Annotated in this window: 110 protein-coding genes, 2 tRNA genes, 1 other RNA gene and 1 pseudogene (2 of these 114 running past the window's edge); 45 read left to right on the top strand and 69 right to left on the bottom strand. The window is 67.3% G+C overall.

The genetic code is table 11. The features are described from left to right. From rpoD to FZ983_RS09305, 3 genes are all read right to left on the bottom strand, one after another. On the bottom strand, window positions 1-681 hold the 5' end (the start) of the coding sequence (gene rpoD, locus FZ983_RS09315; RefSeq protein ID WP_149223284.1) for an RNA polymerase sigma factor RpoD. The gene continues 1,326 nt to the left of window position 1, outside the view; only the first 681 of its 2,007 coding nucleotides appear in the window; it begins with the start codon at window positions 679-681; its stop codon lies beyond the left edge, outside the window. A gap of 212 nt (window positions 682-893) precedes the next feature. Next, window positions 894-2,816: a DNA primase gene (gene dnaG, locus FZ983_RS09310; protein WP_149223283.1), complete on the bottom strand. Its 1,923-nt coding sequence runs from the start codon at window positions 2,814-2,816 to the stop codon at window positions 894-896. A gap of 182 nt (window positions 2,817-2,998) precedes the next feature. Next, window positions 2,999-3,463: a GatB/YqeY domain-containing protein gene (locus tag FZ983_RS09305; protein WP_149223282.1), complete on the bottom strand. Its 465-nt coding sequence runs from the start codon at window positions 3,461-3,463 to the stop codon at window positions 2,999-3,001. A 365-nt stretch (window positions 3,464-3,828) separates the two neighbouring features. On the opposite strand from FZ983_RS09305, the gene carA reads away from it, so the two are divergent. The 3 genes from carA to FZ983_RS09290 all read left to right on the top strand — a co-directional run bounded on the left by carA (window position 3,829) and on the right by FZ983_RS09290 (window position 6,392). Next, the gene (gene carA, locus FZ983_RS09300) at window positions 3,829-5,001 is read left to right on the top strand and encodes a glutamine-hydrolyzing carbamoyl-phosphate synthase small subunit (protein ID WP_149223281.1); all 1,173 of its coding nucleotides are present in this window, start codon (window positions 3,829-3,831) and stop codon (window positions 4,999-5,001) included. Between the two features lie 82 nt (window positions 5,002-5,083). Beyond that, window positions 5,084-5,974, top strand: a complete 891-nt coding sequence (locus FZ983_RS09295) for an EamA family transporter (RefSeq protein ID WP_211102888.1) — start codon at window positions 5,084-5,086, stop codon at window positions 5,972-5,974. A 76-nt stretch (window positions 5,975-6,050) separates the two neighbouring features. Next, window positions 6,051-6,392: an HNH endonuclease gene (locus FZ983_RS09290; RefSeq protein WP_149223279.1), complete on the top strand. Its 342-nt coding sequence runs from the start codon at window positions 6,051-6,053 to the stop codon at window positions 6,390-6,392. 7 nt (window positions 6,393-6,399) lie between these two features. On the opposite strand, the gene FZ983_RS09285 is transcribed toward FZ983_RS09290, so the two are convergent. Further along, the gene (locus FZ983_RS09285) at window positions 6,400-7,122 is read right to left on the bottom strand and encodes a hypothetical protein (RefSeq protein ID WP_149223278.1); all 723 of its coding nucleotides are present in this window, start codon (window positions 7,120-7,122) and stop codon (window positions 6,400-6,402) included. A gap of 94 nt (window positions 7,123-7,216) precedes the next feature. After that, window positions 7,217-8,470 carry a phosphoglycerate dehydrogenase gene (gene serA, locus FZ983_RS09280; RefSeq protein WP_211102883.1) on the bottom strand — a complete coding sequence of 418 codons (1,254 nt, stop codon included), beginning with the start codon at window positions 8,468-8,470 and terminating at the stop codon, window positions 7,217-7,219. Between the two features lie 209 nt (window positions 8,471-8,679). Here serA and arsC point away from each other — a divergent pair, with 209 nt between their 5' ends. The 3 genes from arsC (at window position 8,680) to FZ983_RS09265 (ending at window position 11,081) form a co-directional block, all read left to right on the top strand. Beyond that, complete coding sequence (gene arsC, locus FZ983_RS09275) at window positions 8,680-9,021, top strand: arsenate reductase (glutaredoxin) (RefSeq protein ID WP_149223276.1); 342 nt, start codon at window positions 8,680-8,682, stop codon at window positions 9,019-9,021. 34 nt (window positions 9,022-9,055) lie between these two features. After that, a complete protein-coding gene (gene prmB / locus FZ983_RS09270) occupies window positions 9,056-9,988 on the top strand; it encodes a 50S ribosomal protein L3 N(5)-glutamine methyltransferase (RefSeq protein ID WP_149223275.1) in 933 nt (310 codons plus the stop codon). A gap of 97 nt (window positions 9,989-10,085) precedes the next feature. Further along, window positions 10,086-11,081: an alpha/beta hydrolase gene (locus FZ983_RS09265; protein ID WP_149223274.1), complete on the top strand. Its 996-nt coding sequence runs from the start codon at window positions 10,086-10,088 to the stop codon at window positions 11,079-11,081. Here FZ983_RS09265 and FZ983_RS09260 read toward each other — a convergent pair. From FZ983_RS09260 to FZ983_RS09210, 11 genes are all read right to left on the bottom strand, one after another. Further along, window positions 11,072-11,674 carry a GNAT family N-acetyltransferase gene (locus FZ983_RS09260; protein WP_149223273.1) on the bottom strand — a complete coding sequence of 201 codons (603 nt, stop codon included), beginning with the start codon at window positions 11,672-11,674 and terminating at the stop codon, window positions 11,072-11,074. The genes FZ983_RS09265 and FZ983_RS09260 overlap by 10 nt on opposite strands. An 83-nt stretch (window positions 11,675-11,757) precedes the next feature. Then, window positions 11,758-12,213 (bottom strand): MarR family transcriptional regulator, encoded by a 456-nt coding sequence (locus tag FZ983_RS09255; RefSeq protein WP_149223272.1) that lies wholly within the window; start codon window positions 12,211-12,213, stop codon window positions 11,758-11,760. Window positions 12,214-12,368: 155 nt separating this feature from the next. Further along, window positions 12,369-12,788 carry an organic hydroperoxide resistance protein gene (locus FZ983_RS09250; protein WP_149223271.1) on the bottom strand — a complete coding sequence of 140 codons (420 nt, stop codon included), beginning with the start codon at window positions 12,786-12,788 and terminating at the stop codon, window positions 12,369-12,371. A gap of 261 nt (window positions 12,789-13,049) precedes the next feature. Further along, window positions 13,050-13,126 (bottom strand) — tRNA-Pro (locus FZ983_RS09245). A 94-nt stretch (window positions 13,127-13,220) separates the two neighbouring features. Further along, window positions 13,221-13,706 carry a MerR family transcriptional regulator gene (locus FZ983_RS09240; RefSeq protein ID WP_149223270.1) on the bottom strand — a complete coding sequence of 162 codons (486 nt, stop codon included), beginning with the start codon at window positions 13,704-13,706 and terminating at the stop codon, window positions 13,221-13,223. Window positions 13,707-13,824: 118 nt separating this feature from the next. Continuing rightward, window positions 13,825-14,157, bottom strand: coding sequence for an integration host factor subunit alpha (locus FZ983_RS09235; protein WP_111065910.1), 333 nt, complete (start codon window positions 14,155-14,157; stop codon window positions 13,825-13,827). Window positions 14,158-14,308: 151 nt separating this feature from the next. Continuing rightward, on the bottom strand, window positions 14,309-15,280 hold the full coding sequence (locus FZ983_RS09230; protein ID WP_149223269.1) for a beta-ketoacyl-ACP synthase III: 972 nt from the start codon (window positions 15,278-15,280) through the stop codon (window positions 14,309-14,311). 3 nt (window positions 15,281-15,283) lie between these two features. Beyond that, on the bottom strand, window positions 15,284-16,336 hold the full coding sequence (gene plsX / locus FZ983_RS09225) for a phosphate acyltransferase PlsX (RefSeq protein WP_149223268.1): 1,053 nt from the start codon (window positions 16,334-16,336) through the stop codon (window positions 15,284-15,286). A gap of 82 nt (window positions 16,337-16,418) precedes the next feature. Beyond that, entirely contained in the window at window positions 16,419-16,607 is a 189-nt protein-coding gene (gene rpmF, locus FZ983_RS09220) for a 50S ribosomal protein L32 (RefSeq protein ID WP_111065907.1), read from the bottom strand. 190 nt (window positions 16,608-16,797) lie between these two features. Continuing rightward, a complete protein-coding gene (locus tag FZ983_RS09215) occupies window positions 16,798-17,385 on the bottom strand; it encodes a DUF177 domain-containing protein (protein ID WP_149223267.1) in 588 nt (195 codons plus the stop codon). A 159-nt stretch (window positions 17,386-17,544) separates the two neighbouring features. Further along, window positions 17,545-18,126, bottom strand: a complete 582-nt coding sequence (locus tag FZ983_RS09210) for a ubiquinol-cytochrome C chaperone family protein (protein ID WP_247883683.1) — start codon at window positions 18,124-18,126, stop codon at window positions 17,545-17,547. Window positions 18,127-18,258: 132 nt separating this feature from the next. Here FZ983_RS09210 and bamE point away from each other — a divergent pair, with 132 nt between their 5' ends. The 9 genes from bamE to FZ983_RS09165 all read left to right on the top strand — a co-directional run bounded on the left by bamE (window position 18,259) and on the right by FZ983_RS09165 (window position 26,730). Further along, entirely contained in the window at window positions 18,259-18,753 is a 495-nt protein-coding gene (bamE, locus tag FZ983_RS09205) for an outer membrane protein assembly factor BamE (RefSeq protein WP_149223265.1), read from the top strand. Between the two features lie 16 nt (window positions 18,754-18,769). Then, window positions 18,770-19,894, top strand: a complete 1,125-nt coding sequence (gene ribD / locus FZ983_RS09200) for a bifunctional diaminohydroxyphosphoribosylaminopyrimidine deaminase/5-amino-6-(5-phosphoribosylamino)uracil reductase RibD (protein ID WP_348771042.1) — start codon at window positions 18,770-18,772, stop codon at window positions 19,892-19,894. A gap of 102 nt (window positions 19,895-19,996) precedes the next feature. Beyond that, entirely contained in the window at window positions 19,997-20,584 is a 588-nt protein-coding gene (locus tag FZ983_RS09195) for a riboflavin synthase (protein WP_149223264.1), read from the top strand. Further along, window positions 20,581-21,720, top strand: coding sequence for a 3,4-dihydroxy-2-butanone-4-phosphate synthase (gene ribB, locus FZ983_RS09190; RefSeq protein WP_149223263.1), 1,140 nt, complete (start codon window positions 20,581-20,583; stop codon window positions 21,718-21,720). The genes FZ983_RS09195 and ribB overlap by 4 nt, the downstream gene beginning before the upstream one ends. Window positions 21,721-21,742: 22 nt before the next feature. Next, window positions 21,743-22,207, top strand: a complete 465-nt coding sequence (gene ribH / locus FZ983_RS09185) for a 6,7-dimethyl-8-ribityllumazine synthase (protein WP_149223262.1) — start codon at window positions 21,743-21,745, stop codon at window positions 22,205-22,207. 35 nt (window positions 22,208-22,242) lie between these two features. Further along, window positions 22,243-22,833: a transcription antitermination factor NusB gene (gene nusB, locus FZ983_RS09180; RefSeq protein WP_149223261.1), complete on the top strand. Its 591-nt coding sequence runs from the start codon at window positions 22,243-22,245 to the stop codon at window positions 22,831-22,833. Further along, entirely contained in the window at window positions 22,830-23,837 is a 1,008-nt protein-coding gene (gene thiL / locus FZ983_RS09175; protein WP_149223260.1) for a thiamine-phosphate kinase, read from the top strand. Before nusB ends, thiL begins: the two co-directional genes overlap by 4 nt. A gap of 90 nt (window positions 23,838-23,927) precedes the next feature. Further along, window positions 23,928-24,383 (top strand): hypothetical protein, encoded by a 456-nt coding sequence (locus tag FZ983_RS09170; protein WP_149223259.1) that lies wholly within the window; start codon window positions 23,928-23,930, stop codon window positions 24,381-24,383. Window positions 24,384-24,627: 244 nt separating this feature from the next. Then, window positions 24,628-26,730: a sodium-translocating pyrophosphatase gene (locus tag FZ983_RS09165; protein WP_149223258.1), complete on the top strand. Its 2,103-nt coding sequence runs from the start codon at window positions 24,628-24,630 to the stop codon at window positions 26,728-26,730. 88 nt (window positions 26,731-26,818) lie between these two features. Here FZ983_RS09165 and nrdR read toward each other — a convergent pair whose 3' ends face one another. The 3 genes from nrdR to rpiB all read right to left on the bottom strand — a co-directional run bounded on the left by nrdR (window position 26,819) and on the right by rpiB (window position 29,220). Further along, on the bottom strand, window positions 26,819-27,286 hold the full coding sequence (gene nrdR, locus FZ983_RS09160; protein ID WP_149223257.1) for a transcriptional regulator NrdR: 468 nt from the start codon (window positions 27,284-27,286) through the stop codon (window positions 26,819-26,821). A 19-nt stretch (window positions 27,287-27,305) separates the two neighbouring features. Further along, the gene (gene glyA, locus FZ983_RS09155; RefSeq protein WP_149223256.1) at window positions 27,306-28,607 is read right to left on the bottom strand and encodes a serine hydroxymethyltransferase; all 1,302 of its coding nucleotides are present in this window, start codon (window positions 28,605-28,607) and stop codon (window positions 27,306-27,308) included. Between the two features lie 175 nt (window positions 28,608-28,782). Continuing rightward, window positions 28,783-29,220, bottom strand: coding sequence for a ribose 5-phosphate isomerase B (rpiB, locus tag FZ983_RS09150; protein WP_149223255.1), 438 nt, complete (start codon window positions 29,218-29,220; stop codon window positions 28,783-28,785). 557 nt (window positions 29,221-29,777) lie between these two features. Between rpiB and FZ983_RS09145 the strand changes: the two genes are divergently transcribed. Beyond that, window positions 29,778-30,221 carry a MucR family transcriptional regulator gene (locus FZ983_RS09145; protein ID WP_014247241.1) on the top strand — a complete coding sequence of 148 codons (444 nt, stop codon included), beginning with the start codon at window positions 29,778-29,780 and terminating at the stop codon, window positions 30,219-30,221. A 180-nt stretch (window positions 30,222-30,401) separates the two neighbouring features. Here the strand turns inward: FZ983_RS09145 and FZ983_RS09140 are convergent, their stop codons facing one another. Further along, a complete protein-coding gene (locus FZ983_RS09140) occupies window positions 30,402-30,866 on the bottom strand; it encodes a hypothetical protein (RefSeq protein WP_149223254.1) in 465 nt (154 codons plus the stop codon). A gap of 379 nt (window positions 30,867-31,245) precedes the next feature. Further along, window positions 31,246-31,494, bottom strand: coding sequence for a hypothetical protein (locus tag FZ983_RS09135; protein WP_149223253.1), 249 nt, complete (start codon window positions 31,492-31,494; stop codon window positions 31,246-31,248). Between the two features lie 177 nt (window positions 31,495-31,671). Here FZ983_RS09135 and FZ983_RS09130 point away from each other — a divergent pair, with 177 nt between their 5' ends. The 5 genes from FZ983_RS09130 to FZ983_RS09110 all read left to right on the top strand — a co-directional run bounded on the left by FZ983_RS09130 (window position 31,672) and on the right by FZ983_RS09110 (window position 35,740). Then, window positions 31,672-32,184, top strand: a complete 513-nt coding sequence (locus FZ983_RS09130; protein ID WP_149223252.1) for a ferritin-like domain-containing protein — start codon at window positions 31,672-31,674, stop codon at window positions 32,182-32,184. Window positions 32,185-32,316: 132 nt separating this feature from the next. Next, entirely contained in the window at window positions 32,317-32,814 is a 498-nt protein-coding gene (locus FZ983_RS09125; RefSeq protein ID WP_149223251.1) for a hypothetical protein, read from the top strand. Window positions 32,815-32,854: 40 nt separating this feature from the next. Beyond that, window positions 32,855-33,265 (top strand): hypothetical protein, encoded by a 411-nt coding sequence (locus FZ983_RS09120; protein ID WP_149223250.1) that lies wholly within the window; start codon window positions 32,855-32,857, stop codon window positions 33,263-33,265. Between the two features lie 16 nt (window positions 33,266-33,281). Next, window positions 33,282-33,743 (top strand): GNAT family N-acetyltransferase, encoded by a 462-nt coding sequence (locus FZ983_RS09115; RefSeq protein ID WP_149223249.1) that lies wholly within the window; start codon window positions 33,282-33,284, stop codon window positions 33,741-33,743. 311 nt (window positions 33,744-34,054) lie between these two features. Next, window positions 34,055-35,740: a CHASE3 domain-containing protein gene (locus tag FZ983_RS09110; RefSeq protein ID WP_247883682.1), complete on the top strand. Its 1,686-nt coding sequence runs from the start codon at window positions 34,055-34,057 to the stop codon at window positions 35,738-35,740. 135 nt (window positions 35,741-35,875) lie between these two features. Here FZ983_RS09110 and FZ983_RS09105 read toward each other — a convergent pair whose 3' ends face one another. From FZ983_RS09105 to pdxH, 8 genes are all read right to left on the bottom strand, one after another. Further along, window positions 35,876-36,697: a universal stress protein gene (locus FZ983_RS09105; RefSeq protein WP_149223247.1), complete on the bottom strand. Its 822-nt coding sequence runs from the start codon at window positions 36,695-36,697 to the stop codon at window positions 35,876-35,878. A 181-nt stretch (window positions 36,698-36,878) separates the two neighbouring features. Further along, complete coding sequence (gene hypD / locus FZ983_RS09100; protein ID WP_149223246.1) at window positions 36,879-37,991, bottom strand: hydrogenase formation protein HypD; 1,113 nt, start codon at window positions 37,989-37,991, stop codon at window positions 36,879-36,881. 105 nt (window positions 37,992-38,096) lie between these two features. Then, window positions 38,097-39,326 (bottom strand): HD domain-containing phosphohydrolase, encoded by a 1,230-nt coding sequence (locus tag FZ983_RS09095; protein WP_247883681.1) that lies wholly within the window; start codon window positions 39,324-39,326, stop codon window positions 38,097-38,099. Window positions 39,327-39,459: 133 nt separating this feature from the next. Next, window positions 39,460-40,695 (bottom strand): SLC13 family permease, encoded by a 1,236-nt coding sequence (locus FZ983_RS09090; RefSeq protein ID WP_149223245.1) that lies wholly within the window; start codon window positions 40,693-40,695, stop codon window positions 39,460-39,462. 13 nt (window positions 40,696-40,708) lie between these two features. After that, entirely contained in the window at window positions 40,709-41,533 is an 825-nt protein-coding gene (locus FZ983_RS09085; RefSeq protein WP_149223244.1) for an MBL fold metallo-hydrolase, read from the bottom strand. A 247-nt stretch (window positions 41,534-41,780) separates the two neighbouring features. Next, window positions 41,781-43,172 carry a methyl-accepting chemotaxis protein gene (locus FZ983_RS09080; RefSeq protein WP_149223243.1) on the bottom strand — a complete coding sequence of 464 codons (1,392 nt, stop codon included), beginning with the start codon at window positions 43,170-43,172 and terminating at the stop codon, window positions 41,781-41,783. Between the two features lie 287 nt (window positions 43,173-43,459). Continuing rightward, window positions 43,460-44,383: a cation diffusion facilitator family transporter gene (locus FZ983_RS09075; RefSeq protein ID WP_149223242.1), complete on the bottom strand. Its 924-nt coding sequence runs from the start codon at window positions 44,381-44,383 to the stop codon at window positions 43,460-43,462. Between the two features lie 53 nt (window positions 44,384-44,436). After that, window positions 44,437-45,048 (bottom strand): pyridoxamine 5'-phosphate oxidase, encoded by a 612-nt coding sequence (pdxH, locus tag FZ983_RS09070; RefSeq protein ID WP_149223241.1) that lies wholly within the window; start codon window positions 45,046-45,048, stop codon window positions 44,437-44,439. Between the two features lie 189 nt (window positions 45,049-45,237). On the opposite strand from pdxH, the gene FZ983_RS09065 reads away from it, so the two are divergent. From FZ983_RS09065 to FZ983_RS09055, 3 genes are all read left to right on the top strand, one after another. Beyond that, entirely contained in the window at window positions 45,238-45,711 is a 474-nt protein-coding gene (locus FZ983_RS09065) for an RT0821/Lpp0805 family surface protein (protein ID WP_149223240.1), read from the top strand. A 51-nt stretch (window positions 45,712-45,762) separates the two neighbouring features. Continuing rightward, window positions 45,763-46,731: a J domain-containing protein gene (locus FZ983_RS09060; protein ID WP_149223239.1), complete on the top strand. Its 969-nt coding sequence runs from the start codon at window positions 45,763-45,765 to the stop codon at window positions 46,729-46,731. A gap of 219 nt (window positions 46,732-46,950) precedes the next feature. Then, the gene (locus FZ983_RS09055; RefSeq protein ID WP_149223238.1) at window positions 46,951-47,337 is read left to right on the top strand and encodes a DUF805 domain-containing protein; all 387 of its coding nucleotides are present in this window, start codon (window positions 46,951-46,953) and stop codon (window positions 47,335-47,337) included. A gap of 4 nt (window positions 47,338-47,341) precedes the next feature. On the opposite strand, the gene FZ983_RS09050 is transcribed toward FZ983_RS09055, so the two are convergent. Further along, window positions 47,342-48,712: a YihY family inner membrane protein gene (locus FZ983_RS09050; protein ID WP_149223237.1), complete on the bottom strand. Its 1,371-nt coding sequence runs from the start codon at window positions 48,710-48,712 to the stop codon at window positions 47,342-47,344. Between the two features lie 118 nt (window positions 48,713-48,830). Here FZ983_RS09050 and fabI point away from each other — a divergent pair, with 118 nt between their 5' ends. After that, window positions 48,831-49,679 carry an enoyl-ACP reductase FabI gene (fabI, locus tag FZ983_RS09045; RefSeq protein ID WP_149223236.1) on the top strand — a complete coding sequence of 283 codons (849 nt, stop codon included), beginning with the start codon at window positions 48,831-48,833 and terminating at the stop codon, window positions 49,677-49,679. Between the two features lie 154 nt (window positions 49,680-49,833). Further along, complete coding sequence (locus FZ983_RS09040) at window positions 49,834-50,979, top strand: hypothetical protein (protein WP_247883680.1); 1,146 nt, start codon at window positions 49,834-49,836, stop codon at window positions 50,977-50,979. Between the two features lie 97 nt (window positions 50,980-51,076). Here FZ983_RS09040 and ftsH read toward each other — a convergent pair whose 3' ends face one another. The 19 genes and pseudogenes from ftsH to FZ983_RS08950 form a co-directional block, all read right to left on the bottom strand. Continuing rightward, the gene (gene ftsH, locus FZ983_RS09035; RefSeq protein ID WP_149223234.1) at window positions 51,077-53,014 is read right to left on the bottom strand and encodes an ATP-dependent zinc metalloprotease FtsH; all 1,938 of its coding nucleotides are present in this window, start codon (window positions 53,012-53,014) and stop codon (window positions 51,077-51,079) included. 82 nt (window positions 53,015-53,096) lie between these two features. Further along, entirely contained in the window at window positions 53,097-54,461 is a 1,365-nt protein-coding gene (gene tilS, locus FZ983_RS09030; protein WP_247883679.1) for a tRNA lysidine(34) synthetase TilS, read from the bottom strand. After that, window positions 54,449-55,300, bottom strand: coding sequence for a tol-pal system protein YbgF (gene ybgF, locus FZ983_RS09025; protein ID WP_149223233.1), 852 nt, complete (start codon window positions 55,298-55,300; stop codon window positions 54,449-54,451). The genes tilS and ybgF overlap by 13 nt, the downstream gene beginning before the upstream one ends. A 234-nt stretch (window positions 55,301-55,534) precedes the next feature. Then, the gene (gene pal / locus FZ983_RS09020) at window positions 55,535-56,005 is read right to left on the bottom strand and encodes a peptidoglycan-associated lipoprotein Pal (protein ID WP_149223232.1); all 471 of its coding nucleotides are present in this window, start codon (window positions 56,003-56,005) and stop codon (window positions 55,535-55,537) included. Window positions 56,006-56,155: 150 nt separating this feature from the next. Further along, window positions 56,156-57,508, bottom strand: a complete 1,353-nt coding sequence (tolB, locus tag FZ983_RS09015) for a Tol-Pal system beta propeller repeat protein TolB (RefSeq protein ID WP_149223231.1) — start codon at window positions 57,506-57,508, stop codon at window positions 56,156-56,158. Window positions 57,509-57,510: 2 nt separating this feature from the next. Then, window positions 57,511-58,752, bottom strand: coding sequence for a hypothetical protein (locus FZ983_RS09010; protein WP_149223230.1), 1,242 nt, complete (start codon window positions 58,750-58,752; stop codon window positions 57,511-57,513). Window positions 58,753-58,768: 16 nt separating this feature from the next. Beyond that, window positions 58,769-59,251 (bottom strand): biopolymer transporter ExbD, encoded by a 483-nt coding sequence (locus FZ983_RS09005; protein WP_149223229.1) that lies wholly within the window; start codon window positions 59,249-59,251, stop codon window positions 58,769-58,771. Between the two features lie 3 nt (window positions 59,252-59,254). Next, window positions 59,255-59,989, bottom strand: a complete 735-nt coding sequence (gene tolQ, locus FZ983_RS09000) for a protein TolQ (protein ID WP_149223228.1) — start codon at window positions 59,987-59,989, stop codon at window positions 59,255-59,257. A gap of 60 nt (window positions 59,990-60,049) precedes the next feature. Further along, window positions 60,050-60,547, bottom strand: a complete 498-nt coding sequence (ybgC, locus tag FZ983_RS08995; protein ID WP_211102882.1) for a tol-pal system-associated acyl-CoA thioesterase — start codon at window positions 60,545-60,547, stop codon at window positions 60,050-60,052. Continuing rightward, complete coding sequence (gene ruvB / locus FZ983_RS08990; RefSeq protein WP_149223226.1) at window positions 60,540-61,613, bottom strand: Holliday junction branch migration DNA helicase RuvB; 1,074 nt, start codon at window positions 61,611-61,613, stop codon at window positions 60,540-60,542. The genes ybgC and ruvB overlap by 8 nt, the downstream gene beginning before the upstream one ends. Further along, window positions 61,610-62,236 (bottom strand): Holliday junction branch migration protein RuvA, encoded by a 627-nt coding sequence (ruvA, locus tag FZ983_RS08985; RefSeq protein ID WP_149223225.1) that lies wholly within the window; start codon window positions 62,234-62,236, stop codon window positions 61,610-61,612. The genes ruvB and ruvA overlap by 4 nt, the downstream gene beginning before the upstream one ends. After that, a complete protein-coding gene (locus FZ983_RS34685) occupies window positions 62,233-62,637 on the bottom strand; it encodes a DUF559 domain-containing protein (RefSeq protein WP_282186995.1) in 405 nt (134 codons plus the stop codon). Before FZ983_RS34685 ends, ruvA begins: the two co-directional genes overlap by 4 nt. Window positions 62,638-62,823: 186 nt before the next feature. Then, window positions 62,824-63,291, bottom strand: a pseudogene (ruvC, locus tag FZ983_RS34680) (crossover junction endodeoxyribonuclease RuvC); the annotation flags it as partial. An 81-nt stretch (window positions 63,292-63,372) separates the two neighbouring features. Continuing rightward, a complete protein-coding gene (locus FZ983_RS08975; protein ID WP_149223224.1) occupies window positions 63,373-64,125 on the bottom strand; it encodes a YebC/PmpR family DNA-binding transcriptional regulator in 753 nt (250 codons plus the stop codon). A gap of 171 nt (window positions 64,126-64,296) precedes the next feature. Then, window positions 64,297-65,121, bottom strand: a complete 825-nt coding sequence (locus tag FZ983_RS08970) for a TIGR00282 family metallophosphoesterase (RefSeq protein WP_149223223.1) — start codon at window positions 65,119-65,121, stop codon at window positions 64,297-64,299. 22 nt (window positions 65,122-65,143) lie between these two features. Continuing rightward, on the bottom strand, window positions 65,144-65,728 hold the full coding sequence (locus FZ983_RS08965; protein WP_149223222.1) for a 5-formyltetrahydrofolate cyclo-ligase: 585 nt from the start codon (window positions 65,726-65,728) through the stop codon (window positions 65,144-65,146). A gap of 29 nt (window positions 65,729-65,757) precedes the next feature. Further along, window positions 65,758-65,921, bottom strand: a non-coding RNA gene (ssrS, locus tag FZ983_RS08960) — 6S RNA. A 14-nt stretch (window positions 65,922-65,935) separates the two neighbouring features. After that, entirely contained in the window at window positions 65,936-66,244 is a 309-nt protein-coding gene (locus FZ983_RS08955; RefSeq protein WP_149223221.1) for a cell division protein ZapA, read from the bottom strand. 4 nt (window positions 66,245-66,248) lie between these two features. Further along, entirely contained in the window at window positions 66,249-66,473 is a 225-nt protein-coding gene (locus FZ983_RS08950) for a hypothetical protein (protein ID WP_149223220.1), read from the bottom strand. Window positions 66,474-66,872: 399 nt separating this feature from the next. Here FZ983_RS08950 and tkt point away from each other — a divergent pair, with 399 nt between their 5' ends. Together tkt and gap are read left to right on the top strand one after the other, a co-directional pair. Continuing rightward, entirely contained in the window at window positions 66,873-68,867 is a 1,995-nt protein-coding gene (gene tkt / locus FZ983_RS08945; RefSeq protein WP_149223219.1) for a transketolase, read from the top strand. 59 nt (window positions 68,868-68,926) lie between these two features. Beyond that, complete coding sequence (gap, locus tag FZ983_RS08940; protein ID WP_149223218.1) at window positions 68,927-69,949, top strand: type I glyceraldehyde-3-phosphate dehydrogenase; 1,023 nt, start codon at window positions 68,927-68,929, stop codon at window positions 69,947-69,949. Between the two features lie 200 nt (window positions 69,950-70,149). On the opposite strand, the gene FZ983_RS08935 is transcribed toward gap, so the two are convergent. Both FZ983_RS08935 and FZ983_RS08930 read right to left on the bottom strand, forming a co-directional pair. Further along, window positions 70,150-71,838 (bottom strand): cache domain-containing protein, encoded by a 1,689-nt coding sequence (locus FZ983_RS08935; protein WP_188092278.1) that lies wholly within the window; start codon window positions 71,836-71,838, stop codon window positions 70,150-70,152. Window positions 71,839-72,010: 172 nt separating this feature from the next. Beyond that, window positions 72,011-72,355: a type II toxin-antitoxin system HicB family antitoxin gene (locus FZ983_RS08930; protein ID WP_149223217.1), complete on the bottom strand. Its 345-nt coding sequence runs from the start codon at window positions 72,353-72,355 to the stop codon at window positions 72,011-72,013. A 236-nt stretch (window positions 72,356-72,591) separates the two neighbouring features. On the opposite strand from FZ983_RS08930, the gene FZ983_RS08925 reads away from it, so the two are divergent. From FZ983_RS08925 to FZ983_RS08900, 6 genes are all read left to right on the top strand, one after another. Next, window positions 72,592-73,083 carry a hypothetical protein gene (locus FZ983_RS08925; RefSeq protein WP_149223216.1) on the top strand — a complete coding sequence of 164 codons (492 nt, stop codon included), beginning with the start codon at window positions 72,592-72,594 and terminating at the stop codon, window positions 73,081-73,083. 110 nt (window positions 73,084-73,193) lie between these two features. Continuing rightward, window positions 73,194-73,439, top strand: coding sequence for a hypothetical protein (locus tag FZ983_RS08920; protein ID WP_149223215.1), 246 nt, complete (start codon window positions 73,194-73,196; stop codon window positions 73,437-73,439). Window positions 73,440-73,604: 165 nt separating this feature from the next. Continuing rightward, entirely contained in the window at window positions 73,605-74,534 is a 930-nt protein-coding gene (locus FZ983_RS08915) for a class I fructose-bisphosphate aldolase (protein WP_149223214.1), read from the top strand. Window positions 74,535-74,537: 3 nt separating this feature from the next. Further along, window positions 74,538-75,203 carry a thiamine phosphate synthase gene (gene thiE / locus FZ983_RS08910; RefSeq protein WP_149223213.1) on the top strand — a complete coding sequence of 222 codons (666 nt, stop codon included), beginning with the start codon at window positions 74,538-74,540 and terminating at the stop codon, window positions 75,201-75,203. A 55-nt stretch (window positions 75,204-75,258) separates the two neighbouring features. Continuing rightward, on the top strand, window positions 75,259-76,065 hold the full coding sequence (locus FZ983_RS08905) for a TSUP family transporter (protein WP_149223212.1): 807 nt from the start codon (window positions 75,259-75,261) through the stop codon (window positions 76,063-76,065). Between the two features lie 259 nt (window positions 76,066-76,324). Continuing rightward, window positions 76,325-77,650, top strand: coding sequence for an outer membrane protein transport protein (locus FZ983_RS08900; RefSeq protein ID WP_149223211.1), 1,326 nt, complete (start codon window positions 76,325-76,327; stop codon window positions 77,648-77,650). A 74-nt stretch (window positions 77,651-77,724) separates the two neighbouring features. Here the strand turns inward: FZ983_RS08900 and epmA are convergent, their stop codons facing one another. After that, window positions 77,725-78,789, bottom strand: coding sequence for an EF-P lysine aminoacylase EpmA (epmA, locus tag FZ983_RS08895; protein WP_149223210.1), 1,065 nt, complete (start codon window positions 78,787-78,789; stop codon window positions 77,725-77,727). A gap of 392 nt (window positions 78,790-79,181) precedes the next feature. Between epmA and efp the strand changes: the two genes are divergently transcribed. The 5 genes from efp to FZ983_RS08870 all read left to right on the top strand — a co-directional run bounded on the left by efp (window position 79,182) and on the right by FZ983_RS08870 (window position 84,219). Further along, window positions 79,182-79,748, top strand: a complete 567-nt coding sequence (efp, locus tag FZ983_RS08890; RefSeq protein ID WP_014247190.1) for an elongation factor P — start codon at window positions 79,182-79,184, stop codon at window positions 79,746-79,748. Window positions 79,749-79,845: 97 nt separating this feature from the next. Then, window positions 79,846-80,643 carry an inositol monophosphatase family protein gene (locus FZ983_RS08885; protein WP_149223209.1) on the top strand — a complete coding sequence of 266 codons (798 nt, stop codon included), beginning with the start codon at window positions 79,846-79,848 and terminating at the stop codon, window positions 80,641-80,643. Window positions 80,644-80,766: 123 nt separating this feature from the next. Beyond that, entirely contained in the window at window positions 80,767-81,534 is a 768-nt protein-coding gene (locus tag FZ983_RS08880; RefSeq protein ID WP_149223208.1) for an OmpA family protein, read from the top strand. 60 nt (window positions 81,535-81,594) lie between these two features. Beyond that, on the top strand, window positions 81,595-82,788 hold the full coding sequence (locus FZ983_RS08875; protein WP_149223207.1) for a flagellar motor protein MotA: 1,194 nt from the start codon (window positions 81,595-81,597) through the stop codon (window positions 82,786-82,788). Window positions 82,789-82,824: 36 nt separating this feature from the next. Beyond that, on the top strand, window positions 82,825-84,219 hold the full coding sequence (locus FZ983_RS08870) for a peptidoglycan -binding protein (RefSeq protein WP_149223206.1): 1,395 nt from the start codon (window positions 82,825-82,827) through the stop codon (window positions 84,217-84,219). Window positions 84,220-84,234: 15 nt separating this feature from the next. Here the strand turns inward: FZ983_RS08870 and FZ983_RS08865 are convergent, their stop codons facing one another. The 11 genes from FZ983_RS08865 to FZ983_RS08815 form a co-directional block, all read right to left on the bottom strand. Beyond that, window positions 84,235-84,825, bottom strand: a complete 591-nt coding sequence (locus tag FZ983_RS08865; RefSeq protein WP_149223205.1) for a GNAT family protein — start codon at window positions 84,823-84,825, stop codon at window positions 84,235-84,237. Window positions 84,826-84,985: 160 nt separating this feature from the next. After that, window positions 84,986-86,245: a pitrilysin family protein gene (locus tag FZ983_RS08860; protein ID WP_149223204.1), complete on the bottom strand. Its 1,260-nt coding sequence runs from the start codon at window positions 86,243-86,245 to the stop codon at window positions 84,986-84,988. Continuing rightward, on the bottom strand, window positions 86,242-87,663 hold the full coding sequence (gene thrC / locus FZ983_RS08855; protein WP_149223203.1) for a threonine synthase: 1,422 nt from the start codon (window positions 87,661-87,663) through the stop codon (window positions 86,242-86,244). Before thrC ends, FZ983_RS08860 begins: the two co-directional genes overlap by 4 nt. A 184-nt stretch (window positions 87,664-87,847) precedes the next feature. Next, entirely contained in the window at window positions 87,848-88,855 is a 1,008-nt protein-coding gene (gene dusA, locus FZ983_RS08850) for a tRNA dihydrouridine(20/20a) synthase DusA (protein ID WP_149223202.1), read from the bottom strand. 143 nt (window positions 88,856-88,998) lie between these two features. Next, window positions 88,999-89,074: transfer RNA gene (locus FZ983_RS08845), tRNA-Glu, on the bottom strand. A 262-nt stretch (window positions 89,075-89,336) separates the two neighbouring features. Then, window positions 89,337-91,133, bottom strand: coding sequence for a single-stranded-DNA-specific exonuclease RecJ (gene recJ / locus FZ983_RS08840; RefSeq protein ID WP_149223201.1), 1,797 nt, complete (start codon window positions 91,131-91,133; stop codon window positions 89,337-89,339). A 200-nt stretch (window positions 91,134-91,333) separates the two neighbouring features. Further along, window positions 91,334-91,966, bottom strand: coding sequence for a YopT-type cysteine protease domain-containing protein (locus FZ983_RS08835; RefSeq protein ID WP_188092276.1), 633 nt, complete (start codon window positions 91,964-91,966; stop codon window positions 91,334-91,336). A 494-nt stretch (window positions 91,967-92,460) separates the two neighbouring features. Further along, entirely contained in the window at window positions 92,461-94,512 is a 2,052-nt protein-coding gene (locus FZ983_RS08830; RefSeq protein WP_149223199.1) for a molybdopterin oxidoreductase family protein, read from the bottom strand. A 169-nt stretch (window positions 94,513-94,681) separates the two neighbouring features. Then, window positions 94,682-95,980 (bottom strand): TRAP transporter large permease subunit, encoded by a 1,299-nt coding sequence (locus FZ983_RS08825; protein WP_149223198.1) that lies wholly within the window; start codon window positions 95,978-95,980, stop codon window positions 94,682-94,684. Next, window positions 95,977-96,546 (bottom strand): TRAP transporter small permease, encoded by a 570-nt coding sequence (locus tag FZ983_RS08820; RefSeq protein WP_211102881.1) that lies wholly within the window; start codon window positions 96,544-96,546, stop codon window positions 95,977-95,979. The genes FZ983_RS08825 and FZ983_RS08820 overlap by 4 nt, the downstream gene beginning before the upstream one ends. 181 nt (window positions 96,547-96,727) lie before the next feature. Continuing rightward, a complete protein-coding gene (locus tag FZ983_RS08815; protein ID WP_149223197.1) occupies window positions 96,728-97,750 on the bottom strand; it encodes a TRAP transporter substrate-binding protein in 1,023 nt (340 codons plus the stop codon). Window positions 97,751-97,926: 176 nt separating this feature from the next. Here FZ983_RS08815 and FZ983_RS08810 point away from each other — a divergent pair, with 176 nt between their 5' ends. From FZ983_RS08810 to FZ983_RS08800, 3 genes are all read left to right on the top strand, one after another. Next, window positions 97,927-100,053, top strand: a complete 2,127-nt coding sequence (locus FZ983_RS08810; RefSeq protein ID WP_149223196.1) for a PAS domain S-box protein — start codon at window positions 97,927-97,929, stop codon at window positions 100,051-100,053. Continuing rightward, on the top strand, window positions 100,050-100,646 hold the full coding sequence (locus tag FZ983_RS08805) for a response regulator (RefSeq protein ID WP_014247171.1): 597 nt from the start codon (window positions 100,050-100,052) through the stop codon (window positions 100,644-100,646). The genes FZ983_RS08810 and FZ983_RS08805 overlap by 4 nt, the downstream gene beginning before the upstream one ends. 134 nt (window positions 100,647-100,780) lie before the next feature. Next, window positions 100,781-102,454 carry an ATP-binding protein gene (locus tag FZ983_RS08800; RefSeq protein ID WP_247883678.1) on the top strand — a complete coding sequence of 558 codons (1,674 nt, stop codon included), beginning with the start codon at window positions 100,781-100,783 and terminating at the stop codon, window positions 102,452-102,454. Window positions 102,455-102,502: 48 nt separating this feature from the next. Here FZ983_RS08800 and FZ983_RS08795 read toward each other — a convergent pair whose 3' ends face one another. Further along, window positions 102,503-103,819, bottom strand: coding sequence for a pentapeptide repeat-containing protein (locus FZ983_RS08795; protein WP_149223194.1), 1,317 nt, complete (start codon window positions 103,817-103,819; stop codon window positions 102,503-102,505). Between the two features lie 563 nt (window positions 103,820-104,382). On the opposite strand from FZ983_RS08795, the gene FZ983_RS08790 reads away from it, so the two are divergent. After that, complete coding sequence (locus FZ983_RS08790; RefSeq protein ID WP_149223601.1) at window positions 104,383-105,015, top strand: DUF882 domain-containing protein; 633 nt, start codon at window positions 104,383-104,385, stop codon at window positions 105,013-105,015. 30 nt (window positions 105,016-105,045) lie between these two features. Here the strand turns inward: FZ983_RS08790 and FZ983_RS08785 are convergent, their stop codons facing one another. From FZ983_RS08785 to FZ983_RS08765, 5 genes are all read right to left on the bottom strand, one after another. After that, complete coding sequence (locus FZ983_RS08785; RefSeq protein ID WP_149223193.1) at window positions 105,046-107,511, bottom strand: hypothetical protein; 2,466 nt, start codon at window positions 107,509-107,511, stop codon at window positions 105,046-105,048. A gap of 280 nt (window positions 107,512-107,791) precedes the next feature. Beyond that, window positions 107,792-108,292 carry a DUF934 domain-containing protein gene (locus FZ983_RS08780; protein WP_149223192.1) on the bottom strand — a complete coding sequence of 167 codons (501 nt, stop codon included), beginning with the start codon at window positions 108,290-108,292 and terminating at the stop codon, window positions 107,792-107,794. Continuing rightward, window positions 108,279-109,970 carry a nitrite/sulfite reductase gene (locus FZ983_RS08775; RefSeq protein WP_149223191.1) on the bottom strand — a complete coding sequence of 564 codons (1,692 nt, stop codon included), beginning with the start codon at window positions 109,968-109,970 and terminating at the stop codon, window positions 108,279-108,281. Before FZ983_RS08775 ends, FZ983_RS08780 begins: the two co-directional genes overlap by 14 nt. A gap of 46 nt (window positions 109,971-110,016) precedes the next feature. Further along, on the bottom strand, window positions 110,017-110,304 hold the full coding sequence (locus FZ983_RS08770) for a DUF2849 domain-containing protein (protein WP_149223190.1): 288 nt from the start codon (window positions 110,302-110,304) through the stop codon (window positions 110,017-110,019). Window positions 110,305-110,434: 130 nt separating this feature from the next. After that, entirely contained in the window at window positions 110,435-110,992 is a 558-nt protein-coding gene (locus tag FZ983_RS08765; protein ID WP_149223189.1) for an NAD(P)-dependent oxidoreductase, read from the bottom strand. A gap of 263 nt (window positions 110,993-111,255) precedes the next feature. Here FZ983_RS08765 and FZ983_RS08760 point away from each other — a divergent pair, with 263 nt between their 5' ends. Both FZ983_RS08760 and cysD read left to right on the top strand, forming a co-directional pair. Further along, window positions 111,256-111,963: a phosphoadenylyl-sulfate reductase gene (locus FZ983_RS08760; RefSeq protein ID WP_149223188.1), complete on the top strand. Its 708-nt coding sequence runs from the start codon at window positions 111,256-111,258 to the stop codon at window positions 111,961-111,963. Then, window positions 111,960-112,104 carry the 5' portion of a sulfate adenylyltransferase subunit CysD gene (gene cysD, locus FZ983_RS08755; RefSeq protein WP_149223187.1) on the top strand. 653 nt of this gene lie beyond the right edge of the window, so only the first 145 of its 798 coding nucleotides appear in the window; the start codon lies at window positions 111,960-111,962; its stop codon lies off the right edge, out of view. The genes FZ983_RS08760 and cysD overlap by 4 nt, the downstream gene beginning before the upstream one ends.

Here is a 112,104-nt window from a genome sequence, read left to right as displayed (position 1 = left end):
ACGCGGCTCGTCGCCGTCCTCGCCGGCCGGCGCATCGGCGGCGGGCGCAGCCGCGGGCCCGGTGCCGGCGGCTTCCACCACCTCGGCCAGGCCTTCCGGCATCTCCTCGCCGTCCGGGCCGCCGCCATAGGTGGCGTCCAAGTCGATGATGTCGCGGAGCAGCATCTTCCCTTCCATCAGGGAATCATGCCACTCCAGAATGGCGCGGATGGTCAGGGGCGATTCGCAGATCGCGCCGATCATCATCTCGCGGCCGGCTTCGATCCGCTTGGCGATGGCGATTTCGCCTTCGCGCGACAGCAGCTCGACCGACCCCATTTCGCGCAGGTACATGCGCACGGGGTCGTCGGTACGGCCGATGTCGTCGTCGTCGAGATTGCCCGACGAACGGCCTTCGCCTTCGCCTGCCCCCTCGCCGCTGTTCTCCGAATCCTGCTCTTCCGATTCGACGATGTTGATGCCCATCTCGGACAGCATCGCCATCGTGTCTTCGATCTGCTCGGACGAGGACGAATCCTGCGGCAGCGCTGCGTTCAGCTCGTCATAGGTGACATACCCGCGCTCCTTGCCGCGGGCGATCATCTTCTTGACGGCCAAACCCATGCCGTCCATCAGAGGACCGTCTGCGGATTCCTCCCGCGTTTCGGAAACTTCCACGCTGTTCGCAGCTTTCGTGGCCATGCGTTCGGTGCCCCCGCATTACCCCATTGAAAAAGACGAAAGGAGCGCCCGGTCCCGGTCGCCCGGCCCGTCCGCCCCACCCCCAACCATGTATCTACCCGGAACCCGCCATCACAGAGACTGTCATGCGGCCCTGTCCTGTCGACTGCTTCCTGTCAATTCCGTGCCCCATCAACCGACGCCCTGCAGCCGACGGCACAAGCCATCAACCGTCAGACATCGTCAAAGTCACCATCATCCGTCATACCCAAGCCGGACTTTATGACCTCCTGCTGAAGAGCCACGACCCTCGCGAAGTTCGCCTCGCTGTTGTCACGGGTCAAAGCCGCCTTCGCTTCCCTAAGATCGTCGAGCACCCGCTCTTGATGCAGATGCCGCCACGCAGGCCACCATCCCTTCCGGGCATCCTCCGTGGAGGCATCCGGACGGGCGAAGCCGGCATGGACATAGGTCGACTCGCCTAGCAAAGCACCGACCATCGTCTCATGGCCGGCGGATGACAAGTGGCGACAAAGCGCAGCGGCGTCAAGTGTCGAGTCGTGGTTACGATCGTCCGAAAGACATTCGATCACCGCCCAGCGCAGTTTTTCGAGCTCCGGGTCACCGAACGGCAACAGCCCCAACGGCTCGGCCAATTCGCCGAACAACTCGGGATGGTTGATGATCGTCGCCAGCAGGATCCGCTCCCGCATCGAAGCGAGGCGGGAGGCGCGGCCGCGCCCCTCCCCGGCCGGCTTGGAGGTCAGGCGACCGGGCACGCCCGGCACATGGCGGCGCGGCGGTTCGCCGAAACGCCCCCGCCCCTGCCCCAATCCCTGCCCCGGCACCCAAGGGCCACGGTTGTAGGCCGGCCGCGCGGGCGCGAAGGCCTCGTCGACGCGGCGGCGCATCTCGGTCCGATAGAAGCCCTGCACGTCGCGGTCGGCGATGGTGGCGACGCGGGCCTCCAGCGCCGCCTTCACCGCGGCCTTGGCCTCCGGCGTGTCGGTCGGCCGGCCCTCGCTCTCCATCCGCCACAGGGCGTCGGACAGCGGGATGGCGGCCTCCAGCACCGCGCCCATCGCCTTCGGCCCTTGGGCGCGGATCAGGCTGTCAGGGTCCTCGCCCTCCGGCAGGAAGGCGACGCGGGCCGACTGGCCGGGGGCGAGGTGCGGCAGGATGCGCTCCACCGCCCGCCACGCCGCGCGCCGGCCGGCATTGTCGCCGTCGAAGCACAGGAACGGCACCTTCTCCGCCGCCGGTATCAGCTTCCACAGCTCCTGCACCTGGGTTTCGGTCAGCGCGGTGCCCAGCGGCGCCACCGCCCCCTCGAATCCGGCGCGGACCAGGGCGATCACATCCATATAGCCTTCGGCGACGATCACCGGCTTTCCGTCCGCCGCCGCCTGCCGCGCCCGCGACAGGCCGTAGAGCAGCGTGCCCTTGTGAAAGAGCGGCGTGTCGGCGGTGTTGACGTATTTCGGCCCGTCGCCCTCCAGGATGCGCCCGCCGAAGGCCACCACCTGCCCGCGCCGATCGGTGACCGGGAACATCACCCGGTTGCGGAAGAAGCTGTAGGGCGACCGGCCGTCGTCCGGCCGCTTCAGCAGCCCGGCATTGACCATGTCCTCGTCGGAGAATCCCTGCTTGCCGAGATAAGTGCGCAGCGCGTTCGAGTCGCCGGGCGCGTAGCCCAGCCGGAAGCGCGCGATGGTGTCGCCGTCCAGCCCGCGGCGCATGAAATAGTCCAACCCCGCCCGGCCGGCGGAGGTATGCAACTGCTGCTCGAACCAGCGGGCCGCCTGCTCGACGAGGTCGTGCAAGGTCTTGCGCCGTTCGTAGCGCTGCCGGTCCTCTTCCGTCGGGCGCGGCACCGGCAGTCCGGCCTCGCCGGCAAGATGCTCGACAGCCTCGGGGAATCCGAGATTGTCATGGCGCATGACGAAGCCGATGACGTCGCCATGGGCGCCGCAACCGAAGCAATGGAAGAAGCCCTTCTGGTCGTTGACGTAGAAGGACGGCGACTTCTCATTGTGGAAGGGACAGGGGGCCTTGTACTCCCGTCCGGCGCGGATCAGGCGCAGACGCTTTGATACCACTTCCGACAGGGCAAGCCGGCTGCGCAGTTCTTCCAGGAATTGGGGCGGGAAAGCCATGGTCGAACGGTCACCGGGTACGATGGGCGGGGTGCGATGGGCGCAAGGCTATAGCAGAGCCATAGTATGGGAACCAGCATCGCCGCCCCCAAGGGGCGACCGACGCGGTCCGGGTGCGGCATCTGTCCGGCCCCCGATCGAACCGGCCGTCATCCGCACCTGTCACCCACCTGCCGGGCCGCTTATTTCCCCGACAGCCGCGCCTTCACCAGACCGCCGGCCTTGGCGAAGTCCATCTGGCCGGCATGGCGGGCCTTCAGCTCAGCCATCACTTTGCCCATATCCTTGATGCTGGAAGCGCCGAGCTCGGCCACGATGGCGTCGATGGCGGCGGCGGACTCCTCATCCGTCATCTGCTTGGGCAGGAAGCGTTCGATGACCGCGATCTCCTCGCGCTCCTGCTGGGCCAGCTCCGGACGGTTTCCCTGCTCGTACAGCGCCGCCGACTCGTTGCGCTGCTTCACCAGCGCCTGGAGCATGGACAGGATCTCCGCCTCGTCGATGCCGTCGGTCACGCCACGCGGGCGGGCGGCGATATCGCGGTCCTTCAGCCCGGCGAGGATCATGCGGATGGTGGACACCGCGCGCTGGTCCTTCGCGCGCATCGCGTCCTTGAGGCTGTCGGTGAACTGCGTGCGCAGCGTCATGTCCTGTATTCCCTGGTTCGTCGCGCCGGCATGAAAGCCCCCGGCGGGACAGCCGACTATTCCGAAAACGGCCGCCGATTTCCATGGCAAAAGCCCAGGCCGCGAAATCGCCGCCCGCGCCGCCCCCGACTTTGCCACCGGATCAGGGCCGCCTTGCAAAGCTATTGCTGGAAATCCGGCATCCAATCGTCATATAGGATGTCCGGCCCACCCGATAAGCCCACTCGATCCCATGTCACCGCCCGTACCGGCGGAGGTGGGGTGCGAGCGGTTCCGTGTGCGCGCCCGGCGGGACGCTAGGCCGTCGCCGTTCCGCCGATCACCCGATCCGTCGCCGGCCGCGGTTTTTGGGAAGGTTCACAGGAATGACTCTCGCCACTCCCCCCTCCGACAATGCGGTTCACACCGGCGTGCTTGTTCTGGCCGACGGCACGGTGTTCCGCGGCCGAGGCATCGGCGCCACGGGGGATTCGGTGGGCGAGGTGTGCTTCAACACCTCCATGACCGGCTATCAGGAAATCCTGACCGATCCCAGCTATGCCGGCCAGATCATCACCTTCACCTTCCCGCACATCGGCAACACCGGCGCCAACACCGAAGACATCGAGACGATCACCCCGGCCGCCCGCGGACTGATCCTGCGCGCCGACATCACCGACCCGTCGAACTGGCGCGCCACCCGCCATCTGGACGACTGGCTGAAGAGCTACGGCCTCGTCGGGCTGGCCGGCGTCGACACCCGCCGCCTGACCCGCCGCATCCGCGATCTGGGCGCGCCGAACGGCGTCGTCGCCCATGCGCCGGACGGCAAGTTCGACATCGAGGCGCTGATCGCCAAGGCCAAGGGCTGGCCGGGTCTGGAGGGTATGGACCTGTCCAAGGACGTGTCCTGCCGCCAGACCTATGACTGGACCGAGGCCGGCTGGACCATCGGCGGCGGCTACGCCACCCAGGACAAGCCGCAGTACCATGTGGTCGCCATCGACTACGGCGCCAAGCGCAACATCCTGCGCTGCCTCGCCGCGGCCGGCTGCAAGGTGACGGTGGTGCCGTCGACCGCCACGGTCGAGGATGTGATGCGTCACCAGCCGGACGGCGTCTTCCTGTCCAACGGCCCCGGCGACCCCGCCGCCACCGGCGAGTACGCCGTGCCGACCATCAAGGGCCTGCTCGACACCGGCGTGCCGATGTTCGGCATCTGCCTCGGCCACCAGATGCTGTCGCTGGCGCTGGGCGCCAAGACCACCAAGATGCAGCAGGGCCACCGCGGCGCCAACCATCCGGTGAAGGACTTGGCCTCTGGCCGGGTGGAGATCACCAGCCAGAACCACGGCTTCGTCGTGGTGCCGGAAACCCTGCCGGCCGACGCCGAGGTTACCCATGTCAGCCTGTTCGACGGCACCAATGAGGGCATCCGCCTGAAGGGTAAGCCGGTCTTCTCGGTGCAGTACCACCCGGAAGCCTCGCCCGGCCCGCAGGACAGCCATTATCTGTTCGACCGCTTCGTCCAGCTGATCGCCGAGAAGAAGGCGGCCTGACGGTCGAGCGGAACCAACCCGCTGAAGAGGGCGTCCCGGTGGGGCGCCCTTTTTGCTGATGCCCCCTCTTTGGGAACGCCGGATCATGGCCCGGTCCACCGACCTGCTGCTGACCGCCATCGCTCCGGCAATCTGGGGCAGCACCTACATCGTCACCACCGAACTGCTGCCGCAGGGCTACCCGATGACGGTCGCGCTGCTGCGCGCCCTGCCGGCCGGGCTTCTGCTGTTGCTGCTGGTCCGTCGGCTGCCGTGGGGATGCTGGTGGGGACGCTCGCTGGTGCTGGGGGCGCTGAACTTCTCCTTCTTCTGGGCGATGCTGTTCGTGTCGGCCTACCGCCTGCCCGGCGGGGTCGCCGCCACGGTGGGGGCGGTCCAGCCGCTGATCGTCATCGCGCTGTCGCGCCCGCTGCTGGGCACGCCGATCCGCCCGCTGGCGGTCGCCGCCGCCATGGCCGGCATCGGCGGGGTGGCCCTGCTGGTCCTCAAGCCCAGTGCCACGCTGGACGGCATCGGCGTGCTCGCGGCGCTGGCCGGCGCCGGATCGATGGCCGCGGGCACGGTACTGAGCCGGCGTTGGCGTCCACCGGTGTCGCCGCTGACCTTCACGGCCTGGCAGCTGACCGCCGGCGGGGTGTTGCTGGTGCCGGTGGCGCTGCTTCTGGAACCGGCGCTGCCGGTGCCGACGGCGGCCAACCTGATTGGCTTCGTCTATCTCGGCCTGATCGGCGCGGCGCTGACCTACATCCTGTGGTTCCGCGGCCTGTCGCGGCTGGAGCCGTCCGCAGTGGCGCCGCTGGGCTTCCTCAGCCCGGTCACGGCGGTGGTTCTGGGCTGGGCTCTGCTCGGCCAATCGCTGACCGGCTATCAGATCGCCGGGATCGTGCTGGCGCTCGGCAGCGTCTGGGTCGGCCAGCGGGCGCAGGCTGCACCCGTCGCCCCAACGGCCACGACGGCCGGTACAGGGAATTGACGGCGGCTTTTCCGGCGGCGCTACTGCGCCATATCATCCAGGTCACCGGCACGCCCCACCCCCTGCCCCGGACCTTATGCGCCGTCTGCCGCCACCGCCGATCACCGTTCCCGCGGCCCCACAGGAAGACCACCCAGCCTGCCCGCTCTGCGGCCGGCCGATGGTGCCGGGTGCCAGCCTGAATGAACATCATCTGGTCCCGCGCACTTATGGCGGCCGGGACACCGTGACGATGCACCGCATCTGCCACGCCAAGATCCACGCGGTGCTGAGCGAGCAGCAACTGCGCGACCATTATCACGAGATTGAGGCCCTGCGCGGCCATCCCGACATCGCCGCCTTCATCCGCTGGGTCCGCCGCAAGCCGCCGGAGTTCACCGACGGCCATGCCACCGACCGGCGGCGGCGCAAGCGCTGACGGGGACTTATCCTCGCCGGACAGTCTGCCGCTGGGCGGGCTTCGGCAGATAGTTGCGGGCCTCACCGTTGCAGACGCGGCTGACCCGTTCATACTCTTCGACCGTATCGACCTGGGCCTGCCGGCGGTCGCGCTCGCGGCCGAACTCCTGCATGATCCGCCGCATCGCCGATTCGAGCGGTCGGCGGATCGCCGCCATCGCCTGGCTCTGGCTGCGCGAGCGAACCGGCGCCATACCCTCCAGCACTTGGTCCAGCCGGATGCGGATCATCGGCATCATCTCGCGCAGCAACGCCTCGTCCACTGCGACATGGCGCATCTCATGGGCCAGCACCTCGCCATGCAGGCAGGAGTTGACGGGAATTTCGCTGGCGACATGGACGATGCGCTGCTGGAAGCCGAAGCTGATGGTCACCGTGCTGGCCGACGCGCAATAGGTGCCATCGCCCATAGTCCTGAACAGGGCGGAAACCTGCGACTGTTCGCCATAGCGGGCCAGAGTCAGCCCCAACACATGGCCCCCGGCACTCCCGACCGGTCCCGGCGTGCGTCCCGGCAGCCGGGTGAGTTGCGCGATCGACAGGGCATCGTCACGCTGGATCGGCGCCAGCACGCTGTCGAACACGAGCTTCGTTTGCGGAAACCCGCTGCAGCCGTTGGACTGCGCCGCGGCCGGCGAAGCGGCGAGCAGGACACCCGAAAGGAAGAGGAACAGGAAGCGAACGGTCATTCCGATACAGATATCAGGAAACCGTCCGCGGACAAGAGACATGGATGGGCAGATCGGGGTGCCGTCGAAAGAACGTCGCCGGCACCCCAACCCCTCACTGATGCGCCGGGAACAGGAAGCGCGCCTTCAGCGTGCCTTCGATGGCGCGCAGGTCGTTGACGACCTCCATCTCCTCCACGTCGCCGTTGACGTCGACCACCACATAGCCCAGCTCCGGATCGGTCTGGAGATATTGGGCGGCGATGTTCAGGTCGCGGCCGGAGAACACCTCGTTCACCTTGCGCAGGATGCCCGGACGGTTCTCGTGAACGTGCAGGAACCGGGTGCAGCCGGCCTGAACCGGCAGCGCCACCTGGGGGAAGTTGACCGCGCCGACGGTGGAGCCGTTGTCCGAATACTCCAGCAGCTTCTGCGCCACCTCGGTGCCGATGTTGGCCTGCGCCTCCATCGTCGAGCCGCCGATGTGTGGGGTCAGGATGGCGGTCTTGATGCCGCGCAGCGCGCTCTGGAACTCTTCCTTGTCCGAACCGGGCTCGACCGGGAAGACGTCGATGGCGGCCCCCAGAATGTGGCCGCCGTTCATCGCGGCGGCCAGCGCCTCGATGTCCACCACCTGGCCGCGGGCGGCGTTGATCAGGTGGCTGCCCTTCTTCATGGTCGCCAGTTCACGCTCGCCGATCATGTCACGGGTCTGCGGGGTGTCCGGCACATGCAGGGTCACCACGTCGGACACCGACAGCAGTTCCTCCAGCGAATCGCAGGCGCGCGCGTTGCCGAGCGCCAGCTTGCGCACGACGTCGTAGAAGCGGACCTGCATGCCCATCGCCTCGGCCAGGATCGACACCTGCGTGCCGATATGGCCATAGCCGACGATGCCCAGCGTCTTGCCGCGGATCTCGTAAGAATCCTTCGCCGACTTCATCCAGCCGCCGCCATGGACCAGCTGCGACTTCTCGAAGATGCCGCGCATCAGCATGATGATCTCGCCGATCACCAGCTCCGCCACCGACCGGGTGTTGGAATAGGGGGCGTTGAACACCGGCACGCCGGTGCGGCGCGCCGCCTTCAGGTCGACCTGGTTGGTGCCGATGCAGAAGCAGCCGACGGTGATCAGCTTGTTGGCCGCCTCGAACACCTTGGCCGTCAGATGGGTGCGCGACCGGATACCCAGGATGTGGACGGACCCGATGCGCTCCAGCAGTTCATCCTCGTCCAGGGCGCGCGGCAGCCGCTCGACCGAGGCGTAGCCGCCGCGGGCCAGCTCGTCGATGGCGTTGTCGTGGACACCTTCCAGAAGAAGGATGTTGATCTTGTCCTTGGAGAGCGAGAGCTTGGTCACGGCCGGCATCCGTATCTGGGCATCGGGACTGATCGGCAGCCCGCCTGCCGGAAACGGCGCAACGGGCCACGGAAAAGCGAGCGCGCAAAATAATACCAAAGGCAGCCCTTGTCACCTGACGGATGTTGCGCCGCCACAGAGCTTTCCGCATGCCGGATTGGCGCGGGACGCGGGTTGGGTGTATCAGTCGGACCGACCTTCCAATTCGGAAACCCGCCATGAGTGACGTGACGATCTATCACAACCCGCGCTGCAGCAAGTCGCGCGAGACGCTGGAACTCCTGCGCTCCCGCGGCGTCGAGCCGGCGGTGGTCGAGTATCTGAAGACCCCGCCCAGTGCGGCGGAGCTGTCGGCCATCCTCGCCAAGCTGGGCAAGGGTCCGCGCGACATCACCCGCGCCAAGGAGGCAGCGGAGGCCGGCTTGCCCAAGGACCTCGACGGCGAGGCGCTGATCGCCGCCCTGTCCGCCAACCCGTCGGCCATCGAGCGCCCCATCGTGGTGAAGGGCGACCGCGCCCGCGTCGGCCGGCCGCCGGAGTCGGTGCTGGACCTTCTCTGACCCCATTCCCGTCCCTGACCGGAGCCTGCCGCCCGTGACTGCCAAGCACACCGCCGCCACAGCCGCCGCCGAACTGTCGACCATCCGCGATTTCCTGCGCTACGGCGTCAGCCGCTTCAACGAGGCCGACCTCGATTACGGCCACGGCACCACCACGGCCTTCGACGAGGCGGTGTTCCTGGTGCTGGAGACGCTGCACCTGCCGGTCGATCAGCTCGACCCCTATCTCGATTCCCGGCTGACCGCGGCGGAGCGCGAGGCGGTGGCCGGCATCCTCCATGCCCGCATCGACACCCGCAAGCCGGCGCCCTACCTGCTGAACAAGGCCTACATCCAGGGCATCCCCTTCTATGTGGACGAGCGGGTGATCGTCCCGCGCTCCTACATCGGGGAGCTGCTGTTCTCCGACCTGTTCGGCGGCGACGACTTCACGCTGGTGGAGGATCCGACCTCGGTGGAGCGGGTGCTGGACCTATGCACCGGTTCCGGCTGCCTCGCCATCCTGGCCGCCCGCATCTTCCCCGAGGCGCAGGTGGACGCCGTCGACCTGTCACCCGATGCGCTGGAGGTGGCCAAGCGCAACGTCGCCGACAGCGGGTTCGAGGACCGCATCACCCTGCATCAGGGCGACCTGTTCGCGCCGCTGAAGACGCGGAAATACGACGTCATCATCACCAACCCGCCCTATGTCGACGCCGAAGCGATGGACGCCCTGCCGCCCGAGTTCCGTGCCGAGCCGGAGATGGCGCTGGCCGGCGGCGACGACGGTCTCGATATCGTCCGCCGCATCCTGAAGGAAGCGCCCAAGCACCTGACCCCGGACGGCGGCCTGCTCTGCGAGTTCGGCACTGGCCGCGAGATCCTGGAGGCCGAATACCCCCACCTCGACTTCCTGTGGCTGCAGACCGCCAACAGCTTCGGCGAGGTGTTCTGGCTGACGCGGGAGCAGTTGAAGGCGGGGAAGTGAGGGGCTAACGCCCCCACATCCGGGAACCCTTCCCCCGTCCCTCGGTTGTTCTCTCGACGATGCTGCATCGCAGCAGCCGCTTGAGAGGACAACCACGATGACCGACCGCCACTCCACCATCCTCAAGACCCTGGGCATCACCGCGCTGGCTTTGGGCGGGCTGGCTGTCACCAACACGCTGGCGGCCCGTGCGGCGGAGCGGCGCTACCCGCCCGACGGGCGCTTCGTGACCGTCGATGGCGTCCGGCTGCACTATATGGAGGCTGGCGAAATGGAGGCTGGCGAAGGGCCGCCGGTCGTGCTGCTGCACGGCAATGTCTCCGCGCTCGGCGATTGGCTGGCGAGCGGGCTGTTCGACCGGCTGGCACAGAACCACCGTGTCATCGCCTTCGACCGTCCCGGCATGGGCCACAGCGACCGTCCCCGCGACCGCGACTGGACGCCGGAGGATCAGGCGGACCTGCTGGCCAAGGCCTTCGCCGTACTGGGAATCGAGAACGCTGTGGTCGCCGGCCATTCCTATGCGACACTGGTGGCGCTGGCCCTGGCGCTGGACCATCCGCGGACGGTGAAGGGGCTGGCTCTGCTGGCGGGCTATTATTTCCCGACCAAGCGGGTGGACGCGGTGATGGTGGCGCCGGTGGCGACGCCGGTATTGGGCGACCTGCTGCGCTACACGGTCTCGCCGCCCTTCTCAAAGGCAGTGATGCCGGCGATGCTGAAGACGCTGTTCTCGCCCCGGCCGGTGCCCGACCATCTGACGGAGACCTTCCCGGCCGCCCTGACCACCCGCCCCGGCCAACTCCGCGCCAACGCCCAGGACGGCGTCACCATGGCGCCGGCCGCCGACCGGCTGCAGCACCGCTACGCCGACATAGCCGTCCCGGTGGCGATCTTCGCCGGCCATGAAGATCGCATCGTTTCGCAGGAGGATCAGAGCGGCCGCCTGCATCACGTGCTGCCGAACAGCACCCTGCACTGGGTGCCGGACTGCGGGCATATGGTGCATCACGCCGACCCGGGGCTGGTGGAGCGCCGCATCGACGAGCTGTCGGCCGAAGGCGCGCCGCTGCGGGTCGCCGCTCAGAGATAGCGCCGCATCAGAATGCTGCCGCCCTGGTGCGGCAGGCGGGGGTGCCAGGGGATATCGGCGCGGCCGATCTCCTCGAACCCCTCGCCGGCATAAAGACGACGGGCCGAATCGTTGTCGGCCCAGACATGCAGCGCGACACGGTCGAATCCTCCGGTCCGCGCCCGTTCGTAGAACCAGCCGAGCAACCGACCGGCAATGCCGTGGCGCCGCTGCTCCGGATAGACCGCCAGGGCCGAGAGGAAATAGCTGCCCCAGTCCAGCGTTTCGGAGAATGCGGCCATATGGGCGATGCGGTCGGGCGGCAGGCCGCTGTAATCCTCCGTCCGGATCCAGTCGGTGGGATAGCCGTGGGCGACGCCGACGACCCGCCCATCCAGTTCGGCGACCCCGCTCTGCCGATGCGACAGCGAACCGCTTCGCCCGGCAAGGCCCGGCATCAGCATTTCCGCCGCCGTCAGCCCCGGCATCAGCCCGTCGAGCAGAAATTCGTAGACGCCGCCCCCGGCGATGTCGATCAGCCGGGCAAGGTCCGGTGCGTCGTCGGCATCGGCCGCACGGATGCGGAGACGGTCGTCGATGAAATGAGGAGTCACGGCAGGCACCTTCCTTCCGGGGAGCGGCCGGATAGGAAAGGCCGTCCGGCCGCCGATTTCCAGCCCCTTTCGACGGCGCCGGATCAGTTGTGGTCAGCGGCCCGGTTCAAATCGTCGCGCAGTTTCAGCAACGCCTCGCGCAGGGAGGTCAGTTCCTCGACCGAACAGCCGGCGGCGGCAGCGATGTGGGTCGGCAGGCATGCGGCCTTGCTGCGCAGCGCAGCGCCGTCGGGGGTCAGGCGAATGCGGACAAGCCGCTCGTCCTGAGGATCGCGGGCGCGGGTGACCAGCCCCTGCCCTTCCATCCGCTTCAGCAGCGGGGTAAGCGTGCCGCTGTCCAGCCCCAGCCTTTCGCCCAGCGCCTTCATCGACTGCCCGTCCTCCTCCCACAGCAGCAACATCGCCAGATATTGCGGGTAGGTCAGGCCGAGCGATTCCAGCAGCGGACGATAGACACGGGTCATCGCCAAATTCGCCGAGTAGAGGGCGAAGCAGGCTTGGTTGGAGAGCAGAAGCGGATCGTTCCTGTCGGCGGTCATGGCTTTGTGGAACCTTCAAAACGGCGCGCACCGCCGGGCTGCGGCGCGCCGGTCGATCATGCATTCGGCACAATCGCGCGCAACAGCCCGGCGGCGCAATCCTGAAGGCGTTTCGCTTCAGGCAATCACCCTATGAACAACCTTGGGCAAGCGCCTCAGGCAACCGTCGTGGTGACCGGGATGTTGCCCTTGGTGGCATGGCTGTAGGGGCAGACCTTGTGGGCGCGGGCCAGCAGGTCCTCCGCCGCGGCCTTATCCATGCCCGGCAGCGACACGACGAAATCCACCGTCAGGCCAAAGCCCTCGCCGTCGTCGCGGGCACCAATGCCCACCGTGGCCGTCACCGACAGGTCGGCCGGAACGGCGATCTTGTCGCGGTTGCCGACAAACTTGATGGCGCCGATGAAGCAGGCGGAATAGCCGGCGGCGAACAACTGCTCGGGGTTGGTGGCCCCGCCCTGCCCGCCCAACTCCTTCGGTGCGGCCAGCGCGACCGACAGCAGCCCGTCCTCGCTGACGGCCTTGCCGTCACGGCCACCGGTGGCGGACACCTTCGTCGAATACAGGGTTTTCATGGTGTGCTCTCCTTGCATTGGATATCGGGGTTTGATTGCTGGGGCGGCTGGAGGAACCGCCGTTGATCTCGTGAGGACAAACATCGCTCACAATCATATTGCGCGCAATGTATTTAGCCATGTGCAATTTGATTGTGCGCAATGTTATTGGCGCATGGCGCACCGCACCACCACCGGTCGGCTCTGGAGACAGGGCAAATCGCGCGCAATAAAAAAGCCTCGAAGTCCAAGGACTTCGAGGCTTCTTCTTCCTTCCGGAACTGGTCGGAGCGACAGGATTCGAACCTGCGACCCCCAGACCCCCAGTCTGATGCGCTACCAGGCTGCGCTACGCTCCGTCAACTTCACCGCAGTGCTTGCGGCTTGGCTCCAGAAGGGAACGGGACTATAGCCGCGGACTTTTGCCGATGCAACATCTCCCGTGATGCTTTTTCAGCTTTTTTTGTCCCCAATTTCGGACAGGCGCGACAGCACCGACCGCAGCGATTTCAGCTCGTCCACCACCATGGTGATCTCGTGCCGCAAGGCGGCGGACAAAGGCGGCTGCGTCCCATAGTCCGGCCCGTCATCCACGCCGCCACCCTCAATGCCGTCATCGAACGTGCCCCCACCCTCCGGTCCGCCGCCGGACTCGCCGGGCTCATCGGCATCCTCGGGCAACGGCGGCGTCGGGTCGGACATGCGCCCTTCCTTCAGCAGGCGCTGCACGCCCTTGATTGTATAGCGGTCCTCATACAGCAGCGCCTGGATGCGGCGCAGAAGCTCCACATCCTCCGGCCGGTAATAGCGCCGGCCGGCGCCACGCTTCAGCGGGCGGATCTGGGGGAACTTCGTCTCCCAGAAACGCAGCACATGCTGGGGCACGTTCAGGTCGGTCGACACCTCGCTGATGGTGCGGTAGGCCGTGGCGGATTTCATGACGGGATCAGGCCGCCACCCGGCAGTGACCGGATGCGAAGATCCACCAACAGGCACGGCACGGCGTTGGACCCGGTGCCCATTCCACTGAAAGCGGCGTCATAACAGACGGCCGGCGTCAGGAGAGAGCCCGCGCGGGCGTCGGCGCCCCACCCTCCTGGACATCGTTGATGCGGTTCTTCAGCACATGGCTGGCACGGAAGACCAGCACCCGCCGCGGCAGGATCGGCACCTCTTCCCCGGTCTTGGGATTCCGGCCGACTCGCTCGCCCTTCTGGCGAACCTGGAAACTGCCGAAGGAGGATATCTTCACCATCTCCCCCCGGGCGAGCGCGTCGGAAATCTCGTCCAGGACGGTTTCGACCAAATCGGCCGATTCGTTGCGCGAAAGACCGACTTCCTGGTAGACGGCCTCGCTCAATTGGGCGCGTGTGACGGTGTTCTGAGACATGGTTCGACCTCCCCCGCAACCATTGCGAAGACGGTAATCCGGGGAAAGAAGGTCCGTCAATTCAAAAGCTTGGCAGCAGCATACAGCCCGGCCGAAGCCGGGCCGGGCGTGCGGTGCAGCATTGAAGCAGGCGCGGAAAAGGAGGGACCGCTTACCAGCGGATCAGCGCAGAACCCCAGGTCAGGCCGCCGCCGATGGCTTCCATCAGGATCAGGTCGCCGCGCTTGACCCGGCCATCGGCCACCGCCTCACCCAGCGCCAGCGGGATCGACGCAGCCGACGTGTTGCCGTGGCGGTCCACCGTCAGCACGACCTTTTCCGGCGACAGCTTCATCTTGCGGGCCAGCCCGTCGATGATGCGCCGGTTCGCCTGGTGCGGAACCATCCAGTCGATGTCGGTGGACTCCAGACCGTTGGCGACCAAAGCCTCCTCCACCACCGCCGACAGCTTGGAGACGGCATGGCGGAAGATCTCCTGCCCATGCATGCGGACATGGCCGATGGTGCCGGTCGAGGACGCGCCGCCGTCGACATAGAGCAGGTCGTACTGGCTGCCGTCGGAATGCAGATGGGTGGACAGCACGCCGCGATCCGTCGAATCGCCCTTGGCCTCATAGGCCTCCAGCACGATGGCACCGGCGCCGTCGCCGAACAGCACGCAGGTGGTGCGGTCGTTCCAGTCCAGCAGGCGGGAGAAGGTCTCCGCCCCGATCACCAGGGCGCGGCGCGCCTGACCGTTGCGCAGGAAATTGTCGGCGACCGCCATGGCATAGACGAACCCGGCGCAGACCGCCTGGATGTCCATGGCAAAGCCCTTGGTCCCCAGCGCCGCCTGCACCTTGGTCGCCGTTGCCGGGAAGGTGTTGTCCGGGGTGGTGGTGGCCAGGATGATGCAGTCGATGCTATCGCCCGGCACGCCGGCATGTTCCAGCGCGCGCATAGCCGCGGCGATTGCGAGATCGGAGGTCTTCTCCCCCTCCGCCGCGATGTGGCGCGACTTGATGCCGGTGCGCTGGACGATCCACTCGTCCGACGTGTCGACCCGCTGTTCCAGATCCTGGTTGGTGACGATGTTGGCCGGCAGGAAGGTACCGCAACCAAGAACTCGGGAACGCATGACCATGGTTCAGCCCGCCGCCGCCTTCGTGTCGGGAAGAGGGTTCGCGTCGGCTATGCGCCCCATCTCTTCCTTGATGCGCTCGTTGAAACCGTGAGTCGCCAGATTGATGGCGACCGCGACGGCATTGGCGAATCCGACCGGGTCGGTGCCGCCATGGCTCTTCACGCAGACGCCGCGCAGGCCCAGGAACATCGCGCCGTTGTAGCGCCGCGGGTCGATCCGCTCGCGGAAGCGCTTGAAGGCGCCGCGTGCCAGCAGATAGCCGATCCGTGCCAGGAAGGATGTCGCGAAGGTGCGGCGCAGGAACTCGGAGAACAGCTTGGCCGTCCCCTCCGCCGTCTTCAGCGCGACATTGCCGGTGAAACCGTCGGTGACGATGACGTCCACCGTGCCCAGCCCGATGTCGGTGCCTTCGACGAAGCCGTGGAAGCGGCCGGGCAGCGGCATGTCGCGCAGGCTGGCCGCCGCGGCACGCACCACCTCGTTGCCCTTCATGTCTTCCGAGCCGATGTTCAGCACGCCGATCGATGGCTCCGGCAGGCCCAGGATGGCGCGCGCGAAGACGGCACCCATCACGGCGAACTGGACGAGGTTTTCCGGCTGGCATTCGGCGTTGGCGCCGAGGTCCAGCATCACGCTCTCGCCCCGTTGCGTCGGGAAGAAGGAAGCCATCGCCGGCCGGTCGATGCCCGGCAGCGTCTTCAGCACGAACTTCGCCATTGCCATCAGGGCGCCGGTGTTGCCGGCCGAGACCACGCAGGCGGCCTCGCCCGACGCCACGGCGTCGATGGCAAGCCTCATGCTGGACTGGCGTCCGGCGCGCAGCGCCACTGCGGGCTTGGCGTCCCCGGCCACGAAGTCGGCGGTATGGCGGATCTCCGCCACAGCTTTCAACGCGGGCCGCTGGTTCAGCAGCGGTTCGATACGCTCCCGGTCGCCATACAGCAGAAAGCGCACATCGGGATGGCGCTCCCGCGCGATCTCCGCCCCGGCAATGACCATGTCGGGACCGAGATCGCCACCCATGGCATCCAGGGCGATGGTCATGCGCTGGCTCACCGCGAACAGGCTCCCCGGCTAGGACCCCGGCAGGGGCGAAGTACGCCCCTGAACATCGGGACCTCAGACAACGCGATCGGGATCAAGCGGCCGCGGTGCCGCTCTGAACCACTTCGCGCTGGTCGTACTGGCCGCAAGACCCGCAGACGTGGTGCGGACGCTTCAGCTCACCGCAGCTCGGGCACTCGTTGTAGGCCGAGGTCGGCAGAGCGTGGTGCGAACGCCGCATGTTGCGCCGCGACTTGGAGGTCTTCTTCTTCGGAACAGCCATGACCGTAAACTCTCTTCATTGGAAAGGGCGGCCCGAACAGGGGCCGCCCAGCGCGAGCGGCATTCAATAAGGCAAATGCCCCCAAAGGGCAAGCCCGAACAACCCCCATTTCGCAACCCCGCGCCGCTCATTGGAGGGGGTGGAAACGCCGGCCCTTATACAAGGAACCGCGGGGGACGCAAGACCGCAGTTACTTCTGCTGCTTCAATTGTTGCAGAACGGCGAACGGGTTGGGCTTTTCCGGCTCCTCCGCCACCTCTTCTTCGGCGTGATCCCCTTCAACACCCTCGTCATAGCCCTCGAATTCCACGCCCTCGGCATGCGGATAGGGGTCGAGGCCCAGCGACAGGTGCTGCGCGGTCAGCTCGCCGATGTCGATTCGGTTGTTCTCCATCGGCTCGGGGATGTCCTCGTCCGACAAAGAGGGGTCGAAATCGATCTCCAGCCCCTGGTCCTCGACCATGGAGGACGGGGCGAACAGCGCCTCGAAGCTCTCGCTGACATGGGCCGGCACCGGTTCCAGCGTGACGACGCAGGTCTGGACCACATCGGCCTCCAGCTTGCCGGACACGCGGATCATCTGGCCGCCGCGCACCGCGCGCAGCTTCACCGTGGCGGTCAGGCTGCCGATCGCCTCCAGCTCCAGCCGCTCGGCGAGCGCGCGGCGTTCCTTCTCCGTCGCCTCGATGGTCTCGGTCACGTCGGCGCGGCGCACCGCGTCGGCATTGACGATGCGCGAGAATTCCGGGGCCGGCAGGGCACCGTTCACAGGACTCATGGCGAAAGACTCTCCGATGAAACCAAGGCGGCGGTCGAAACGGACGGGCGGGAACAACAGGCGCCCGCCCGCGCCTGAGTCACATGCAGCCGCCGGCCGCGAAAGGCAAGCCCTCTGCGATGCCCACGGCCCATCAGGCGCAGTATATATAGTGTGCCCTCAGGCGGGAGCAGGGGCGAAGCGCAGCTCGCCTCGCATCAGCGACTCCAGCGGCTGGGCATCGAGCGCCGCGGCACAGGCACGCACATAGGCGGCCATGGCGGGAAGCGCCCCGTCCGGCACCGGATCGACCGTGCCGTACAGGTTGTTGTCCAGCGCCACTTCCAGCCGGCCGTCGTCGGATTCGGCCAGCGACTCGTCATAGGCGCGGATTCGCCCGGCCATCCCGCGCGCCATCGTCTTCACGCGCCGGGCGATGCCGCTGTCGCCGGCCCCCAACTCCATGATCGACTTCTCGAAATCGTCGACCATGGTCTCGTAGAGGCGCTGCGACAGCTTGGCCGCCGCCGCCCCCTGCCCCTTCAGCCGGCGCATGACCAGGAACAGATGCAGCGCCACCATTTCGAACCGGCCGTCCAGCGTATCGGGCACGCCGAGCCCGGCATAGAAGCCCGGTTGGCGGGCCTGGGCGACGATGCCGGTGAACAGCCCGCCCACCGCCTCGGCATTGCGGGCGCGCGCGCCGCCACCCAGGCCATTCAGCAGAGGACCCAGCAGGCGATCCATGAAGCTCTCAGACACGAACGGCAGCCCTTCCCCGATTCGGAGTCTCGTTGACAGGGCGAAGCGCCCGGTGCGATTGTCCCGCCTTAGCGACTATCCGCGCCAGCGGGCAGTCCTATGCCCCGCCGGCTCCATCATAGCCCGAGCACCATGACCAGATCGAACTTTTCCGCCCCGCGCGCCGTCATTCGCACCGCCCTTCTGGGAAGCGTCCTGTTCGCCGGCCTCGCCGCGACCGGCTGTTCTCCCGTCGTCGCCACCCGCGGCAACCTGACGGACCCGCAGCTGGTGGCAGAGCTGCAGCCGGGCCAGAGCCGGCGCGACGACGTCGCCGCCGTTCTGGGCACGCCGACCTCGGTGGGCACCTTCGATCAGAATGTCTGGTACTACATCGGCCAGAAGACCGAAAAGACCGCCTTCTTCGAGCCGGAGGTGACGGAGCGCCGCGTCGTCATCGCCCGCTTCGACGATGCCGGCATCCTGCGCGAGATCAAGACGCTGGACAAGTCGAACGGCCAGGACATCGATCTCGTCGAACGCTCGACGCCCACCGCCGGCCGTGAGATGGGCTTCCTGGAACAGATGATGGGCAACGTCGGCCGATTCTCGGCCAAGGACGCCAAGGGCAAGGGCCCCGGCAGCTGATCGCCTGACTGTTACCGTGCCCGTTTCACCCGACACCGACCTGCGCCATATGCAAGCCGCCCTGTCGCTCGCCGCGCGCGGGCTGGGGCGGACATGGCCCAATCCGGCGGTCGGCTGCGTGCTGGTCCGCGATCGCGCCGTGATCGGCCGCGGCTGGACCCAGCCCGGTGGTCGTCCCCATGCCGAGACGGAAGCACTTGCCCGCGCCCGCACCCTCCCCGGCGGGACCGAGGGCGCCACCGCTTACGTCACGCTCGAACCCTGCAACCACTATGGCAAGACGCCGCCCTGCGCCCTGGCGCTGGTGGAGGCGAAGGTGGCGCGCGTCGTCGTCGCCTGCCAGGACCCGGACCCGCGGGTTGCCGGCGGTGGGCTGGCCCGTCTGCGCGACGCCGGGATCGAGGTGGTCACCGGCGTCTGCGAGGCCGAGGCGCTTGCCCTCAACGAGGGATTCTTCAACCGCATCACGCTGGGCCGCCCGCTGGTCACGCTGAAAGTCGCCAGCACGCTGGACGGTCGCATCGCCACCCGCACCGGCGAGTCGCAATGGATCACCGGCCCGACCGCCCGCGCCTGGGGCCACCGGCTGCGCGCCGGCCATGACGCGATCCTGGTCGGCATCGGCACCGCGTTGGCCGACGATCCCGAACTGACCTGCCGCCTGCCCGGCCTCGGCGACCGTAGCCCGGTACGCGTGGTGGTCGACAGCCGCCTGCGCCTTCCCCCCACGGCGAAGCTCGCCACCGGCGCCAAGCGCATTCCGACCTGGGTCGTCACCGGCCCCACCCCCGACCCCGCGCGCCTGGAGGCGTTGACCGCGCTCGGCGTGGAGGTTCTCCCCGTTACCTCCGACGTGGACGGCCGCGTCGATCCCGCCGCCGCGATGGCCGCCCTCGCCGCCCGCGGCATCACCCGCGTCCTCGTGGAGGGCGGCGCGGCGATGGCCGGCGCCCTGCTCGGCGCCGGGCTGGTCGACCGGCTGGAGTGGTTCCGCGCCGCATCTCTGATCGGCGGCGACGGGTTGCCTGCGGTCGCCAGCTTCGGAGTCGAGGCACTGTCGGCGATGCCCCGCTTCGAGCGCACCGCCGTCCGCAATGCCGGTGCCGATCTCGCCGAAAGCTATCGCCGCATCGCTTCTTGACGATCGGTTTCGCCACCGGTCCAGGCCACGCAACAGACCGTTGCGTTGCTTGCGGTGTCGCGCGCGCTTCCCCTGGCCGCGAAACCTGCTAAATTCCCCGCCATGTTCACCGGAATCATCACCGATGTCGGGCGCGTCCGGGCCGTGGAGCGGCAGGGCGACACCCGGTTCACCATCGAGACCGCCTTCGACACGGAGACGATCGCGATCGGGGCGTCCATCGCCCACAACGGCGTCTGTCTGACGGTCATCGAAAAGGGGCCGGGGACATACGTCATCCAGGCGTCGGGGGAAACCCTGTCGAAGACGACGCTCGGCGGGTGGAAGCCCGGCACGCGCATCAACCTCGAACGCGCGCTGAAGGTCGGCGACGAGCTGGGCGGGCATATCGTGTCCGGCCATGTCGACGGCGTCGGCCGGCTGCTGTCGATCCGCCCCGAAGGCGAATCGCTGCGCCTGACCTTCGAGGCGCCGGCCAATCTTGCCAAATACATCGCGCCCAAGGGCTCGGTCGCCATCGACGGCGTGTCGCTGACCGTCAACGAGGTCGACGGCAGCCGCTTCGGCGTCAACATCATCCCCCACACCCAGACCGCCACCACGTTCGGCGGGCTGAAGGAGGGCGATCCGGTCAATCTCGAAATCGATATGCTGGCGCGCTATGTCGCCCGGCTCGCGGGGCAGGAATGACGTCCGAGTTTCACAAGTACCTGTCGACGGCCGAAGAGATCATCGAAGAGGCGCGTCAGGGCAGGATGTTCATCCTGGTCGACGACGAGGACCGGGAGAATGAGGGCGATCTGGTGATCCCCGCCTCCTGCGCCACGCCGGAAGCGGTGAACTTCATGGCCAAGCATGGCCGTGGCCTGATCTGCCTCACCATGGACCGGCCGAACATCGAGCGGCTGCGCCTGCCGCTGATGGCGCAGCAGAACGCATCGCGCCACCAGACCGCCTTCACCGTCTCGATCGAGGCACGCGAAGGCGTGACCACCGGCATCTCCGCCGCCGACCGCGCCCGCACCATCGCGGTCGCCATCGACCCGGCGTCGGGCCCGCAGGACCTCGCCACCCCCGGCCACATCTTCCCGCTGCTGGCGCGTGACGGCGGCGTTCTGGTGCGCGCCGGCCATACGGAGGCGTCGGTCGACATCGCCCGGCTGTCCGGCCATTCCTCCTCCGCCGTGATCTGCGAGATCATGAACGACGACGGCAGCATGGCCCGCCTGCCGGATCTGGTGCAGTTCGCCCAGTTCCACGGGCTGAAGGTGGGCACCATCGCCGACCTGATCGCCTATCGCCGCCGGACCGAGACCATCGTCGAGCAGGTGCTGGCCGGCACGCTGGACAGCCGTTACGGCGGCCGCTTCCAGTCCTACGTCTACATCAACAAGATCCAGTATGCGGAGCACATCGCGCTGGTGCGCGGCGACATCTCCGGCGACGAGCCGGTGCTGGTGCGCATGCATGCCCAGTCGGTGCTGGATGACGTGCTGGGCGACCGCAACTCCGGCCGCGACGCCGACCTCCATGCGTCGATGGAGCTGATCGCCAAGGAAGGCCGCGGCGTCGTCGTGCTGTTGCGCGAGCCGAACCCGAACGGCCTGTCCACCGTGCTCAAGGCCCGGCTGGAAGGCCAGTCCGGCAGCGCGCCGGAACTGCGCGACTACGGCATCGGCGCGCAGATCCTGCTGGATCTCGGCGTTCGCAAGATGGTGCTGCTGTCCAACCGCAAGAAGCCGATCATCGGGCTGGAGGGCTACGGCCTGACCGTGGTCGGCCACCGCGCCATCACGCCGGGCGGCGCAGACCCGGGCGACGATTGAACAAGGGACTGGTCTCCGCCGGATGACCGACACGCCCCACATCATGGTCGTGGACGCCCGCGTTCACGAGGACATCGCCGATGAATTGGTGCGTGGCGCCGTCGCGGAACTCGACCGCGCCGGCGCCACGCACATCCGCTACGGCGTGCCCGGTTGTCTGGAGCTTCCGGCGGCGATCATGTACGCCATCCGTTCCATGGACTTCTTCACCGCCCGCAAGCGGTTCGACGGCTACGTCGCGCTGGGCTGCGTGATCCGGGGCGAGACGACGCGGTACGAAACGATCTGTGCCGAAAGCGCCCGCGGCCTGCAGGATCTTGCCCTGCGCTACAGTCTGGCGGTCGGAAACGGCATCCTGACGGTGGAAAACCGCGAGCAGGCCTGGGCACGTGCCAATGTCGGATCGGTCAATATGGGGGGCCGCGCCGCACGGGCCTGTCTTGACATGATTGACCTGAAGCGCAAATTCCGCCTCTATCCGCGCTGACCCCGACATCTCCTCTCTTTTAGCGACTGCAGATCATGAGCAACGACGACGCGGGCCGCCCCGTGACACCCGATCACGCCCCCAAGGGCGGCGACTTCAAGGGCAAATCGAAGTCCCGCAAGAACAAGACCGGCGGCGGCTCCGCCAAGGCGCGCCGCAAGGCCGCCCGTCTGGCCGCGGCCCAGGCGCTGTACCAGATCGATCTGGCCCAGGCCCCGGTCGAGAATGTCGTCGGCGAGTTCGTCGCCCACCGGCTGGGCGAGGAGATCGACGGCGACAAGTTCGTTTCCGGCGATCCGCAGCTGTTCGCCGACATCGTCCGCGGCGCGATCCATCGCCGGGCCGAGGTGGACGGGGTGCTGGGTGCCGCGCTCGACCCGCGCTTCCCGCTCGACCGGCTGGAGCTGCTGCTGCGCGCCATCCTGCGTGCGGGCGCCTATGAGATCGCGGTCCATATGGACACCCACCCGCGCATCCTCATCAGCGAGTATGTCGACGTCGCCCGCGCCTTCTTCTCCGGCCGCGAGCCGGCGATGGTGAACGGCGTGCTCGACCATGTCGCCCGCGCGCTGCGCGCCGACGACCTCGCCAAGCCCGACCCCGGCCGCGGCACGGCCGAGGAGTGATTCTGGAAGAAATCCCCTCTCCCCCCCTCGGCGAGTTCGCCCGCATCACCCGTTTCTTCAAGCCGCTGGCCGCCGGGTTTCCCGGTGCCCGCGGCCTGCGGGACGATGCCGCCGTGTTCGGCGTGCCGGAGGGGCGGGAACTGGTGGTCACCACCGATGCCATGGTGGCCGGGGTGCATTTCTTCCCCGACGATTCGCCGGGCGACATCGCGGCCAAGCTGATGCGCAGCAACCTGTCCGACCTCGCCGCCATGGGGGCGGAACCGCTGGCCTACACGCTGGTGACCGCCCTGCCCCGCGGGCTGGACGAGTCCTGGCTGGGGGGCTTTGCCGCCGGGTTGGGCGAGGACCAGCGGCAATTCGGCATCGCGCTGGCCGGAGGCGATTCGGTCTCCACCACCGGCCCGATCACCCTGTCGGTCACCGCCTTCGGGCTGGTGCCCAGCGGGCGCGCCCTGCCTCGCTGGGGAGGGCGTCCGGGTGACCGCGTCTTCGTCACCGGCACCATCGGCGATGCGGCCCTGGGGCTGGAGATCGCCTATGGCCGGCTCGACATCCCGGACGGGGAAACCCGCGCCCACCTGCTGCGCCGCCTGCGCCGGCCCGACCCGCGCACGACGGTGGGACCGCGCCTGATCGGGCTCGCCAGCGGCGCCATGGACGTGTCGGACGGACTGGTCGCCGACCTCGGCCATCTCTGCGAGGAGTCGGGCTGCGCCGCCCTGCTGCGGACCGGCGCGGTGCCGCTGTCGGATGCGGCGCGTGGCGCCATCGACGGCGATCCCGTCCGGCTGGCGCTCGCCATCACCGGCGGCGACGATTACGAGCTTCTGTTCACTGCCCCGCCGTCGGCCCGCGATGCGCTCGCCGCACTGGCCGCGGACAGCGGAGTCGCCATCACCGAGATCGGCGAACTCAACCCCGGCCCGCCCGGCGAGGTCACGGTGCTGGACGCCGCCGGAGCCGCCCTGCCGCTGGCCCGCCGCGGCTGGGACCATTTCTGACCGCCTGTTCCCCTCCCGGCTCCTTTAAGACAATCGAAAGCATGATCGGCGCAGGGTGCGGCGGTTCGGTGTCTGCGAAGGTGTGCTGCGGTGGTCAAGGCCCTGATCGTTCTCGTCCTGGGCATCGTGCTGCTGGGCGGCGCCAGCTTCGGCGGCTGGTTCGTCTATCAGAAATACTTCACCGAGCAGCCCGACCAGCCGAAGAAGGTGGAGCCGCCACCGAAGCCCCCCACCGCCTTCGTGCGCTTGGCCCCGCTGGTGGTGCCGATGATCGGGCCGTCCCGAGTCGAGCAATTCGTGACCGTCGTCGTCGCGGTCGAGGTGGTTCTGGACAAGCAGCCGATGGCCCAGGCCAACCAGCCGCGCCTGACCGATGCCTTCCTGACCGCGCTTTATGGGGGCATCGCCGACCAGTCGATCCTGAACGGCGCTTTGGTCAATATTCCTGCCGTAAAGGCCAAATTGGTCGAGGCAGCCGGCAAAGTCATCGGCAAGGACGCCGTGCAGGACGTTCTGGTTCAGGCGGTTACGCAACGCAATCTCTGATCTGTCGCTTGTTTGCCTGAAATCCGCGCGTATTGTGCAGCGCAGAAGACCGGCACTACCCACAAAGGACAGGGTGCCCCGCGGCCATTTCGCCGCGCCGCCTCTGACCGGGCGGCGGTTGCAAAGCGGCGGCGCGGGGAGCATGCTTTTTCCGGGAATACTTGCGCCCGACTTCTCCCCCATTTGACTACGGTTGGGAGACAGCCTTTCCTGGGCGCGACCTTGAAATCAATCGGGGGATGCGATGGCTTTAGCGTTCATCGTCATCATCGCCGCCGGCCTGCTCGCGCTGGCCTACGGTTTTCGCACCGGAAAAGAAGTCATGGCCGCATCTCCGGGGTCGGAGCGGATGCAGGCCATCGCCGCAGCGGTGCAGGAAGGGGCGCGTGCCTATCTGAACCGCCAATACACCACCATCGCCATCGCCGGCGTCGTCCTGCTGATCATCCTGTGGGTGACGCTGGGCTTTCCGGTGGCCTTGGGCTTTTTGATCGGCGCCGTGCTGTCGGGCAGCGCCGGTTATGTCGGCATGAACGTGTCGGTCCGCGCCAACGTCCGCACGGCGGAGGCCGCGACCAACGGGCTGGCACCGGCGCTGGACATCGCCTTCAAATCAGGGGCGATCACCGGCATGCTGGTGGTCGGGCTGGGACTGCTGGGCGTCGGCGGCTATTTCGGTATCCTGACGCTGATCTACCGCGTCAGCGACCCGGTGGAAGTCCGCACGATCCTGGAGGCGCTGGTTGCGCTCAGCTTCGGCGCGTCGCTGATCTCCATCTTCGCGCGGCTGGGCGGCGGCATCTTCACCAAGGGGGCGGACGTCGGCGCCGACCTCGTCGGCAAGGTGGAGGCCGGCATCCCGGAGGACGACCCGCGCAACCCCGCGGTCATCGCGGACAATGTCGGAGACAATGTCGGCGACTGTGCCGGTATGGCCGCCGACCTGTTCGAAACCTACGCCGTCACGATCGTCGCCACCATGCTGTTGGCGGCGATTTTCTTTTCCGGGGGCGTGTTGCGGCTGATGCTGGTCTATCCGCTGCTGATCGGCGCGGTGTGCATCCTGGCCTCGGTCGCCGGCACCTTCGCCGTGAAGCTCGGTGCCGACAACGCCATCATGAAGGCGCTGTACAAGGGGCTGATCGTCGCGGCCGGGCTTTCGCTGGTGCTGATCCTGATCGTCACCGCGATCCTGTTCGGCTTCACACGCGCCATTCCGATGGCCGACGGCACCGCGATCACCGGCTTCAACCTGTTCGTCTCGGCCCTCGTCGGGCTGGGTGTCACCGGCCTCTTGGTCTGGATCACCGAGTTCTATACCTCCACCGCCTTCCGGCCGGTGCGCAGCGTCGCCAAGGCATCGGAGACCGGGCATGGCACCAACGTGATCCAGGGCTTGGCCGTATCGATGGAATCGACCGCCCTGCCGGTGATCGTCATCTGCGCCGGTATCCTGATCGCCCATGGTCAGGCCGGCGTCTTCGGCATCGGCATCGCCGCGACGACGATGCTGGCGCTGGCCGGCATGGTGGTGGCGCTCGACGCCTATGGCCCTGTCACCGACAATGCCGGTGGCATCGCCGAGATGTCGGACATGCCCGCCAACATCCGCGTCACCACCGACGCGCTGGACGCCGTCGGCAACACCACCAAGGCGGTGACCAAAGGTTACGCCATCGGTTCCGCCGGTCTGGCGGCGCTGGTCCTGTTCGCGGCCTATGTCCAGGATCTGGGCCATTACTTCCCGAACGTGCCGGTGGAGTTCCGGCTGAACGACCCCTATGTCGTCGTCGGCCTGCTGGTGGGCGGTCTTCTGCCATACCTGTTCGGCGCCATGGGCATGACCGCCGTCGGCCGCGCCGCCGGGTCGGTGGTGGTGGAGGTGCGCCGCCAGTTCCGCGAGATCCCCGGCATCATGGAGGGGACCGCCAAGCCCGATTATGGCCGGGCGGTGGACATGCTGACCCGTGCGGCGATCAAGGAGATGGTGATCCCCTCGCTGCTGCCGGTGCTGGCCCCGGTGGTTCTGTATTTCGTCATCGCCGCCATCGGCGGTCAGGCGGCGGGTTTCGCCTCGCTGGGCGCGATGCTGCTGGGCACCATCGTCACCGGCATCTTCGTCGCCATCTCGATGACGTCGGGCGGCGGCGCCTGGGACAATGCCAAGAAGTACATCGAGGAGGGCAATCACGGCGGCAAGGGCTCCGACGCGCACAAGGCGGCGGTGACCGGCGACACCGTCGGCGACCCCTACAAGGACACCGCCGGCCCGGCGGTGAACCCGATGATCAAGATCACCAACATCGTGGCGATCCTGCTGCTGGCGATCCTGGCCCAGTTCGGGTGAGAGGAAACCACCCGTCAAAAACAATATCCCCGCGAAGGAAACCTTCGCGGGGATATTGCTTATGCTGCCGATGGCCTGACCTGCAGGATCACATCCCCGGCGAGGCTTCCGGCGCCAGCTGCTCCACGAACTCGTTGAAGTCGGACGCTTCGCGGAAGTCCTTGTAGACCGAGGCGTAGCGGATATACGCCACCTGATCCATCGTCTGCAGCGCCTCCATGATCTTCTCGCCGATCTGCTTCGACGGAATCTCGCTTTCGCCGGAGGATTCCAGCTGACGGACCATGCTGTTCACGACGCGGTCGATGCGGTCGGCGTCGATCGGGCGCTTGCGCAGCGCGATGCGCATCGACCGCAGGAGCTTCTCGCGGTCGAAGGCTTCGCGCTGGCCATTGCTCTTCACCACCGTCAGCTCGCGCAGTTGGACGCGTTCGAAGGTGGTGAAGCGGGCACTGCAACTGGGACAGAAGCGCCGCCGGCGGATTGCCGAGTTGTCTTCGGTCGGGCGCGAGTCCTTGACCTGGGTGTCCTCGTTTCCGCAGAACGGGCAGCGCATCTGTTTATTTCCCCGTCGATTACAGCGTGGGATAGATCGGGAACTGACGGCACAGGCCGCGCACGCGCTCGCGCATCGCCGCTTCCACCGCCGTGTTGTCGCCGGAGTTGCTGGCGGCCAGCCCGTCCAGCGTCTCGACGATCATCTCGCCGACCTGTTTGAATTCGGCGGTGCCGAAACCGCGGGTGGTCGCCGCCGGGCTGCCCAGACGGACGCCGGAGGTGATCATCGGCTTCTGCGGGTCGAACGGCACGCCGTTCTTGTTGCAGGTCATGCCGGCATGCTCCAGGCTGGCTTCCGCCGCCTTGCCGGTCAGGTTCTTCGGACGCAGGTCGACCAGCACGATGTGGCTGTCGGTGCCGCCCGACACGATGTCCAGCCCGCCGGCGATCAGCGTCTTGGCCAGGATCTGGGCGTTGTCGACCACCGCCTGGGCATAGGTCTTGAACTCCGGACGCAGCGCCTCGGCGAAGGCCACCGCCTTGGCGGCGATGACATGCATCAGCGGGCCGCCCTGCAGGCCGGGGAACACCGCAGAATTGATCTTCTTGGCGATGTCTTCCTTATTGGTCAGCACCATGCCGCCGCGCGGGCCGCGCAGCGTCTTGTGGGTGGTGGTGGTGACCACGTCGGCGTAGGGGAACGGGTTCGGATAGACGCCGCCGGCGATCAGGCCGGCATAATGGGCGATGTCCACCATGAAGATGGCGCCGACCTCGTCCGCGATGGCGCGGAAACGCTCATAGTCCAGAACGCGCGGATAGGCGGAGCCGCCGGCAATGATCAGCTTCGGCTTGTGCTCGCGGGCCAGCGCCTCGACCTGGTCGAAGTCGATCAGGTGGTCGTCCTTGCGCACGCCGTACTGCACGGCCTTGAACCACTTGCCCGACATGTTCGGCGCGGCGCCATGGGTCAGGTGGCCGCCGGCGGCCAGCGACATGCCCAGCACGCAGTCGCCCGGCTGCAGCAGGGCCAGCAGCACCGCCTGGTTGGCTTGGCTGCCGGAGTTGGGCTGCACGTTGGCGAACTCGCAGCCGAACAGCTTGCAGGCGCGCTCGATGGCGAGGTTCTCCGCCACGTCGACGAACTCGCAGCCGCCATAGTAACGCTTGCCCGGATAGCCTTCGGCGTACTTGTTGGTCAGGACAGAGCCCTGCGCCTCCAGCACCGCCTGCGAGACGATGTTCTCGGACGCGATCAGTTCGATCTGCTCCTGCTGGCGGACCAGCTCGTCGCGCACCGCGCGGGCCAGTTCGGGATCGGTCTCGGCAAGCGATGCGGCGAAGAAGCGGCCGATCTCGGCGGTGTTGCTGCTGGTCATGGCGGAAGGTTCCTCATCGAAGGGCATGAAGCGGTCCGGGCGGCCCGGACGGGCGGCTTCCATACTGGTCGGTCCGGGGTCTGTCGCGCTCCGGTTGCGGGCCTCTGCGGCCGAATGCTGGGCCAGGATCGGGCGGCGTCGGCGGCGCCGGGACAGGGCGGCGCCGGCGGCGCGCTCAGCCCATCTTGGCGATGCGGCGGCTGTGGCGCTCACCGCCTTCGAATTCGGCCTTCAGGAAGGCGTCCACGCAATCCTTGGCGATTTCCGGCCCGATGATGCGGGCGCCCAGCGCGATCACGTTGGCGTCGTTGTGCTCGCGCGACAGGCGCGCGGTGGTGACGTCATGGACCAGGGCGGCGCGGATGCCGGGATGGCGGTTGGCGGCGATGCTGATGCCGATGCCGCTGCCGCAGATCAGCACGCCCCGCTGCGCCCGGCCGTCGGTGACGGCGGCGGCCAGCGCCGCGGCGAAATCCGGGTAATCGACCGAAGCCGGACCGTCGGTGCCGAGATCGAGGACGGTGTAGCCGGCGGCCTCCAGTTGCCCGGCGATCTGAGCCTTCAGCTCATAGCCGGCGTGATCGGAGGCGAGTGCCACAGTGCTGACGGTCATGACGACGGAAACTCCGGTGCGTGCGGTCGCGGATGCGGTGATGGGCGAAGCGGCGAAAGACGCCCGCACCCTACCAGATGTCGGTGCAAACCGCCACAGCCACACCATGACGTGGATGCATGGCTAGGATGGGGGCAGGGTCCGGCCGGTTTGCCGGGACGTGTCGCACCGGCGCCGTCACATCCAGGCCGACGTCAATCGGCTCCAAACGACCCGACACCCCAACTCCCGCGAAAGTGTAGACCCGGTTTTCACCCGTTCGTTGCCGAACTGTCGAAGCAAGGGAGATAGCCGATTCGTTATAGGAGCGGGGAAACAACCAATTACCGGATCCCTATCGTCGGAAAATCGCAAGCCGGCGCTTACTAGACGCCCCCTAAAGCTGCGACACAGCCACGACGCGGTGACGGTTTTCAGCGAAAGCTGATTTGCACCTTGCTCCTTTGTTCTGACTGGCAAGAGCAACTAATTTGACGCTTGCCGGAATTATATTGACACCCAAATCACGGTATGCAACTTGGTTCCTACGGACAAATGAAAAACCAGGACACAGTGCAATGAGCGACCAGCTTCGCGCCGATGTACCGGACAATGCGCTGCTGCGGATGACCGCCGACATCGTATCGGCGTATGTCAGCAAGAACGTGTTGCCTGCTCAGCAAATCCCCGACGTGATCAATACGGTCTACTCGTCGCTGACCGGACTGAATGGTCAGCCTCGGGAGGTCGCGGCGGAACCGCTGAAGCCGGCCGTTCCGATTCGCAAGTCGGTGACGCCCGAATACATCGTCTGCCTGGAAGACGGGAAGAAGTTGAAGATGCTGAAGCGGCACCTTCGCTCGACCTACAACATGTCGCCGGACGAGTACCGCGCCCGTTGGGGACTTCCGCCCGACTATCCGATGGTCGCGCCGAACTATGCCGCGCAGCGTTCGGAATTCGCCAAGCGCATCGGCCTGGGCCGCAGCTCCGGCCGCCAGACCCGCCGCAAGGCCGGTTGAACGAGAAAAGTCCGTATGCAACACGGGCCGTTCCCTGCCGGGATCCGGCCCGTGTGCGTGTTCGGCCGGTACAGGCCATATCGGATTGATTGAAGACGCGACCGACTCTCACAGTCGCCGAAGGTCGGGGTCAAGAACCGGCCCAATGTTCGGGCCCGCCCGGCCGGCGGGCGGCGCGCCTCAGTTGGCGCAGCCCTTCCGGCCCGACAGACGGCAGTTGAAGCGATCGACATTGCGGCTTAACTCGCGTCCCGTGGCGATATTCTCGTCATTCAGGCAGGTCAGGTAAGCCATCGACTTGTCGACATACTCCTTCACCTCGCCCTGGCAGGAGGACATCCTGTCGGCGCTGAGGAAGGTGGCTTGATCGTCCATGCACAACGGAACACCCGGCTTCACACAGCCGGCGGCGGGCGTCGTCGGCTGGGGAGCCGTGGAAGGCGGCGCCGTGTTGGCCGGGCCGGCCTGCTTGTCGCCGCCGGACCGCGGCCCGGCCTGCCCGCCATGACCTTGACCGCCTTGTCCCTGCGCCGTGTGGGCGCCGGCATTCGGCCCGGCGGCGGTCGCCGCGTGGGAAGCCAGCAGGGTTGCCGCCAGCGCCGTCGACATGAGTGACACGCGCAGGAAAGCCGTCACACGAACCATAGCCTCGATCCTCTGGTATTTCGGTCCCTTGCTCCGGAGAACAGCCGACCCCGCGAGGCCGGTCCGGAAGCGATCCGCCCAATTCCGCCGATCACGCTCCGAACGGACGGCGCGGAAGAACGCCCTTCTTATGCGCCATTCGTTCAGCGATGCGCGGTTCTACAAGCGTTACACCCCCTGCGCCAGTGCCAACGGGCAGGCATAGGTCTACTGTCGGGGTCGAGCGGTTCGCTCTACGACCGGCGGTCCGGCGTTACAGCTTGGGCCGTCGGCGGGGGCATGCCGGCGCTCACCATCAGCAAAGCCAGACTTCGATCCGCGCCGCCCGGTCCCGACCGGCGGCGCGTTTTCTTTTCCGATCGCAGAGGCCGGTTGACGGTCAATAAAGCCCGCCCGACCCCCGCTTGCGCGTCGGCGGCGCCTTGGCTGCCTTGTTCTGGCCCTCCTTGTTCTGCACAAAGCGCAGCTTGTTGATCGCCGTCCGCTTCAGCAGTTCCTGGCTGCCGGTGGCCGGGCCGGCCACCGTCACCTCCACGCCGGTCTGGGCATCGATGGCGGTGACCCGCAGATAGCTGCCGATCCGCTGAAACTCGAACAGGACCTCGCCGTCCCCATTGCCTGCCGTCATATGAAGCCTCCTTCGGCACCCATCCGTCAGCCCATTTGCCCGATGGTCAATCCCCGTTCGAGACTGCAACACCCGGCCGTCGCCGCTGTTGTCCACGCTGCCGATCCGGCGCGCAGGAGTTCCCCGCTCCGCAAACGCCCGCCGGACGGACATCCACAGCGAGGAAGGACCGTCACCATGGCTGCCAAGACGATGCAGGATCTGCTGATCGAGGATCTCCGCGACATTTACCACGCCGAGAAGCAGATCACGAAGGCCCTCCCCAAGATGATCAAGGCCGCCCATTCCGACCAGCTCCGCCAGGCCTTCGAAACCCACCTCGAACAGACCAACGGCCAGATCGAGCGGCTTCAGCAGGTCTTCGAGGAACTGGACACCCGCCCCCGCGGCAAGCATTGCGACGCGATGGAGGGGCTGATCAGCGAAGCCCAGGAAATCCTCGAAATGGGCCTCGCCCCGGAAGTGCAGGACGCCGCCCTGATCGCCGCCGCCCAGAAGGTCGAGCATTACGAGATCGCCAGCTACGGCACGCTGCACGCCTATGCCACCGCCTGCGGCCTGGACAAGGTCGCCCAGCTGCTGGACGAGACCCTTCAGGAAGAGAAGGACACCGACTCGCTGCTGAACAAGCTGGCCATCGGCGACGTCAACAAGAAGGCCATCGCCGCCAGCGGCAAGAAGGCCGCCTGACGAACGCGGATATGCACTGAGGTATGCAAACCGGCCGCATCCGGGCCGACCCTAGGACCTAGGGCCAAGGTTGCAAGCACCGCGCCGGACCGGTAGGATTCAACACCTTCCGGTCCTTCGCGGTGCTCCTTGATGCGCAGCCTTCAGCCTGCCGATTTCCTTTCGAACAGCACGCCGGCCCGCTGCTTTTCTGTTGCCGTCCGCACCGCCCTGGCCCGCGCCGCCCTGATCGGAGTGCTGTTGCTGGCGGGCATCCTGACGGCCGCCCTGCCGGCGTCCGCGGCAGAAGGGGCGCCGGGCGCCCTGCCCCCGTCGGTGCGGATCAAGCCGCTGATGGTTCCGGTGGTGAATGCGGGCCGGATCGAGAAATACACCCAGGTCGAAGTGAACCTGGAGATCGGCGACGCTCTGCGGCTGGGCGAGGTGCAGTTGAGCATCCCCCGTCTGCACGACGCCGTGCTGACTGCCATCTACAAGGGTATCGACGAGGGCTGGATCGTCCGCGGCAACATCGCCAACGTCCCGGCCCTGCGCCGCCGCATCGACGAATCCGTGGTCGCCATGTTCGGCAAGGACGTGGTCACCCGCATCCTGATCACGCCGATCGCGCGCCAGTCGTCGCTGCAATAACCCGGTTCCAACCTTTTCCCCTCAAGAGGATCGAGTCGTCATGGCCGTCGTCTTCGTCGCGCGCAGCGCCGCCCTGACCAAATGGGCGTCCGACGTCGGACAGGGAAAGCACATCTTCAAGCTTGGCGTCTCAGAAGACGAGGCGGCGGTCAAATCCGCCGTCACCGCCGGCTGGGGCGGCGAGACCGACTGGAAGCTGATCGAGTCCAAGGAGATCGACGGGCTGGACGAGGAGACCGCGCTGGCCCGTCTCGGCCGGCGCGAGAAGGTGATCGACCCCACCTATTATCCGCGGCTGAAGGGCGCCACCGGCGTCTTCCGCATCGCCCTGACCAATGTGCAGAACAGCCTGCTGGTCGCCAAGGCGATGACCGCCGACGAGCCGCTGACCGAGGTCAAGGTCAAGCCCAAGGACATTGCCGACTACATGATCCGCAACTCGATCGCCTGACCGGTACACTCCCCCGATGCCACCCCCGCCCATCCGCCGCGTCGCCTTCGACGCGTTGAGCCTTCGCGAACTCCATGACCTGCTGGCCCTGCGCAGCCGGGTGTTCGTGGTCGAGCAGGCCTCCCCCTACCCCGACATCGACGGCCGCGATCCTCGTGCCATGCACCTGATTGCCGCCGACGCGTCCGGCGCCGTGGTCGGCTGTGCCCGCTGTCTTGATCCCGATGAGGACGGACCGGATGCCCCGGTCTCCTTCGGGCGGCTGGCGGTCGATCCGTCGCAGCGTTCCGCCGGACTGGGGCGGGCGCTTGTCGCCGAATCCCTGACGGTGCTGGCGGAGCGCTGGCCGGAGCGCGACGTGGTCATCGGCGCCCAACAGCATCTGGAGCGCTTCTACGGCGGTTTCGGATTCGTCCGGATCACCGAGTCCTACGACGATTTCGGAATTCCCCACATCGACATGCGGCTGCGTCGCTGATCCACGCAGTCGCCAAGTCGATGCGACACTATGACCTATCCATACTCTTGTATCGCAAATAACGCCTCCCTCGGCTGCAGGGCGGCGCCCGACCATTGCTGCCGCTTCACCTGGAAAATCGGTATAGTCTCTATGTGATAGACCGAAGATTTCGACATACATAGAATTTTCGATGATCGAAATCGTGGCTGCCGCCGTATCAGACGGAATATTCGATCGGGTTAGCAACTCACCCGTTCGGGTCCAATTCCTCGGGCGAGGCGATTGTCCGCGCACGCAAGTAGCCATTCGGTCACATGAGGCGCAATAAGATGTCCTGGTTCACCAACCTTCGTATCGGCGGCAAGCTTCTGGCCGCCTTCGCCGCCCTGATCGCCATCACCGGCATCATCAGCGTCGCCAACTATTCGACCTTATCTTCGATCCAGTCTTCGATCGGCTGGACGATCCACACCTATCGGGTGCTTCAGACGACCGACGCGGTGCTGGCGGCGATGATCGACCAGGAAACCGGCCTGCGCGGCTATCTGGTCAGCGGCGACGAGGCGTTCCTGGCCCCCTACCGCAAGGGCGGACAGGACTTCGACCGCACACTGGCCGAGGTGAAGTCGCTGACCGCCGACAATCCGCAGCAGCAGGCCCGGCTGGAGGAACTGCGCAAGCACGCCGACACCTGGCGCCGGACCGTGGCGGAGAAGGAAATCGCCCTGATGTCCAAGGCCGAAACGCGTGAGGAAGCCCGCGCGATGGAGGCCAAGGCCCTGGGCAAGTCGTCGATGGACGGCATCCGCGCGCTGGTGGTGCAGATCGAGGATGCCGAACGCACCCTGCTGGAAGCGCGCTATACGGAACAGCGCTCCGCCTTCTACACCGGATATGCCACCGCCATCGTCGGCGCGTTGGCCTCGATCCTGGTCGCCATCGCCGCCGGCATGCTCCTGCGCGGCGCCATCGCCAGCCCGATCGTCGCCATGACCGCCGCGATGAGCCGGCTGGCCGGCGGCGACCGATCGGTCGAGGTCCCCGGCATCGGCCGCGGCGACGAGGTCGGCGCCATGGCCGAGGCCGTCGACGTGTTCAAGCGCAACGCCATCGAGGCCGACCGCCTCGCTGCCGCCCAGCGCGCCGATGAGGAGGCCAAGGCCCGCCGCGCCGCCCGACTGGAAGAGCTGACCCGGGCCTTCGAAAGCAATGTGACCGCGGTCGTCCAGAGCCTGTCGGGTGCGGCCACCCAGATGCAGCAGTCGGCCGGCACGCTGACCTCCACCGCGGACGAGACCAACCGCCAGAGCACCACGGTGGCCTCGGCGGCCGAGCAGGCCTCCGCCAATGTCCAGACCGTCGCCGCTGCGGCGGAAGAGCTGTCCTCCTCCATCGCCGAGATCGGCCGCCAAGTGTCGCAATCGACCCGCGTCGCCGAACAGGCGGTCAGCGGCGCCGGCCACGCCAACACCGTCGTCTCCAGCCTTGCCGAAGGCGCGCAGAAGATCGGCGAGGTGGTGGACCTCATCAACAACATCGCGGCGCAAACCAATCTGCTGGCGCTGAACGCGACCATCGAGGCCGCCCGCGCCGGCGAGGCCGGCAAGGGCTTCGCCGTGGTGGCGAGCGAGGTGAAGAGCCTCGCCAATCAGACCGCCAAGGCGACCGAGGACATCACCGGCCAGATCGCCACCATTCAGGGCGCCACCCGCGAAGCCGTCGCCGCCATCGACGAGATCGGCCGCATCATCACCGAGATCAGCCAGATCTCCGCAACCATTGCCTCTGCGGTGGAACAGCAGAGCGCCGCGACCCAGGAAATCAGCCGCAACGTCCAGGAAGCGGCGCAAGGCACCCAGCAGGTGACCAGCAACATCGTCGGCGTCACCCGCGCCGCCGGCGATACCGGCCGCGCCGCCGGCGAGGTCCGCAGCGTCGCCGACCATCTGAGCAGCGAGTCCGCCCGCCTGCGCCAGGAGGTGGAGAGCTTCCTGGGTGGAGTGAAGGCGGCGTGACGGGGAACGTTAGCCCCCCACCTATCCTCCCCCGCCCAGCTCTCGCACAAAGCTATGCTTTGTGCTGACGCGGCAGGCGGACCGTAGGTCCGCTGAGAGCGGGAGAGGGTTAGGGTGGGGGCAATCGGCGGCAGTTCAATGCGACAGCAGCAGCGGCACCGGGCAGGTGCGCAGGACGTGCCGGGTCCCGCTGCCGCGGTGCAGGAACGGGAAACCGTAGTGACCGTGGGCGCCCATCACCAGCAGGTCGGCGCCGGTGTCCATGGCGCGGGCCAGCAGCGCGTCCATCGCGCCGATGTCGTTGACGGTGAAATGGGTCTGTTCCGCCGTCACGCCGTGGAAGGCGAGATGGTCGAGCAGCCCCACCCGCGGCGCCTCCGGCGTGGCGCCCGAGGCCTGGGTCAGAACCGTGATCACCGTCACCTCGTCGGCCTTCTCCAGCATCGGCATGGCGTCGGACAGGGCGCGGGCAGCTTCGCGCTCGGCGTTCCAGGCGACGGCGACGCGCTTGCCGATCACCGGGAAGCGGCCGGCATAGGGAACGACCAGAACCGGACGGCCGGAGTTCAGCACCACCTGCTCGTTCAGTTCCTCCGGCGCCGCCTGCGATCCGGCCTCGCGATCATACTGGCCCAGCACGGTCAGGTCGGCGAAGCGCGACCAGATGATGACCTCGCGGATGACATGGTTGTATTCGCCGTGGGTCAGGCCGTGCCATTGGCCCTGCAGGCCGGCCGCCGCGAGCTTTTCCCGGAAGAACGCCTCGCTGCGTGCTGCCGCTTCGACCAGATGGTCGCTCGACCGGCGGGCGATCACGCTGGTGGCATTGCGGTCGCCTTGGGCGAACAGCCCGCGCAGGAAAGCGCCGTGACGCTGCGCCAGCGCGATGGCGGCGTCGAGCCGCGCCTCGACATGCGGGCTGCTGTCGAGGTGAACGAGAATGTGCTTGTAAGTCATGCGGGCCCTCCCGGAATGAAATGCGATGTCTTTCGACGTCTGCCGTTCTCCGCCGGACCGATAAGGGGCCGAGCGGATTGTTTCATATGCATCATGTTTAACCGGGCGGCATCCGTCCAGCCTGCGGTGCCCGGCCTGCGGTGAAAAGTCGCAAGGGCACGGCCGGGCGGCAATCATCCGGTCAGGCGTCGCGGAACCGTCCATAGGTGTAATGCGCGGCGCAAGCCCCTTCCGCCGAGACCATGCAGGAGCCCATCGGGTTCTCCGGCGTGCAGACGGTGTCGAACAGCTTGCAGTCGACCGGCCGCTTCACGCCGCGCAGGATCGCGCCGCAATCGCAGCCCTTGTGATCGGGAACGCTGGCGCCTGAGATGGGGAAGCGCCGCTCGGCGTCGAAGGCGGCATAGGCCTCGCGCAGCTTCAGCCCGCTGTGGGGGATGCTGCCCAGTCCGCGCCATTCGAAGGACGGACGCGTCTCGAAGATTTCGGCCACCAGCGCCTGGGCCTTGCGGTTGCCGTCGGCGGTGACGGCGCGGGTGAACTGGTTCTCCACCTCCGCCCGCCCGTCGTTGATCTGGCGGATCAGCATCAGGATCGACTGCAGCACGTCGAGGGGCTCGAATCCGGAGATCACCACCGGCTTGCCATGTTCCGCCGCGGCCGGGGCATAGGCTTCGGAGCCGATGACGACCGACACATGGGCCGGCCCGACGAAGCCGTCCAGCGACAGCCCCTCCTCCGTTCCCGAAAGGATGCCCTGGATGGCCGAGGGGGTCAGCACATGGTTGCAGAAGACGGAGAAGTTGGTCAGCCCCTGCACCGCCGCGGCCCGCACCGCCAGCGCGGTGGGCGGGGTCGTCGTCTCGAACCCGATGGCGAGGAACACCACCTGACGGCCCGGATTCTCCGCGGCGATGCGCACCGCGGCGTCGGCCGACACCACCATACGGACATCGGCTCCCTGCGCCTTGGCCTTCAACAGGCTGAGCCGTCCCGATCCGGGCACGCGCATGACGTCGCCATAGGTGCACAGCGTCACCTCCGGCCGGCGGGCCAGCGCGATGGCATCGTCGATCCGCCCCACAGGCAGAACGCAGACCGGGCAGCCCGGCCCGTGGATCATGCGGACATTGGCGGGCAGAAGATCGGGGATGCCGTAGCGGGAAATGGCATGGGTATGCCCGCCGCAGAACTCCATCAGATGGTAGGAGCGGTCGGCCCGCACCTCCCGCGCGATGGCGGCGGCGACGTTGCGGGCAAGGACCGGATCACGGAACTCTTCGACGTACTTCATGGTCGCTCCCTCTGCTCCGCCATTTCACCCGCAACACTGACCGTTTGCGTTGATACGGATCAAGGGGAGTGTCTGTCATGGCCCGCCTTTCGCCTCCGCCCGTCTTCAGGCCTCGACCTTCTCCTGGTCCTTCAGCCGTTCCCAGATCGCATCGAATTCCGCATGGCGGGCGGCGAACAGGGCGAGCAGGCGGGGATCGAAATGCACCCTGGGATCCAGCCGGTCGTCTCCGTTCAGCAGGATGTCCACCGTCTTCTCATGGCTGAAGGACGGCTTGTAGGGACGGGCGCTGCGCAGGGCGTCGTAGCAGTCGGCGATGGCGACGATGCGGGCGGCAAGCGGGATCTCCTCCCCCTTCAGCCCGTGGGGATAACCGGTGCCGGCCCACTGCTCGTGATGGCACAACGCGATTTCGGCGGCCATTTTCAGCCGGTCGGACGCAATCAGGATGTCGTGGCCGTATACGGGATGGCGCTTCATCTCCGCCAGTTCGCGTTCGTCGAGCCGGCCCTTCTTGTGCAGGACCGCCTGATCGACGCTCATCTTGCCGACATCGTGCAGAGCGGCGGAAAAGCGGATTTCCGTGCAGAAGGCACGGCTGCAGCCGGCCCAGCCGGCCAGCGCGTGGGAATATTCGTTGACGCGCAGGATGTGGTTGCCGGTCTCTTCGTCATGCACCTCGGCGGCGCGGGCCAGCAGGTTGACCGACACCATGAAGGCGCGCTCCGTCTCCGCCTGCAGTTCCGCGACGCGGCGGCGCTCCCTGGTCAGGGCGCGGTTGCGCTCGGTCAGCCGTTCCAGCGTCGCGGCCCGCTCCAGGGCACGGCCGACGATGTGATTGACCGGCGCGATCATCTGCTCATGGTCGGGCAGGAAGGTCGGCGGCCCCTCCTCCCCCGGCATCGGGCGGCGATTGATCAGCTGCACCACCCCGATGGGCCGGTCGCGGGCCCCCTTCAGCGCAAAGGCCATGATCGAGCGGGTGCGGAAACCGGTGCGCTGGTCGAAGGCGGGATTGAAGCGGTAGGGCCGCCCCTCCGGAATCACGTAGGCATCGTCGAGCAGCAGCGTCTCGCCGGTGGCCGCGACATAGCCGACGATGGAGGTCTGGTCCACCGGCATCGTGAATAGTGCGGATTTGGCGCGGATCACGTCGTTCTGGGCGCTGACCGCCTCCAGATTCCTGCTCCGCCCCTGCCCGCGCAGCATGAAGACCGTTCCGGCCTCCGCCCCCGTCACCTCGCGGCATTTGCGCAGCACGCGGTCGCTCAGCGCGCGAAGCGACTGGTTCGGCGCGCTCTCGATGAACTCCATGAACTGGACGACCAAACTCACAGCGCGCCCTCCCCCGGTGCGCGAAAAGATTACCCCAATTGTCGCGGACCGAAGAAGAGGCTTGCAGTCTGAGAAATCACGAAATGATCACCCTCCATTGATTGCGGAGCGCTGATCGAAGGGCGATTCCAGGTCAAAAGGCCATCCAGCCGCCGGCCCACAGCCAGACCGCCGCCACCGCCATCGACAGCAGCGCCATCGGCACGCCGCAGCGGGCATGCTCGACGAAACCCAGCCGGACGCCCGCCGCCGCCGCCCGCTCTGCCACGATGATGTTGGCGAGGCTACCCGGCAGCAACAGGTTTCCGGCCAGCGTCGACAGCAGCGCCAGCCCGTAAAGCGCCCCTTCCGGCGGGTTCGGCCAGGCGGCCAGCAGCAGGATCACCGCCGGCACGTTGCCGATGCTGTTGCTGCCGGCCAAGGCCAGCGGCACCATCACCGCCAGCCGGTCGGGCAGCCATCCCGCCGCCTGGAGGTCGCCGACCAGCGCCGCCGGGATGCCGGTCAGGCCCAGCGCATGATTGATGGCGAACAGAGCCGCGAACAGGACCAGCAGGTGCCAGTCGACCATGCCCAGCATGTCGCGGCTGGCCATGCGCCGGCTGACCATCATCACGCCGGCCACCAGCAGCACGGAATGTTCCTGCGGGATGTCGCGGGTGAACAGCACCAGCAGCGCCAGCGTCGCCGCCACCGCCTTGCCCAGCTGCCAGCGGTCGAGCGGCACCGGCGCCACCTCTCTGCCCGCTCCCACACCCTCGGGCTCGCCGAAGCGGCCGCGCCAGACCAGCCAGACGGTGACATAGACGATCAGCATGGCGGCCAGCGCCGGACCGCCGCACACCGCCAGAAAGCGCCAGAAGTCGAGATGCCCGACCTGCCCGATCAGGATGTTCTGCGGGTTGCCGATCATCGTCGCCGCCGACCCGGCATTGGCGGCCCCGGCGAGCGCGATCAGGTAGGGCCGCGGGTCCAGCTTGCGCGCCAGCAGACCCAGGCACAGCATCGGCGTCATGGCGAAGACGACCACGTCGTTCGCCAGCACCGCCGACAGCCCGCCGGCGACCAGCACGATCACCGCCAGCAGCCGCGCCGGCGACCGCGCCGCCTGCGCCACCTTCAGCGCGCACCAGTCGTAGAAGCCGCTGCCGGCATATTGCGCCGACAGGATCATCAGCCCGAGCAGGATGAAGATCGTCGGGAAATCGACCGCTGCCACCAGTTGGCCGGTGTCGAGCGCCCCGGTCGCCAGCAGCAGGATGGCGGCGACCAGCGCGATGCCGGTGCGGTCGATGCTGAGACCGGGAAAGCGGCCCAGCGCCATGCCGAGATAGGTGGCGCCGAACAGGATCAGGATTGTGGTCGTCATTCTTTCGGGCGGATCAGTCCAGGGAGATCGTCGTACCCTCGCGCGCGGCGAAGCAGTTGGGGAACTCCGCCTTCGCCGCGGCTTCGATCCGTTCCATGGTGGCGTCGTCGTGATCGGGATCGTGGTGGAACAGGCCCAGCGTCTTCACATGGGCGGCGCGGGCGATCCGCACCGCCTCCATCCAGGTGGAATGGCCCCAGCCGACCCGTTGAGCCCATTCCTCGTCCGTATAGGTCGAATCGTAGAGCAGCAGGTCGACCCCATCCACCAGGTTCAGGATGTTGCGGTCGGGATGGTCCGGCACATGTTCGGTGTCGGTGACATAGGCGAGCGAGCGGCCCTGATACTCGATGCGGTAGCCGGTGGCGCCGTCCGGGTGGTTCAGCGCCGCGGTGTGGATGCGCACCCCGCCCTCCAGCTTGAAGCTGTGGCCGGGCGGCACCTCCAGGAAGCTGAGGTCGCCGCCCATCGTGCGCAGCGGCACCGGGAACAGCGGACGCTCCATCTGGCGGGCCATCACCGATTCGATATCCGGGCTGCCGGTGAGATGGCCGGAGATCACCCGCAGGCTGAAGCCCTTGGTGTAGGCCGGCGCGAAGAAGGGGAAGCCGCTGATATGGTCCAGATGCGTGTGGCTCAGCAGCAGCGTGGCGCTGCTCACTCCCTCGGCCAGCAGTTTGCGCCCCAGCGCGCGCAGCCCGGTTCCCGCGTCGATGATGATGCACTGCTTACCGGCTCGCACCTCGACGCAGGAGGTGTTGCCGCCGAAGCCCAGATGCGAGGCCATCGGGCAGGGGATCGTGCCGCGCACGCCCCAGAAGGTAACCGTGAAGCCCATTCCCCCGCCTCCAGAGCGCCGGTTCGCGCCATCTCAACCCCTTTGTCGGCCGAGTTTAGCGCGATTCACCGCCATGTACACGATGGTGGTGCCGTAGGAGCCTTGGGAGGAGCTTGACGCGGGACTGCCCCCTCCCCAACCCTCCCCCGCTTGCGCGGGAGAGGGGGCTAAGTGCAAGGATGGCGGAGTTCCCTCTCCCACCGTAAGGTGGGGGAGGGTTAGGGAGGGGGCAATTCCAGGACGCTCCTCACACCTTGTAGGCCAGCCGCAGCCCGCCCCAATGGCGCCCGCGCACCGTGACGGGCGCGGAAACGTCCTTCATCAGGGCGAACTTCCCGCCACCCATGTCGCGGCGGTAGGTCTGCAGCAGGAAGGGCTTGGTGTTGCGGCCGGCGGCCAGACCGACGCGGTCGTTGAAGATCCGCCGGTTGCGGCAGTTGGCGGCGTTCCACACCGGATCGCGACCCTGCGGCTGGCTGAATTGCCGGTTGTGGGTGGGCAGATAGCCGTTGTCGTCCACCGCCACGCAGAAGACGATCCGTCCGTTGGCGGACAGCACCGGCTCCTGGATGCCGGGAAGCAGCCGGTCGCACAGCTGGGTGAAGCGGGTCATCACCTGCCGGGGGTCCGATCCGGCGACCGGCTGATAGTTGCGGTCGAACAGGTCGGCCTCGCTGATGTCGCCGCGGGCCAGCGCCTCTTCGAAGGCGGCGGACACCTTGGCGGCGGCGTCCTTCACCGCGGCGATGAAGGGCGTGTCGACCGTCTCGATGTTCAGCTCCGCGGTGACGCCGATCAGCCGCTCGCTCATGCCCACCAGATTGTTCACCCGGTCGCGGGCCTGGGCGAGGTTGTCGCTGGACAGCTTCACGCCGGCGGCCAGATCGGCGATCTCGTGCTCCAGCTCGCCGCAGTTGGCGCCGATCTCGGCGGAGGCGGCGTCGATCTTGTCAGTCTCGCCGTTCAGTTCGCGCATGGCGCGGCCGACCGTCTCGATCACCGTGCCGATGGAGGTCGTGCCCTCGCTGACCGCACGGGCCTTGGCGGCGCTGGCGGCGCTTTCAACCATCAGGCGCTGGGCCTGCTCGTTGAGATACTTCAGCGTCGCGTCGATCTCCGTCGTCGCTTCGCTGGTCTTGGTGGACAGCGACTTCACCTCGTTGGCGACCACGGCGAAGCCGCGCCCGGCATCGCCGGCCCGCGCCGCCTCGATGGTGGCGTTCAGCGCCAGCAGGTTGGTCTGCTTGGCGATGGTGAAGATCTCCTTGGCGACCTTGCCGACGCGGTCCAGCGCGTCGCGCAGCCCGGCGATCTGCCCCTCGATCCCCGTCACCGAGGACACCAGCGCATGAATGTCGGACAGCGACTGCTGCACCCGGTCATGCGAGCTGTCGACCTCCTGCCGGGCCTGCTCCGTCACCGACCGAGCGACCGCCGAGGCTTCCGAGATGCGCTGCGTGCTGCGCGACATCTTGGCGCCGGTGTCCCTCAGCTGCGTGAAGACCTCCGACTGGTGGGTGACGCGGGCGTTCACATCCTCGATGTGGCCGGCGATGTCCGCGATCTCGATGCCGAGATTGCCGGCTTCCGTCGCGATGTCCGCGATCAGATGCGGCCGAAGCGTAAAGCTTCCATCCATTATGCCCACCATTCTTGCTGTTTTGTAACCGAGCGCTTTCTCCCAAGCACTATTATTGCGCTTTTGAGACATGTTCGCAACGAACCGGCGGTGCGGGACGGGCCCGGGACCCCCTGTCCTTTGGTAGGATACCTTTAGGAGAGGCTACGCCCGGCGATTGTGCACGATTGGGGTATCGCTGCGAAATACGGGACTTCCCGCAATACGGCACCGTATCACGAGTGTCCTCTCGCAAGAGATCCCGGCAAGCCCGGAACGCTTGCGCTCATCGAGCGATGCGCTTGCGCTCAGCCGGCGATGCGGTTGTCCAGCCGGTCGTCGGCCAGCCCGGCGGGCTCCTGATGGACCAGAACCTCGGCGTTGACGAAGGCCTCCCGCAGCCGCCGCTCCACCCGGTCGGCGATCTCGTGCGCGGCGGTCAGGGTCAGGGTTCCGTCCAGTTCCAGATGCAGCTCGATGAAGCAGCCGGTGCCGGCATTGCGGGTGCGCAGGTCGTGCAGGCCGCGCACGCCCGGCTCGGCCCGGGCAAGCGCCGCGATACGGTCGCGCTCCTCCTGCCCCAATTCACGGTCCATCAGGACGTCCAGCGCGTCGCGCGCCACGCCGCGGGCACCGTTCAGCAGGAACAGAGCGATGCCGATGCCGAACAGCGGATCGACGATGGCGAGCCCGGTCGCTTCGGTCAGCAGGATGGCGGCGATGACGGCGCTGTTCATCAGCAGGTCGCCGGCATAATGCAGCCGGTCGGCCCCGATGGCGACGGAGCCGGTGGCCACCTGCACCCGGCGCTGGAAGGTGATGAGTCCGGCCGTCAGCACGATCGACAGCAGCATCACCGCGACGCCGATCGTCCCCTCGGCGATCGGCTCCGGCCGGAAAATGCGCCGCACCGCCTCGACGCTCAGCAGCACGGCCGAACCGGCGATGAAGGCCGCCTGGGCCAGTGCCGCCAGCGCCTCCGCCTTGCCATGGCCGTAGCGGTGGTTGGCGTCGGCCGGCCGCAAGGCCTGACGCACCGCCAGCAGGGTCACCAGCGACGCCATCAGGTCGGTGCTCGAATCGATCAGCGACGACAGGATGCTGACCGATTCGGTCAGCAGATAGGCCGCCAGCTTTGCCGCGATCAGGGTGGAGGCCACCGCCACGCTGGCATAGGTGGCGCGGCGGCGCAGGCGATCCGCCAGAGCGCCGCTGTCCAGGTTTTCGCTCACGACCCGCCTTCTGTTCCGGACCTCTGTTCAGGGCCTCTGTTCAAGACCATCGTTCAGGGATAAAGCCGCTCGGTCGTCCAACCCGCCGCGGCGGCGTCCGCCGCCTCCGCCGCCCGGCGGTAGACCAGCCGGTCGTGCAGGCGGAACGGCCGGTCGCGCCAGAACTCGATGCGCGACGGCAGAACGCGGAAGCCGGTCCAGTGCGGCGGCCGCGGCACGGTGCCGATAGCGTATTTCGCGGTGAACTGGGCCACGCGCTTCTCCAGCTCCCACCGGCCCTCCAGCGGGCGCGACTGCTGCGAGGCCCAGGCGCCGATGCGGCTTTCGCGCGCGCGGCTTTCGAAATAGGCGTCGGCCTCGGCGTCGGTCACGACCTCCACCGCCCCTTCCACCCGCACCTGCCGGCGCAGGGTCTTCCAATGGAAGCACAGGGCGGCGTTCCGATTCGCGAGCATCTGCTCGCCCTTCCGGCTCTCGGAGTTGGTGTAGAAGACGAAACCGCGCGGATCGATGCCCTTCAGCAGCACCATGCGCACCGACGGAATGCCGCCGGCATCGGCGGTCGCCAGCGCCATGGCGTTGGGGTCGTTGGGCTCGCTCTGCTCGGCTTCCTTCATCCATTCGGAGAAGAGTTCGTAAGGGTCGCGCTCGCTGCTGTCGGTCATGCCGGTGGATCCTGTCTCGATGGGTCCCGCACCCCCCGCAGGCGGGGTGCGGGGGGCTTTCCTTTGTGCAAAAGCGAAAGGGTCACAGCCTCATCACAATTCACAGCAAGGATAGGGTCGCTTATATCACTGTCCACCGCGAAGCCACCGATAAGGTGCCGCGGCAACCAACCTTTTCGAGGCGCAAGGATGTTCGTGAAGAAAGTCGTTCCGGCCGTGATCGTCGCGAGCCTGCTGGCAGGCTGCCAGCTGGGTGGCCAGAAGGAAACGATCGGCACGGCCGGCGGCGCGGTCGCCGGTGGCCTGATCGGTTCGCAGATCGGCGGCGGAACGGGCAAGCTGGTGGCGACCGGCGTGGGCACTCTGCTGGGCGCCTTCATCGGCCGCGAAGTCGGCAGCTCTCTCGACAAGGCCGATGCCGGCTATGCCGAGACCGCGGCCCGTCAGGCCTATGCCGCCCCGGTCGGCGACCGCATCAACTGGAACAACCCGCAGTCGGGCAATTCCGGCACCATCGTCACCACGCGCGACGGCTACAGCAACACCGGCACCTACTGCCGCGAGTTCCAGCAGACCATCGTGGTCAAGGGCCGGACGGAGCAGGCGTACGGAACCGCTTGCAAACAGGCCGACGGTACGTGGAAGATCATCGGCAACTCGTAACACGTCCGACCTGCAACCCTTGAGCCCCCTTGGGGCGGGAATTCTCTGCCCGTGGCTACGCGCGATCCCTACAGCGTTCTCGGCGTCAGCCGGTCCGCCAGTGCCGACGACATCAAGAAGGCGTACCGCAAGCTCGCCAAGCTGCATCACCCGGACCTGAAGCCGGGCGACGCCGCCAACGAGGAGCGGTTCAAGGAAATCTCGGCCGCCTACACGCTGCTGTCGGATACCGAGAAGCGCGCCCGCTACGACCGGGGCGAGATCGATCCGTCCGGCCAGGAACGGCACGCGGGCTTCGGCACCCGCGGCCGGACCAGCCGGGGCAAGGCCTACAGCGGTACCGCCGACGACAGCTTCTTCGGCGGCGGTGACGACTGGTTCTCCGACCTGTTCGGCGGCGGCCGGCGCCGCCCCGGCGGGGCCGGGGCCGGGGCCGGAATGGGCGGCGGCTCCACCGGCGGCTCGGCCGGGCCACGGGTGCGCGGCAGCGACATCTCCTACTCCGTCACCGTCCCCTTCGTGGAGGCGGCGAACGGATCGAAGCGGCGCATCAACCTATCCAACGGCAAGAGCATCGACGTCGCCATCCCGCCGGGGACGGAGAACGAGACGAAGCTGCGCCTGAAGGGCCAGGGCCTGCCCGGCATGGGCGGCATGCCCAATGGCGATGCCATTGTCGAGGTGCATGTCGAATCCCACCCCTTCTTCACCCGGCAGGACAGCGACATCCACGTCGAGGTGCCGATCACCCTGAACGAGGCGGTTCTGGGCGCCACCGTCAATGTCCCGACCATCAGCGGCAAGGTGGCGGTGAAGGTGCCGCCCGGCGCCAACACCGGCTCCGTCCTGCGGCTGCGCGGCAAGGGCGTGGTCAATCAGGCCACCAAGCAGCCGGGCGACCAGTATGTGAAGCTGAAGGTCGTCCTGCCCGACCCGCCCGACGCCGAACTGGTCAAGTTCGTGGAACAGTGGTCGAAGACCCGCAGCTACGACGTCCGCAAGAAGGCGGGGCTGGAGTAGGCGAAAGCACCCGGTCGCCATGCAGGCGGCGGTTTCGACATGCGGCCTGCCCTCCGGGGCGGGCCGTCTTCGTATGCGCCGCCCCCTGCAGCGCGGCACCACGCCGCGGCCAGGACCGATCCGCGTCGACCGAGAGTGTTGCACCGCACCGATTGCCTGCGGATCGTGACTCCCTCAGGCTTTCCAATCGCGGCAGGCCATTCGCCGAGGCAGCGGACAATGAACTTCTTCGACGCAATCAGGTCGGTGCTTTCACAGTATGTCGGGTTTTCCGGCCGCGCACTGCGATCCGAATATTGGTATTGGATCCTGTTCACGGTCCTGGTCAGCATCGTCACCAGCATCATCGACGTCGCCCTGTTTCCGTTCGAGGATGCCAGCCCCCTGAATTCGATCACCAATCTGGCGCTGTTGCTGCCGGGCTTGGCTGTGTCGGTCCGCCGCCTGCACGATGTCGGGCGGTCCGGCTGGTGGGTGCTGCTGGCTCTGGTGCCGCTGATCGGCTGGATCGTTCTGGTAATCTGGGCGGCGACCAAGGGTGATGCCGCGGCAAACCGGTTCGGCCCGCCGCCGCAGCCGAACGCCGGTTCGCCCGCCGTCGCCTGAGCGGTTACTTCTTCACCGCGCGCAGCGGCACCGGTCCCGCCGCCGCCGGACGATCCCCCTGCCCCGCCGGCTGACCTTCCGGCGGCAGGTCATCGTTCAGCAGGGTTTTCAGCGGCACGCTCAGCAGGTCGCTCTGGCTGGATTCCGCGGCGTCCAGCAGGCGGGCGGTGCGCTCCTGCCAAGGCAGGTTCAGCCCGCCCAGCCCATGGACGGAGCCGCGCATGCCGATGCCCAGCGCCTTCATCAGCTCCAGCAGCGTCGCCTCTCCCATGTCGCGGGTCACCACCCAGGCGTCGCGCGTGGTGTGGGCGACCCAATGGGCGTCGCGCAGCTGTTCCAGGATGCCGTCGATCAGCAGCGTGCCGACCGGCACGCGGCCGACCAGCGTGCGGCGGCGCAGGCCCACGCCCAGCCGGCTCGCCTCCATCAGCTCGTGCAGGACGGCGAGCGCCAGCGCCAGCCGCTGGGCCGGCAGCAGCCCCTCCATGCCGCCACGGGTGACCTTGCCCGCCCGCCATTCCGGCAGGGAGGCGGCGACCACCGCGCCGAACAGCACCGTCGACCACGCGATGTACAGCCAGAACAGGAAGATCGGCACCACGGACAGGGCGCCGTAGATGGTCTGGTAGGCTGGGTATTCGCGCATGTACCAGCCGAAGATCGCCTTCGACACCTCCAGCAGCACCGAACCGATCGCCCCGCCGCACAGCGCGTCCAGCCAGAAGACGTCGCGGTTGGGGATGATCAGGTACAGCAGCGAACAGCCGACCAGCTGCAGGACGAAGGGCAGCAGCATGCCGATGCCGGCCAACGGATGGACCACGCCCTCCAGATGCGCCAACTCCAACGCGGTCCACAGCGTACTGGACAGAGACAGGCTGGCCCCGGCGAACAGCGGCGTCAGCGACACCACCGCCCAGAAGGACAGGATGCGGGTGACGTAGGACCGCGGCTCCCGCACACGCCAGACGGTGGCGAAGGAGCCCTCGATGGTCCAGATCAGCAGCACCGCCGACATCGCCAGCCCGATCACGCCGAAGATCGGCATCTGGCCGGCATTCGCCATGAATCGGCCGAGATATTCCAGGATCGCGTCGCCGATCTCCGGCACCAGATTCTTGATGACGGCGGTTTGGATCCGCATCTGCAGTGCGCTGAAGGCCGGAAAGGCCGAGAAGATGGCGAAGCCGATGGTCATGATCGGCACGATCGCCAGCAGCGAGGTGTAGGTCAGCGCCGCCGCTGTCTGGAAGCAGTTGTCGTTGTAGAAGCGCAGCATGGAGTGGCCGAAGAAGCCGCCCAGTTCCCTCAGGCCGCCGAAGATGCGGCTGCGCTCCTCCTCCTCCGGGCGGGAATCGTCATTATGGAGAGACATGCGGCGCCCCCTGCGGCAAGACCGCCCGCGTCGGTTTGACCGGTGGGCGCTTTCGTGTAGGATGCGCCGCACTTTTCGCGGCTGGAGCCGCAGCACATCCGTCGTTCACGAGGTTCCGATGTCCAATCCGATGCCGCTCATGGCCGGCAAGCGTGGCCTGATCATGGGCGTGGCCAACGATCGTTCGATCGCCTGGGGGATCGCCTCCACCCTGGCCCAGCACGGGGCGGAGCTTGCCTTCACCTATCAGGGCGATGCGCTGCTGAAGCGGGTGAAGCCGCTGGCCGAACAGGTCGGCGCCAAGCTGGTCCTGCCCTGCGACGTGACGGACGAGGCCAGCGTCGATGCGACCTTCGCCGCCATCGAAAAGGAATGGGGCGGGCTGGACTTCGTGGTTCATGCCATCGCCTTTTCAGACAAGAACGAACTGGACGGGCTGTATCTGGACACGACGCGGGCCAACTTCCTGCGTACCATGGACATCTCCTGCTACTCCTTCACCGCGGTGGCGCAACGCGCCGTGCCGCTGATGAAGGACGGCGGCAGCCTGCTCACTCTATCCTATTACGGCGCCGAGCGCGTCATGCCCCATTACAATGTGATGGGTGTCGCCAAGGCGGCGCTGGAAGCCAGCGTGCGCTATCTGGCCGTCGATCTGGGTGGCCGCAACATCCGTGTCAACGCCATCTCCGCCGGCCCGATCAAGACGCTGGCCGCCAGCGGCATCGGCGACTTCCGCTACATTCTGAAGTGGAACGAGCTGAACGCCCCGCTGAAGCGCAACGTCACCATCCAGGAGGTCGGCGGCGCCGGCCTGTTCCTGATGTCCGATCTCGGCAGCGGCGTCACCGGCGAGGTGATGCATGTCGACAGCGGCTATCACACCGTCGGCATGGTCGCCGTGGACGAGGCGGCCGAGGTCGCCAGTCTGCTGGGCTCGCTGGGCGGCACGCCGAAGGCCGGCTGAGGCCAGCCCGACCTTGGCGGCCGGAAGGCGCCTGCAATCGCTTGAGGAAGAGAGGGATCGGTCCGCCGATCCCTCTTTGCGTTTGCGAATGCGGCGTTTATGATTTGCGCAATATTCGCGGATTTGGGTAATATTCATGCGCGCTCGCAAGAAAATGGACTCGGTTTCTCCGATCCTTGAGCAGATCCTTTACGGCGGCTCCAGCGTATCGATGAATCTCATCGCCATCACGCGCGAGATCCCCGAAGAGCAGCGCATGTTCAAGGCGCAGGGCCTGAACAACTGCATCCTCTTCAAATATCCGAACTTCGACGACCGCGACGACGACGGCGGCGATCCGATGGCGGAGGACGAAGATCTGGAGGGCGGCAGCCGTCCGGTGGAGACCGGCATCTATGTGCCGCACAACGCCAAGGCGCCCGAATCCGGCGGCGTCGCCGTCTATCTGCGCGGCCGCAACAGCGAAGCCCTGCTGGAAGAGCAGTTCGGCCTCAAGCACGGGCCGCAGGAGAACGGCATCATCGGCGACATGAAGATGCTGTCGATGATCGACGACGTGCCGTCGCTCGACGCCTTCCTGCTGAAGACATGCTTTGAGGCTGAAAAGGTCAACGTCGATCCGCGCCACTGGCTGATCAGCAACGAGGAGGATCATCAGCTCCGCCGGCTGATCCGCGCCCGAATCGAGCCGATCGTCCGCAAGGCGCTGTCCGGCAGCCAGGGCAACGCCCAGAGCATCGAGCGCTTCCTGGAAGCGATCTGGAACCCCAACCTGGAGGAAGCCGGCCTGTTCGTCTCGGCCTTCGGCATCGAGCGGGCGGAAGCCGACACCATCTTCAGCGCCTGGAAGGGCACCACCTTCTACGAATACCAGTTGCGCCGCATCGCGCCGCGCGCCCGCGTCATCCTGACCTGGCTGAAGTCGCGGGAGTGCATTCCGGTCGATATCCGCATGCACAAGCCCTACGAGACCCAGTTGCTGATGCACATCGAGAAGGTGGGCAAGCTGCTGGAGACGACGCTGATGGACATCCGCACCATCCTGTCGGACTACGAGACGGCCTTCAGCAGCTTCATGAACGGCCAGCCGGAGCCCTTCCGCGAATATCTGCGCAGCATCCGCTCACGCTACTGGCTGCTCGGCTATTGCGTCTCGGCCCTGACCAGCGTCGCCCATCTGGACGCCCGCTGCATGAAGAACACGCCGTCGCGCAAGCTCTACTTCGAAGGCATGCAGAAGCTGCTGCGCCAGTTCGACGTGGCTCTCGACCGCCGCCGCGAGCAGAAGGGCGCGTTCTGAAGCCTCTCCAAGCTTACCGAACCGCTCCTTCATAACTACCAAACGAAAAGGCGGCGCCTCGCAGCGCCGCCTTCTTCATGTTTAGCTATTCGAAGCCTTACGTACCCTGCGGCTCCGGACCCATGCCACCGCTTTCCTGCCCGCTGCTGGGCGGAACGGAGGAGCGGCGGCCGCCGGCGGTCGGGCGCGGCGGCGGGGCGGCGACCGTGTCGCGGTCGTCGTCGCGCAGGATCGGTTCGCCGCGCAGCAGACGGTTGATCTCGTCGCCGCTCAGCGTCTCGTACTCCAGCAGGCCCTTGGCCAGGGTGTGCAGCTGGTCGATGTTCTCGGTCAGGATCACCCGGGCGCGCTCGTAGCTCTCGTCCACGATGCGGCGGATCTCCTCGTCAACCAGCTGGGCGGTGCGGTCGGACATGTTCTTGTGCTGGGTCACGGAATGGCCCAGGAACACCTCCTGCGTCGGCTCGCCGTACAGCAGCGGGCCGAGCTTGTCGCTCATGCCCCACTCCGTCACCATGCGGCGCGACATCTCGGTCGCCATCTTGATGTCGCCAGACGCGCCGGTGGTCACCCGCTCCTTGCCGAAGATCAGCTCCTCGGCGATGCGGCCGCCCATGGCGACGCACAGGTCGGCCAGCAGCTTGGCTTGCGACAAGCTGATGCGGTCGCCTTCCGGCAGGCGCATCACCATGCCCAGCGCACGGCCGCGCGGGATGATGGTGGCCTTGTGGACCGGGTCGCTGTCGGCGCAGTGGATGGCGCAGATGGCGTGGCCGGCCTCGTGGTAGGCGGTCAGCTTCTTCTCGTCCTCGGTCATCACCATGGAGCGGCGTTCCGCACCCATCATGACCTTGTCCTTGGCGTTCTCGAACTCGCTCATGCCGACGACGCGCTTGCCGATGCGGGCCGCGAGCAGCGCCGCCTCGTTGACCAGGTTGGCCAGATCGGCGCCGGAGAAGCCGGGGGTGCCGCGGGCGATGACCTTGGCGTCGACGTCCGGCGACAGCGGCACCTTCCGCATGTGGACCTTGAGGATCTTCTCGCGGCCCAGCACGTCGGGGTTCGGCACCACGACCTGACGGTCGAAGCGGCCCGGACGCAGCAGCGCGGGATCGAGAACGTCCGGACGGTTGGTCGCGGCGATCAGGATGACGCCCTCGTTCGCCTCGAAGCCGTCCATCTCGACCAGCAGCTGGTTGAGGGTCTGCTCACGCTCGTCGTTGCCACCGCCCAGGCCGGCACCGCGATGGCGGCCGACCGCGTCGATTTCGTCGATGAAGATGATGCAGGGGGCGTTCTTCTTGCCCTGTTCGAACATGTCGCGGACGCGGGACGCACCCACACCGACGAACATTTCGACGAAGTCCGAACCGGAGATGGTGAAGAACGGGACGTTGGCTTCGCCGGCCACCGCACGGGCGGTCAGCGTCTTGCCGGTACCCGGCGGGCCGACCAGAAGGCAGCCCTTCGGGATCTTGCCGCCCAGTCGCTGGAACTTCTGCGGGTCCTTCAGGAACTCGACGATCTCCGTCAGTTCCTGCTTGGCCTCGTCGATGCCAGCGACGTCGTCGAAGGTCACGCGCCCGACCTTTTCGGTCAGCAGGCGGGCCCGCGACTTGCCGAAGCCCATCGCTTTGCCGCCGCCGGACTGCATCTGGCGCATGAAGAAGATCCAGACGCCGATCAGCAGCAGCATCGGGAACCAGGACAGCAGCACCGAGAACAGCGACGGCACGTTGCTGTCGTCGGGGACCGCGTTGATACGGACGTTCTTGTTGGTCAGGCGCTCGACCAGCCCCGCTTCGGGCGGGACATAGGTGCTGAAGGAGCGGCCGTCCGAGAAATGGCCCGAAACCTGGTTGCCCTTGATCGTCACGTCGGCGACCTGGCCCCGGTCCACTTCGGCGAGAAGCTCGCTGAACGGAACGGTCGTTTGCGGGCTGCGGGTGGAGGAACTCTGGAACAGGTTGAACAGGGCCACGAGCAGCAGCCCTATGATGATCCAGAGCGCGAGGTTCTTGCCGAAATTGTTCACGTCACACGCCTTTCTGCGAACCCATCGCCATGCGGTGCGCCGACAAGGCCGCACCCCGGACTCCTACGGGCACGTTCCCAGATTAAATAATGCCGCGCCGGTCCGAAACAACCGTAAAAGCTGGTCTTCCCAACGGCGAAATTGGACGGAAGTTCGCGCGATCCATTGGAGCCTGTCCATCCGCGTCGAACCCGTAAGCGCCGCCGATCGTCGGGATGGCAAGCATTTCCGTTCCCAACCAAAGGCTTGGCAGCGATTCGCGCACCGGAACCGGCAGATCGGACAATCCCGAATGCCCACCCCGCCCCGCCCCTTTGCGCCACCCCGCGGCCCCAAGTGCCGCGACCTCGACGGGCTGATCCCACCGGTTCGACACCCGGAGGTTGAAGCGACCATCCCACAGGACGCGACCGCCGGGCGGCACCAGCAGCCGCTCCACCGCCGCCGGTTCGCGCGCAACCATGACGGCACCGCGGCGCATCCGCACCACGCAGCCGCCCAAGGTTCCGCCCTGCCCGTCGGCCAGCGAGCCGAGCAGACGCTCCAGCGCCTCGTCCCGCACCGGACCGGCCCCGCCGACCGCCGCCAGCGCCTGCGCCAACGCCCGCAGCGCGACCTCTTCCGGGGCAGCCATCACCGGAGCCGGATGCAACGTGACCCAGCCTTCGGGATGGATGGTCGCGGCCTGCGCCAGCAAATCCGCGGTCGCCTGCTCCAGCGCGGCACGGGCACGCCCGGCGCGGCGGGCGACCTCGCACAGCCGGTCGCCGTCCAGCCCCTCCCCGCCCAGCAGATCGCGGGCCGCGCGCAGCCGCGCGCGGGCGAAGCGCGGGTTGTGGTTGGAGGGATCCTCGACCCACTCCAGTCCGGCGGCGCGGCAGGTCGCCAACAGCCGGTCATGGGAAAAGCCCAGCAGCGGACGGATCATCCGAACGGCGCCATCGGCGCGCACCGTCGCCATGCCGGCCAGCCCGTCGGTGCCGGAGCCGCGGGCCAGCCGCAGCAGCACCGTCTCCGCCTGATCGTCGCGGTGGTGCGCCAGCGCCAGATGCAGGATGCCGGCCTCGACACAGGCGTCGGCCAGCAGGCGGTGGCGCGCTGCCCGTGCCGCCGCCTGCAACCCGGCGACCGGCTTGTCCCCCTCCCAGCGAAGGATGCGGTGAGGGATGCCGAGGCGGGCCATCGCCGTCCCGACCACCGCCGCCTCGTCGGCGGACCCGGCGCGCAGCCCATGATCGACGGTGAGAGCCAGCAGGTTGCCGCCCCGCTCTGCGACCCAATGCCGCAGAAGCAGGACCAGCGCCAGACTGTCGCCGCCGCCGGACAGGCCGACCGCCACGGCAGGCGCCGGTTCGAAGCCGTCCAGCGCCGCCATCGCGCGGGCGAACTCCCCCGGCGTCACCGGGGCGGCATCGCCCGGCCCGGAGTCGGCCATCAGCCCGGGCAATTGATGCGCTTGCGCTCCGTGTCGGCGCGGCGCTTCACGCTGGCCGAGGCTTCGGGGAACTTGGTCAGCAATTGGCTGAAGGCGGTGCAGGCATCCGACTTCTTGTTCATCTGCTGCAGCGTCATGCCCAGCTTCAGCAGGCTGTCCGCCGCCTTCGGGTTGTTGCGGTGCTTGGACAGCACTTCCGCGAATGCCTGGGCCGCTTCCGGATACTTGTTGCGGACGTAATAACTCTCGCCCAGCCAGTATTGGGCATTGCCGGCATAGGCGTGGCTCTTGTTCTTGACGATGAACTCCTGCAGCGCCTTCTCCGCCCGGTCATAGTCGGAGTTGCGCAGCAGTTCGAAGGCCTGCTCATACTGCTTTTCCGGCGACAGCCCGGCGGTGGACGGCGGGTTGGCGGCTGCGGTCTGCGCCGGCTTGTCGGCGGGCTTCTTGTCGTCCGCCTTCGCGGCCGCCTTGGGCGGAGCGGCGTCGGACATCGCGCCACCCATGGCGCCACCCATGGCACCGCCGCCCTTCTCCAGGTCCTTCAGGCGGAAATCGATATCGCCGTTGATCTTCTCCAGGCGCTCGCGCAGTTGGCCGATCTGATAGGTCGACTCTTCGTATTTGCCGGTCAGCTCCTGCATCGAGCGTTCCAGGTTCTGCAGCCGGATCTCGAAATCCGCCGCGACGGAGGGCGACAGCTGCGCCACCTCCACCGGCCCGCCCAGCGCCGCGACCTGCGTTTCCAGCGATTGCAGCCGCTCGATCTGCCCCTTGGATTGGGCCAGTGCGGGGCTTGCCGCGAGCATGCCACCCAGCAGCAGGGCGGCGACGGGACGGATGTGGGTCATGCGCGTGGGATCCTGAGGAGATCTGAAGCCAGGGCGGAAGCGCCCGCGGCGACCATGGCAAACGAAAAAGGCGACGCAATGGCCGCTGTTTAGCAGAAGTTTCGCAGCGGCGCAAAGAACCGCCGTCGTCCTATGCCCGCGCCGGAAGTCCGCCCGCCAAAAGAAAAGGCGCCGCACCGGTTGCCCGGCGGCGGCGCCTTTTCTCCATTCCCCGTCAGGCGGGGACCGGCGTCATTAGTTGACGACGGTCACGCCACGGCGGTTCTGCGACCAGGCGGCCTCGTTCGAGCCAACCACCGCCGGACGCTCCTTGCCGTAGGACACGACATTGACGCGGTTCGGGGTGATGCCCTTGGCGGCCAGGTAGTTCTTCACCGAGTTGGCGCGGCGCTCACCGAGAGCCAGGTTGTACTCGCGGGTGCCGCGCTCGTCGGCATGGCCCTCGACGGTGACAGTGACCGAGCCGTAGGTCTGCAGCCACTTGGCCTGACGGTCCAGGGTGGCGCGAGCCTCCGGCGACAGGTCGTAGCGGTCCAGGCCGAAGAAGACGCGGTCGCCGACGTTGACGACGAAATCTTCCGCCGAGCCCGGACGGACCGAGGTCTGCTGGGCACCGGTGTTCGCGCCGTTGGCGGCGTCGTTCGGAGTGGATTCGCAAGCGGCAAGCAGAGCGACCGCGGCGAGAGCGAGGAACTTCATACGCATGTTCAGGGACCCCTTGAACGAAACTTGTTGAGTGGTCGGACAATTATCGGCGCGAGAGCCGCTTCTTTCCGCCAAGCCCCGACGAAAAGACGACGTCCAACCCAAGTCTTGAGCATTGCTCTCGCGTGGCCGCAAAATAGGGCTACTCCACTAGGGAATCAAGGGCGACCACGCGGGGTCCGACGCGTCGACCGGGCTGCTGACGCGGCGCTCGTTCGCGCCGGTGATGTCGATGCTGTACAGCTTGGCATTGCGGCCACGGCCGTCACCCGACGGCAAGTCCTTGAAGAACATGAGAACACGGCCGTTCGGTGCCCAGGTCGGGCCTTCGACGTGGAACGATTCGGTCAGGATTCGCTCTCCCGTCCCATCCGGACGGATTACACCGATTGCAAAGCTGCTACCACGCTGGCGCGTGAATGCGATCAGATCGCCGCGCGGCGACCACACCGGCGTCCCGTAACGGCCCTCGCCGAAGGTCAGCCGCTTCACGCCCGACCCGTCGGCGCTCATGGTGTAGAGCTGCTGCGTGCCGCCGCGGTCCGATTCGAAGACGATCCGCTGGCCGTCCGGCGAATAGCTGGGACCGGTGTCGATGCCCGGCGCGTCGGTCAGCTGGGTCTGGCGGCGGGTGCGCAGGTCCAGCGTATAGATGTCGGTGTTGCCGTTCTGGGCCATCGACATGATGACCTTGTTGCCGTCCGGCGAGAAGCGCGGGGCAAAGGTCATGCCGGGGAAGTCGCCCAGGACTTCCTGGCGGCCGGTGTCGATGTTGAACAGATACACGCGCGGCTTCTTGTTGAAGTACGACATGTACGTGATTTCCTGTGACGTCGGCGAGAAGCGCGGCGTCAGGACGAGCGTCTGCCCGTCGGTCAGGAACTGATGGTTGGCGCTGTCCTGGTCCATGATGGCCAGCTGCTTCTTGCGCGAATTCGCCGGGCCGGATTCGGCCACATAGACGATGCGCGTGTCGAAATAGCCGTCCTCACCGGTCAGGCGCTTGTAGATGGCGTCGGCCACGATGTGGGCGATGCGGCGCCATTCCTGCGGCGAGGCGCTGTAGCTCAGCCCCTGCATGTACTGACCGGCGGCGACATCCCACAGGCGGAAATCGACCTTCATGCGGCCGTCGGCGCCGGTCGTGGTGTTGCCGGCGACCAGCGCCTGGGCGCCCAGCGCCTTCCAGTCCTGGTAGCGCGGCTCGCCCGTGCGCAGCTGGTCGGGGGTCTGCAGGAAGCCGCGCGGGTCCAGCGGCTTGAACAGGCCGGAGCGCTCCAGGTCGTCGGAGATGACCTTGGAGATGTCGGCGCCCATCTGCGCATCGCGCCCGCCGGAACCGGCGAAGCTGGTGATCGCGATGGGAAGCGGTTCGGACACGCCCCGCGTGATGTCGATGCGCAACTCGGCGCGCGCCTCCTGCGGAGCGGCAACGCCGAGGGAGAGGAGAAGCGCGCCGGTGGCCCCAGCCAGCTTCAACAGAAGCCTCGTCTTCGTCGTCATGGTCAGAACATGTCCCTCGGGTCGAAATTGAACACGATGAAGCGCCAGTCTTCATAAGTCTGCGGGGTGAACTCGCTGGCCAGCAGTTCCAGGGGGCTGGACCGCTTGACCGCGCGCACCGCCGCGTCGGCCGACGCCCGGAAAGCGGCATCCGACATGTAGCGCGACTTGTACTTGTCGTCGATCCAGGCGCGAACCACGCTGTGGTCGCGGCCGACCTCGACGTGGATCTCGATCTGCATCGACCCGGCGTCCTTGCGGCCGCTGTCGAAGTTCCAGTTCTTGCTCAGCTGCCCGCGGATGGCGTCCAGCGCGCGGCCGGACGGCTTGAACGGCCGGTCTGGACCGGTCGTCGCCTTCGCCGCCCCGGCGGGAGCCGCGGACGCGGTCTTCTGGCTGGGCTTGGCGTCGCTGTTCGCGCTGGCGGATGCCTTGCCGTCCGCCTTCGGGTTGTCCGACGGCTTGATCTTCCCGACGTTCGACAGCAGGTCGGACAACGGGTCGGTCTTGGCCGACGGCTTCTCCGGCTGCTTGGCGGGAGCGTCCGTCTTCTTCGGATCGGCCTTGGCGGAGTCCTTCGGCGGCTCGGCCTTCGCAACCTCCTTGGGCGGCTCCTTCGGCGGTTCCTTGTGCGGCTCCGGCTTCTTCGGCTCGGCCTTCGGCGGTTCCGGTTTGGGCGGTTCCGGCTTCGTGGGCTCGGGCTTCTTCGGTTCCGGCTTCGGCTCGTGCTTCGGAGGCTCGGGCTTGGGCGGCTCCGGCTTCGGAGGCTCAGGCTTCGGCGGTTCCGGCTTGGGCGGCTCGGGAGGCTTGGGAGTCGGCGACGGCGCCGGATCCGGCGGCGGAGGCGGCGGGGGTGGCGGCGGAGGCGGAGGGGGCGTCGGGGCCGGCTTGGGCGGAGGCGTCGGCTCGCGCGGGGGCGGCGGCACCTGGGCGACCTTCGGCGGCTCCGGCGTCTTGGCGGGGGGCGGAGGTGGAGGCGGCGGTTCGTCCTCCTCGTCCGGGGGTTCCGGCGCCGGCGGGGCCGGCTTCGCTTCGGGCACGGGCGGACGCGGCGCGGCGTTGGCGGCCGGCTTCGGTTCGCCCTTCTCGACGCGGGCGGCCTCGGTGACCTCGCCGACGTCGACGATCTCGATCGGAATCGAGGAGGCGATTTCGAGCTTGCGATCGCTGGGCGGCATGCCGAGCACCATCAGCGCGACCAGCGCGACGTGCAGCACCGCCGAGGCGATCAGGGGCTTGCGCATGGGAGTTCCGCCCGCCTCAACGCGCCGGCTTGGGTGCGCCGACCCGCGCGCTTGACGCGGTCGGGCCGTTCGGCATCTCGGCGACCAGACCGACCTTCTTGAAGCCGGCGGCGCTCATGGTGCCCATCACCTCCAGCATCTTGCCATAGGCGATCTTGGCGTCGCCGCGGACCAGGATGCGGGCTTCGGGGTTGTTGTTGGTCACCGCGATCAGCAGCGGCACCATGTTGCCCAGCTCGACCGGCGTCTCCTGTACGAAGACGCGGCCGTCGGTCTGCACGGTGACGAACAGCGGATCCTTCTGCTGCTCCAGCGGAGCGGCGTTGGTCTTGGGCAGGTCGACCGGCACGCCGACGGTCAGCATCGGGGCGGCCACCATGAAGACGATCAGCAGGACCAGCATGACGTCGATGAACGGCGTCATGTTGATCTCGGCCATCGCGCGATAGCCCCGGCGCTTGCCGCGCCCATGGGCTTTGCCTGCGAGTTGTCCGGCCATGGTTCAGGCGGCTCCCCGCTCCTCGAGGTGGCGGGACAGGATCGCCGAGAACTCGCCCGAGAAGGTGTCCAGCCGGTCGGCGTAGCGGCCGAGGTCGGTGGAGAACTTGTTGTAGGACAGCACCGCCGGGATGGCGGCCAGCAGGCCCATGGCGGTGGCGAACAGCGCCTCGGCGATGCCCGGCGCCACCACGGCGAGGCTGGTGTTGCCCGAACCGGCGATGGAGGTGAAGGAGTTCATGATGCCCCACACCGTGCCGAACAGGCCGATGAACGGAGCCGTCGAGCCGACCGAGGCCAGGAAGGTCATGTAGCGTTCGGCCCGCGCCATCTCGCGGCCGATGGTCACCGCCATCACCCGCTCCACCCGCTGCTGCAGCGAGCCCTTCATGGTGCCGGCGATGCCGCGGTCGGCGGCGTGGCGCCACTCGCGCATGCCGGCGGCGAAGGTCGCGGCCATCGGGTCGGCCGGCGACTGGCCGATGCGGTCGTACAGTGCGTCCAGCGAACCGCCGGACCAGAACGCCTCCTCGAAGGCGTCGGCCTGGGCGTTCAGGCGGCGGATGCGCATCAGCTTCTCGATGATGATCGCCCAGCACCAGACCGAGGCGACGATGAGCATCAGCATCACGATCTTGACGACCGCATCCGCCTGCCAGAACAGGCCAAGGATGGTGATCTCATGTGCCGTCGTGGCGGCGGCGTTGCCGGCCAGTTGGGCGGTTTGCAGGGCGTCCATCGCAGTCAATCTCGCGTTTGCGCTGTTGGCACGGGGAGTGGAAGGGAAAGGGTCGAACGGTCAGGCAGGCAGTGAAGAGGATTGCTTTGCATGCAGCGTCTCCATCGCCGCTTTCACCGCATCGGGCAGGCGCACGGCCCGCCCGGCCCGGTTGATCGTCACCAGTTGCAGGTCGGCGCGCGCCAGCACGCGACCGTCGCGGCGGATGACTTGTGCAACTGCGAAGGAGGCACCGCGGATATCGACGATTCGGGTTTCCACTTCAAGCGTGTCCTCCAACTTGGCAGGGGCGTCAAAATCGATGGTCAGACGCCGTACCGCAAATGACACACCTGTGACATCGTTCGAACCCTCCGCCATCTCCTTCTGACGGAAGCCCATCAGGTACAGCATCTCCGTCCGCGCCCGCTCCGCAAAGCGGAGGTAGTTGGCGTGATAAACGATGCCGCCGGCGTCGGTGTCCTCGTAATAGACCCGCAGCGGGAACCGGTGCGTGCCGTCCTCCGCGAACCATCCCGAAAGCGAAGGGCTGGAGAGGGAGGCGGCGGCGTTACTCATCGCCATCCCCTTCCGTCGGATCCGGAACCCGGTCCAGCAGGTCGAGTTGCCGGATCGGCGCGTTCGGCGGGTTGAGACCGAGATAGCGGAAGCCCTGGTCGGTCAGCATGCGTCCGCGCGGCGTGCGCTGCAGGAAGCCCTGCTGGATCAGGTAGGGCTCGACCACCTCCTCCAGCACGTCGCGCTGTTCGCCCAGCGCCGCGCCCAGCGTCTCCACGCCGACCGGCCCGCCGCCGTAATTGTTGGCGACCAGCCCCAGGTATCGCCGGTCCATGCTGTCCAGCCCCAATCGGTCGACCTCCAGCCGGGTCAGCGCGGCATCGGCGACCCGCTTGTCGACCTCCTCAACGCCGGCCACTGCGGCGAAATCACGCACCCGGCGCAGCAGACGGCCCGACACGCGCGGCGTGCCGCGCGAGCGGTTGGCGATCTCGCGCGCGCCCTCCGGCGTGATGCCCATGCCCAGCACGCCGGCGGCGCGGCGGACGATCAGCTCAAGCTCGTCCGGCTCGTAGAATTGCAGGCGCACGGGAATGCCGAAGCGTTCGCGCAAGGGGCGCGTGATCAGGCCGCTGCGCGTCGTGGCGCCGACAAGGGTGAAGGGCGGCAGGTCGATCCGGATGGACCGTGCCGACGGGCCTTCGCCGATGATGAGGTCGAGCTGGAAATCCTCCATGGCGGGATAGAGCACCTCTTCCACGGCGGGATTAAGGCGATGAATCTCGTCGATGAAGAGGACGTCGTGCGGCTGCAGGTTGGTCAGCAGCGCCGCCAGATCGCCGGCCCGCGCGATCACCGGACCGGAGGTGGCGCGGAAGCCCACCCCCAACTCGCGCGCCACGATCTGCGCCAGCGTGGTCTTGCCCAGGCCGGGGGGCCCGAACAGCAGCACATGGTCCAGCGCCTCGTTGCGGGAGCGGGCGGCCTGGATGAAGATCGACAGATTCTCGCGCGCCTGCCGCTGGCCGATGAACTCGGCGAGCGACAGCGGGCGGATCGACGCCTCGGCCGAATCGCCGTGGCCCTGGCCCGGCTGGACCAGACGATCGTTTTGTGGGTCGCTCATTGGCTCAGTTCCTTGAGGCCCTGGCGGATCAGATCGGACACGCCAGCATCATCGCCAAGCACGCGCCCGGCGGCGACGACCGCGCCGAAGGCCTCCGACCGGCCATAGCCGAGATTGACCAGCGCCGACACCGCATCGGCCAGCGCCGGGCTGGCGCCCGGAACGGCGGCGGGGGCGCCCTTGCCGGCCGGCGCACCCGCGGTCGCTGCGGGGCCGAGCGCCAGATTGCCGACCTTGTCCTTGAGTTCGTTGAGGATGCGCGCCGCCACCTTCGGCCCGACGCCGTCGGCGCGGACCAGCGCGGTCTTGTCCTGCGAAGCGATGGCGCGGGTCAGCTGGTCGGGGTCGAGCACGCCCAGGATCGACAGCGCCAGCCGGGCGCCGACGCCCTGGATGGTGGTCAGCAGCTTGAACCACTCCCGCTCCGCCTGCTCGCCGAAGCCGTGCAGGACGATCCGCTCCTCGCGGATGAAGGTCTCGACCACCAACGACGCCCGCTCTCCCACCGCCAGGCGCGACAGCGTGCGGTTGGAGCAGGACAGCAGGTAACCGACGCCGTTCACGTCGAGCACGACCCAATCGGTGCCGGTGGAATCGACGATGCCGGTCAGCTTGGCGATCATGGGAACTCCCGGCCCGAAGGCTGGCTGCGAAGAATGGGGGTCTCTTCGAGACGCGCGCGGATGGTCTCCAGCACGCCGTCCAGATTGTCGATCACGTCGGTGTTCCAGAAGCGAAGGACGCGGAACCCGGCCTGCTCCAGCATGCGCGACCGCCGCTCGTCATGGGCGGCGCGCTGCTCGGCATGCTGGCCACCGTCCAGTTCGATGATCAGGCGATGGTCATGGGCGACGAAGTCGGCGACGAAACCGAGGATCGGTTCCTGCCGCCGGAATTTCGCGCCGAGTTGGGCATTGCGCAGCTTCTGCCAGACGATCTTTTCCACATCCGTGGCGTTCATTCGCAGATCGCGCGCCCGATCCGTTATGTATTCAGTGGGCTTCGTTTTCGCAACCCGCGCCATGTCCTCCACTTTCCCCAGGGGAGCATCCCCCTCTCCCCCCCGGGGAGAGGGTTGGGGTGAGGGGGAGGCACTGCGTGGATTCTTGGTTGCGGGCCGCTGCGCATCCCCCTCACCCTGCCCTCTCCCCGGGGGGGAGAGGGAATTCTGAATCTGATTCGGCGCTTGCCCCCGCCGCCACATCGTCCAACTCGCCCGATGGTGCGCGTGGCAGATCGCCACGGCGAGTGCGTCGGCGGCGTCCGGGCTGCCGATCTCGCAGCCGGGCAGCAGCAGGCGCACCATCGTCTGGACCTGCGCCTTCTCGGCGCGGCCTTGGCCGACGACCGCCTTCTTGACCATGTTGTTGGCGTATTCCGCCACCGCGAGCCCGGCCTGGGCCGGCACCAGCAGGGCCACGGCGCGGGCCTGCCCCAGCTTCAGCGTCGAGACGGCGTTGCTGTTGACGAAGGTCTCCTCCACCGCCGCCTCATCGGGGCGGTAGCGCTCCACCACCGCCGACAGGGCGTCGTGGAGCTGCACCAGCCGCTCGGCCAGCGGGCAGGAATCGTCGGAATGCACCGCGCCGTCGGCGACATGGCTCAGGCGGTTGCCCGCCACGTCGATGATGCCCCAGCCGGTGTGGCGCAGTCCGGGGTCGATCCCCAGCAGCCGCACCGGCGAAGGCACCCCCGCCTCACTTCGTCCTGCCCGCGCAAACACGGCACCCGCACTCCGCCTGCAAGACCCGCGTCGATGTTACGCAGTCAGCTTCTGCATCAGCTCGTCGGAGATGTCGAAGTTGCCTTCGACCACCTGGACGTCGTCGTTGTCCTCCAGCACGTCCAGCAGCTTCAGCAGGCTGGCCGCGGCGTCTTCACTGGGGGCGACGGTGTTCAGCGGACGCCAGGTCAGGCGCGCGCTCTCCGCACCGCCGAACTTGGCCTCCAGCGCGTCGCGCACGGCGCCGAAATTCTCGACCGTGCTCGTCACCTCGTGACCGTTCTCGTCGGATTCGACGTTGTCTGCACCGGCCTCCAGCGCCACCTCGAACACGGTGTCGGCGTCCGCGGCCGAGGCCGGGTAATAGATCGCGCCGATGCGGTTGAACATGAAGCTGACCGAGTTGGTCTCGCCCAGGCTGCCGCCGTACTTGGTGAAGCTGGAGCGCACTTCCGCGGCGGTGCGGTTGCGGTTGTCGGTCAGTGCCTCGACGATCAGCGCGACGCCGCCGGGGCCGTAGCCCTCGTACCGGACCTCTTCATAGTTCGCGTCGTCGCCGCCGCCGGGCGTGCCCTGCTTGATGGCGCGGTCGATGCGGTCGCGCGGCATGTTCTGCGCGCGTCCGGCCAGGATGGCGGCACGCAGGCGCGGGTTTGCCGCCGGATCCGGCAGGCCGCTCTTGGCGGCGACGGTGATCTCGCGGGCGAGCTTGTTGAAGATCTTGGACCGCTTGGCGTCCTGCGCGCCCTTGCGGTGCATGATGTTCTTGAACTGGGAATGACCGGCCATGGGTCGAACGAGCCTCGAAACGGAATTGGTCAATCGGGCGGGGTGAGCGCACGACACATGTAACAGGTCTGCCGCCCCACCGCACCTTTTCGGCGCGGGAGACGACACCCACGGGATTAGAAAGTCAATATGGCGAGATTGCGGCGCGGCCGAGCCGAAGCCGTGAACGACCTACTGCATCCGTTCCGGCAAGGTCTGGCTCAGCCGCCCGCCGATGCGCAACGGTTCGATGCGGACGGCCAACCCGCTGCGGTCGTCGGTCTCGACGTAGCAGCCGCAGACGGTGCCCTCCCCTTCTGCCGGCGACAGGCGCTCGGTCGGCAGCTTGCGCACCATCTTGGCGAGCGCCACCTCCTTCTTCATGCCGATGGCGCTGTCGTAATCGCCGCACATGCCGGCATCGGACTGATAGGCGGTGCCCTTCGGCAGGACCATGTGGTCGGCGGTCGGCACATGGCTGTGGGTGCCGACCACCAGCGAGGCGCGGCCGTCGCAGAAATGGCCCATGATCATCTTCTCGCTGGTCGCCTCGCCATGCATGTCGATCAGCACGGCGTCCACCCCGCCCGGCCCGAGCCGATGCGCCTTCAGCACCCGGTCGACCGCGGCGAAGGGGTCATCCATCGGCTCCATGAACAGGCGAAGCAGCACGTTGATGACCAGCACCTTGCGCCCGCCGCGCGCCTGCAGCAGGACGAATCCGCGGCCGGGCGTGCCCTCCGGGTAATTCAGCGGGCGGATGATGCGCGGCTGCTGCTCGATGGTGCCGACCAATTCCTTCTGGTCCCAGGTGTGGTTGCCCAGCGTCACCACGTCGATGCCGGCGGCGAAGAACTCCTCTGCGATCTTGAGCGTGACGCCATAACCGCCGGCGGAATTCTCGCCGTTCACCACGGTCAGGTCGGGGTCCAACCGCTCGCGCAGCATCGGCATGTGCGCCAGCACCGCATCGCGCCCGGCCCGGCCCACCACGTCGCCGAAGAACAGAATCCGCATCGCCCCAACCTTCCCGATAATCTCACTTATGAATGCGGAGCGTTTCCCGCTCCGTCACGATCCAGTCCAGTCGCTCGTCATGGCCGTCCACCGGCACCGCCGGCATTTCCTGCACCGCAAAGGCCACGCCCACCGCCAGAACCGCCCCACCCGCCCGCAGGCTGTCCAGCGTCCGGTCGTAATAGCCGGCGCCATAGCCCAGCCGGTGCCCACCGCGGTCGAAAGCCAGCATCGGCACCAGCAGCAGCGACGGCCGCAGAACCGCGCGCCCCTCCCCCGGCTCGTGGATGCCATAGCGGCCAACAGCCATCGGCGCCTCCGGATCCCAGTCGCGAAAGACCAGCGCGGTGCCGCGCGGCCCCGACACCGGCAGGGAAACCGGACGGCCAAGCTGTTTAAGATGGAGCAAAGCAGGCCGCGCGTCGAGTTCGGAGCCGAGCGGCCAATACCCGCCGACAGCCCCCTGCGGCAGATGTCCGTCCGCCGCCAGTTCGGCGATGCGGCGGCACACGGCGGCGGAGGCTGTGGGGCGGTCGGTGCCGGCGATGGCGTCGCGCCGGGCGCGCGCCTCGCGTCGGGCGGCGTCCTTGGCTTGCGGATCGGTCATCGCGGACTGCGGGCGGGGAAAAGAAGGTGGAAGGTGCCGCCTTGGCCGGTGGCCATGTGCCTATCCTCCATGGCCTGCATGAGCAGGTGGGCGCCGTGTACCCGGCCCGATGGGCCGGACAGGGACAGCTCCCTAGAGATCAAGGTTATCGGCCCTGGGGATTATTGCAGCCTGTCGAACCAGGCAGCGGTCCTTCCGTGTACCAATCTAGGCGCGCTCGAGCCGCGCGGCAACCTCTTCGATGCGTTTTGCGACACGATCGAGTTCGCCGACCACCGCGCCCTCGTCCACGGCGGGGGCAATCCCCTTGTTGGACATCACATCCTGCAACTCGTCGGCCAGCACCAGGCAGGTCATCAGCATCATCTGCGCCTCCGACCCGCTGCGCCCGCCGCCGGTCAGACGGCGCAGCCGATCGTCGACGTAGGCCGCCAGTTCCCGCAGCCGCGCCTCCTGCCCGTCCTCGCACAGCATGCGATAGAAGCGGCCGTTCACTTCGATGTCGACCTGGGCCATGGCGTCAGCTCTCCAGCACGTGTTGCAGCCGGGCGATGGCGACCTCCAGCCGCTGGGACACCGCCTCTGCGGTCGCCTGGGCGGTCGCGCGATCGGCCCGCGCGGTTTCCAGCGCCTGCGACAGGTCCTGCTCGCGCCGGCCGACCCGCTCCTCGCGCGCCGCCGCGGCATGTTCCAGCCGGTCCACGGCACGGCCGAGACGGTCGAGAGCGGTTTTCAGGGAATCCATGGACGTCAACCTCGACCTGTGGGCACGTCATGTTCGAGGGGCAGCGGCCCCGCCCCGGCTGTCCGCCAAGCCAAGCCGCTGCCTTATCGGAGCGCCTAGAGTTGGGCCGGCACGCCGACCTCGTCAACCGCCACGACGAACTCTTCCACCGAATGCCCATACGGAATACCGAGGCGTGACGGAAGGCCGCAGCGGACACGCTGGTGCAGAGACGGTATCCCGCGGGAAACATCCCACACGGAAGAGGGGGGCTCTGCCATACCGTTTCCTACCCCATTCCCATGTTGACCTGCGGACGGCGGTTCTGCATGGTGCGCCCGTTTCGCGGCGCCTCATCCGGCGACCGCGCAACCATCGTTGCCGACGCCGCACCGCGCCCGATTCCGCAGGAAACGCCAGATGTCCGCTGCCTCCGCCCAGCCCTCCCTCCACACGATGGCCAGCGCGATCCGCGCGCTCTCCATGGACGCGGTCGAGGCCGCGAAGTCCGGCCACCCCGGCATGCCGATGGGCATGGCCGACGTCGCCACGGTCCTGTTCACCCAGTTCCTGAAGTTCGATCCGAAGAACCCGTCCTGGCCCGACCGCGATCGCTTCGTGCTGTCGGCCGGCCACGGCTCGATGCTGATCTACTCGCTGGCCTACCTGACCGGCTACGAGCGGATGACCATCGACGAGATCAAGAACTTCCGCCAGCTGGGCAGCCTGACCCCCGGCCACCCGGAAGTCGATCCCAGCCTGGGTATCGAGATGACCACCGGTCCGCTGGGCCAGGGCGTCTCCACCGCCGTCGGCATGGCGCTGGCGGAGCGGATCACCAACGCCCGCTTCGGCGACGAGCTGATCGACCATTACACCTACGTCATCGCGTCCGACGGCGACCTGATGGAGGGCGTCAGCCACGAGGCCTGCTCGCTGGCCGGCCATCTCGGGCTGAACCGCCTGATCGTGCTGTGGGACGACAACCACATCTCCATCGACGGCTCGACCGACCTCAGCTTCACCGACGACACCCAGGCGCGCTTCCGCTCCTACGGCTGGAACACCATCGCCGTCGACGGCCACGACACCGACGCGGTGACGAAGGCCATCGCCCAGGCCCGGACCTCCACCGACAAGCCGACGCTGATCGCCTGCCGCACCATCATCGGCAAGGGTGCGCCGAACAAGGCCAACACCCACGGCTGCCACGGTTCGCCGCTGGGCGCCGACGAGGTCGCCGCGACCCGCGAGGCCATCGGCTGGACCCATGAGGCCTTCGTCGTTCCCGACGAGGTTCTGTCCGCCTGGCGCGCCGCCGGCACCCGCAGCGCCGACGCCTATGCCGCCTGGACCGGCCGCCGCGCCGGGCTGACCGAGGCCGCCGGAAAGGCCTTCGACGAGGCCTTCGGCCGCGGCGTGCCCTCCGCGCTGACCGACGCCATCGTCGCCTTCAAGGAAAAGGTCAGCGCCGACAAGCCGAGCTGGGCGACCCGCGTCGCGTCGGGCAACACGCTGGAGGTGCTGGTCCCGGCGATCCCGGAGATGATCGGCGGCTCCGCCGACCTGACCCCGTCGAACAACACCAAGGTCAAGAACACCGCCGACGTGAAGGGCAAGGGCGAGTTCGCCGGCCGTTACGTCCGCTACGGCGTGCGTGAGCACGGCATGGCGACGCTGATGAACGGCATGACGCTGCATGGCGGCGTCATCCCCTACGGCGGCACCTTCATGCAGTTCGCCGACTACTGCCGCCCGTCGATCCGTCTGGCCGCGCTGATGAAGCAGCGCACCATCTTCGTGATGACCCATGACTCGATCGGTCTCGGCGAAGACGGCCCGACCCACCAGCCGGTGGAGCATCTGGCGGCGCTGCGCGCCATCCCGAACCTGCTGGTTCTGCGCCCGGCCGACGCGGTCGAGACCGCCGAGTGCTGGCAGATCGCGCTGGAGGCGACCGGCGCCCCGTCGGTCCTGGCGCTGACCCGCCAGAACGTGCCGACCCTGCGCACCGAGCATACGGCGGAGAACCTGTCGGCCCGCGGCGCCTACGTCCTGGCCGAGGCGGAGGGGGAGCGCAAGGCGACGATCCTCGCCACCGGTTCGGAAGTGTCGCTGGCGATGGAGGCCCGCAAGGCCCTGCAGGCCCAGGGCATCGGCACCGCCGTTGTGTCTATGCCGAGTTGGGAACTGTTCGAGCGTCAGGACGATGCGTACAAGGCATCGGTGCTCGGCACCGGCGTGCGCGTCGGCGTCGAGGCGGCGATCCGTCTGGGCTGGGACCGCTGGCTGGGCGACAAGGGCGCCTTCGTCGGCATGAAGGGTTTCGGCGAATCGGCGCCCTACCAGGAACTGTACAAGCACTTCGGCATCACCGCCGAAGCGGTCGTGGACGCCGTTAAGGCGCGTCTCTGAGAGAAGCCGAAGGGGCGTCCAGCCGAATTCGGGCGCCCCATATCCAACTGGAGGAAGTCATGGCTGTACGGGTAGCGATCAACGGTTTTGGCCGCATCGGCCGTCTGGTTCTGCGCGCCATCTACGAGAGCGGCCGCAAGGACGTGGAGGTCGTGGCGATCAACGACCTGGCCGATCTGAAGGCCAACGCGCACCTGCTGAAGTACGACAGCGTCCACGGCCGCTTCCCCGGCACCATCGAGACCGGCGCCGACGAAAACGGTAATGGTGTCCTGATCGTCAACGGCCACTCCATCAAGGTCGTGCAGGAGCGTGACCCGGCCAAGCTGCCGTGGAAGGATCTGGGCGTCCAGATCGCCATGGAATGCTCGGGCATCTTCACCAAGCGCGCCGATGCCGCCAAGCACCTGGAAGCCGGCGCCGAGAAGGTGCTGATCTCCGCTCCGGCCACCGACGAGGACATCACCGTCGTCTACGGCGTCAACCACGACAAGCTGACCGCCGAGCACCGAATCGTCTCCAACGCGTCGTGCACCACCAACTGCCTGGCTCCGGTCGCGCATGTCCTCCACAATCTGGTGGGCATCGAGAAGGGCTTCATGACGACGATCCACTCCTACACGGGTGATCAGCGGATCGTCGACACCAACCACAAGGACCTGCACCGCGCCCGCGCCGCGGCCCTGAACATGATCCCGACCTCCACCGGTGCGGCCAAGGCCGTCGGCAAGGTCCTGCCGGAGTTGAAGGGCAAGCTGGACGGCACCGCCATGCGCGTGCCGACCCCGAACGTGTCGGTCGTCGACTTCAAGTTCACGTCCAAGCGCGCCACCTCGGTGGAAGAGATCACCAAGGCGATCTCCGATGCCGCCAACGGCCCGCTGAAGGGCGTGCTGGCCGCCTACACCGAGGATCTGGTTTCGACCGACTTCAACCACGATCCGAACAGCTCGATCTTCGCGCTGAACGAGACCAAGGTCATCGACGGCAACTTCGTCCGCATCATGACCTGGTACGACAACGAGTGGGGCTTCTCCAACCGCATGAGCGACACCGCCGTCGCCATGGCGAACGCCAAGTAAGCCTCGCCTACCCGAGAAAAGGGCGCCTTCCGCAAGGGAGGCGCCTTTTTTGCTTTTGGTGACGCTTGAGGCCCCCTCCCCATCCCTCCCCCGCTTCGCGGGAGAGGGGGCAGGAGCTTTGCAAAGCTTCAGCGGCAGTTCCCTCTCCCTCGAAGAGGGGGAGGGTTAGGGAGGGGGCATTCGCAAGCCGACGCCTTGCCTCACGCCGCCCGAACCGTCGCCAGGAAGGTCCCGACCTGGGCGTTCAGCCCGGCGGCCTCGTCAGACAGCTTGCCCAGCGCCTCCACCAGTTCGCGGGCGGTGCGGCCGCTCTCGTCCGATGCGGCGGTGACGCCGGAGATGCTCGACGACACCTCCCCCGTTCCGGCGGCGGCCTGCTGGACCGAGCGGGAGATCTCCGCGGTGGCGGCGTTCTGCTGGTCGACCGCGGCGGAAATCGTCGTGGCGATGGCGCTCAGCCGCTCGATGACGGCGGCCACCTTCTGGATCTCCGTCACCGCCAGACCGGTCACCGACTGGATGCCGTTCATCTGGCCGCCGATCTCGTCGGTCGCCTTCGCCGTCTGGTTGGCCAGCGCCTTCACCTCGCTGGCGACGACGGCGAAGCCCTTCCCCGCCTCGCCCGCGCGCGCCGCCTCGATGGTGGCGTTGAGCGCCAGCAGGTTGGTCTGGCCGGCGATGGAATTGATCAGCCCGACCACGGTGCCGATCCGCTCCACCGCTTCCGCAAGGCTGCCGATGCGGCCGGTCGCCTCCTGCGCCATGCCGACGGCTTCGTTGGCGACGCGGCTGGCCTCCGACACCTGCCGGCCGATCTCGACGATGGAACTGGACAGCTGTTCCGATGCCGCGGCCACGGTCTGCACGTTGGCGGCGGTGCCGTCGCTGGCGCTGGCGACCAGCCCGGCGAGCTGGCTGGTCTGCTCCGCCGCGTGCGACATGGCCCGCACCTTTTGCCCCAACGCGTCGGTGGTGGTGGAGACCGAGCGGATCATGCCGCCGACCGTTCCTTCGAATCGGGCGGCCAGCCGGTCCATCGCCTGCCGCTTGTCTTCCTCCGCCCGGCGGGCGGCCTCCGCCTGCTCGGCCTCCAGGCGCCGGCTCGCCTCGGCGTTCAGCTTGAACACCTCCACGGCGCGGCCCATGTCGCCCAGTTCGTCGCGGCTGCCGGTCTCGGGAACGGCGGCCGACAGGTTGCCGTCGGCGAGGCTGCGCATGCTGTCGGACAGTCGGCGGATGCGGCGGCTGATGGAGTTGCCGACCAGCGCGATCAGCGCCACCACCGGCAGGGCCAGCCCGCCGACGATGGCCGCCATGGTCCACAGGCTGCGCATGAAGCGGGCGTCCAGGTCATCGATGTAGACGCCGGTGCCGATGATGACCTGCCACGGCTCGAACATCTTGACGTAGCTGAGCTTGGGCAGCGGCTGGTCGCCGCCGGCCTTGGGATAGCTGTAGCCGACGAAGCCCTCGCCCTTGTTGCGGGCGGTGTCGACCATCTCGCGCGAGAAGAAGACGCCGTTGGCATCCTTCATGTCACGCTGGTCCTTGCCGATCACGTCGGGGCGGACCGGGTGGATGACCGCCTGATAGCCGGTGCCGAGGACGAAGAGATAGTCCTTCCCGTTGTAGAACATCGTGTTGATGTTCGCCTTGAACCGCTCGAACGCCTGCTCGCGGGTCAGTCGTCCGGCCTTCACTTCGGCGTCGTAGCCGGCGGCGAGCCCATGGGCGGTCTGCACGACGGAGCGCAGCGTCTCCTTGCGATCCTCCAGCGTGCTGCGCTGGTTCAGCCACAACGCCGAGGCGGCGAGCGCGATGCAGATAGCGCCGGCCAGCACGACCAGAGCCCACAGCTTCGCCCGCAGGGTCAGTTTCAGTCCGCTCATAGCCAATCCCCTTCTTCCATTGGGGAGATATGAGCAAGTGCAATGCCAGTTGGGCAAGAGGAACATACCCATGCATCGCAACGCATGCGCGCAGTTTCCACCCGCAGCCCGAATGCCAGAATGCCAAGCGGCCGGACCGGCGCAGGCAATCGGCATCGCATTTTGCGAATTTTCAGCCCGCCTTCACCTTCGCCACTCCGGCCGCCCGCCCCAGGCATTCGGCAATCCAGGCGGAAAGGCTCTTGCCCTCGCGCGCGGCGCAGTCGGCGATGGCCCGGTGCAGGATGGGGTTGATGCGGATGGAGAGACGGCCGGAAAAGGGCTGCTCCGCATCGCCGCCCATGTCGCAGGACAGGTCGAGATAATCGTCCACCGCACGGCGGAAGGACTCGCGCAGTTCGTCCACAGACCGGCCGGAAAAGGTGATGCCGTCGTGGGTGTTGATGACCTCGCCGACGAAGACGCCCGCGTCATTGTCGAAGTCGATCTGGGCCTTGTAACCCTTGTATTCCATCATCGCGGCATTCCCGGGGGATCAATTCCCATGAAACGGACCCGGCGCGCTGGCACCCTGTCCCCAGAGATTGGGTCCGATGTGACCGACCATACTCCGGGACCGCGATCATAGGGTTTGACCTGCCTCAATTCTCACAACCGCTGGATCACGCCCGGCCGGATCTCCGATTCGCTCGTTCCGGACGCTGCCGGCCGCGGTTAGAGTGCGCCGCCCTCCCCCGCTGCCGCGACCTGCCGATGACCGTCCCTCCACCCTTCCGCCCCATCCTGATTCGCGGCCTGGACGACGCGCTGGCCGCCGCCGCTGCCGCCGACCAGACCGGGAAGCCTCTCGTGCTGATGGCACCTCCCGCGGCCGGCGCCCTGTGGCTGCGCGGGGTGGTCGAGCGTGTCCGCATGGCTCATCCGGGGCTGGAGGTCGCCGGACTGCTGGAATGCGGCGACCGCGCCGGCGAGGCCCAGGGCGCGCTGGCCGCCGGGATGCGGCTGGTCCTGTTCACCGGCCGGGCCGACGTGGCGGACCGGCTGGCCGCCATCGCCGCCGCCCGCGGCGCGGCGCTGCTGACCCGCTGCCCGCCTGCACTCGACCTCGCTGCCCAACTCCGCGCTGCCCAACTCCGCGCCGCCCAGCCCCCCGCCGCCCGGCCCCCCGCCGAAGGTCGGGGCCGGCACCGCGCGGTCGCGCTGGAGGCCCTATGCCGCCACTGGTTGGCAGGCGACCAAGGTTAGGGCAGGACTACCGCTTTTTCGCACAGCCTCGCCGCGCAAAGGTGGTGTAGCGTCACGTAAGGATATTTTTGTGACACAGCACCCTCCCTCCGATGCCGGAAGACCCGCCCATGAGCATCACCTCCCTGACCACCCCGGAGTCGACCATCGCGCAACCTCTCCGTCCGGGGCACGCCGCAAGCGGCCGGCCGGCGGACCGAAGCGGACTGGGGACCGCCGGTCCCGGCGCCGAGCCGGAGAAGATGCGCGGCATCCGCCTGCTGGCGGTCTGGATCGGATTGACGGCCGGCGCCTGGGCGGTGCTGGGCGGTGCCGGCTATGGGTTGTACATCGCACTGCGCACCCTTCTGCCCTAACCCCTTGGTGGGTGACGGACCGACCATGAGGGATTGGCCCATCCGCAGGCCCTAGGCCGTTCAGACGTGGCAAATGGCCGCTTTATGCCCCTCCCGCCGTTGCAAAACGGCCAAATACGGGCTAAGTACGGCGCCATTCCAAGAATGCCCCAGGGAAGAGCCACAATGAAGCTCACGCGCCGCGTCAAAGACATTCTCGCCAACTACGAGAGCGACAATCCCGGCACCAAGGCGAACCTCGCCCGCATCCTGATGGAAGGCAAGCTCGGCGGCACCGGCAAGCTGGTGATCCTGCCGGTCGACCAGGGCTTCGAGCACGGGCCCGCCCGCAGCTTCGGCCCGAACGATGCCGGTTACGACCCGCACTACCACTACCAGCTGGCCATCGACGCGGGCTGCAACGCCTACGCCGCTCCCCTGGGCTCGCTGGAAGCCGGCGCCGGCACCTTCGCCGGCTCGATCCCGCTGATCCTGAAGATGAACAGCGCCAACAGCCTGTCCACCCAGAAGGAAGCGGCCGACCAGGCCGTGACCGCCTCGGTCCAGGACGCGCTGCGCCTCGGCTGCTCGGCCATCGGCTTCACGATTTATCCCGGCTCCGACGCCATGTACTCCCAGTACGAGGAGTTCCGCGAGCTGTCGAAGGAGGCGAAGTCCTACGGCCTCGCCACCGTGCTGTGGTCCTACCCGCGCGGCGGCGCCATCACCAAGGACGGCGAGCTGGCCATCGACGTGATCGGCTATGCCGCCCATATGGCCGCTCTGCTGGGCGCCCACATCATCAAGGTGAAGCTGCCGTCGGCCCATCTGGAGCAGGCGGAGGCCAAGAAGGTCTACGAGTCCAAGAACATCCCGATCGCCACCCAGGCGGAGCGGGTGAAGCACATCATGCAGTGCACCTTCAACGGTCGTCGCATCGTGGTCTTCTCCGGCGGCGCCACCAAGGGCGAGGATGCGGTGTTCGAGGACGCCCGCGCCATCCGTGACGGCGGCGGCAACGGCTCGATCATCGGCCGCAACGCCTTCCAGCGCCCGCGTGAGGATGCCCTCAAGCTGCTCGACCGGATCATGAAGATCTACCAGGGCCGGGAGTAACACTTGGCCAAGGGAAAGTCGGCGCAGGCGGAACCTCCCGCCTGCCGTCTGTACCTCGTGACGCCGCCGGCCCTGGAGCCGGCGGCGTTCGCGCCGCTTCTTCGGGAAGCGCTGGATGCCGGCGACGTCGCCTGCGTGCAGCTGCGCCTCAAGGACTGTTCCGAGGACGACATCCGTCGCGCCTGCGACCTTCTGCGCCCGATCGCGCAGGAGCGTGAGGTCGCCTTCATCCTGAACGACCATCCGCGTCTTGCGCGGGAGACCGGCTGCGACGGCGTCCATGTCGGGCAGCAGGACACTCCCTATCGCGACGCCCGCAAGATTCTGGGCAACGACGCCATCGTCGGCGTCACCTGCCATGACAGCCGCCATCTCGCCATGATCGCCGGCGAGGAGGGGGCCGACTACGTCGCCTTCGGCGCTTTCTTCCCCACCACCACCAAGACGGCCGAGTACAAGGCGGAGCCGGAACTGCTGAGCTGGTGGTCGGAGCTGATGGAAGTCCCCTGCGTCGCGATTGGCGGCATCACCGCCGAGAATTGCGCGCCGCTGGTCACCGCGGGTGCCGATTTCCTGGCCGTGGTCAACGCCGTCTGGGGCCACCCCCAAGGTCCGGGCGCCGGAGTCCGGGCGCTGAACGCCGCCATTGAGGCCGCACTCGCCGGCTGAGCCGGCCGATTACCTGGCCGATTGTTTGGCCGATTACCTGGACTTCCCCAAAATCATGGATCTTCTGACGCCCGAGTCGCTGGGCATCCTGTTCGCCGTGGGCCTGCTGGCCGGCTTCGTCGATTCCATCGCTGGCGGCGGCGGCCTGCTGACCATCCCCGCCCTGCTGGCCGCCGGACTGTCGCCGGCTGAGGCGCTGGCCACCGGTAAGCTGCAGTCCAGCTTCGGATCGCTGTCCGCCACCATCAAGTTCGTCCGCCGTGGCGAGGTCAATCCGGCCGCGATGCGCACGATGATCCTCTGCACCTTCATTGGTGCGGGGGCTGGTGCCACGCTGGTGCAGATGCTGGATCCCAGCTTCCTGCGCGACGTCATCCCCATCCTGCTGATCGGCATCGCCATCTATCTGCTGGTGTCGCCCAAGGCCGGGGACGTCGACGCCCATCAGCGCATCGGCGAGCATGCCTTCGCACTCAGCATCGGCACCGGCATCGGCTTCTACGACGGTTTCTTCGGGCCGGGCACCGGCACCTTCTTCGCTATCGCCTTCGTCTCGCTGCTGGGCCACAATCTGCGCAAGGCGACCGCCCACACCAAGGTGCTGAACCTGACCAGCAACGTGGCCTCGCTGCTGTTCTTCATCGTCGGCGGCCATGTGCTGTGGACAATTGGGTTGCTGATGGGCGTCGGCCAATACATCGGCGCCCAGCTCGGCGCCCACATGGTCATCCGCAACGGCGCCCGAGTCGTCCGTCCGATGCTGGTCGTCGCCTCCATCGTCATCACCGCCAAGCTGGTGTGGAGCGACGAGCACAACATCCTGCGCGAGATCTTCGCCGCCGCGGTCGCCTGGATCGCCTGACGCGCCGGGCTTCGCCGGCGCTTTTCCTCCACTGAAATCACTGGACAATTCCGCCGCCTGACGGCGCCACGGCCGGAGCTCCCTCTCCCGCCGGTGGTGCCGCCTTGCGGTTATTTCCCTTTGCCGACTTCCCCTTCCGGTGCAGGGCCGCAACACTGCTTGTGCGGCCAACAAAAAGTGGTGGGCGGCTCTTTACGTAAGCGTCAGTTTGTGTATCATTGCGTCAACAACACAATTTGGGGAAGGAACCATGTCTCCGATGACGCTCAAGACACGCCTGATGACCGCCGCTGCCGCCCTTGCGGTGACCGCACCGATCGCGACCGCCTCCACGTCGTTCGCCGCCGGTTTCGCGTTGAAGGAGCAGAGCGTATCGGGCCAGGGCACCGCCTTTGCCGGCGTGACCGCCGGCGGCAACGGCGACGCCAGCTCCATGTATTACAATCCCGCGACCATGGGCTTGGTCACCGGGATCGAGGCGGTGCAGACCGCCACCGGCGTCATCGTGAAGTCGAAGGTCGAAAACGCCAGCGCCACGCGCGCCCGGCGGCTGGGCGGCACCTCCATCAGCGGCAACGCGTCGCCCGGCGACATCGCGCAGGACGCCATCGTCCCGGCAGGCTATTTCGTCTATTCGATCAACGACGACCTGAAGGTCGGCCTGTCGGCCAACGGCCCCTGGGGGCTCGTCACCGATTACGGCGACAGCTGGATCGGCCGCTATCACGGCATCCGCTCCGATCTGCGCACCTATAATTTCGTGCCGACGGTCTCGTACCGGATCAACCCGATGATCACCATCGGCGGCGGCGTGCAGATCCAGTACGCCAAGGCCAAGCTGTCGCAGTCGTCCGACTTCGGCGCCAGCCGGCTGGGCCGTCCGGGCGCGCTGGACGTCAAGAGCGACGTGACCGGCGACGATTGGGGCTGGGGCGTCTCGCTGGGCGCCTTGATCGAACCGATGAAGGGCACGCGCATCGGCATCGGCTACCGGTCGGCGGTCAAGCACACGCTGACCGGCAACATTTCCTTCACCGGCCTGCCGCCGGCGCTGGCCGGCGCCCTGCCCTCCCAGAGCGCCAATGCCGACCTGATCACGCCGGAAATCGCCTCCATCGGCCTGTACCACGAGGTGAACGACCGCTGGGCGGTGATGGCCGATGTGCAGTGGACCAACTGGTCGCGCTTCAAGGAATTGCGCGTCAACATCGCCAATCCCGCGCTCACCTCGGTCACGGAAGAGCACTGGAAAGACACCTGGTATTACGCGTTGGGCACCTCCTACAAGGTGACCGACAAGTTGACGCTGCGCGGCGGCATCGCCTTCGACAAGGGCGCGGTCGACGTCGAATACCGCACGCCCCGCATCCCGGAGCAGAACCGCTACTGGCTGTCGGTCGGCGCCGGCTATCAGGTGACCGACAGCCTGCGCGTCGACGCCGCCTACTCCCACGTCTTCGTGCCGAAGGCCTCGGTTAACCTGACCGACGACCTGACCGGCGCCGAAGCCGGCCGCGGCAACCTGACCGCGGAATACAAGAGCAGCATCGACCTGATCGGCCTGCAGGCGAAGTTCACGTTCTAAAGTTGATTGCCCTCCCCCTTACAGGGGCTCCCTCTCCCCCCGGGGAGAGGGTTAGGGTGAGGGGGATACCCCCCTCAAACCCCAGCAACCGGCAGCCACAGCACCTGCTCGATGCTCTCGGCCCCGCTGCACAACATCGCCAGCCGGTCGAAGCCCATGGCGATACCGCTGCTCTGCGGCATGCCATGCTCCAGCGCCGCCAGGAAATCCTCGTCCACCGGGAAGCGCTCGCCGTACAGCCGCTCCTTCAATTCCATGTCGGCCTCGAAGCGGGCACGCTGCACCGCCGGGTCGGTCAACTCGCCAAAGGCATTCGCCAGTTCCAGACCGCAGGCATACAGCTCGAATCGTTCGGCCAGCCTCGGGTCCTCCGGCTTCGGCCGCGACAGCGCCGCCATGCACAACGGATAGTCGGTCAGCACGCAAGGCACGCCGTCGCCCAGATGCGGTTCGATCCGGTCGAACATGATGCGGAAGACGATGTCTTCCCAGCGGTCGCCGTGATGGGGCACGATGCCGATGCGCGTGGCCTCCGCCGCCAGCGCCGCCGGGTCGGGATCGTGGCTGCCGTCATAGGTCGCCATCAGGTCGATGCCGGCATACTCCTTGAACGCGTCCGGCACGGTCAGCACCCGCCAGACGCCGAAGGGATCGCAGGTCATGCCGCGGAACGTGAAGCTCCGCCGCCCGCTGGCTTCCGCCCCGGCCCGCAGCAACTCCCGGCAATCCTCGATCAGGGTTCGGTAGCCGTCGCCCGCGCGATACCATTCCAGCATCGAGAATTCCGGCGCGTGGGTGCCCGACCGTTCGCCGTTGCGGTAGACATGCGCCAGTTGCCACAGCCGCGGCACGCCCGCGACCAGCAGCTTCTTCATGGCGAATTCAGGGCTGGTGTGCAGGTAGAGCGGCCGGCGGTCGTCCGGATGGGGGCCTTGCAGTACGGTGGCGAAGGCCTGGAGATGCGGTTCCATCCCAGGCGACACCTGCAGGGCGGGCGTGTCCACCTCGACGAAGGCAAGCTCCTCGAACACGCGGCGGACGGCGTTCAGCACCCGGCCGCGCGCCGCCAGATAGGGCCGGCGCCGGGCGAGCGCCTCGGGGTGCCAGGGGGGAAGCTCGGTGGATCGATGGGCGGGCATGCGGCGCGCTCTTCTGCAAAGTCGAAAGGGGTGCCGGCGCATCAGAGCACCCACGGGCGGCGTACTCAAGCTGGCTCGCCATTGGTCACAGCCCCCTGCTCCCGGTTCGCGGTTTTGCCGCCCCTGCTTACCGCCGGCCGATGCGCCGTGGTAAACTCCACCGATCAACGGCCGGTGGTGGCGATCGCGGGGAATGGAACAGTGAACAGGGGCGGCAAAACCGTTTCAAACGTCGCATTGCTGGAGCAATTCCAAACTGGCTGCGCCGATTCGCTGAAGAATCGTCCGTCAATCGCCCGGATCGCGCGCCATTACCGTTCCGCGCCGTTGCCTATGGGCGGTCAAGCTGGTAGGGTCCGCGCCGCCCTGATTCTGGAATTCACGAGTACGCCATGAAGGTCAATGCCAACACGATGCGCCCCGGCCATGTGCTGGAGCACAACGGTAAGCTCTGGGTCATCACCAAAACCGCCATCGTGCAGCCTGGCAAGGGCGGCGCCTTCATCCAGCTGGAAATGAAGGACGTTCGCACCGGCAACAAGTCGACCGAGCGGTTCCGCACCCAGGAGACCGTTGAGCGCGCTCGCCTGGACGAGCATGAAATGACCTTCCTCTTCGCCGAAGGTGACAGCTTCACCTTCATGGACAAGGAAAGCTTCGAGCAGGTCGCCATCCCGCGCGACATCATCGGCGACCCGGCCGTCTTCCTGCAGGACGGCATGGAAGTCACGGTGCAGAGCCATGAAGGCTCGCCGCTGGGCGTCGAGATCCCCGGCAAGGTCACGCTGACGATCACCGAGTCGGACCCGGTGGTGAAGGGCCAGACGGCTTCTTCCTCCTACAAGCCGGCCAAGCTGGAGAACGGCGTGTCGATCCTGGTTCCGCCGCACATCGAGGCCGGGACCCGCGTCGTCGTCGACACCGCCACCGGCGAGTATGTCGAGCGCGCGAAGGACTGATCCTTCCAAGGTCCGTCCTGCCATCACCGGTCTTCGCCAAGCGCGGAGGCCGGTGTATTGTTTTCTGGTTCCTGCATAAAACGGTACACCAACACCCATGGCCACCCGCTCCGCTCTCATCAACGTCATGGTCCGCGCCGCCGAAAAGGCAGCTCGGGGTCTCGTCCGCGACTTCGGCGAGGTCGAACACCTCCAGGTGTCGCGCAAGGGGCCGGCCGACTTCGTGTCCGCCGCCGACCTGAAGGCCGAACGCACCCTGCGCGAGGAACTGCAGAAGGCGCGTCCCGAATTCGGCTTCCTGATGGAGGAGAGTGGCGCGTCCAAGGGCAGCGACGCCGAGGCGCGCTGGATCGTCGACCCGCTCGACGGCACCACCAACTTCCTGCACGGCCTGCCGCACTGGGCGATCTCCATCGCCGCCGAGCGCAACGGCGAGATCGTCGCCGGCGTCATCTACGCCCCCATCGGCGACCAGCTGTTCTGGGCCGAGAAGGGTGCCGGCGCCTTCGTCAACCACACCCGCCTGCGCGTCTCCGAACGCCGCCGGCTTGAGGACTGCGTTCTGGCCACCGGCATCCCCTTCAAGGGCCGCGGCGACCATGCCGCCTTCCTGAAGGAACAGGAAGCGGTGATGAAGGAAGTCGCGGGCATCCGCCGCTTCGGCGCCGCCTCGCTCGACCTCGCCTATACCGCCGCCGGCCGATTCGACGCCTATTGGGAGCGCGGGCTGGCTCCGTGGGATTGTGCGGCCGGCGTGCTGATGGTCACCGAGGCCGGCGGCTTCGTCGGCGAGATCGAGGGTGGCCGCAACCCGGTCTTCACCGGCAACGTGCTGGCCGCCAACAGCCACCTCCAGGTCCCGGTCGCCCGCCTGCTGAAGTCCGCCAAGGGCTGAGCCCCGCGTCCGCACCGGCCCGCCCGCCCTGCCCCTCACCGGGGCGGGACGGATGAGCGGTTGTCGCTGGTGCGATCGATAGGCTATGGTTTGCACGACAAAGGTTTAACGGGACGCATCGTTTTGGGCCGCTGGGGACACGCCGACCGCAAACACCGTGCCGTCGCCGCCGCGCTGTGCGCGGCCTGGGCGCTGCATCCTGCCGCCCTGTCGGCGGCGGCTCCGGCGAATGCGGCTCCGGCGAACACACAGGTCGCGGCCGGGCTGACGCTGGAAAATGCGGTTCCGCTGTCCGTACCGCCGCGCCCCAACCTGCGCACCCCGCCGACAGTCAAGGCGCCGCCGCGCCTCGTCCTGCCGCAGCCGATCGAAGCACCTCCCCCGCCGGAGATGACCGAAGGCCCGGCCCAACCGCCAGCCTCCCGGCCGGCAGCGCCGTCCGCCCCGGCCGTCGCCACCGCGCCGACGCAGGCAGCCCCCACGCCGACGCCCGGAACCGAGCCGGCGTCTCCGCGGACCGACACCGCGGCATTGCCCCCTCCCCCGGAAGCGGCACCCCCTGCGGCGAGCCTGCCACCTTCGAGCGTTTTGAGCCTTGTGTTCCCGGCCGACGCCACCAATCTGCCGGATAACGCGGACGCCACGGTCGACCGGATCGTCGAACGGCTGCGCGCCAGCGACACCGCCCGTCTGCAGCTGCGCTCCTACGCCAGCGGCACCGCGGATACGGCGCGTGAGGCGCGGCAGCGCTCACTCGTCCGGGCGCTGGCCCTGCGGGAGCGGCTGACCGCTTTCGGCATCCGCAGCAGCCGGGTCGATGTCCGCGCATTGGGCCTTGATGAGGCCGGCGGAATGCCGGACCGGATCGATGTTGTCTTCTTGAACGAGTAGCGCTCCACCCGTGGGCCCACCCGTGGGCGAGGTCTGATCGGAACACCCCTTCGGAGCATCATGACCGCCACGACCCCGACGACCCGACCGCTGGAGGTATCCTCCCTCATGACACGCCCGGAGCGGTTCCTGACCCGGATGATCCTGTTCCTGGTGGTGGTCGGTGCCGTGTGCGGACTGCTGTTCCCGGCCTTGCGCGCAGCCTTCCTCAACAACGCGCCGTTGAACGGCGTCATCCTGGCGACGCTGCTGGCCGGCATCGCCTTCATCTTCCGTCAGGTCCTGATGCTGCGCCCCGAAGTGGCGTGGCTGGAGCAGTACCAGAGCGGCGTCGCCCCCGCCTCGCTGCAGGAGCCAGTGCTGCTGGCCCCGATGGCCCGCATGCTGGGCGAACGGCGCGGGCGGCTGACCCTGTCGGCGCTGTCGATGCGTTCGCTGCTGGATGGCATCGCTTCACGCCTGGACGAATCGCGGGAGCTGTCGCGCTACCTGATCGGGCTGCTGATCTTCCTCGGCCTGCTCGGCACCTTCTGGGGCCTGCTGCACACGGTGCAGTCGGTGGGCGGCGTCATCGGCAGCCTGTCGGTGCAGGGCGGCGACGTCGGCACCATGTTCTCCCATCTGCAGCAGGGGTTGGAAGCGCCGCTGGTCGGCATGGGAACGGCCTTCTCCTCCTCGCTGTTCGGTCTCGCCGGGTCGCTGGTGCTGGGCTTCCTCGAACTCCAGGCCAGCCAAGCCCACAACCGCTTCTTCCAGGATCTCGAAGACTGGCTGTCGAGCGCCACCCGGCTGTCGAGCGGTGCCGCCGGCGGGCTCGAGTCTGGCGATCACTCGGCCTCGGCCTACCTGACCGCCTTGCTGGAGCAGACCGCGGAGAACCTCGACTCGCTGCAGCGCACCGTCGCCACGGCCGAGGAAGGCCGGCGCGCCGCCAATGCCAACCTGATGGCGCTGACCGAACGTTTGTCCAGCCTCACCGACCATATGCGGGCCGAACAGCAGCTTCTCCTGCGCCTGGGCGAGAACCAGCTGGAGGTGAGGAGCCTGCTCGACCGGTTGGCGGAGACCGCGGGCGGCGGCTTCGACGACGCCTCGCGCCAGCATCTTCGCAACATGGACATCTACCTCGCCCGCATCGTCGAGGAATCCTCCAACGGCCGCGTCCAGGCGGTGCAGGAGATCCGCAGCGAGATCAAGCTGCTGGCCCGCACCATCGCCGCATTGGCCGAAGAAGCCGACCAGCAGCAACGCTGACACCCAGAACACCCAAGGCAAACGCCGGGAGCATCCATGGCCAGCATCAGCCGCCGCAACGGCCATCGCGACGCCAGCGCCTGGCCCGGCTGGGTCGACGCCCTGTCATCCCTGGTGATGGTCGTCATCTTCCTGCTGATGGTCTTCATCGTCACCCAGTTCTACCTCGCCACCGCACTGACTGGCCGTGACGAGCAGCTGACCGTGCTCAACCGCAAGATCGCGGAAATGAACGACCTGCTGGCGATGGAGCGGGAGGCGAACGCCGATCTCCGCGTCAACATCACCCAGCTGTCGACCGAGTTGCAGACCTCCGTCGCCGCGCGCGACGACATGACGCTGTCGCTGAGCCAGTTGCAGGAGGACCGCGACCGCACCGCCCGCACGCTGGAGGAATTGCAGCGCAACGTCCGCGTCGACCGCGAGACGCTGGACCTGAAGCTGAAGGAAATTCTCAGCCTGCAGGCCGACATCAAGGCTCTACGCGATGCCCGGCAGAAGCTGGAGGGCGAACTGGCCGCCGCCGTGGCTGCGACCAAGCTGACAGAACAGCAGCGTCAAGCCCTGCTGGCGGAACTCGGCACCACCCGCGACCGGGCGAAGGCGCTGGAGTCGGAACTGGCTTCCGCCGCCGAGAAGACGATGCTGGCGCAGAAGGAGATCGACCAGCGCGACATCCGGCTGAAGTCGCTCGAATCGCAGCTGACCGACAGCCGGACCCAGGCCCAGAAGGATCTGGAGCAGCGCGACGTCCGCATCCGCGACCTGATGGCCTCACTGACCGGCGAGCAGGCCGAGGGCACCCGGAGCAAACAGCAGATCGACCTGCTGAACCAGCAGCTTCTGGCCTTGCGCGAACAGCTGGCCCGCATCGGGGCGGCGCTGGAAGTGTCGGAGAAGGCGTCGGCCGAGCAGAAGGTGCAGATCGCGGAATTGGGGGCGCGTCTCAATCAGGCGCTCGCCGCCAAGGTGCAGGACCTCGCCCGCTACCGGTCGGAGTTCTTCGGCCGCGTCCGCGAGGCGCTGGGCAGCCGGCCGGACGTGCGGATCGTCGGCGACCGCTTCGTCTTCCAGTCGGAACTGCTGTTCCCCTCAGGCTCGGCGACCCTTGAGGAGGCTGGCAAGCAGCGGTTGGCCGATCTTGCCCGCACGCTGATCGAGATCGGCAAGGCGATTCCGTCCGACATCAACTGGGTCCTGCGGGTGGACGGCCACACCGACATCAAGCCGGTGCGCTTCCAGTTCGCCTCCAACTGGGAACTGTCCTCGGCACGCGCGCTGTCGGTGGTGAAATTCCTGATCGACCAGGGCATCCCGGCGGAACGGCTCGCCGCCGCCGCCTTCGGCGAGTTCCAGCCCATCGAGCCCGGCACATCGGACGAGGCGCTGGCGAAGAACCGCCGCATCGAAATCAAGTTGGACCAGCGGTAAGGGACACCGGCCGGGTCAGCCCTTCCACTCCTCCCGCAGGATGGCGTAGAGGACATGATCGCGCCATGCGCCGTCGATGCGCAGGTAGCCGCGGGCATAACCTTCGTGGCTGAAGCCGACCTTCTCCAGTAAACCACGGCTCGGCAGGTTGGTTGGCAGGCAGGCGGCCTCGACCCGGTGCAGGCCGAGTTGGCCGAAAGCGAACTCCAGGACCAGCCGGGTGCCGCCCGACACATAGCCGTTGCGGGCGTAGGGTTGGCCCGCCCAATAGCCGAGCGTCCCCATCTGCGCCACGCCGCGCCGGATGTTGGTGAGGCCGAGCCCGCCGACCAGAGCGTCGGTTCCCCGGTCGAAGATCAGGAAGCTGTAGCCGAGATCGTCCCGCCACTCCTGCGCCTGCCGCCGCAGCCGGCGGGAGAAGGCGGTCCGCGTCAGGGCGTCGGCCGGCCAGGTGGGTTCCCATGGGGTAAGGAAGTCGCGCGAGGCGGCACGGAGGTCCGCCCATTCCCGCCAGTCGCGCGGCAGCGGCGGCCGGATGTAGCAATGCGGGCCGTCGAGCCGGACCGCAGGCGGGCTGATGAGGCCGCTGCCGAGAAGGCGGATCATCGCAATGCCGGGGTGGTCGGCCCCCTCCCTAACCTTCCCCCACCTCTGGTGGGAGAGGGAACTGCCGCCTCATCGCAAACATCCCCTCTCCTGCCGAAGGCGGGGGAGGGAGGGACCCACGCGCAAGCGTGGGAGGGAGGGGGCACCGCAGCCACCATCGTCAGGCGAGACGCTCCGCAATGCGGTCGTAGCTTTCGAGCTTGGAGATCGGCCCAAGCGCAGCGACGGTCGGGCGACTGGCACGCAGTCGGCTGGTGGCCTTGACCACGGCGTCGCGGTCGACGCCGTCGATCTTCGCCACGATCTCCTCCACCGGAACCGGGCGGTCGTAGATCAGGATCTGCTGACCCAGTTGCTCGCAACGCGACATGGAGCTTTCCAGCGCCATCAATGTCCCGGCCTTCAACTGGGCGCGGGCGCGGGCGACCTCGTCCTCGGTCACGTCGGCACCGACCTTGGCGATCTCGTCGCAGACGACGGGGATCAGTTCCGCCACCTCGTCCTCGCCGGTGCCGGCATAGACGCCGAACAGGCCGCCGTCATGGTAGCCGCCGGTAAAGGTGTAGATCGAATAGACCAGCCCGCGCTTCTCCCGCACCTCCTGGAACAGGCGGGACGACATGCCGCCGCCGAGCAGGGTCGACAGCACCGAATGGGCGTAGAAGTCGGGATCATGGACCCCCACCCCGTCGAAGCCGAGCACGAGGTGCATCTGCTCCAGGTCGCGATCCTCGCGGAAGTCACCGCCGGTATAGCTGGCAGGCTCCGGCTTAGGCGGGGCGCCGCTCGGCAGGTCGCCGAAGGCCTTGAACGCGAGATCGACCATACGGTCATGCTCGATCCGGCCGGCGGCGCTCAGCACCATGCCGGGGGCGCCGTAATGGCCGGCGATGTAATCGACCAGAGCCTCGCGTGGCAGAGCCCCGACGATCTCCGCCGAGCCCAGCACCGGACGGCCGATGGCCTGGCCCGGATAGGCGGTCGACTGGAAATGGTCGAAGATGATGTCGTCGGGCGTGTCGGCGCTCTGCCCGATCTCCTGCAGCACCACGGTGCGCTCGCGGACCAGCTCCTCGGCGTCCAGCGTGGAGTGCTGGATCATGTCGGACAGGATGTCGAGCGCCAGCGGCGCATCCTCGTGCAGGACCTTGGCGTAATAGGCGGTCTGCTCGCGGGTGGTGTAGGCGTTCAGCTGCCCGCCGACATTCTCGATCTCCTCGGAGATGCGGAAGGCCGAACGGCGGCGGGTGCCCTTGAACAGCATATGCTCGACGAGATGGGCGACGCCGTTGACGCTCGCCGCCTCGTTGCGGGTGCCAACCCCGACCCAGCAGCCGAGCGAAACGGACTGCACGTCGGGCATGGTGTCGGTCGCGACGCGAAGCCCGTTGGGCAACGTCGTCACACGAATGGAACTCATGCGGCCTCCTGGGCGGCGCGGGCGCGCGCGGTGACGAAGTCCTGGACCGCCGCCAGATCGTTCGGCAGTTCGGACAGGCGCTCCTCGCGCACATAAAGATCGGACAGACGCGGCGGCAGGTCCGGCCGGCGGCCGGTCGCCTTTTCCACCGCGTCGGGGAACTTGGCGGGATGGGCGGTGGCGAGAACCACCATGGGAACGGACGGATCGACCCGGCCGGCGGCAACCGCGGCCTTGGCCGCCCCGATGCCGACCGCCGTGTGCGGGTCGAGCAGGTAGAGGCTGCCCTTCCAGACATCGGCGATGGTCGCCATGGTGGCGGCCTCGTCCACCCGGTGGCCGGAGAAGATGGCCAGCGCGCGGGCGAGCTGCGCGTCGGTCACCGCGAACTTGCCCTCGGTGCGGAAGCGGTTCAGCGCCTCTGTCACCGCGGTGCCGTCGCGGTCGAGCAGGTCGAACAGCAGCCGTTCGAAGTTGGAAGAGATCTGGATGTCCATGCTGGGAGACAAGGTAGGCACGACGGGCGCCGCGACCATGCTCCCACTGGCGAAAAAGCGCGCCAGGATGTCGTTGCTGTTGGATCCCACCACCAGCGTCTCCACCGGCAGCCCCATGGCGCGGGCGCCGTAGGCGGCATAGACGTTGCCGAAATTGCCGGTCGGCACGGTGAAGGCGATCTTCCGGTCGGGGGCGCCCAGCGCCACCGCGGCGGTGAAGTAATAGACGATCTGGGCCATGATGCGGGCCCAGTTGATCGAGTTCACCGCCGACAGCCCCATCCGGTCGCGGAAGGCGCCGTCGTTGAACATCGACTTCACGAGATCCTGGCAATCGTCGAAGGTGCCGTCCAGCGCGATGTTGTGGACGTTGGACGACAGCACGCTGGTCATCTGGCGGCGCTGCACCTCGGACGTGCGGCCCTTGGGATGCAGGATGAAGATGTCGACGTTCTGGCGGTCGCGGCAGGCCTCGATGGCGGCCGAGCCGGTGTCGCCGGAGGTGGCGCCGACGATGGTCACCCGCTGCCCGCGCTTGGCCAGCACATGGTCGAACAGGCGTCCGAGCAGTTGCAGCGCCACGTCCTTGAAGGCCAGCGTCGGACCGTGGAACAGCTCCAGCACCCAGGTGGTCGGATCGACCTGCACCAGCGGGGTCACCGCGGCATGATCGAAGCTGGCATAAGCGTCGCGGACGATGGCACGGAACTCGTCCTCGGCGATTGCGCCGCCCAGGAAGGGCAGCATCACGCGGACGGCGATCTCGCTGTAGGGCAGACCGCGCATGGCGCGGATGTCGTCGGCCGTGAACTGCGGCCAGGTCTCCGGCACATAGAGGCCGCCGTCGCGCGCCAGCCCGGCAAGAAGGACGTCTTCGAAACCCAAGACCGGGGCCGCGCCCCGCGTGCTGACGTACCGCACCGCTTACACTCCGTCCGATGAAGTGGGCATAGTTAGCGAGGTGCCCGCCCGCACGCAAGCGGTGCGGGACGCACGGCGCATATTCCGTCCGGTTGGGGCGCTCCGCGGCTTTGGATGGAACGTTTGGAACACCGTGAAACGGTTTTCCGGGGGCTGTTCAGCGTTCCATCGGGGCCGGCGCCTTTCACGCGGCCTCCTCCACGTCCACGTCGGCTCCGCGTCGGCGCACCAGGGAGGCGGCGCGTTCCAGAACCTCTGGCCCTGCACCGGGACGATGGGCGTTCTCGGCGATGTGGCGGCGGTAGGCGCGGGCGCCGGGCAGTCCCTGAAACAGGCCCAGCATGTGACGGGTGATGGAGGACAAGGGCGTGCCGCCCGCCATGCGCGCCTCGATGTAAGGCAGCATCGCCTCGATCACAGCATGGCGGTCGGGGCCGGGCTCTCCGCCCATCAGGCGGCGGTCGGCGTCGGTCAGCAGATAGGGCGTCTCGTAGGCGGCGCGGCCGATCATCACGCTGTCGACCTTGGTCAGATGCTCCTCGGCCTCGTCAAGTGTGCGGATGCCGCCGTTGATGGCGATGGTCAGCTGCGGGTATTCCGCCTTCAGCCGGTGGACCAGATCGTAGCGCAGCGGCGGGATGTCGCGGTTCTCCTTGGGGCTGAGCCCCTTCAGCCAGGCCTTGCGGGCATGGACGATGAAGTGGGTGCAGCCGGCGGCGGAGACGGTGCGGATGAAATGGTCCAGCGTCGGCCATTCCTCCATCTCGTCGATGGCGATGCGCGACTTGACGGTGACGGGGATCGAGACGGCCTCGCGCATGGCGCCGACCAGCCGGGCCACCAGATCGGGTTCCGCCATCAGGCAGGCGCCGAAGCGGCCGGACTGCACGCGGTCGCTGGGGCAGCCGACGTTCAGGTTCACCTCGTCATAGCCCCACTCCTGCGCGATGCGGGCGCAGGCGGCGAGGTCGGCCGGGTCGGAACCGCCGAGTTGGAGCGCCACCGGATGTTCCGCCGCATCGAAGCCGAGCAGCCGCTCGCGGTCGCCATGCAACACGGCGCCGGTCGTCACCATCTCGGTATAGAGCAGGGTCGAGCGCGACAGCAGACGGTGGAAGTACCGGCAATGCCGGTCGGTCCAGTCCATCATCGGAGCGACGCTGAGGGGGATGGCGGGGTACGGGGCGGTCATAGCGGTCAGCTCTGCTGCGGCCGGAAGAATCAGGATGGGCGAAACGGCATCGGCGGGCAACCGCCGGGCGCAAATCTCGCCAAAAGCAAAAGGCCCGGCAATGCAGCCGGGCCTTCTAAGCTTGTCGCGCACCTTGGAGAAGGTGGCGTCCCCGACGGGAGTCGAACCCGTGTCGCCGCCGTGAAAGGGCGGTGTCCTAGGCCTCTAGACGACGGGGACGTCGTTCGCGGTGACGCGCTTTCTAAAGATCGGAGCCGGGGAGCGCAAGCGCTTTTTTGTGTGGGGCGATACTTTTTTGTAGGCGGGGGTGGCGGTGGGTGCCCCCTCCCTAACCCTCCCCCGCTGGCGCGGGAGAGGGGACTGCCGCCGCTTCGGCAGATGCGTCACGCCGACAAGCATCTTGCCCCTCTCCCGCGAAGCGGGGGAGGGATGGGGAGGGGGCACCCGCTGCCCCCAAAACCTCCCCCCTACCCCGCCAACCCTACGCCGACCGCGCAGGCGCGGCGTCGTCGATCAGCAACTGGACGCCCTCCGAGCCGTTCCAGCGGTCGATCCGCAGCACGCCTGCGAGATGGAAGGGCGTGCCGCGGCCGGTCAGCAGGGCTTGGCCCATGTCGCTGTCCAGCGCGCGGAAGGCGATGGCCTTCAGCCGGGCGCCGTCGTTGCCCTGCAGGATGCAGCGGACATGGTTGGCGCCCACCACGTCGGCGCGCACGACGCGGGCGTCGGCGATGGCGAAGCGGGGCTCCGAATTGCCGGTGCCGTAGGGGCCGAGCTTGTCGAGCATGGTCACCAGCCCGACGCTGGCGCCACCGACCGACAGGGCGCCATCCAGTTCCAGCGTCGGCACCAGCGGGGCGGCGGAAACCTGTTCGGAAATGCGGCTGTGCAGGAAGTCGCGCAGAGCGTCGATCTTGTCGCCGGCCACGGTGAAGCCCGCCGCCATGCGGTGGCCGCCGCCGGCCAGCAGCAACCCCTCCTGCCGGGCGGCGATCACCGCGGACCCCAGATCGACGCCGCGGACGGAGCGGCCGGACGCCTTGCCGATGACGGTGCCGTCGGCGGCTTCCTCCAGGGCGACGACGCAGGCGGGGCGGCTGTAACGCTCCTTCAGGCGGGCGGCGACGATGCCGATGACGCCGGGGTGCCAGCCGACACCGGTGACGAAAACCAGATCGGTCTCGCGCCCACCTTCGGCGGCGACACGCTCCAGTGCCTCGTCCAGCACCGCCTGCTCGATGGTGCGGCGTTCGGCGTTGTGGCCTTCCAGACGCTGGGCCAGTTCCATCGCCTCGATGGGGTCGTCGGTGGACAGCAGGCGCGCACCGAGGTCGGACGCCCCCACCCGGCCGCCGGCATTCACGCGGGGGCCGAGGACATAGCCGGCATGGTAGGCGTCGGGCTTCTCCTTAACCCCCGCCACGTCGGACAGGGCGGCAAGGCCGGGATTGGCGCGGCGCGCCATCACCTTCAGCCCCTGCGCCACCAGCGCGCGGTTCAGGCCGGTCAGCGGCACCACGTCGCACACCGTGCCGAGAGCGACAAGGTCGAGCCACTCCATCAGGTTGGGTTCCGGCCGGTCGCGGTAGAAGCCGCACTGGCGCAGGGCGCGGTTCACGGCGACGATGGTGATGAAGGTGACACCGGCGGCGCAGAGCGTACGGTAGGTGCCGTCCTCGTCCAGCCGGTTGGGGTTGACCAGGGCGACGGCGGGCGGCAGGCGCGGTTCGGCGGCGTGATGATCGAGCACGACGACCTCCAGCCCGGCGTCGGCGGCAGCCTCCAGCGCGGCGAAGGCGGAGATGCCGCAATCGACCGTCACCACCAGCCGCACCCCCTCCCCTTTCAGCCGCAGCAGCGCCGCGGCATTGGGGCCGTAACCCTCCTTGATGCGGTCGGGAACATAGACGCGGATGTCGGCGCCGAGCGCACGGAAGAAGCGGCGCAGCAGCGCGGCGGAGGTGGCGCCGTCGACGTCGTAGTCGCCGAAGACCGCCACCGGCTCGCCGTCACGGATGGCGCGGGCGATGCGCTCCGCCGCCGGGTCCATGTCGCGGAAGCGTGAGGGATCGGGCAGCAGCGCCTTCAGCGTGGGATTGAGAAAGGTCTCGCAGGTCTCGTCGGTGACCCCGCGGGCGGCCAGCACCCTGCCGACGATCTCCGGCAGGCCCCGCCCCTGGGTCAGCGCCTGCGCCTGCCGCTCGTCGCAGGGCCGCGCCTGCCAGCGCTTGCCGGACAGGGAGTTGGCGACGTTGAGGAAGGCGGTAGGCTCGGTCATGGCGGTGCTGCGCGGTCGCTGTGGTGGAGGCACAGCCATAGCAGACATATGGGCGCGGCACTATGGGTGTGGCGGAAGCCGCTCTGGAACACAAGGTTCTGCCACTAAAAATTACCGGCCTCCCCTTCTGCCCGCCACCTGGAATGGTCATCCCAACCCGCCGAAAGGGCGAATGGACCGCCCTTTCGAATGCACTGGATTCAAATACCGACCGCTTTGAACGTGATGTGGCTCGTCACAGGTTTATATCGATCAAACAGAGCCTGATAAAAATCTTTTATCTCTCCCGACGAAACTCGAAATTCACCAAAATTTGGATCGAACACATACAAGTGAGCCCCCATACCGAAGATTTTTCCTCCGGACTTGTATGCACATATTGCATGCCGGCCTTTTTTCAATTGGAAACTTGTTTGTGTGTATAAATGCGTATGGTCGACTTCATTCCTCAGATCATCAAGCCGATAGTCTGGCGGAATGCATTTGATGTCACCAAGACTATTCTCAAATTTTATACCATACTTCTTTCCAACTTCGTCTTTCATCCCAAGCTTGGTGGTCTCCTGTGACAAATCATAGGTATTCATTTGCGAGTTCACGGCCCTATAAAAATATATGCTGTCGCTTTTCAGGGATCCTATTCGCTGCTTCATTGCGTCCATGCGCTTCAAAGCGCCGCCCGATCTGATTTCCCGATGCAATTCAATCCATTGGCAGCATAAGCTGAAGCACACCCCTCCAGAAATCGAGTGCTGGGGCCCCACATTGGTCGCGGCAATTTCCTTGCCCTGGCGATAACTGGCACATTCAAACTGGTCAAGGGCCTTGGGCATGACTCTCGCGCTCCTTATAAATGGATATTCTGCCATTAGGTGCTTGTTTTACGATAAGATCCGGAGGTCGCGCAACAATTGTCGTCATGCGGCGGGCAATTATTATTCCAACATGAACAGTATATGCCATTCACCCGCAAGTCATAATGCATCATTTCGAAGCCGAAATATTGAAAGACAAAGAAAAAGAAGGGATCGCTCTCCGCACTCAGATCGGATCAGATAAAATCAGGATCGATTTGAAGCGCGAATCCAGCCGCCAGCCAAAAATTCAGCGCCGTATGCTTAATGTGAAGCGCGCGATGCCGTAGGGCGGCTTCCTCTCCCGCACGAACCCGTTTCCTCTTTTCTATCGAAGGCCGGGGGACGGGCAGGGAACCAAGCGGGCGTAGGGAGTGATTGCATTCACCAGGCATCCCAGCCGGCAAACCAATCGCCAGAGGCGAGCCTCCCCACGCCAGCTTTCAGCCTGGCCCGATAGTCCCCCGGCAGGCTCAAGCCGCCCGCATCCACACCGCGGTATCGTGGAACGCCGCGCCGCCCGCGGGCGGCACCGGCTCCGGCGAGGTCAGGCTGTTGATGCCCATGCCTTCGACGAAGGCGCTGTTGGGCCAGATGCCTTCGACGATCACCACGCCGCGCGGCACCCCGGCGAAGGGCTTGGCATGGACCACCACGCTGCCCTGCGGGTTGCCCAGCCGCACCGCGTCGCCGTCGGCCAAGCCCAGCCCGGCCGCATCGTCCGGGTGGATCAGCGCGGTGGGGCGGCCTTCGCGCTTCTGGGCGGTCAGCGTCTCGGTGAAGGAGGTGTTGAGGAACTGGCGCGCCGGGGCGGTGACCAGACGGAACGGGTGCTCGGCGTCGGCGTCGCGGCCGGGGGGCATGTGGTCGGGAAGCTCCGGCATGCCGCCATAGGGGCCGAGCGCCGCCCAGTCGGGGGCGAAGCGGAACCTGTCGTCGGGATGCGCGAAGCCATTGAGGAAATGCGAGGTCTCGAAATCGGGCTGGGCGTCGATCCAGCGCTGCTCGGTCAGCGTCGCGGCGTCGCCCAGGTTCGACGCCTTCAGCATGGCGTCGATGATCTCCAGCGCGGTCATGCCGAATCCCTGATGCTCGGCACCGACGCGGCGGGCGACTTCGGAGATGACCCAATGGTTCTCGCGCGCCTCGAACTGCGGCTCGATCACCTTGCGGCCGATCAGGATGTGCATCTGGCCGCCGCCGCGGTAGATGTCGTCATGCTCCAGGAAGGTGGTGGCGGGGATCACCAGATCGGCCAGCTTGGCCGTGTCGGTCATGAACTGCTCATGCACCGCGACGAACAGATCCTCGCGCAGGAAGCCCTGGCGGACGCGGGTCGAATCCGGGCAGATCGTCACCGGGTTGGTGTTCTGGATCAGCATGGCCGTCACCGGCGGGCCGCTGGTCAGGTCGCGAGGGTCGCCGGTCAGCACCGCGCCGATGCGCGACTGGTCGAAGCTGCGCACCGACGTGTCGAGACGATCCAGCCCTTCCGACAGGGTCTTGTCCAGCTTGTAGATGCCGGACGAGCAGTAGAGCGCGCCGCCGCCCTTGTGCTGCCACGCCCCGGTGACCACCGGCAGGCAGGACACGGCATGGACCTGGGCCGCGCCGTTGTGGGCGCGCGACAGGCCGTAGCCGACGCGCAGGTAGGACCGCTTGGTGGTGCCGTAGAGGCGGGCGAACTCCTCGATCTCCGCCACTGTCAGGCCGGTGATGGCGGCCGCCCATTCGGGCGTGCGGGTGGCGAGATGCGCCTCCAGACGGTCGGTGCCGGCGGCAAGGCGGTCCAGATAGGCGCGGTCGGCGTGGCCGTCGCGGAACAGCACATGCATCACCGCGCAGGCCAGCGCCCCGTCGGTGCCCGGCCGCAGCATCAGGTGCAGGTCGGAGACCTCGGCCGTGCCGGTACGGTAGGGGTCGATGGTGACCAGCTTGGCGCCGCGGCCTTTGCGGGCGCGGCTGACATGGGTCATCACGTTGACCTGGGTCGCCACCGGGTTGCCGCCCCAGTTGACGATCAGGTCGCTCTCCGCCATCTCGCGCGGGTCGGCGCCGCGGATGTCGCCATAGCCGGCGAGCCAGCCCATGTTGGCCGGCGTGTCGCACACCGTGCTGGTCTGGCGCGAATAGCCCTTGGCATGGCGCAGGCGCTGGATGGCGCCGCGCTGCACCAGACCCATGGTGCCGGCGTAGAAATAGGGCCAGACGGCTTCCGGGCCATGGGTACGTTCGGCGGCCAGGAAGGCATCGGCGATGCGGTCCAGCGCCTCGTCCCAGCCGATCGGCTTCCACTGGCCGGAGCCCTTGGGGCCGGTGCGCAGCAAGGGCGTCTTCAGCCGGTCCGGCGAATGCACCCGCTCGGCATAGCGGCTGACCTTCGCGCAGATGACGCCGGCGGTGTAGCTGTTCTCCGCTGCGCCACGCACCTTGCCGATGCGGTCGGGGGCGAGGCGTTCCACCTCCAGCGCGCAGGTGCTGGGGCAGTCGTGCGGACAGGCGGTGGGCAGGAACTGGGCCGACAAGGCTAACCTCTGGTCTGGCTGGCGGCGGGAATGGCGCAAGTTTAGGCCCGGCGGCGCGACCGCTTCAATGCGCAACAATGTATGGGTACAATAAAGAAGGGCCGCGAAGTCCTTCCGGACTTCGCGGCCCCAACCGCTCGGGCGAAAAATCCCCAGACGACTTGCGGCTTTACATCACGCCGATCAGGCGCGGGAACCACAGCGAGATCGCCGGCACATAGGTGACGAGGCCGAGGAAGATCAGCATCGTCAGCAGCCACGGCCAGACCGCCACCGTCAGCTCGGTGATGCCCATCTTTGTAATGCCCGACGCGACGTAGAGGTTCAGGCCCACCGGCGGGTGGCACATGCCGACCTCCATGTTCACGATGATCAGGATGCCGAAATGCACCGGGTCGATGCCCAGCGACATCGCCACCGGGAACAGGATCGGCGCCATGATCAGGACGATCGACGACGGCTCCATGAAGTTGCCGGCGGCCAGCAGGACGATGTTCACCACCAGCAGGAAGACCCAGACGCTCAGGTTCTGGCCCTGGATCCAGGCCGCCATGTTCTGCGGGATCTGCTCCGACGTCATGACGAAGGAGAAGAGGACCGCGTTGGTGATGATGTAGAGCAGCATCGCCGACATGCTGGCGCTGTCCAGCAGCACCTTCGGCACCCGGCGCAGCGGCATGTCGCGGTAGATGAACACCGCCACGATGAAGGCATAGACCGCGGCCATCGCCGCCGCCTCGGTCGGGGTGAAGATGCCGGTGTAGATGCCGCCCATCACGACGACGATCAGCAGCAGGCCCCAGAAGCTCTCGCGGAACGCCAGCCAGCGCTGCCGGGCGCTCGCCTTGGGCAGGCGGGGATAGCCGAACTTGCGGGCGCGGTACCAGGTGGTGAAGCCGAGGAAGGCCGCCAGCATCAGGCCCGGAACCACGCCGGCGAGGAACATCTGGCCGATGGAGGGTGCCTGCGGATGGCCGGTGGTGGCGACGCAGTACATCACCATCACGATCGACGGCGGGATCAGGATGCCGAGCGCGCCCGAGGTGGTGACGATGCCGGCGCCGAAATTCTTCGGGAAGCCCTGCGCCACCATGGCCGGCAGGATGATGGAGCCGATGGCGACCACCGTCGCCGGGCTGGAGCCCGACACCGCCGCGAACAGGGCGCAGGCCAGCACGCCGGCCATGCCGAGGCCGCCATGCCAATGCCCGACCATGGAGGTGGCGAAGTTGATCATGCGCCGGGCGACGCCGCCATGGGTCAGGAAGTTGCCGGCCAGGATGAAGAACGGGATCGCCATGATCTCGAACTTCTCGATGCCCGTGAACAGCTTCAGCGCCACCGCGGCGACCGGCACGTCGGTCATCAGGAACAGGAAGGACAGAACCGTCAGGCCGAGCGAGATGGAGATCGGCATGCCGGTGAGCATGAGGGCAATCAGCAGCCCGAAGATGATGAGCGCGTTCACGCCGGGCCTCCCTCGTTGGCGGCTTCGACCGGGTCGATGCCGTCGACCTGGGCATGATCGTGGTGGGGCAGCTCGCCGGTGCGGATGAAGGTCCAGGCGACCTGGAGGAAGCGGAAGCACATCAGGAAGGAACCGAGCGGAATGGCCAGATAGACCAGCCACATCGGCAGTTCCATGTCCGCCGACACCTGTTCGGTCTCGGCGATGTGGTAGACGAAATTGGCGCCGAGCGCGCCGACGACGCCGGTGAACACCGCACCGGCCAGCAGGCCGAATACGACGAAGCGGCCGCGGATGTCCGGCCGCAGCCGGTTGATCACCACGTCCACGCCCACATGGATGCCGGTGCGCACGCCATAGGCGGCGCCGAACTTGGCCATCCACACGAACATGTAGATGCAGACTTCCTGGGCCCAGGCGAGGTTCCAGTGGATGACGTAATCCTGGATGACGGCCACGCCGGACAAATAGCGGTGCATGACCGCCACGAAGATGACGAGCGTCGCCGCCGCCATGAGGAACGCGATCAGCGTCTCCTCGAGGCGGTCGAGTATTTTCATAAGCATGTCGGGGGGATCTCCCGGTCGGCGGAGATGGTGTCAGGTACGCTGGAGAGGCGCGGCACAACCCGCCGCGCGCCATTCGGCCGTCGTCCCGGCGAATACGGGATGACGGCCGGCCAAAGCGGATGCCGATTCGGTGCGGACGACGCCTTCCGGCGGGAAGACGCCGCCTGCTATCAGGCCCTTACATCTTGAAGCCGGCGGCGGCGGCTTCCTTGTAGATCGCTTCGATCAGGTCCTTGCCGACGCGGGATTCGGCGTCCTTGTGGACCGGCTTCAGGGCCTTGATCCAGGCTTCGCGCTCTTCCTTGGTCTGGGTGTGGAAGGCGGTCTTGCCCGAAGCCTTCATCTGGGCCAGCGAGACGTCGTTCTCGTTCTGGGCGATGTCGTTGGCGTAGGCGGTCGCCTCCTTCATCGCGCCTTCCAGGCCGGTGCGGACGTCGGCGGGCAGGCCTTCCCAGAACTTCTTGTTCACGATGACCGCATAGCCGAGATAGCCGTGGTCGGTCAGCGTGGCGTTCTTCTGCACCTCGTGCATCTTCTGGGTGTACATGTTGGACGGCGGGTTTTCGGTGCCGTCGACGACGCCGGTCTGCAGCGCCTGGTACACTTCGGAGAAGGCCATCACCTGCGGCAGGGCGCCCAGCGCGCGCATCTGGGCATCCAGCACCTTGGACGACTGGATGCGCATCTTCAGACCCTTCACGTCCTCCGGCTTGATGACCGGCTTGTTGGCGCTCATGATCTTGAAGCCGTTGTCCCAATAGGCCAGGCCGATGATGCCCTTGGTCTCCAGCTTCTGGAACAGCTGCTTGCCGATCGGACCCTCGGTCACGCGGCGCAGAACGTCCTTGTTCGGGAAGATGTAGGGCAGGTCGAAGACCTCGAATTCCTTGGCGCCCAGCGGACCGAACTTGGCCAGCGACGGGGCCAGCATCTGCACCGCGCCCAGCTGCAGAGCCTCAAGCTCTTCCTTGTCCTTGTAGAGCTGGCTGTTCGGATAGACCTCGACCTTGACCTTGCCGCTGGTCATCTTCTCGGCAAGTTCCTTGAACTTCTCGGCACCCTTGCCCTTCGGCGTCTCCGGAGCGACGACGTGGCTGAACTTGATCACGATCTGGTCCTGGGCCCAGGCCGTGGACAAGGCCATCGGCGCCGACATCATGCAGCCGACCGCCGCCGCGCACAGAAGCTTCACGAGTTTCATAGGTGCGTTCCCCTCTGGTGTCGATTATCAGTTAGACGGAATGTTCCGTCCTGAACTTGTTGCGCATTGTTCATGATCCGACGAATTGCGGCTATTGTGGATATCCGCAGAGTCGGCCTATCCCACTTTCGTCCGGTCCCATCGTCCTCCGCCTCCACACTTTCGTGTCGATCGTCATGCCGCAGCCCAACCGCACTCCCGGCTCCGCCGCCCTGCCCGCCTCCCGATCCGGACGGGCGGTGCCGCATGCCATGCCGCTGGTGGCGATGGCGCTCGTCGTCGTCCTGCTGGGCGCCTTCCTGTGGCTGCTGCAGCGCAACGAGCGGGACGAGGAGGCGCTGGCCCTGATCAAGGACGCGCTGTGGGTGGAGCAGAACCTGCATTTCCAGCTCGCATCCGACGAGGACAAGCTGGAGAGGCTGGCGGAGACTCTGGGCCGGACGGAGGTGGACCTGCGGCAGTTCGCCGCAATGGCCCGGCTGGTGGTGAACACCAACCCGGCGATCGAACGGGTTCTCTGGCTCGACCCCCAGGGGCGCACCATGCTGGCGGAGCCGCCGTTGCCCCGGGACGGCATGCCGGGCGCGGACGGTCCACCCGGCGACAGCCTGACCCGCCACGACGCGATGCGAATCGCCCGGTCCTCCGGGCTCAGGGCCTATGGCGCGCCCTACCGGATCGACGTCACCGACCGCGGGTTCGACGTCGCCTTCCCGCTGTTCCGCGACGGCGTCTTCGTCGGCGCGCTGGTCGGCGTCTTCTCGTTCGAGGCGATGCTGACCCACCATGTCCCCTGGTGGTTCGCCCAGCGCTACCAGTTGGAGGTCATCGACGTCACGGGCACCGTGCTGGGGGCGAAGTCGCGCATGGTGGTGCCGGGCTCCGTGGCGGACTCAGGCGCAGGCCAGGCGCCCGACCCGGCCAGGAGCCACGTCATCCCCTTCGATCCGCCCGGCCATGGGCTGGCCCTGGTCGCCACCGCCTACCCAAGCGAGTCCAACGTCACCCGCACCGTGCTGGTGGCGGCGATCTTCGCGCTGACCGGATCGGCGCTGTGGAGCCTGTGGTCGCTGCGCCGCCACATCGCCGGCCGCCTGCGCGCCGAGGAGGCGCTGCGCGAGGAGCATGCCTTCCGCAAGGCGATGGAGGACAGCCTGACCGTGGGCATGCGCGCCCGCGACCTGGAAGGGCGCATCACCTATGTCAACCCGGCCTTCTGCCGGATGGTGGGACTGGAGGCCGAGGATCTGGTCGGGCGCGGCCCGCCGATGCCCTATTGGCTGCCGGAGGAGATCGACCGGGCGGAGGCCGCCCTGCAGGACGTGCTGGCCGGCCGCGCACCGGAAACCGGGCTGGAGATGCGGTTCCGGCGCGCCGACGGCGAACGGTTCGACGCGCTGATCTACGAGGCGCCGCTGATCGACGCCAACGGGCGCCAGACCGGCTGGATGGGCTCCGTCCTCGACATCACCGAACGCAAGCATGCCGAGGAGCTTGCCCGCCAGCAGCAGGAGCGGCTGCAGCAGACCTCCCGCCTGATCACGATGGGCGAGATGGCGTCCACCCTGGCGCATGAGCTGAACCAGCCGCTGTCGGCCATCGCCAGCTATTGCACCGGCTGCCTGAACCGCCTGCGCTCCGGCCGGTTCGACACCGACGAGGTCGCCGCGGCGCTGGAGAAGCTGGCGGCGCAGGCCAAGCGCGCCGGGCAGGTGGTGCGGCGGATCCACGACTTTGTGCGCAAGCGCGACCCGAACGTCGCCCCATGCTCGCTCGCCCGCGTGCTGGAGGATTGCGTTGGGCTGACCGGCGCCGACGCCGCCCGGCTGGGCGTGCGGGTGGAACTGGACGCCCCGGCCGACCTGCCGCCGGTCACCGGCGACCGCATTCTGCTGCAGCAGGTCGTGCTGAACCTGATGCGCAACGGGATCGAGGCGATGGCCCGCACCCCGCTCGACGACCGCCGCCTGACCGTCACCGTCCGCCGGGAGGGAGGGGGGGACGACGCCGGGGACGGCGTGCTGCTGACGGAGATCCGCGACCGCGGATGCGGTGTGGCGCCCGATGTGGCGGAGCGCCTGTTTTCCCCTTTCTTCACAACTAAGCGCGAAGGTATGGGGATGGGCCTGAACATCTGCCGCTCTATCGTCGAGCACCACCGCGGCCGGCTGTGGTTCGAAGCGGTGGCGGCGGAGGATGCCCCGGACGGCAACTCCGCCGGGACACGCTTCCTGTTCACCCTGCCGGTGCACGCCCAATCCTCGGGCCGAGTTTCAGACCAAAGCGCAGAGGCCGCAGAATGACCACGCTCCACATCGTCGACGATGACGAGGCGATCCGCGACGCGCTCGGCTGGCTGTTCCAGTCGCGCAACGTGCCGGTGGCCGGCTGGCCCGCCGCGGAAGCCTTCCTGGAGGCGTGGAGGCCGGACATGGCCGGCTGCCTTCTGCTGGATATCCGCATGGAGGGGATGAGCGGGCTGGAGCTGTTCGACCGGCTGCTGTCCAAGGGATGCCGGATGCCGGTGATCTTCCTGACCGGCCATGGCGACGTTCCCATCGCCGTCAGCGCCCTGAAGAAGGGGGCCCGCGACTTCGTCGAGAAGCCGTTCAACGACAACGAACTGGTCGACCGGGTGATCGACGCCCTGGCCTTCGACGCCGAACAGCGCGAGCGCGAGGCGGGACAGGCTGGGCTGGCGGCAAGGCTGGCCACCCTGACCCAGCGCGAACGGCAGGTGATGGAGCTGGTCGTCGCCGGCCGGCTGAACAAGGTCATCGCCGACGAGCTGGGCATCAGCATGCGCACGGTGGAAGTCCATCGCAGCCACGTGTTCGAGAAGATGCGGGTGAAGACTGCGGTGGAATTGACCCGGCTGCTGACCGGGGCGGCGTGACCGGGGGAACACCCGCCCGTCCGCCGCAAACCACGTCCTCAACCATTTCCTGCCACTCCGGTGGTGCCTTAGCAGTGGAGCGTCGACGGTTGCGCCTGCGATTGCCCGGTTCCCTGCTTGCTATCGTTCTGGGGGTGACCACGCCCCTGCTGCTGTTCGGCGCCGTGCTGGTCTGGCAGCTCGACGCCCGCGAGCGCGGGAAGATGGAGGGCGAGCTGCAGTCGGTGGCGCAGTCGCTATCGCTGGCGGTCGACCGTGAACTGGCGAGCCAGCTGCGCCCGCTGGAACTGCTGTCGGCCCTGGTCCAGCCCAGCGTCGGCGATCTGCGCGCGCTCTATGACGAAACCACCGCCGCCGCCCACAGTCAGGCCGGATGGCTGGCGATGGGGCTGATCGACACCGACACCGGGCGCTTCGCCTTCCACACCCATTACCCGCTGGGCGTCCAGCCGCTGCCGCCGCCGCGGCAGGACGAGATCACCCGCCAGGTGATCGAAAGCCGCCGCGCCGCGATCGGCGGCGTGTTGCCGCCGGGCGGACCGCCGGGGCGGCCGTCCCTGATCCTGCGGGCGCCGGTCCTGCAATACGATCCGGCCGTCGAGGGCGACCGGGTGCGCTATGTCCTGTCGCTCGCCCTGGGGTTGGAAGGGCTCGGCAGCGCGCTGCAGACCCGCAACACCCCGCCGGAATGGACGGTCACGGTCATCGATCCGACCATGCTGATCGCCGCCCGGTCGCGCGATGCTGCAGCCCATCTGGGCCAGCGCGTCTATACGGCCCTGGAAGCGCGCATCCGGATCGGCAGCAACGGCATGTTCGTGGGCAAGACGAAGGACGGCATCGATGTCCATGCCGTCGTCCACCGCTCCGCCGAGACCGGATGGTCGGTGGTACTGGGCGTGCCTTCGGCAGTCGTGCAGCAACGGCTGAACGCTCTGCGCATGACGGTGATCGGCGGCGCTGCCGCAGCCTGCGCCGCGACGCTGGGGCTGGCCCTGCTGGTGGCCCGCGCCTACCGCCGCCGCCGCAGCGCCGAGGAGGAGGTGCGCCGCGCCCGCGAGGCGGTTCTGATCGAACACCGCCGCCGGCTGGAATCCGAGAAGGAGCATGCCGAGGCCGCCAACCGGGCCAAGAGCGAGTTCCTGGCCAACATGAGCCACGAGCTGCGCACGCCGCTGAACGCCATCATCGGCTTCGCCGAGGCGCTGATGTCCGGCATCTTCGGCCCGGCTCCGCCAAAGCATGTCGAGTACATGACGGCGATCCACCAGTCCGGCCGGCACTTGCTGGACCTCGTCAACGAGTTGCTGGACATGGCGAAGATCGAGGCCGGGCGGCTGGAGCTGTTCCCGGCCCGCGTGACGTTGGGCGAGTTGCTGGACGACTGCATGGGGCTGATGGATGCGCTGGCCCTGCGCAAGGGCGTGACGCTGACCGGCGACGGCATCGATCGGACCCTGCAGGTCACGGCGGACGGGGTCCGCATGCGGCAGGCGGTGCTGAACGTGCTGTCGAACGCCATCAAGTTCACCCCCGCTGGCGGTGCCGTGCGGGTGGAGGCCGCCGCCGGGCCGGACGGCAAGGGGGCGGTCATCGTCATTGCCGACACCGGCGTCGGCATGACGGCCGACGAGTTGCAGATCGCGATGGAGCCCTTCCGGCAGGTCCACAATTATCTGACCAAGGCCGAGGCGGGAACCGGGCTGGGCTTGCCGCTGGCCCGCCGCTTCATCGAGGCCCATGGCGGCACGCTGACCCTGGACAGCACCCCCGGCGTCGGAACCACAGTGACGATCCGGCTGCCGTGAGGGACCGCCTGCCGCGAGGGAGGACGGGCGTTCGCCTCCCGGAGGGTCCTACCCCCGCCGGGGTGGACGGCCCGGAAGCATGGCGCGCTGCAGCTTGGCGCCGGCAAGGTCGGCGCCGTCCAGATCGGCGCTGTCGAGATTGGCGTCGGACAGGTTGGCCTGGACCAGGCAGGTTCCGACCAGCAGGGCACCGCGCATGTCGGCCCCCATCAGGTTGGCGGCCCAGGAGCGGCCGGTCGGGCGCCCCGACGGGTCCTTGATCGCCGCCGGCCCCAGCCGCACCCGCGTCAGGTCGGCGTTGGTCAGCAGGGCATAGCTGAGATTGGCGCCGGACAGGTCGGCGCCCATCAGGTTGGCGCCCTCCAGATTGGCGCCGGAGAGGTCGGTCATCATCAGCCGGGCGCCGGTCAGCGCCGCCGCCGACAGGTTCGCCCCGCGCAGGGATGCGGCGCTGAGATTGACGTTGCGCAGGTCGGCGCGGCTGAGGTCGGCGCCGTCCAGGTCGGCGCGCTGGCCGCGCTGGCCGACGCTGTCGATCCAGCGTTCATGGTCGAAGATGGCGCGCTGGATCTCCGACCCGATGCTGTCGATCGGCCGGGTCATCTGCGCGGTGGCGATCCGGGTGGAGGACAGGTCGCAGTCGGCCATGCGGGTGCCGACCATGTCGGCCTTGTCGAAGCGGGTGCCGTCGAGCGACGCCCCCGACAGGTTGGCGCCGTTCAGCCGCGCGCCGGTCAAATCCGCGCCGGTCAGGACCGCCCCCGACAGGTCGGCATTCTGCAGCACGGCACCGGTCAGGTCGGCATCGGACAGGTTGGCGCCGCGCAGCACCGCGCCGGTCAGGTCGGTGGGAATTCCCCCCTCCGCCGTCGTGCCGTTCTGCAGGCGGGCGAGCGCCGCCTTGTGGAGCTGGCGGGCGCTTTCGGCATCCTGGCCGCTGGGCGCATCGGGGCCGGTGCCGCGCCTTGCGCTGCCGCCCGGTTCCAGCGTGCCGGCGCGCAGGTCCGCCCCCTTCAGGTTGGCGTTGGAGAAATCGGCCGCGCGCAGGCGGGCGCCGCGCAGATCGGTCTGCATCAGGTTGGCGCGGCTGATGTCGGCATCGCGCAGATCGACGCCGAACAGGTCGGCGCCGGCCAGATTGGTGCCGTTCAGCCGGCCGCGGGCGAGCCGCGCGCCGACCAGACGGGCGCCGCGCAGGTCGCGCTGCGACAGGTCCACCCCCTCCAGGTCGGCCATGGCGAGGTTGGCGCGGGCACCGCCCGGCTGTCCCTTGATCCAGCGGGCGTGCCGGTCCAGCACCTCGGCCAATTGATCGGGCCGAAAGAAGGACACAGTGGAAGCGGTAGGGGCGGTCGCGGTGGGCACGGGCAGGTTGACGCCGTGAAATTGGTTACATAGCGACAATCATGCGATTCATTCCTTACCGAAGGCTGAATGAATCCCCTTTTGCGTTCACTCTTTCGGAGGATGCGGTTCGGGAGTGCGCCTCTATGGCATCCGGCCGGCCGATGCGGCACCGGACGAAGGTCCGGTATGAAAAACAGAAGCTTGGCCATACGGACGGCCGAGCCCTTCCTTCCGGTCCGACAGGGCAATTCTACGGTGAAGCTCCCGAGTCGCGCACGTTACGGTTCTGTAATCGAACCGGCTGCGAACGAGTCGCGAACAGCTTCGACCCAGCATCCGGGTCGGCCTGCCCGCTGTTCGGCGGAAACCCTGGACTCGGCCGAAAACCGGCAACGGTTAAGCAATCGTTTCTTGACAGCAAAGGCCACAGACATCCTAAAAGTGTCCCACCTTTCGGACTAACGCACCGCAGCACGCCCTGACCTTGGCCGGGGTGTGACTTTGGCCGTAACCGGGATGACGGGCTCCGAAGGACGGAGACGGCGCCCCGGAGCGGAAAAACGGGATATGAAGGAAGAATGATGAAGGATGCGGACGCCCGGTCGACCACGACCGCACGCCCGAGCGTTGGCGAGAGCCACGCCACCGAACGCCGTCATCTCGATCGCCGCTCTCTTCTGCGCGCCGGCCTGGGCCTGGCGGCGGTCGCCTCTGCCGGGGGAACCCTGTTCGCGAGCGAGGAGGCCGAGGCTGCGGCGCTCCGCGCCCCACCCCGGGTGCTGTCCCTGGTGAACCTGCACACCGGCGAGAGGGTCAGTGCCGAGTACTGGGCGAAGGGCCGCTATGTGCGCGATGCCGTGCGGGCGATCAACCACCTGCTGCGCGACCACCGCAACAACTCGGTCCATCCCATCGACCCGAAGCTGCTGGATCTGGTCCACAATTTGAGCCGCAAGATCGGCCGCAAGGGACCGATCGAGATCGTGTCCGGCTACCGCTCGCCGGAATCCAACGCGATGCTGCGCGAGGCCGACCACAGCGGCGTCGCCCAGAACAGCTTCCACATGCGCGGCATGGCCATCGACCTGCGGGTGCCGAAGATGTCGACCCGCCAGCTCCAGCGCGCGGCGCTGAGCCTGCGCGGCGGCGGTGTCGGCTATTACCCCGACAGCAACTTCGTCCACGTCGACGTCGGCCCGCTGCGCCATTGGTGAGCGGGCCTCCGCCGGACTGCGGTTGCGGTATCAGATGTCGATCGTGTCACCGTCGTCACGGTAGGCGTAGCGATAGGCGGGAGTGGTCTTGCTCCACCCGATCCAACCCGCCTTCTTGGGATCGCCGGTGCCGATTCCGGTCCATTGTTCGGTGGCGATGTAGCCGTACCCCTGCAACTTCTCCATGAGTTTTGCCACGTCGTCGGCCATGGCGTCCGGCGGGACATCGGCGTAGGCCAGCCTCAGCTCGTCCAGGACGCTGTCTGCCGAGCGGTAGACCGGAGCGTCCTTGGCGAACAGCGCGGTGACGTGATCCACCTCGACCGGGCACTTGTCGATCGACCGGGCCAGCAGAAGACAGATGTTTTCGGCGATGACGTCGGTCGGCAGCGAGGCCGTACCGCGCATGACGTCGAAGATGATCTTCTTGCTGCTTTTCAGGTCGGGGAAGCTCTTCAGCAGGCGCATGGTCAGGATGTAGGGCGACGGTTTGTCGTCCATGCAGCATTCCAGAACCCGGCGCAGGTCTTCCTGCAGGATCTGGTCGCGGTGGACCAGATCGGGAAAGGTGGATTTGCGGATGGCCTTCAGCGTGCTCGATCGCGCCTTTTTGAACACGGCCCAGGTGAGGACATTGTAACGGGTGACGGCGGCCTCGACGGTGCTGAGGGACTCCAGAAGCTGCTTCCATCCGAGATCGACCAGCCGGTCGTAACGCGCCATGGCCGCGTCCACGAAGCTCTGATAGATCTGCGGCGTGACCGTCGGCCAGTCGCGGGGCGTCACCTCGATGCGCGCCGTGCCGCAGAGCGGGATGATGGGGTAACGGATCTCCTCGCCGGCTTCGTCGGTCTTCATCACGCGGCTGATCGGCTCGCCCACCGCGTCGATGTGCGGATTGTTGTCGGGCAGGCCGAACCAGGACTGCAGGAACCGCTGACAGTTGCGGCGGCCCAACTCGTAATCATGGCGCCGGAACTCGATGTCGAGGAAGCCGCCGAAGCCGCCCCACAGGCCGCAGGCGATGGCCGCCGACTGCGACTGGGTACCGACGAAGCGCGACGGGGAGATGCGCCACAGGTCGGCCCCGGTGTTGTCCAGGGCGCGCATCAGCACGTCGGGGCGGAAGCGGCTCTGTTCGACGAACATGCCGATCATCTTCGAGACGATCTTGGTCAGCCGGGTGTTCGCGCTCCCATCCGGATTGAGGCCGTCGATGGTCGGGGCCTCGGGGAAGGGGCTGATCATCACGACGATGCGGTTGACTTCCGCCACATCGCTCGGCGCCCGTTCGGGGGGATTTTCCATCAGCGCGTAGCGGGCGAGATCGAAGGGATCGTTGTTGATGGCGCCGCCGTCCACCGCCGCGAAGCGGTAATTCTCCGGCGGCCGCAGGACCGTTCCGCTGCCGGAGGAGCCGTTCCCCCACGGCCACTGGGGCTTGATCTCCTTGAACCGGTCAGGAGGGATGCTCATCGGCCAGGCGCGCTGGGCGTAGTGCGACAGCGGAGTCACCAGGTCCAGGGCCGAGAGCCCGATCGGGAAGGCCCCGGACGCAAGCGTGTTCTTGACCAGCCGCTTGCTGTTGGGCTGCGTATAATCCTTCGGCTTCTCCCCGTCCTTGTTCTCGAACCACAGCCAGTCCTTGTTCCGTGCCGCCGCACCATTGAAGTTCGACTCGACGCTGTAGCTGTAGGCCGCATCCGATTGGGCCCATGGGCTGACGAAAGACGCGCCTCCCAGGCCCTTCAGAACGAAATGGGCATGGTCGAGGTGGTTCATCATGCCGTAGGCCGATCCGCCCATACCGCCCCGCACCTCGATCTTGTAGGGGATGCCGCGGGTGTTGGTCTGGGTCAGGAGCACATGCAGAGTCTCGGCGATGTAGGGACGCGGAGGCTGACGTTCGGGGGCGCTCGCCGCCACCTCCAGGTCGGCCAGCGCCTTGCGGCCGATGTTCATCAGCGGCTGGGCGTTGAGAAGCGAGTACACGTCGCCCAACTTGGTGCCGGCAGGCAAATCCGAATTGTCCAGCAGCCCGGGGATCGTCGGCGTCCCGCTCTCCGCCTGCTTTGCCGCGGCCTTGTCTGCATCGCTCTTCACGAAGGCCGGGCCGTCCACCCAGGCTTGATAGAGTTCCGGCAGGACGTGCCAGGGGACCTTGCCGGCCGTTCCCGCCTCGTCACGCGCGGCGTAGGTGGGGTCGTTCGGCCGGCCGGCCTTCGAGGGCCGCGCGCCCATGCCGGCGCAGAGCGAGCCGATGGAGCTGGTGATGGCGCCTGCCGACGCGCCGGTCATCGTCGCGATGACGACCTTGTGATGGGGCACCGTCCGGGTGCCGTTGGCGATGTCCCGCCGCTTCGCCGCCTCCCATTCCTCCAGCGCTTCCACCAGGAAATCGAGCACGCCGGCGGAATAGGCACCGGCGGAAATCGCACCGGACATCGCGAGACCGAGATAAATGGTTTTGTCTGGAGTCTGTGTTTCGGCAGCCATCGGCTTCGTCCCCCGTCATCGAGTGCGACGGACGGCACGCCGTCGTGCGCATCACGTCGGGAAGAAACTCTCCTTCCGATGGTGGAATAACGCAACGGATGTTATATGACGAGATGAGTCGTCATATTTAATCTTTGAAATTGCATCCTCTCCGACACGGCCGGCGCGACCCTCCCCTGCCCTGTCGTCCTGAAAACGGAAGAAGGGCACCAAATCCGCTCGGATCGGGCGCCCTTCGCATAACTGTGACGAACCGCCGGAAAGACCGGTGGAAAGCGGCCTACCCCACCTTCAGCTTGCGACGCAACAGCGACAGCGGTGCCGTATCGTCCAGGCTGGGCTGGAAGGCGATGGTGACCTCGGTCAGCGCGTTGGCCCAGCTGTCCGGGTTGGTGCCTTCCGGCGCCTCGACCGAGGAGAAGCCGGTGCGGACCAGATAGAGATACTGGTCGGGAATGACATGACCGACCGCGCGGATCTCGCCGGTGTAGCCGTAGCGCTCGCGCAGTTCGCGCGCGGTGGAGAAGCCGCGGCCGTCGCGGAACTTCGCGAACTCCACGGCCACCAGGGCGAAGCGGTCGAGGTCGGCGGCGATGGCCCCTGCCAGCGTGCCGCTCTTCAACCGCACGCCCAGCTTGGCGTTGCGGCCGTCGAAGCTGTCGCGCTCCGCCTGCCAGCGCTCGAAGCTGATGATGACCGGGCGGTCGTTGGGCACCGGCTCGCCATCGGGGATGAAGCTCCAGGCATCCTCGCCGATGCGCCCATTCTCAATCAGCGGCATAGATTCTCTCCTTGAACGGGGCATGGCCGACGCGCTTGAGGGTGTCGATGAAGCGCTCGCTCTCGTCCGACCGGTTGGCGAGATAGACGTCGACGATGGCCTCGATGGCGTCCACCGCTTCGGTCTCCGTCACCGCCGGGCCGAGGATGTCGCCGATCGCCGTGGTCAGCGTCGGATCGCCGCCCACGGTGATCTGGTAATACTCGGTGCCCTTCTTGTCGACGCCGAGGATGCCGATGGCGCCGACATGGTGATGGCCGCAGGCATTGATGCAGCCGCTGATCTTGATGCCGAGTTCGCCGATGGTGCGCTGGCGGAGCGGATCGGCAAAGCGGGCCGAGATCGCCTGGGCCAGCGGGATCGAGCGGGCATTGGCGAGCGCGCAGTAATCCAGCCCCGGGCAGGCGATGATGTCGCCGATCAGCCCGGCATTGGCGCTGCCCAGCTCCGCCGCGTCCAGCCGCTTCCACAGGTCGTAGAGATCGTCCTTCTTCACATGGGCGAGGACGAGGTTCTGGACATGGGTGACGCGCAGCTCGCCGAAGCTGTAGCGCTCGGCCAGATCGGCGACGAGATCCATCTGGTCGCAGGTGGCGTCGCCGGGGATGCCGCCGGCCGGCTTCAGCGAAATGGTAGCGATGGCATAGCCGGGCGCCTTGTGCTCGGCGACATTCACCGCCAGCCAGTTGGCGAAGGCCGGATCGGCCGCCTTGGCGCGCTCCAGGGCTTCCGAATGGTCGGGCAGTTCCTCGAAGGGCGGCGGGGCGAAATGCTGGCGCACCCCTTCGACGATCTCCGGGTCCAGGCGGTATTTGGGGCCACGCAGCCGCGCGAACTCCTCCTCCACCTCCTGGGTGAACTTCTCCAGCCCCAGTTCATGGACCAGGATCTTGATGCGCGCCTTGTAGATGTTGTCGCGGCGGCCATACTGGTTGTAGACGCGCAGGATGGCTTCCAGATAGGCGACGAAATCCTCCTGGGCCACCCACTCGCGCACCAGCTTGCCGACGAAGGGCGAGCGGCCGAGACCGCCGCCGACATAGAAGGAGAAGCCGGGCTCGCCCTTATCGTTGCGGCGCGCCAGCAGGCCGACATCGTGGATGCGCACAGCGGCGCGGTCGCTCTCGGCGCCGGAAATGGCGATCTTGAACTTGCGCGGCAGATAGGTGAACTCGGGGTGCATCGTCGTCCACTGCCGCAGGATCTCGGCATAGACGCGGCCGTCCACCACCTCGTCCTTGGCGGCGCCGACGAAGGGGTCGGTGGTGACGTTGCGCACGCAGTTGCCGCTGGTCTGCAGCGCGTGCATGTCCACCTCGGCCAGCTCATGCAGGATCGCCGGGGTGTCCTCCAGCTTGATCCAGTTGTATTGCAGGTTCTGGCGGGTGGTGAAGTGACCATAGCCGCGGTCGTACCGGCGCCCGATGGCCGACAACTTGCGCAGCTGGGTGGCGGACATCACGCCATAGGGCACGGCGATGCGCAGCATGTAGGCGTGAAGCTGCAGGTAGAGGCCGTTCATCAGCCGGATCGGCTTGAACTCCTCCTCCGTCAGCTCGCCCGACAGGCGGCGGTCGACCTGTTTGCGGAACTGCTCGACGCGCTCGGCGACGAACTGCCGGTCGATCTCGTCGTAATGATAGATGCCGGCACGGGCGCCGGGCGCGATGTGGTTCATGTCGATAAACCCTAAAGGGCCGCCGGAACGGCCAGCCATCAGTAAATCAGGCAGCCTGCTTGCCCAGATCCAGGCGCACGGTCGGGCCGGCGGTGCGGATGCGCTCGCGCATCGTCGCCGGGACCGGAACACCGTCCTGCTCCACCACCTCGAAGGCGTAGATGTCGACGGCGAACTGCTCGCGCTCCGCCTTTTCCTTGGCGGGGGCCAGCACCCCGTCGGCCTCGGCGCGCGGGAACAGCGCGGCCTCGGCGAAGGACTCGACCCACACGCCGCCCTCGCCCAGGAACACGACTTCCCCGTCGCGCAGGCGGTTGGCGGTGATGGCTTTCATCGACCCTTCCTTCGATCGATCCTTGGCCGACATCTGGCTCTCCTGGCTGGTCGTTCTCGAACGCGTTTGGTGTCTTACCCGAACCGGTGAGGGTCCGGCAGTGAATTCGGCGCGGCGGCGTGGGAGGTTTTCACGGCAGCCATTTTTCCCGGTCGATCATCGCGCGGGTCTCCTGGGCGACCTGCGACATCGACGCCCCCTCCGCCCTGCGGCGGTTGCGGAAGTCGGCGATGGTTCGCAGCCGCTCCGCCCACTCCTCCGGGAACAGGGCTTCCAGCTGCTGGCGCAGCAGGCTGGCGAGCGTCGGGCTGCGGCCGCCGGTGGAGACCGTCATCACCAGATCGCCGCGCCGCACCACGGAGGGCGAGTGGAAATCACACAAGGGAATGACGTCCTCGACATTCACCAGCACGCGGCGCGACCGCGCCAGTTCCGCCAGCGTCGTCTCGGTCTCCGTCCCCAGCCCCATCACGTACAACACGCCGACCGTATCCAAATCCTTGGCATCCGGCAGCGCCCGCACCAGCAGGTCGCCGGCGAGCGCGGCCAATTCCCCATCCGGAGCCGGTGAAAACACCACCGGATCAGCCCCGCCCTCGCGCAATTGCGTCAGGCGGCGAACCGCGAGCGGGCCGTTGCCGGCCAACGCGATCACCACCCGCGACGGGTCGAGCGCCAGCGGAATCATGGCAGCACCGCCGGAATGGACGACACGGAGCGGCGGAGACCAGTCCCTATGATGGAGATCATGTGCATGGTGGTATTTAGCCCAGGCCCGCCGACACAATCAACATATTTCACACAAAGCTCTGCAGTGCAGCACAAGCCTATTAAACAAGTAGAGAATGTATTTACGTTGCACGAGTTTTCCGCCGGTGTTAATGTGCAAACAAGAACGTTAAGTCTACTGAATGTGTAGATTTTAGAAGCCACCGCGAAAGGCAGCTGACGATGGACGCCGCGACACGGGTGAAACATCTGACCGACAGCTACGGCACGCTGGAAGGCGCGCCATTGTTGGCCGCCATGCACGATGTGTTCGGTGGGCGCATCGCGCTGCTGTCGTCCTTCGGCGCCGAATCCGCGGTGCTTCTGGCGCTGGCCGCCGAGGCGACGCCGGATTTCCCGGTTCTGTTTGTGAATACAGGCAAGCTGTTCGGCGAGACGCTGCGCTACCGCGACCAGCTGGTGAAGCGGCTCGGCCTGACCGACGTGCGGGAAATCGGGCCGACGGCCGACGACCTCGCCGCCGGGGACAAGGACGGCATGCTGTTCAACCGCGATTACGATGCCTGCTGCCACCTGCGCAAGACGGTGCCGCTGGACCGCGCGCTGGCCACCGCCGGGCTGGAGGCCTGGGTGACGGGGCGCAAGCGTTTCCAGTCCACCACCCGCGCCGCCCTGCCCCTGTTCGAGGCGGAGGGAGGCCGCGTGAAGGTCAACCCGCTGGCCAATTGGGACAAGGACCGGCTGGAGGAGGAGTTCACCCGGCGCGACCTGCCGCGCCACCCGCTGGAGGCCGACGGGTTCCTGTCGATCGGCTGTTACACCTGCACCGAGCGAGTGGCGCCCGGTGCCGACCCGCGTTCCGGCCGCTGGGCCGGCAGCGCCAAGACCGAATGCGGCATACACACCACCATGATTGGAACCGCCCAATGAGCGCCGATCTCGACCAGCTCGAAAACCAGAGCATCTATATTCTGCGCGAGGCCTACAACCGCATCGACAAGCTGGCGATGCTCTGGTCGATCGGCAAGGACAGCAACGCGCTGCTCTGGCTCTGCCGCAAGGCGTTCTTCG

Source organism: Azospirillum sp. B21 (assembly GCF_008364825.1).
In the GTDB taxonomy this organism is placed as follows: domain Bacteria; phylum Pseudomonadota; class Alphaproteobacteria; order Azospirillales; family Azospirillaceae; genus Azospirillum.
The sequence above is the reverse complement of the archived record's forward strand: the minus strand, read 5'-3'. Positions and strand labels throughout refer to the sequence as shown.

What these genes read in the sequence shown, in the direction of transcription:
- dnaG (WP_149223283.1), bottom strand. Translation starts at nt 2,816, where the DNA reads ATGGCTTTCCCGCCCCAATTCCTGGAAGAACTGCGCAGCCGGCTTGCC.
- FZ983_RS09305 (WP_149223282.1), bottom strand. Translation starts at nt 3,463, where the DNA reads ATGACGCTGCGCACGCAGTTCACCGACAGCCTCAAGGACGCGATGCGC.
- carA (WP_149223281.1), top strand. Translation starts at nt 3,829, where the DNA reads ATGACTCTCGCCACTCCCCCCTCCGACAATGCGGTTCACACCGGCGTG.
- FZ983_RS09290 (WP_149223279.1), top strand. Translation starts at nt 6,051, where the DNA reads ATGCGCCGTCTGCCGCCACCGCCGATCACCGTTCCCGCGGCCCCACAG.
- FZ983_RS09285 (WP_149223278.1), bottom strand. Translation starts at nt 7,122, where the DNA reads ATGACCGTTCGCTTCCTGTTCCTCTTCCTTTCGGGTGTCCTGCTCGCC.
- serA (WP_211102883.1), bottom strand. Translation starts at nt 8,470, where the DNA reads ATGCCGGCCGTGACCAAGCTCTCGCTCTCCAAGGACAAGATCAACATC.
- arsC (WP_149223276.1), top strand. Translation starts at nt 8,680, where the DNA reads ATGAGTGACGTGACGATCTATCACAACCCGCGCTGCAGCAAGTCGCGC.
- FZ983_RS09265 (WP_149223274.1), top strand. Translation starts at nt 10,086, where the DNA reads ATGACCGACCGCCACTCCACCATCCTCAAGACCCTGGGCATCACCGCG.
- FZ983_RS09255 (WP_149223272.1), bottom strand. Translation starts at nt 12,213, where the DNA reads ATGACCGCCGACAGGAACGATCCGCTTCTGCTCTCCAACCAAGCCTGC.
- FZ983_RS09250 (WP_149223271.1), bottom strand. Translation starts at nt 12,788, where the DNA reads ATGAAAACCCTGTATTCGACGAAGGTGTCCGCCACCGGTGGCCGTGAC.
- FZ983_RS09240 (WP_149223270.1), bottom strand. Translation starts at nt 13,706, where the DNA reads ATGAAATCCGCCACGGCCTACCGCACCATCAGCGAGGTGTCGACCGAC.
- FZ983_RS09235 (WP_111065910.1), bottom strand. Translation starts at nt 14,157, where the DNA reads ATGTCTCAGAACACCGTCACACGCGCCCAATTGAGCGAGGCCGTCTAC.
- FZ983_RS09230 (WP_149223269.1), bottom strand. Translation starts at nt 15,280, where the DNA reads ATGGTCATGCGTTCCCGAGTTCTTGGTTGCGGTACCTTCCTGCCGGCC.
- rpmF (WP_111065907.1), bottom strand. Translation starts at nt 16,607, where the DNA reads ATGGCTGTTCCGAAGAAGAAGACCTCCAAGTCGCGGCGCAACATGCGG.
- FZ983_RS09215 (WP_149223267.1), bottom strand. Translation starts at nt 17,385, where the DNA reads ATGAGTCCTGTGAACGGTGCCCTGCCGGCCCCGGAATTCTCGCGCATC.
- bamE (WP_149223265.1), top strand. Translation starts at nt 18,259, where the DNA reads ATGACCAGATCGAACTTTTCCGCCCCGCGCGCCGTCATTCGCACCGCC.
- FZ983_RS09195 (WP_149223264.1), top strand. Translation starts at nt 19,997, where the DNA reads ATGTTCACCGGAATCATCACCGATGTCGGGCGCGTCCGGGCCGTGGAG.
- ribB (WP_149223263.1), top strand. Translation starts at nt 20,581, where the DNA reads ATGACGTCCGAGTTTCACAAGTACCTGTCGACGGCCGAAGAGATCATC.
- ribH (WP_149223262.1), top strand. Translation starts at nt 21,743, where the DNA reads ATGACCGACACGCCCCACATCATGGTCGTGGACGCCCGCGTTCACGAG.
- nusB (WP_149223261.1), top strand. Translation starts at nt 22,243, where the DNA reads ATGAGCAACGACGACGCGGGCCGCCCCGTGACACCCGATCACGCCCCC.
- FZ983_RS09165 (WP_149223258.1), top strand. Translation starts at nt 24,628, where the DNA reads ATGGCTTTAGCGTTCATCGTCATCATCGCCGCCGGCCTGCTCGCGCTG.
- nrdR (WP_149223257.1), bottom strand. Translation starts at nt 27,286, where the DNA reads ATGCGCTGCCCGTTCTGCGGAAACGAGGACACCCAGGTCAAGGACTCG.
- glyA (WP_149223256.1), bottom strand. Translation starts at nt 28,607, where the DNA reads ATGACCAGCAGCAACACCGCCGAGATCGGCCGCTTCTTCGCCGCATCG.
- rpiB (WP_149223255.1), bottom strand. Translation starts at nt 29,220, where the DNA reads ATGACCGTCAGCACTGTGGCACTCGCCTCCGATCACGCCGGCTATGAG.
- FZ983_RS09145 (WP_014247241.1), top strand. Translation starts at nt 29,778, where the DNA reads ATGAGCGACCAGCTTCGCGCCGATGTACCGGACAATGCGCTGCTGCGG.
- FZ983_RS09140 (WP_149223254.1), bottom strand. Translation starts at nt 30,866, where the DNA reads ATGGTTCGTGTGACGGCTTTCCTGCGCGTGTCACTCATGTCGACGGCG.
- FZ983_RS09135 (WP_149223253.1), bottom strand. Translation starts at nt 31,494, where the DNA reads ATGACGGCAGGCAATGGGGACGGCGAGGTCCTGTTCGAGTTTCAGCGG.
- FZ983_RS09130 (WP_149223252.1), top strand. Translation starts at nt 31,672, where the DNA reads ATGGCTGCCAAGACGATGCAGGATCTGCTGATCGAGGATCTCCGCGAC.
- FZ983_RS09125 (WP_149223251.1), top strand. Translation starts at nt 32,317, where the DNA reads ATGCGCAGCCTTCAGCCTGCCGATTTCCTTTCGAACAGCACGCCGGCC.
- FZ983_RS09120 (WP_149223250.1), top strand. Translation starts at nt 32,855, where the DNA reads ATGGCCGTCGTCTTCGTCGCGCGCAGCGCCGCCCTGACCAAATGGGCG.
- FZ983_RS09115 (WP_149223249.1), top strand. Translation starts at nt 33,282, where the DNA reads ATGCCACCCCCGCCCATCCGCCGCGTCGCCTTCGACGCGTTGAGCCTT.
- FZ983_RS09110 (WP_247883682.1), top strand. Translation starts at nt 34,055, where the DNA reads ATGTCCTGGTTCACCAACCTTCGTATCGGCGGCAAGCTTCTGGCCGCC.
- FZ983_RS09105 (WP_149223247.1), bottom strand. Translation starts at nt 36,697, where the DNA reads ATGACTTACAAGCACATTCTCGTTCACCTCGACAGCAGCCCGCATGTC.
- hypD (WP_149223246.1), bottom strand. Translation starts at nt 37,991, where the DNA reads ATGAAGTACGTCGAAGAGTTCCGTGATCCGGTCCTTGCCCGCAACGTC.
- FZ983_RS09090 (WP_149223245.1), bottom strand. Translation starts at nt 40,695, where the DNA reads ATGACGACCACAATCCTGATCCTGTTCGGCGCCACCTATCTCGGCATG.
- FZ983_RS09085 (WP_149223244.1), bottom strand. Translation starts at nt 41,533, where the DNA reads ATGGGCTTCACGGTTACCTTCTGGGGCGTGCGCGGCACGATCCCCTGC.
- FZ983_RS09080 (WP_149223243.1), bottom strand. Translation starts at nt 43,172, where the DNA reads ATGGATGGAAGCTTTACGCTTCGGCCGCATCTGATCGCGGACATCGCG.
- pdxH (WP_149223241.1), bottom strand. Translation starts at nt 45,048, where the DNA reads ATGACCGACAGCAGCGAGCGCGACCCTTACGAACTCTTCTCCGAATGG.
- FZ983_RS09065 (WP_149223240.1), top strand. Translation starts at nt 45,238, where the DNA reads ATGTTCGTGAAGAAAGTCGTTCCGGCCGTGATCGTCGCGAGCCTGCTG.
- FZ983_RS09055 (WP_149223238.1), top strand. Translation starts at nt 46,951, where the DNA reads ATGAACTTCTTCGACGCAATCAGGTCGGTGCTTTCACAGTATGTCGGG.
- FZ983_RS09050 (WP_149223237.1), bottom strand. Translation starts at nt 48,712, where the DNA reads ATGTCTCTCCATAATGACGATTCCCGCCCGGAGGAGGAGGAGCGCAGC.
- fabI (WP_149223236.1), top strand. Translation starts at nt 48,831, where the DNA reads ATGTCCAATCCGATGCCGCTCATGGCCGGCAAGCGTGGCCTGATCATG.
- FZ983_RS09040 (WP_247883680.1), top strand. Translation starts at nt 49,834, where the DNA reads ATGGACTCGGTTTCTCCGATCCTTGAGCAGATCCTTTACGGCGGCTCC.
- ybgF (WP_149223233.1), bottom strand. Translation starts at nt 55,300, where the DNA reads ATGACCCACATCCGTCCCGTCGCCGCCCTGCTGCTGGGTGGCATGCTC.
- pal (WP_149223232.1), bottom strand. Translation starts at nt 56,005, where the DNA reads ATGCGTATGAAGTTCCTCGCTCTCGCCGCGGTCGCTCTGCTTGCCGCT.
- tolB (WP_149223231.1), bottom strand. Translation starts at nt 57,508, where the DNA reads ATGACGACGAAGACGAGGCTTCTGTTGAAGCTGGCTGGGGCCACCGGC.
- FZ983_RS09010 (WP_149223230.1), bottom strand. Translation starts at nt 58,752, where the DNA reads ATGCGCAAGCCCCTGATCGCCTCGGCGGTGCTGCACGTCGCGCTGGTC.
- FZ983_RS09005 (WP_149223229.1), bottom strand. Translation starts at nt 59,251, where the DNA reads ATGGCCGGACAACTCGCAGGCAAAGCCCATGGGCGCGGCAAGCGCCGG.
- tolQ (WP_149223228.1), bottom strand. Translation starts at nt 59,989, where the DNA reads ATGGACGCCCTGCAAACCGCCCAACTGGCCGGCAACGCCGCCGCCACG.
- ybgC (WP_211102882.1), bottom strand. Translation starts at nt 60,547, where the DNA reads ATGAGTAACGCCGCCGCCTCCCTCTCCAGCCCTTCGCTTTCGGGATGG.
- ruvB (WP_149223226.1), bottom strand. Translation starts at nt 61,613, where the DNA reads ATGAGCGACCCACAAAACGATCGTCTGGTCCAGCCGGGCCAGGGCCAC.
- ruvA (WP_149223225.1), bottom strand. Translation starts at nt 62,236, where the DNA reads ATGATCGCCAAGCTGACCGGCATCGTCGATTCCACCGGCACCGATTGG.
- FZ983_RS34685 (WP_282186995.1), bottom strand. Translation starts at nt 62,637, where the DNA reads ATGGCGCGGGTTGCGAAAACGAAGCCCACTGAATACATAACGGATCGG.
- FZ983_RS08975 (WP_149223224.1), bottom strand. Translation starts at nt 64,125, where the DNA reads ATGGCCGGTCATTCCCAGTTCAAGAACATCATGCACCGCAAGGGCGCG.
- FZ983_RS08970 (WP_149223223.1), bottom strand. Translation starts at nt 65,121, where the DNA reads ATGCGGATTCTGTTCTTCGGCGACGTGGTGGGCCGGGCCGGGCGCGAT.
- FZ983_RS08965 (WP_149223222.1), bottom strand. Translation starts at nt 65,728, where the DNA reads ATGACCGATCCGCAAGCCAAGGACGCCGCCCGACGCGAGGCGCGCGCC.
- FZ983_RS08955 (WP_149223221.1), bottom strand. Translation starts at nt 66,244, where the DNA reads ATGGCCCAGGTCGACATCGAAGTGAACGGCCGCTTCTATCGCATGCTG.
- FZ983_RS08950 (WP_149223220.1), bottom strand. Translation starts at nt 66,473, where the DNA reads ATGGATTCCCTGAAAACCGCTCTCGACCGTCTCGGCCGTGCCGTGGAC.
- tkt (WP_149223219.1), top strand. Translation starts at nt 66,873, where the DNA reads ATGTCCGCTGCCTCCGCCCAGCCCTCCCTCCACACGATGGCCAGCGCG.
- gap (WP_149223218.1), top strand. Translation starts at nt 68,927, where the DNA reads ATGGCTGTACGGGTAGCGATCAACGGTTTTGGCCGCATCGGCCGTCTG.
- FZ983_RS08935 (WP_188092278.1), bottom strand. Translation starts at nt 71,838, where the DNA reads ATGAGCGGACTGAAACTGACCCTGCGGGCGAAGCTGTGGGCTCTGGTC.
- FZ983_RS08930 (WP_149223217.1), bottom strand. Translation starts at nt 72,355, where the DNA reads ATGATGGAATACAAGGGTTACAAGGCCCAGATCGACTTCGACAATGAC.
- FZ983_RS08925 (WP_149223216.1), top strand. Translation starts at nt 72,592, where the DNA reads ATGACCGTCCCTCCACCCTTCCGCCCCATCCTGATTCGCGGCCTGGAC.
- FZ983_RS08920 (WP_149223215.1), top strand. Translation starts at nt 73,194, where the DNA reads ATGAGCATCACCTCCCTGACCACCCCGGAGTCGACCATCGCGCAACCT.
- FZ983_RS08915 (WP_149223214.1), top strand. Translation starts at nt 73,605, where the DNA reads ATGAAGCTCACGCGCCGCGTCAAAGACATTCTCGCCAACTACGAGAGC.
- FZ983_RS08905 (WP_149223212.1), top strand. Translation starts at nt 75,259, where the DNA reads ATGGATCTTCTGACGCCCGAGTCGCTGGGCATCCTGTTCGCCGTGGGC.
- FZ983_RS08900 (WP_149223211.1), top strand. Translation starts at nt 76,325, where the DNA reads ATGACGCTCAAGACACGCCTGATGACCGCCGCTGCCGCCCTTGCGGTG.
- epmA (WP_149223210.1), bottom strand. Translation starts at nt 78,789, where the DNA reads ATGCCCGCCCATCGATCCACCGAGCTTCCCCCCTGGCACCCCGAGGCG.
- efp (WP_014247190.1), top strand. Translation starts at nt 79,182, where the DNA reads ATGAAGGTCAATGCCAACACGATGCGCCCCGGCCATGTGCTGGAGCAC.
- FZ983_RS08885 (WP_149223209.1), top strand. Translation starts at nt 79,846, where the DNA reads ATGGCCACCCGCTCCGCTCTCATCAACGTCATGGTCCGCGCCGCCGAA.
- FZ983_RS08875 (WP_149223207.1), top strand. Translation starts at nt 81,595, where the DNA reads ATGACCGCCACGACCCCGACGACCCGACCGCTGGAGGTATCCTCCCTC.
- FZ983_RS08870 (WP_149223206.1), top strand. Translation starts at nt 82,825, where the DNA reads ATGGCCAGCATCAGCCGCCGCAACGGCCATCGCGACGCCAGCGCCTGG.
- FZ983_RS08865 (WP_149223205.1), bottom strand. Translation starts at nt 84,825, where the DNA reads ATGATCCGCCTTCTCGGCAGCGGCCTCATCAGCCCGCCTGCGGTCCGG.
- FZ983_RS08860 (WP_149223204.1), bottom strand. Translation starts at nt 86,245, where the DNA reads ATGAGTTCCATTCGTGTGACGACGTTGCCCAACGGGCTTCGCGTCGCG.
- dusA (WP_149223202.1), bottom strand. Translation starts at nt 88,855, where the DNA reads ATGACCGCCCCGTACCCCGCCATCCCCCTCAGCGTCGCTCCGATGATG.
- recJ (WP_149223201.1), bottom strand. Translation starts at nt 91,133, where the DNA reads ATGACCGAGCCTACCGCCTTCCTCAACGTCGCCAACTCCCTGTCCGGC.
- FZ983_RS08835 (WP_188092276.1), bottom strand. Translation starts at nt 91,966, where the DNA reads ATGCCCAAGGCCCTTGACCAGTTTGAATGTGCCAGTTATCGCCAGGGC.
- FZ983_RS08820 (WP_211102881.1), bottom strand. Translation starts at nt 96,546, where the DNA reads ATGCTTATGAAAATACTCGACCGCCTCGAGGAGACGCTGATCGCGTTC.
- FZ983_RS08815 (WP_149223197.1), bottom strand. Translation starts at nt 97,750, where the DNA reads ATGAAACTCGTGAAGCTTCTGTGCGCGGCGGCGGTCGGCTGCATGATG.
- FZ983_RS08810 (WP_149223196.1), top strand. Translation starts at nt 97,927, where the DNA reads ATGCCGCAGCCCAACCGCACTCCCGGCTCCGCCGCCCTGCCCGCCTCC.
- FZ983_RS08805 (WP_014247171.1), top strand. Translation starts at nt 100,050, where the DNA reads ATGACCACGCTCCACATCGTCGACGATGACGAGGCGATCCGCGACGCG.
- FZ983_RS08790 (WP_149223601.1), top strand. Translation starts at nt 104,383, where the DNA reads ATGAAGGATGCGGACGCCCGGTCGACCACGACCGCACGCCCGAGCGTT.
- FZ983_RS08785 (WP_149223193.1), bottom strand. Translation starts at nt 107,511, where the DNA reads ATGGCTGCCGAAACACAGACTCCAGACAAAACCATTTATCTCGGTCTC.
- FZ983_RS08780 (WP_149223192.1), bottom strand. Translation starts at nt 108,292, where the DNA reads ATGCCGCTGATTGAGAATGGGCGCATCGGCGAGGATGCCTGGAGCTTC.
- FZ983_RS08775 (WP_149223191.1), bottom strand. Translation starts at nt 109,970, where the DNA reads ATGAACCACATCGCGCCCGGCGCCCGTGCCGGCATCTATCATTACGAC.
- FZ983_RS08770 (WP_149223190.1), bottom strand. Translation starts at nt 110,304, where the DNA reads ATGAAAGCCATCACCGCCAACCGCCTGCGCGACGGGGAAGTCGTGTTC.
- FZ983_RS08765 (WP_149223189.1), bottom strand. Translation starts at nt 110,992, where the DNA reads ATGATTCCGCTGGCGCTCGACCCGTCGCGGGTGGTGATCGCGTTGGCC.
- FZ983_RS08760 (WP_149223188.1), top strand. Translation starts at nt 111,256, where the DNA reads ATGGACGCCGCGACACGGGTGAAACATCTGACCGACAGCTACGGCACG.